Here is a 115,343-nt window from a genome sequence, read left to right on the forward strand (position 1 = left end):
AGCTGAAACAGAAAAGCAAAATCTCAAACTCGGCGGTTTTTTATTTTTCGTTTTGTATGGGAAGAATCTCAATCTCCTCCTTCCCTCCGCTGCGCTTCGGGAACTCGTCGATTGAGAGGCGGTACATTTCCTTTTCAATCAAATTTGAAAAAGAATTGAAACATCGTTTTTATCAAATTTATTCAAAATGAACGTCTTCTTTTATCGAAAATCTGAAAATTTAAGATTCGGGTTTTACGGGACGTTCAAGTTTACCGATTTTTAAAATTGGATGTTTAGGTTTCATCAAAAAATAAAACAAAAACGGGGTACAAGGTTGAAATTTATAAAAACGGAGCGTTTCGCGCGCGCCGGCAGGCAGCAGCAACAGTAAAAGACAGTTGCAGATTGGCAGTCTCAGCCGGAGCCGAAATAGTAAAAGACAGTCGCAAGAAGGAACAAGCTGAAACAGAAAACAAACTCGTAAACTCAGCGGCGGTACATTGTTTTTTCAATCAAATTTAAGAATGAATTGAAACATCGTTTTTCATCAAAATTATTCAAAAAACGGAACGCCTTCTTTTATCCAAAATCTAAAAATTTAAGATTAGGGTTTTATCGGGCATTCAAGTTTATCGATTTCGAAAATTGGATGTTTGGGTTTAACCTGTTGAGTTAACCATAATTTTGGAGATTTTGATTCTGCAAATCTTTGTTCTGCATCACTTTTTGATAAGGCGGCAGCACAAGAGGATTGGAATTGGATAAGCCCGTGATGGTTTTAACATTGTCAGCCATTTTTTTGTAAGCAATCGGGCTGCCGTTTTCAAAAACATATTGCCTCAATTCTTCAATATCGTATTCATCGCTCGTTCCTTCAACATTAAAATAAGAAAGGGCGATGCATTTCAAATTTAATGAATTGTTTTCCGATGACATTTCAATCATTTGCTCAACGATACAGGGTTTTTTCAAATCGTTGATCGGAACTTTGACGTTGAAACCGTTTTTGATTTGAACATTGACGGCGCCCGCGACAGGATTGTATTCATATTCAAGACGGGCGACGGCGTGATTAACCAATTTACATTTTTTAAAACTCATTTGAATTCCTCATCTGTTACTTTATTCTGTTTATTTAGCATATACATCTCGTTTTTAATTTCAATCAACTTTTGAATTTTTTATATATGATAGAAAAAGGATTTTTCCTTAATAATTATATGCCGATTTTATTGCTGATTTCGTTTAAGAGAGAAAAATGATATGAAAACGGCAAAGGATGACATTTTTAATTCATTGTAAACTCGGCGGAAATATATTTATAGTTTACAATCTTTTTTATTCCAATTCCAGAACCAAACCTGTTTTTGCCGCAATCAAACCGAGCAGGCAACCGAACAGATGCGAACGAATCTTAGAAATTATTCTTACAAATATTCTTACAAACATTCTTACAAACATTCTTACAGACATTCTTACAAGAATTGGGAGGGCTTTAAAAAATGGTTAAAATTACAGAAACCGCTCTTCGTGACGCGCACCAGTCTTTAATTGCGACACGCATGAGAACACGCGATATTTTGGATATTGTTGAACAGTTAGACGACGTCGGATACTGGTCCCTTGAAATGTGGGGCGGCGCAACATTTGATACTTGCATTCGCTATTTAAACGAAGATCCGTGGCAGAGACTTCGAGACATCAAATCGCGCATGAAAAAAACGCCGGCGCAGATGCTTCTCCGCGGTCAAAATTTGGTCGGCTACCGCCACTATTCAGACGATGTCGTTGAAAAATTCGTGACGAAAGCGTATGAAAACGGCATTGATGTCTTCAGAATTTTTGACGCGCTCAACGATTTCAGAAACATCGAAACATCCGTCAAAACCGCCAAAAAAGTCGGCGCGCACGTTCAAGGAACGGTCAGCTACACCATCAGCCCGGTCCACACGCCCGAGACATTTATCAAAATGGCAAAGCAGCTCGAAGAAATGGACTGCGACTCCATATGCATCAAAGACATGGCAGGCCTTCTCTCCCCCGCGGCGGCATCCGAAATCGTTGCCGGCATGAAAAAAGAAGTTTCCATTCCGATCTGCGTTCACTCCCACTGCACATCCGGAATGGCACCCGTCATGTATTACGCCGCCGTTGAAGCCGGCGCGGACATCATCGACACCGCCATTTCCCCATTCGGCTGGGGCACTTCGCAGCCGCCGACAGAAGCAATGGTCGCTTCATTCATGGGAACCAAATACGACACCGGAATTTCACTTGAAAAATTCAACGAAATCACACCGTTTTTCAGAAACTTGAAAGAAAAATACAACTCCATCTGCGACCCGATTTCAGAAACCATTGACGCAAACGTCATTTTGTACCAGGTCCCGGGCGGCATGCTTTCAAACTTAGTTTCCCAATTGAAAGAGCAGAACGCGCTTGACAAATACATGGACGTTTTGGCCGAAATGCCGCGCGTGCGCGAAGAACTCGGCTACCCGCCGCTTGTCACCCCGACCAGCCAAATCGTCGGAACACAAGCCGTTTTAAACGTCATCATGGGTGAGCGCTACAAAGTGATTCCGAAAGAAGTCAAAGATTATGCGCGCGGCTACTACGGGAAAACCCCGGTTCCGATGTCCGGTGAAATGATTACTTTAATCATCGGCGATGAAGAACCTATTACTGTCCGACCCGGTGATTTGATTCCGCCCGAATATGAAAAAATGAAGAAAGAAGCGGAAGAAATGGGCATCGCCAAATCTGAAGAAGACATTTTGACTTACATTTTATATCCCGCAATCGCGCCGAAATTCCTGAAAGGCGAAGCGGAAGAAGAAGAGCTGATCTGCGGCTGCAGCGCGCCTGCGGCAAGCGGCGCCAACTTCTCCGGCATCCCGACGGAATACAAAGTGGAAGTGGACGGCAGTGTCTTTGACGTCAAAGTCGAGCCGACCGGATACAGCATCGTTGCCGCCGACGGCAAAAACAGCGGCAACGGCGGAAACGGCAGCGCAGCCGGATCAGCAGAAGATGAAAAGAAATCCAAAGCCAATCTGCCGGGCGCCGTGACAACATCCATGCAGGGAATGATCCTTTCCATCAAAACCAAAGTCGGTGAGCAAGTGAATGAAGGCGACACCATTTGCGTGATTGAAGCGATGAAAATGGAAAACGCCGTCAACGCCCCGAAATCCGGTGTTGTTAAAGAAATTATTGTTGCCGAAGGAGATACGGTTTCCGGCGGCGATGCATTGATGATTATCGAGTAAACGGAGGAACAGAAATGTTTCAGAAAATCCTTGTCGCAAACCGCGGTGAAATCGCAATTCGTGTCATGCGCGCCTGCCGTGAAATGGACATCAAAACAGTTGCCGTTTATTCCGACGCCGACAACAAAGCGCTCTTTGCAATGTACGCGGATGAAGCGGCATATATCGGCAAAGCGCCCGCAAGCCAGAGTTATTTGAACATGGAAAAAATCATCGAAGCCGCCAAACAGACCGGCTGCGACGCCGTTCACCCCGGCTACGGTTTTTTGTCCGAAAATTCAAAATTCGCGCGCCGCTGTGAAGAAGAAGGCATCGCATTTATCGGTCCGTCCGCTGACGTGATTGACAAGCTCGGCAGCAAAATCGAGTCGCGCAAGATTGCAAAAACGGCAAACATTCCGACCGTTCCCGGAACGGAAGACGCGGTCCAAGATGCCGACGAAGCGATTGCGGTTGCCAAAGACATCGGCTACCCCGTTCTGATCAAAGCGTCTGCGGGCGGCGGCGGCATCGGCATGCGCGTCGTCAACAGTGAAGACGAATTCAAAGACGCGCTTGAAACGACCATGCGCCTCGCGGGTTCCGCTTTCGGCGATCCGTCCGTTTTCATTGAAAAATACATTTTAAATCCGCGCCATATCGAAATTCAGATTATGGCCGACAAATACGGCAATGTCATTTATTTGGGCGATCGTGAATGTTCGATTCAGCGCCGCCATCAGAAATTGATTGAAGAAGCGCCGTCGCCGATCATGACGCCCGAGCTTCGAAAAGAAATGGGTGAAGCCGCGATTCGCGCAGCCAAAGCGGTCGGCTATTCCAATGCGGGAACAGTCGAATTCATTTATTCCAACGGCAAATACTATTTCCTGGAAGTCAATACGCGCCTTCAGGTGGAACACGGCATCACGGAATTGATTACGGGCGTTGACTTGGTCAAAGCGCAGATCCGCGTTGCCGCCGGCGAAGAGCTCGGCATGAAACAGGAAGACGTGTCCATTCGCGGCCACGCGATTGAATGCCGCATTAACGCAGAAGACCCGCTCAACGATTTCGCGCCGTCGCCCGGAAAAATCAGAAGATACAGATCTTCGGGCGGTCCCGGCATTCGCGTTGACAGCGGTGTCCACACCGGATATACGATTTCGCCGTATTACGATTCTATGATTTCCAAGCTGTGCGCGTACGGCGAGGACCGCGATGAAGCGATTGCACGCATGAAGCGCGCGCTTTACGAATATGTGGTCATCGGCGTGACAACGAACATTCCGTTTCACAAAGCGGTGATGGAAAACGAAGAGTTCCGCAAGGGAAATCTGTCGACAAGATTCATTGATGACAATGATATTGTTGAGGCGATTCAGGAAATTTTAAAGAGAGATTCTGCAAAAGGCGCGACGCTGGCGTCTGCTTTGGACAATGAAGAAGTGGTCGTTGCGGCAATTACGGCTGCGGTCGGCAGTTATATTGCAAATATTGCGGAAATCGAAAATAAGAAATCAAAGAGAAAATAATTCGAAAAAAATGAACTGATTTGATAATCGAATTGAATAAACGGATCGAAATATTTCTGTTTATTCATATTTTTTTGGTTTTGTTTTGGTTTTGAATACATATTTATATAAACTTGAAAATAGAAAATGGAAGCTAATAAGCGAATTTTACCAGGGGAAACTCGGGATGAAAAGCAAGAGATCAGAAATTATCAATGCGTTTAAAGCCGCGAACGGAAAGGCCATTTCAGGCGAGGAGCTGGGAAAAGAGCTCGGTATATCAAGAACGATGGTCTGCAAGTATATCAAAGGCTTAAAAGACGACGGTTATGAAATTTCATCGGCTCCGAAAAAGGGCTATGTTTTGAAATCCGTCCCCAAACTGCTTTACCCGGAAGAGATTTTGTCGGGTTTGAAGACGACGCTTTTCGGTAAAAACATTCATTATTATGATGAAGCCGGCTCTTCCAATGATATTGCCAAGAAACTTGCGCCGACGGCGGAAGAAGGAACAATTGTCGTTGTTGAACAGCAAACCGGCGGCCGCGCGCGTCAGGGCAGGCAGTGGGCGTCTCCGAAAGGCGGCATTTGGTTTTCAACGATTCTTAAGCCGCGCATCGCGCTCAGCGCCGCGTCGCGTTTAACGCTTACGTTCGGCCTCAGCGTTGCCAAGACGATGCGTCAATACGGATTTGATGCCAAAATCAAATGGCCTAATGATGTTTTGATCAACGGCAAGAAGGTCAGCGGCATTTTAACGGAAGTGGAAGCTGAAATCGATACGATCGAATTCGTTGTCATCGGCATCGGCATCAACGCGAATATGAGTCTCAAGGATATTCCCGAAGATTTGCGTGAGAATTCGACGACGCTTCGCGATGAATGTGGAAAAAGCGTTGACCGTGTTGAGTTCCTTCAGAAACTTTTGTTTGAGATGGAACAGGAATATATCCGTTTCAGCACGCGTCCGTTCAGCGAGATCATGGAAGAAATTGTCGCGCTTTCCGATACGATCGGCCGCGAAGTGACTGTGAATATGCCGAATCGAATCGTTGAAGGAACGGTTGTCGGCATTTCAAAGACAGGCGCGCTTCTTTTGAGAAAAAATGACGGCGACATTGAAGAAATTATTGCCGGGCGCTGCATGTACACGAAGAAATAAAAGCGCGTCAAATGAAGTGAAAGTTGGCAAAAAAACAAATAATAAAGGATTCTCTTTACCGATATGAAAAACGGAGATGAAACAATCCGACATAAGATTGCATTTCAAAATTCAAACCGGACTGCGCAAAGCAGAACTGTACGCAGCAGAGCTGTTCAAAACAGAACTGTATACCGGTTTTTCACTTCATTTTTAATTTTATTTTTGATTTCTTTACTGTTGTCTGCTGTCATGCTTCCCGCAGCGGCGGAAGAGGAGCAGCGCAATATTTTGGTTTCGGAAGAGTACCGGATTTTAAGAGACGGGGAAGTTTTGGAATTTAAAGAGGGTTATGAAACGATTCTCAAAGGATTCGGTCCCGATTCTGTTTTGGTTGAAATTTTCAATAATTTCAGTGATTCGTATTCGGTCGGCAGCGCCGTTTTAAGAGAAGGCGAGACGATTCAGTGTTACAGAACGCTTGAGAATGAAAGTATTGTGATTTTGATCATGACGCTTGACAAGCTTTATATCAATAATTCGCAGGTCGTTGCCGGCTTTTCTCATATTTATCAGTATGAGGATGAAAACACGCGGTATTCGGAAGAGACGAAATGGTTTTTGGAAACGGCTGTTTTGGAAGACCCGTCTGTTCCCAATATTCTGGCGGACTCAATCAAAATAGACAATGTCGAAGATGTGTCGGAGCCGACATACATTATTTTAATAATCACGTTTGCGGCAGCGGCAATGATCATAATCGGCTTGCTTTTCAGAAAGCGTGTTGAGAACGGAAAGATTGAGAGAAGTAAAAAGAAAAAATAAGGCGGCGGGCGCGCGCAAACCGCACCGTTTTTCATAATCTTTTTGAATCTGCTCCTGCATTTTTATTTTGATTTTCAAACTTATTCCTTGTTTTTATTTTGATTTTCGAACTTATTCCCCGTTTTTATTTTGTTCAAAACGAAACCCAAACATCCAATTTTCAAAATCGGTGAACCTGAACGCCCGATAAAATTCTAAAAAATGTTTTAGATTTTGGATAAAAGAAGGCGTTCCCTTTTTGAATCATTTTGATGAAAAACGATGTTTCAACTCATTTTGAAATTTGATTGAAAAAGCAATGTTCCGCCCCTCAATCGACGAGTTCCCGAAGCGCAGCGGAGGGAAGGAGGAGATTGAGATTCTAACCATACGTCGACGAATTTACAGCTTTCGGTTTTTGATTTAAATTTGAAGTCAGCTGAATTTGAACTTTTTATTCGTCGTGTAAGAATCCGCAAGCCTCGATATCGTTCGCTTCGCTTACGAATCTCGTTTGCGGGGTTGTTGCTTGGACTTTTCATTAATTTTCTTCAAAAACAAACATCGTTTTTATTTCAAATTAAAAGAAAATCGAACGCCGTTTTTCTTTCAAAGGATTCCTTTTATTTTGGGTTTTAAAGGGCGTTCAGGCTCAACGATTTTTCGAGATTGGATGTTTAGATTTGTCCGAAAATTAAATGAAAAGACAATGTTCCGCCCCTCAATCGACGAGTTCCCGAAGTGCAGCGGAGGGAAAGAGGAGATTGAGATTCTACCCGTACGTCGATGAATTTACAGCTTTCGGTTTTTGATTTAAATTTGAAGTCAACTGAATTTGAACTTTTTATTCGTCGTGTAAGAATCCGCAAGCCTCGATATCGTTCGCTTCGCTCACGAATCTCGTTTGCGGGGTTGTTGCTTGGACTTTTCATTAATTTTCTTCAAAAACAAACATCGTTTTTATTTCAAATTAAAAGAAAATCGAACGCCGTTTTTCTTTCAAAGGATTCCTTTTATTTTGGGTTTTAAAGGGCGTTCAAGCTAAAAGAAAATCGAACGCCGTTTTTCTTTCAAAGGATTCCTTTTATTTTGGGTTTTAAAGGGCGTTCAAGCTCAACGATTTTTCGAGATTGGATGTTTAGATTTGTCCGAAAATTAAATGAAAAGACAATGTTCCGCCCCTCAATCGACGAGTTCCCGAAGCGCAGCGGAGGGAAAGAGGAGATTGAGATTCTACCCGTACGAAACGAAAAATAAAAAACCGCTGAGTTTATGAGTTTGCTTTTCTGTTTCAGCTTGTTCCTTCTTGCAACTGTCTTTTACTGTTTCGGCTCCTGCTGAGACTGCCGGTCTGCAACTGTCTTTTGCGATTGCTGCGGCCGCGCAAAGTCTGCACCGTCGCCTCTGTTCGGCAGCAGCGCCGCCCGCCGCCGCGCGAGCCGCCCCATTTTTCAAAAAATATTCGCAAATATTCCTCCGTTTTCAAAAAAATATTCACAAATCCCTTCTCCGATTTTCTTTTTTCTTTTTTCTATTGTTGCTGCAATTATATTTTCAAAATCAATACATTAGAAAAAAATTTAAAAAGATTTATTACCTTTTATGACTATTTGAATCCGATTCAAATTAAAAGGTGTAATAATATGACTGATGAAGCCGCAAATCCTTATTTTTATATTCCCGATGCCGGAAACCTGAATTTAGATCAGATTTTATTCGAATTAAGAGAATGGAATCTCCCGATTCTGTTTGTCTGCAAAGATGAAAACGATACAAAATACCTCTCTTTGTGCGTTGATTCATTTAATTTGAATTTAAGATACTTGGTGACGGCAATCAAAAACGAAACATTGATTTCCATGCTCTCTCAAAAAATAACCGTCTATGAAGCTTTCCGCGAAGCTTTTAATGATTTTCCGTCAAACATTTACATTTTCAGAGACGCGAATCTGAATGAAAAATCAGAAAATTCGGAAAAAACCGAAAAAAACGAAAAACCGGAAAAATCAGAATATTTCGAAAAGAATCCGAATGAAAATAATTCAAACAAATATATGATACAAAAATTGAAAGCCGATGAAATTTCGGATGAGATACTTCCTCGAAAAGAAGCGGTTTTTAAAAGCAGATCTAAAAAAATAAACGTTTATCTTGAACGATTAATAAATGAAATGAACGATGAAATGAACGATGAAATGAACGATGAAATGAACGATGAAATGAACGATGAAATGAATGAAGAAATGAATGAAGAAATGAATGATGAAATGAATGATGAAATAAACGAAGAAATGAACGAAGAAATGAATGATGAAATGAACTGATCGAATTTGATCTCAAAAATCACCAAAAAGAAGTCGGAAGAAGTTCAAAAATTAAAACTTCTTCACAATTTAATTATGATTTGTCTAAATACTTGAAAACCCGTTTACATAATCGCGTGTTTCGTGTCTCTTGCAATCACTAATTCTTCATTGGTCGGAATAAGCAAAGTGCGCACTTTTGCGCCGTCTTTTGAAAAGTCGACTTCTTTGCCGCGCACATTATTCTTTTCAGAATCAACGTCAACGCCGAGGTAAGTCAAATATTTACAGACTTCTTCGCGCGTTTCAATGTGATTTTCACCGACGCCGGCCGTGAAAACGATTGCATCCGCGCCGTTCATTGCGGCCGCGTAACTGCCGATGTAACGCGCAATACGATACCAATAGGCATTGAGAGCCGCTTTTGCCAATTCATTTCCTTCTCCCATCGCTTCATCGAGATCTCTGAAGTCGCTTGAAACGCCCGAAATGCCCAAAACGCCTGATTTTTTGTTCAAAAGATTGATCGTTTCGTGTGCAGTCAAGTTTTCTTTTTCCATGATGAAAGTCACGACAGCAGGGTCGATGTCGCCGCTTCTCGTTCCCATGATGAGCCCTTCAAGCGGTGTCAATCCCATCGACGTGTCGATTGAATGTCCGCCGTCGATTGCGCAGACGCTGGCACCGTTGCCCAAGTGGCAGGTAATGATTTTCAATTGATCATACGATTTGCCCAACATTTCTGCCGCTCTCATCGAGACGTATTTGTGGCTGGTGCCGTGGAAACCGTATTTGCGAAGTTTGTGTTTTTCATAAAATTCGTAGGGGATGGCATACAAATACGCTTTTGCAGGCATGGATGCATGGAATGCCGTGTCAAAAACCGCAACTTGCGGGACATTCGGCATGATGTGTTTGCAGGCGCGAATTCCGGTCAAGTTCGCAGGGTTATGCAAAGGCGCCAATTCACTGCATTTTTCAATAATACGTTCAACTTCATCGTTAATCAATACAGAGTCAGTGAAATGTTCGCCGCCGTGTACGACGCGGTGACCGACTGCCGTAATTTCATCCATTGATTTGATGACGCCGTGATCGGGGTCAAGAAGCGCTTCAATCACGATTTTAACAGCCGCTTCATGGTCAGGCATGGGGTGATTGATTTCATAAACAAAGTCGCCGCGGTCATGCTTTAAGAAACCGTCGATTCCGATTCGTTCGCACAAACCTTTAACCAAGACGGTTTCCGTGTCCATATTTATTAATTGATATTTAAGCGACGAACTGCCGCAATTTAAAACTAAAACATCCATTTTTATGTCCTCCGATAATGATGATGTGAGTATAATGATGTGAGTACAGTAATGTGAGTTTAATTTTGATGTGAGTTTAATGATTATGAGTATCGTTGATGATTTTTCTGATTTCAAACGTTTTTCACTCAATCATTTGTACAACGTTTAATCATTCGTGGCTTGGACTGCCGTAATTGCGGTAACGCCGACGATATCTTCAGCCGTGCAGCCGCGAGAGAGATCGTTGACCGGTTTTGCGATTCCTTGCGTGATCGGTCCGTATGCCTCTGCTTTTGCCAAACGTTCGACCAATTTGTAGCCGATGTTGCCGGCATCCAAATCCGGGAAAATGAGTACATTTGCGTAGCCGGCAATCGGGCTGTCAGGTGCTTTTTGCTTGCCGATTTCAGGGACAATTGCGGCGTCTAATTGGAATTCGCCGTCAAGCAATAAATCGGGTGCCGCTTCTTTTGCTAAGCGCGTTGCTTCAATCACTTTGTCAACATCGGGATGCTTCGCGCTGCCTTTTGTAGAATGAGAAAGCATGGCCACTTTGGGTTCTGCCTGAACCAATTTTTTGAAAGATTGCGCTGCGCTTTGGGCGATTGCTGACAATTCTTCTGCATTCGGATTTTGAACAAGACCGCTGTCGGAGAAGAGGAAAACGCCGTTTTCACCGTAGGCGCAGTCGGGAACCACCATGACAAAGAAGCTGGAGACGAGTTTGACGCCCGGGGCGGTTTTCAAAATCTGCAAGCTTGCACGCATCACATTTGCCGTTGAGTTCACGGCGCCTGCAACCATGCCGTCCGCGATTCCTTCTTTTACGAGCATGCAGCCCAAATAAAGAGAATCGTTTTTAAGCAAAGCAGCGGCGTCTTCAAGCGTCATTCCTTTTTCTTTGCGCAAGTCGGCCAATTTGGCGGTCAGACTTTCCATTTCTGAATAATTTGCAGGGTCGATGAATATTGCTTTTGTAAGATCCAATCCGTCCGCTTTTGCAAGAGTTTCATCTTTGCTGCCGATTAAAATGATTTTTGCGATCTCTTCGCGTAAAATCATATCGGCCGCCTTTAACGTGCGCATGTCATCGGTCTCAGGCAGCACAATCGTCTTGCCTGCGGCTTTTGCGCGCTGTTTAATACTTTCCAAAAAGTTCACAGTATTTTCCTCCGTATAAACTGTTAAGCAAAATTTCATAAAATAGTGTCAAATAATAGTGTCAATGTTGTCAGGTTTTGTAATTTTTATCGCATATGCTCGAAAAAATCTCAATTGTTAAGCATATACATTCTGCTGAGCATTTTCTCCTTTTATGCGGCAGGTTTATGCAAACTGCCTCCCAAGTGGGTTTTATTACTTATCTTGGTTTTATCGCTCAAAACTGACAAATTAAAAGTGGTTTAAATATTGCTGTTGCATGAGGAATGCAAATCTGTTGCCGTTTTTATTCGTCGTTTTTGATTTCCGGTCGGCACGAAGTGGCGGACGGACTTGAAACGCATTTTCAAGTGTATTTTTTATTTTTGATTTCGTTTTTAATTTTTCCATTTTTGATTTCGTTTTTTAATTTTGGTCTGTTTTTTCAGTTTCGTTTTTGATATTGTTCGTTTTTCCCTGCGACAATATCTTACAATATTTGTCACATGACGCTTCTGCCGCCTTCGAATGTGCCGGCTGCGTCAAATCTGTAATGATTGTATGTGTAAATCTCCCTTCTTATATAAACATAATTCACGGAGATGAAATGAAATGATAAATCGTTGTGATGAATGATAAATTTCATATCCGTTCTTTTTTGAATGCATAGGTTCATAAATATAAAATTCTTCTATTCTTTGTTACGTTCGTTTTAAATTCAATTGTATATTCTACATTTCTTATAAATCTTTAATTTCAAAACAACAAAAGGAGATTCAAAAATGGAAACATTAGATGCACTCAAATATCGAAAAGCAGTTCGCAAATATAAAAAAGAACAGATCAAAGACACGGAATTGGAAACCATCCTCGCAGCAGGCGGCATTGCGCCGGTCGGCATGGGCGATTACGCTTCCATTCATGTAACTGTTGTTCAAAATCCTGAAATATTGAAGAAAATTTCTTCTGCCGTCAAAGCGGCTGTTCCTGAAATGAATGCCCCCGACCCGATTTACGGCGCGCCGACTTTGGTGGTCGTTTCATCCAAGCCGAATGAAAGAATGCCGACGATCGGCGATTTTAATACAGGCTGCATTCTTGAAAATATGATGATTGCGGCAACTGATATCGGTGTCGGAAGTATTTTTATGCTGCTGCCGGTCTTTGCATTTACTGACCCGCTCTTGGTTTCAAAATTAAAAATCCCGTCCGGATTTAAACCGCTTGCGACAATGGCGCTCGGTTATTCTGATGAACCGGCAGTTTCTAAGGAATTGAAAAACAAATTTGAAACAACCATTCTTCGCTGATTTTTGAAAACATAGAAACACAAAAAAAGAGGAATCATTTATGACAATTACGGAAGCAACGGACAAAACTTGGGATGAACTCATTTCAAATAAAGAAAAGCCTGTGATGACGATGTTTTATATGGAAACGTGTCCGCACTGTGAAAGAATGAAGCCGGTTTTTGCCGATCTTGACAAAAAATACGGCGACAAAGTTTCGTTTGTCCGCATTAATGCGATGGATTTTTTGGACATCACCAAAAGATACGGAATCGTTGCAGCGCCCGGATTTAAGTTTTTTAAAGACGGAAATCTGCTCAACGAAGATAATGACGTTTTAAATGCCGAACAATTAGAGCAAATCGCGAAAGATTTGGCAAGCGGAGAATTGTAATTTCTCCGTTTATTTTTTCTTTTCTTTTCTTTTTATTTTATTTTTCAAAAACGCGGTTTTGTTTTTGCTTCAATTTTTCCAAAATTTCAGATTTGTTTTTGATTTGTTTTTCAAAATCGCCGGTCTATGTTTCATTTTATTTTTTGAAGAATGGAGCGGCTCGCGCGGGGCGGCTGTCTGTCGGGAGCGGGGCGGCTGGCGGCTGGCGGCTGCCGGGCGGAAACCTGATTGGCAGCGGCAACATTAAAAGACAGTTGCAGATTGTTCCGCTTTGCAGGGGCTGAAGCAGCAAAAAACAGTTGCAGATTGGCAGTCACGGCAGGAACCGCAACCGTAAAAGACAGGCGTAAGAAGGAACAAGCTGAAACAGAAAAATAAAATCGTAAACTCAGCGGTTTTTGATTTTTTGTTTTGTATGGAAAGAATCCGCCAAGTCTCAATTCCCTTCGCTGCGCTACGGGAATTTCAACTTGCGGGGTCGGTACATTGTCTTTTCAATCAAATTTGAAAAAGAATTGAAACATCGTCTTTCATTATAATTATTCAAAAACGGAACGCCTTTTTTTATCGAAATCTAAACATTTATTTAGGGTTTATCGGGCGTTCAGGTTCACCGATTTTGAAAATTGGATGTTTGGGTTTCATCCCGAAAATCGAAATAAAATGGGAATGAAGTTGAAAACAAAATAAAAAACGAATCTCGGGTTTGAAAAATTTATTAAAAATGATGCACTTCGCGCGAGCCCGCGCCGCATTACAAACGTTTCAAGTTTTTCACGACTAAAAAATCCCTCTTGAAAGAACAAAACGGAAATAACCTATTTATTGACATACACCTTTTTCAAACGCAGATACTATGAGTTTCCGCGATTTTATTGAAGACTTAAGAAAAAACGGGCGCTTGACCGAAATCGACCGCCCCGTTTCAAAAGAGTATGAAGCGCCGATTTTAGCGCACGAAAACAAAGGACCGATCTTTTTTAAAAATGTTGACGGCTCCCAAGCAATCATGAATCTTCTCGGTTCTCGAGAAGAACTCGGCGCCATGCTCGGCGTTTCCAAAGAAGAAATCATTTCAAGACTTGCCGACATTACGCCCTGCGGCGAAGTTGTCGTCGTTAAAGAGTCGCCGACAAAAGAAGTCATTTTGGAAGGCGACGACGTTGATTTATCCAAATTGCCGATCATGAAACACTTTGAAAAAGACGGGGGCGTTGGTTATATCACGGCAGGCATTGTCGTTTCCGAATATGAAGGCGAAAAGAACGCTTCCATTCACAGACTTATGGTCGTTGACAAAAATACGCTTGCGGCCCGCCTCGTTCCGCCGCGCCATACTTATGTGATTCACAAAAACGCATCCGAAAAAGGCGAAAAACTGCCGGTTGCAATTGTTATCGGTGCCGATCCTGTTATCACTTACGCGAGCACGACACGCGTTCCGCTGTCACAGGAATTCGAATACGCGGCAGCGCTGCGCGGCGCGCCGGTTGAACTTTTCGAATGCAGCAACGGCATCCAAGTGCCGCACGCGGAATACGTTCTCGAAGGCTACCTCGACCCGCAGGAACGCGTGCCGGAAGGACCGTTTGTTGACATCACGGGAACATACGACCACGTTCGTCCCGAGCCCGTTATCAAAATTACAAAAATTTACCATCGAAAAGATCCGATCTATCACGGCATTCTGCCGGCCGGTGCCGAACATTTGCTCATGATGGGCGTTCCGTACGAGCCGAAAATTTACAAAGCGGTCAGCGAAGTGACAACCGTTTCCAATGTCGTTTTGACGGAAGGCGGCTGCTGTTATCTTCACGCTGTTGTTCAAATCAAAAAACAGACGGAAGGCGACGCAAAAAACGCGATCATGGCAGCGTTTGCAGCGCACACCAGCTTAAAACACGTCGTTGTCGTGGACGAAGACATCGACATTTTCAATCCGGACGACGTCGAATTTGCGATTGCGACGCGCGTCAAAGGCGACATGGATGTCATGATTGTGACAAACGTTCGCGGCAGCTCGCTTGACCCGCGCGGCGCACCCGACGGAACGACTTCAAAAGTCGGCGTCGACGCGACAAAAGTGCTTGCGAACAAAGAAGATTTTGAACGCGCGAAGTTTCCCGTTTTGAAAAAATAAACGATGCATTCAAAGTTGAAGAGAGGCGACAAAATGTATCTGACAAAAGAAGAAGAAAAAACACTTCGCGGAGACGACGGCGAAACGCTTCGCAAAATGATTGAAATTCTCGTCGCGCTCGGCGATATTTACGGCGCGGACGCGCTCATCCCGATCAAAAGCGCTCAAGTCTCGGGCGTTTCTTACAAAACAATCGGCGATGCCGGCATTGAATGGATTTCCGACTTAAAAGGAACCGTCAAAGTGCCGACCGTTCTCAATCCTGCGGGAATGGACATGAACAATTGGGAGCGTCTCGGAATCGACCCGAAATTCGCCGCCAAACAAATCGAAATCATCAACGCGTTCGGAAGCCTCGGAATCGAGCCGAAATGCACTTGTACGCCTTATTATTTGAACGGATTTGACGTCAAATACAAAGATCATTTGGCGTGGGGCGAGTCTTCCGCTATCTCTTATTCCAATTCCGTTCTCGGCGCGCGCACCAACCGTGAAGGCGGACCGTCAGCGCTTGCAGCAGCGCTTATCGGAAAAACACCCGATTACGGCTATCACAAAGTTGAAAACCGAAAGCCGAATCTTGAAATTCATGTCGATTTTGAAACAAACGAATCCGATTACGGCGCGCTCGGCTATGTCGCGGGAAAACTCGTCGGAAGCAAAATTCCGCTTTTTAATCTGAAATCCGTTCCATCCAAAGACGAAATGAAAATGCTCGGCGCGGCAATGGCGGCATCGGGCGCGGTCGCGCTTTATCATATCGACGGCGTCACGCCTGAAATTACGGACAAAGAATTCATTTACGAAAAGCCGTCGGAAATCATTACGATTGAGAAAAAAGACATTGACGCTGTTTACGAATCCGCCGATAATCCTGCATTAAACAATGATATTGTCACGATCGGCTGCCCGCATTGTTCCAAAGCGGAACTTGAAAAAATCGCGGCGCTTTTGGAAGGCAAAACCGTTGTCAAAGAGTTTTGGATTTTCACTTCAAGAGAAGTGGCCGAGCAGAACAAAAATCTTGTTTCAAGAATCGAAAAAAGCGGCGCAAAAGTCGTCTGCGACACGTGCATGGTCGTCTCTCCCGCGGCGAATTCTTATCACTGCATGATGGTCAATTCAGGCAAAGCGTTCGCTTATGTTCCGAGCATGTGCGGCTTAAAAGCGACATACGGAACGGTTGAAAGATGCGTTAAAGACGCGACGGGGGAGATTTAATGAGTCAAATCATCAAAGGCCGGACAATTGCGCGCGGCTGCGCTGCCGGAAAAGTTCTCATGACGAAAGATCCGATTTCTTTTTTGGGAAACGTGAATCCCGAAACCGGCGAAGTTGTTGACCCGAATCATGAGCTTTACGGCAAATCCATCAAAGGAACCGTTCTTGTTTTTCCTCAGGGAAAAGGATCTACCGTCGGCTCTTACGTCATTTATCAGCTCAAAAAGAACGGAACAGCTCCAGCGGCAATCATTAATTTGGAGTGCGAACCGATTGTCGCGGTCGGCGCAATCATTTCGGAAATTCCGCTGATTGACAAATTAGAGACGAATCCGTATGACATTTTAAAAGACGGCGATGAAGTGACGGTTGACAGCGCGGAAGGTTTTATTGAAATTTTGTAATTTCAATTTAAAAAGTTTTAATTTTCTAATTTGTTTTTTATTTTTTAGAAATTGAGGTATTGAAAATGAATCAAAACGAAAGCAGTCTTCCCGTTCATTTTCGATATTTCAAAAAGAATACTTACAGTTATTCCGCGCTGATTCCGGTTCTTTCAAACCAATCTTCAAATCAATCTTCAAATCAATCCGGGATTGATATCGAATTTGATTTTGTTAAAGCGCCTGCTTCCGGTATTCTTCTTTACAGCTTTTTTACGAATCAAAAAGAAGAGGTTTTTGAAGAAGTCAAACAAATACGAGCTTCCAATCTTTCCGCTTTTTTAATTGCCGGCGGTCCGCATCCGTCGGGCGCGTCTGCTGAAACGCTTGAATATTTTGACGCCGTTGTCATCGGCGAAGGCGAAGAAACGCTTCCCGCTTTGATTTCTCAAATTCAGTTCAATTATCGAAACAAAAAGCCGCTGAAATCCGGTTTTGAAAATATTTCGGGAATCGCATTTAAAAACGAATTCGGAAATACGGTTGTGACTCAAAAGCGGAATCCTGTTTCGTTAGATTGTTATCCCTGTTTTTCGCCCGATAACATTTGGCGCCCGCTCGAGATTTCCCGCGGCTGTCCGCATCGCTGCAAATTTTGTCAAACGCCGCAGATTTTCGGGCACAAAATGCGTCATCGAAGTGTTTCAGAAATCGTCAAATACGCGGCTTATTACGATGATTTGCGTTTTATTTCTTCAAACGCGTTTGCTTACGGCGGAAACGGAGTGACGCCCAAGCCCGAAATAGTGAAAGAGTTGCTTTCATCTTTATCGGAATTGGAAAACAAAAGAATCTTTTTCGGCACTTTTCCGTCTGAAGTGCGTCCGGAATTCGTAACGGAAGAAATGATCGATTTGATCAAAACGTATTGTTCCAATGATTCGCTCAGTATCGGCGCTCAATCGGGAAGCGATTCGGTTTTAAAAGAAATCGGCCGCGGTCATTCTGCCGAAGATGTTTACGCCGCGGCGGGACTTTGTTTTACAAATGACATCACGCCGATCGTTGATTTTATCATCGGATTCCCGAGTGAAAAGGAAGCGGATCAGCAGCAGTCTTTGGAAATGATTGATTGGCTCTGCAAAAAAGGCGGCGAAGTGCGCGCGCATTATTTAACGCCGCTTCCGTCAACGGCTTATGAAAATATTGTCCCGGCAGAGGTTCATCCGGAAATTTCGAAAAAGCTCGGGAAATTGGCGCTCGGGGGCAAATTGAAAGGAACTTGGGAAAATTTGCACTTATAATCGGACATTTAAAATTGTAATTTAATTTGATTCGAAATTATAATTTAATTTGATTCGAAAATGTAATTTTTTTGTTAATTTATGTTTGTGGATTTACTGCAAATTACTAATTTAACGTAGATTTACTTTCAAATTTACTTTCAAATCTACTTGCAGATTTACTTACAAATTTACTTGCAGATACTTACAAATTTACTTACAAATTTACTTACAAATTTACTTACAAATTTACTTACAAATTTACTTACAAATTTACTTACAAATTATATTTTTACGCAATATAGATAAAATATATATAAGAACACCAATATAATAGTTGTGAGGCGGAAATATACCGTTCAGGTGTTTCCCCTAATCGTCACTGCTTACTGCAAATGTTTTTGTATATTTCGGAATGTTTTTCAAAATGTCATATTTCATTTCAGAGTTGCGGCAGATGTCGATTCATCGGTAATAGTTTTATTCAAGCGGTATCGCGATTTGTGTTATTCTTGTTATTCTATTGCCAATTCAAAGATAAAAACAAATTTGTTACACATTAGTTATATTTGTAAAAAATATTTAGGAGTCATTGTTATGGATTTTAATGTTATTACATCCGGCCTTAAAAATTCATGGAACACTTTTGTCAGCAACATTGTTGCTTACATTGTCGGTTTCTTGATTATGGCTATCGGATCCATTTTAATTGTTACGATTGCGCCGTTGGTCTACGGTATGACCTATATGGTTTTGAAAGGTGTCCGCGGAGAAAAAGTTGAAATTAAAGATATTTTCTATGGTTTCAAATCACTCAATGTGATCATCAGAAGCTGGATCGGTTTGATCGGCATTGCCCTCGTTCCGATTATCATTGTGATTATTGAATTCGTGGTTGTCGGCGCGCTTACAGCAGTCAGCCCAACCGCAGGCGTTCTTGCCGGTTTGGTGTTCCTCTTGATCGTCATTCTTGTTGAAATTTTCCTGTTCTTTGCGTTCTATATCTATGTTATGGTTCCGTCCGAAAACATCATTTACGCAATCAAGGAAAGTGCGGCAATCGGCAAGTCCAATATCATTTTGGTCATCCTGGCAATTATTATCTCCGGTATCCTCGGATTTATCGGCGGTCTTTTGTTCGGTATCGGTGTTTTGATCACAGGTCCGATTGCAACTTTGTTCGGTGCTTATGTATTGAAAGAATTGGCACCCGGCATTTCTGACGCATCCGGTCAGTAATTTGACTGAAAATTTAACTTATACGAGAACTATTCGGAGTCCGTTCATTCGGGCTCTGAATTTTTTTTCGCAACTCAATTATATATTAATATTAAACTAAATAAAATAAAATATATTGAAATAAATGAAGTATGTACTAAATCGAAATAAATATACTATATCGAAATAAATTATATGTTGGAGATAAAATCATGGGTACAGTTACTGAATCACTGTCAAAAGCTTTCGGGGCTTTTAAAGACAATTGGATTGTTTACATTGTTGCGGGACTTCTTGTAATGGTGATCAATCTTGTATTAAGCTGGCTTTTAGTTTTTGCGGGCGTTTTTACAATTTTCGGCATTTCGGATTTATCGGCCGCAAGCTTGACGAATTTGGACTTAGACGCCGTGAGCAGCACATTTGAAGTCACTTTCAATCATCTCGCCAACGGCGACATTCAGGCAGTCGGCGTCATGGCGCTCTTGGGCGCGTTGGGCGTTTTTTTAATCGGTCTTTTAGTGATGATTCCGTTAACTTACGGTATGTATTACATGGCCATTAAAGGAACACGCAATGAAAAAGTTGAAATCAGAGATTTGTTCTACGCATTCAGCTCCGGCCGCGAATACATCAGAAGTATCACTTACGCTGTTTTGTGGGCGGTCATTCTGATCATCATCGGTATTGTCGCTGCACTTTGTTTCATGCTCAACTACTGGGTCGGCTTAATCGTCGGTATCCTTCTTTACATCTTGGTTTCCGTCTTCTGGTTCTTCACTTTGTACATCTACATTATGACACCGTCTGAAGGCATTGTTTACGCCATTAAAAGAAGTTTCAACAACGCGAAAAGCAATTTGGTCTCAACTGTCATTACCGTCATTCTTGTCGCTATTTTGACATCGATTCCGCTTCTCAGCATCATTCTTGAGCCGTACGCATACATTTACGCCGCTTACGTTTTGAAAGACATTGACCCGACGCTTGTTGACAGTTCCGGTCATCACAATTAAGCGGGAATACGATTTGTAAAAATCGGTAAAATATCGATAAAATATCGATAAGAAATATCAATAAACATCAACAAAAATGAGACGGAAATTTTTCCCGTTTCATTTTATTATTTTTCGTATTTTGTTTCGTATTTTGTTTCGTATTTTGTTTCGTATTTTGTTTCGTATTTTGTTTCGTATTTTGTTTCGTATTTTGTTTCGTATTTTGTTTTGTATTTGTTTTTATTTTTGCTTGTTTTTATTTTTGTTTGTTTTTATTTTTGCTTTTATTTTGCTTTGTCTTTCTTTCTGTTTTTTGTTAAATTTTCGTGATTATGTTTTTATATTCCGATTTTGATTGTATTTATATACGATTTATGGAAGAAATGAAATGATTTTTCCGGACGAATACAAAACAATCGGGTGGACGGAAAAGGGAAAAACCGCTCCCGATAACCAAAAAATTTATTTTTTATCGGAATACATTCTTGAAAAAACGGATGTCGGCTACAATTTGTATGAAATCAGACACAAAGGTGCCGGCTTTCTCAGAGAGCCTGCCGAATCAACATTGATTGCTGGCGACGATGAAGTTCTTTTGTGTCCGGAAGAAATGAATATCAAAAACAGGACGCTTTTAATTGAAACAGCAGACAAAATGCTTCAAATCGAAAACAAAAAGCGAACGGATGCCGGCGGCAAACCGGCGACAACAGCTGTTTTCAAAGGATTTGACAAACATTTGACATTTGTAAAAGACCCTGATGTTTCCGAAATTTTGGAAATTCAAGTAGTTGACGTATTTCCGCCGGAGCCGCCGTGGCTTTTTAATTGCATCAAGCGGCTGAACGCGAGTAATATTTTCGGCGATCTTCAAATTTGTTTTTCAGAAAAACTTGCCGACTTATCCGTTTATCAAGGAGAAAAAACAATCTATCCTTGTCATTCTTCGGGATTGAGAGGAAAGTTTTTGGATTCCGACAAATTGGATGAAAACGAATCCGGCTGGCTTTTGGTCGGCTGCGACACGTCCAAACAAATCATTGAAACATTGTATCCGAATTTGAAATATGATTTTGTTGACATGTGTCCGATGAGATCAGACCTCACGAAACCCGAAAAACCGTTTATCATGCGGTGCTGCAAGTCGGAAAATTCAGGAAAAATTATCAAAATCAACGGACAAACAGGCGTGATTGTCCACTGGGGCGCGGGCGAATGGCAAATTGCCGAAAGCGTTCGAAAATTGGCGATTGAACTTCGAAAAACGGAATAAATCAAAAACGGAATAAATCAAAAACGAAACAAATAAAATATAAAAATCAAAATAAGAAAAACGAGGGCGTGTTTTTATTCATTTTTAAAAATCGGCGCGGCTCGCGCGAGCGGCGGCAAATATCAAAAGGAGAAATAAAAATGGATACCGTATTGATTACAGGCGCAACCGGCGGAATCGGTTCAGAACTGTCAAAAATATTCGCTCAGCGCGGATATGATTTGGTTTTGACCGCCCGAAGCGAAGAGAAATTAAATGTTTTGAAAAACGAATTGGAAGAAACTTACAGCAATCATATTTTCATCATTGCCGCGGATTTGGCAAAACCCGACGGTATCAATCTTGTTTTTAATGAAATCGATCTCGCTGATATTCAAATCGATATTTTGGTCAACAATGCCGGGTTCGGCGATTACGGTCGTTTTGCCGACGCGGATTGGGAAAAGCAGGAAGAGATGATTCAAGTCAATATTCTTGCGCTCATGCAGATGACAAAAAGATTCCTGCCGCCGATGATTCACCGCAAGGAAGGTAAAATTCTGAACATTGCGTCCGTCGCCGCTTTTGCGCCGGGTCCGTACATGTCTGTTTATTATGCTTCAAAAGCGTTCGTCCTTTCTTTTTCGGAAGCGATTGCAACCGAGTTGAAAAACAGCGGCGTCACTGTGACAGCCGTTTGTCCCGGTCCGACGACAACCGGTTTTGTTGCAGCGGCAGGAGACGGGACGGAAAAGTTGTTCAAATCTTTTAAAAACGCGGACCCGAAAGATGTCGCCGAATTCGCTTATAAATCGCTGATGAAAGGAAAAGTTGTTGCGACTCCGGGTTTCCAAAACAAATTATTGGCATTCGGGACGCGTTTGATTCCGAAAAGCGTTGTCAGAAAGTTTGTTGCAAAAGTTCAGGGCGAAGATTGATTTTTGAAAATAAATGAAATCGGGGTTCGGTTTCATTTTATTTTATTTTTTAAAATCGGTGTTGCGTTTTATTTTGTTTTTTTAAAAATTGGTGTTTCGTTTTATTTTGTTTTTAAAATTGGTCTGCCATTTTATTTTGTTTTTAAAATTGGTGCGGTTCGCGCGGCGGCGGGCGGCAGCTGCTGCCGGGCGGAAACCCGGAGGTAGCAGCGGCAACAGAAACCTGAAAGCAGCAGCGGCAACAGAAACCTGAAGGCAGCAGCGGCAACAGAAACCTGAAGGTAGCGGCGGCACGTTCGCGAATGCGAACGGATTTCTTAAAAAAGAGCAGATACAGGCAGAAGCGCAAACCTGATCCGCAGCGCAAACCCGACTGCAATGCAAACCTGATCCGACACAGCAACATTAAAAGACAGTTGCAGATTGACAGGCTCAGCCGGGGCAGGCAGCAGCAAAAGACAGTTGCAAGACGAGACTTTGCCGGAACAGAAGCACCAATTCAAACGCAAAAGGTTTTTTGTTTTTCGTTTCGTACGGGAAAGAATCTCAATCTCCTCCTTTCCTCCGCTGCGCTTCGGAAACTCGTCGATTGAGGGGCGGTATTTTGTCTTTTCATTCAATTGAATTTGATTGAAACATCGTCTTTTATCAAAATTATTCAAAAATGGAACGTCTTCTTTTCTTCAAATCTAAAAATTTAAGATTAGGGTTTTATCGGACGTTCAGGTTCACCGTTTTTGAAAATTGGATGTTTAGGTTTCACGATGAAAACAAAATAAAAAAGAAGGGGCGAGTTTAAAAATAAAACAAAAATGACAGAATGATTTTGAAAAAATTATTTGAAAATGAAGCCGTTCGCGCGCGCCCGCCGCCGCCCGACTCATTCAGTACGGGATTCTTTTTCCCGACGCGTCGCGGTGATATTTCCCGAATTCTGAATCAGCCAGCATTTCCGCTTTGAAAACGGGGCCGTCTTTGCAGACGCGAACGCCGAGCGTGTCAATGCAGCAAGCGCCGCAAACACCGATTCCGCACTTGAAATAGCGTTCCATTGAAAATTCGGCTTTGTGGAGAGCGTTTTTTTCAATCAAGATCTTCATGACGAATTTCATCATCATTTCGGGACCGCAGACGTAAATTTTGTCAAATGAATCCAAATCCTGTTCCGCCAAAACGTCGGTCACAAATCCTTTTCTGCCTTTCGTTCCGTCATCGGTCGTCAGAAGAACATTTCCGGTTTTGCCGAAGCGCTCTTCAAAAATCATATCGGCTTCACTTCTCGCGCCGAGGACGATCGTCACATTTGCGCCGTTTTCTTTCGATTTTTCGGCAAGCGGCGCAAGCGGCGCGGCACCGATTCCGCCGGCGATGATCAGCACATTTTCTCTCGGGTTTGGAAGCGTAAACGGGTTGCCGAGCGGACCGCGGAGACCGACGCTGTCGCCGATTTTCAGCTCCAAAAGCGCATTTGTCGCGGGACCGACGGCCTGAAACGTGATGCCGTTTGGATAAGCGCAGCCGAGCGGAATTTCGTCAACGCCGCGGATCCAAAGCATACAAAAATTACCGGGTCGAATGTTTTCAAATTCACGGTCAAACAAAAGCGTTCTTTTGCCAGTGTTTGTTTCATCAATAATTTCAATAATTTTTGCGTTCAACGGAAAACCGCCTGGAAAACAGTGGCAGACATTTGGATTTATGGAATCGTTTTGGTCTGTTTTTTTGTTTGTGTTTTTGTTTGTGTTTTTGTTTATGTTTTTGTTTATGTTTTTGTTTATGTTTATGTTTTCGTCTGTATTTTCATCTGCCATGCTCTTCACTTTCTCCTGTGCGCCATTCCGATAAGCTCGTCAAAAGCGAATCCGTTTTCTTTCATAAACAATTGAACGCCTGTCCAAAGGTCGTCAAAAATCATATCATTCTCATAAACTGCCGAGCCGATTTGAACCGCAGACGCGCCTGCCATCATCATTTCAACCATATCTTCCCAGCAAGAAATGCCGCCGACGCCGATAACCGGAATTTCAAGCGCTTCATGCAAATCATAAACGCATTTGACCGCAACGGGTTTGACGGCGGGGCCGGACATGCCGCCTGCGCGGTTTCCGAGAACGGGCCACCCCGAATGAATGTCAATTGCCATTCCGCGAACAGTGTTGATCGCAACGACCGCGTCTGCGCCGCCGGCCTGCGCGGCAAGACCGATGTCTTTGATATTGGCGACATTCGGTGTCAGCTTCACCCAAACGGGAACGTCGACCGCATTTTTGACTGCCGCCGTGATTTCTTCCACGTGACAGGGCTGACTGCCGATGTCGGCGCCGTAGCCTTTTGCGTGCGGGCAGCTCAAATTCAGTTCAAAAGCGTCAGGCATTGACGGCGCGAGCCCCTCGGCAACCGCAACAAAATCAGCCGCGTCGCCGCCGAAAATGCTTGCAATCACAGGCGCATGTTCCTTTTTTTGCTCTATTTTTTCTTTCTTTTGTCCGTTTATATTTCCGTCATCTTTAGATTTGACGAATTCGATTTCCTGCCGGAATTCATCAAAAGACGGATTCGGAAGACCCATCGCATTCAAATAACCGTAAACTTGTCCTTTGCCGCCGTTTGCCGCAAGCGTAATCATCGACGGATTCGCGTGACCGTAAACCGGAACCGGACCGATTGATTTTGTAACAACGCCGCCCGCGCCGTTTTGAATCACACGGCTCATGGAAGCGCCCGTTGTTCCGAGAATGCCGGCCGCAAGGATTGTCGGATTTTTAAGAGGAACGCCTGCCGCTAAATAAACCATAATTTTTACCTTTTCCTTTACCTGTGCTGATTGAGATTATAAATTGAAACTGATATAAATTGAAATTAATATAAAATTGAAATTGATATAAATTGTAATCTTGAATTTATTCCTGCTTTTCCTTTTGGTTTTTCAATTCCTGAATGTAGCAGATCGCATCTTCTGCAAGCATTTTTCCGCCGGAATCCGCCAAATATTTTCCGAGTTTTTCGGCTTCTTCTTCCCAATTTTCCGCCGAAATTTTCTCATCCACCTTGATGCTTTTCGTTCCGTCGCAGGACAAAACTTCGGCGCGCACGCGAATCTTTTTGCCGTTTGGTTCAAACTTGGCGTAAGCGCCGATCGGCGTCGTGCAGCCGCCTTCCAAATCCGTCACAACGATTCTTTCAATGCGCGTTTCGATTTGGGATATTTCATCATTGAGAAGGGCAACCGCTTCCACCGCGGGCGTTCCGGCAAGCGCGACAACTGCAACCGTTCCCTGATTCGGCGACGGCGTAAACATGTCGATGTCAAGCCGCGTTCTGACCATGTCCGTCCAGCCCATTCGCTCCAAACCGGCTTCGGCCAAAATGATTCCGTCATATTGTCCTTCTTCCAATTTGCGAAGGCGCGTGTCAATGTTTCCGCGCAGCTCTTCTATGACTAAATCGGAGCGGTAGCGCAAAAGCTGAGCACGGCGGCGCATGGAACTTGTGCCGACAATCGCATTTTTCGGAAGCTTGTCAATCGTTAAGCCTTCTTTTGTCAAAAGCACATCATAAGGAGAGTCGCGCGGCAAAACTGCTGCCGTTACGAGTTCGGGCGGGCGCGCAGTCGGCAGATCTTTCATGGAATGAACGGCAATTTCAATACCTTCTGCAATCATCGCGTCATCCAGTTCGCGAACAAAAGCGCCGACCCCGGTTGAAACTTGATAAAGCGGCCTGTCTGTGAAACGATCGCCGTCGGTTTTAATGATCTGCTCATCTGTTTCAATGCCTTTTTCTTTCAAAAGCGCGGCGACTTTTCTGGTTTGAACCAATGCGAGTCGGCTTCCTCTTGTTCCGATAATCATAATTATTTCCCGTTGTTTTAGAATAATAAGTTTTCAAATTGTGAAATTGATGATTTAACTGATATTAACTGATGTTAACTGATGTTAACTGATGTTAACTGATGATTTAACTGATGATTTAACTGATAATTTAATTGATGTTAACTGACGATTATAATTGGCGATTTAGATAATGATTTAGATGGTGATTTATCTGATAAAGAAAAACCATACCAATACAAAGACCTAAATTGTTATCAGCGCGGCAATCAGCGCTTTTTTCCAATATTGGTCAAGAATGTTTTTCGGCTTATTTCGGTATTCAACAATAAAATCTTTATCGCAATTATTGCAGCGATAATTTATTTTGTGTATTTTTTTGCTGTCAATCGCGCTTAACTCCAAATCCGCTTCCCGGCACGACGGACATTTGATAAAATGTTCCATTCATTTTGCCCCTCTCAATTTTTTACGCTCATAATTTATTAAAAAATTTAATAAATAAAAAATTTAATAAATAAAAAATTTTGATAAATTACAAAAATTCAATTCATTTTAAAATTCAACAAATTGATTTTTTTATAAATCATTGAATTTTTATTTTCAATTATTTAACTTATACGATATTTTTCTCAACCGCTTCGACCGTTTTATTGAAATCGTCATCAGTATGCGCAAGTGAAATGAAATTCGTTTCAAACTGGGACGGCGGTAAAAACACGCCTGAATTCAGCATTTTATGGAAAAATTCCATGTATCCTGCCGCATCGCATTTCAAAACGTCTTGATAATTCAGCGGTTTTTCGCCGAAGAATATCACAAAGAGCGAAGAAATGCCGCTGACATAGTAATCCGGTTTTTTGTCGCCGACAACATCGGATAGCATTTTTCTGAAATTGTCGCCGCGTTTGTTCAATGTTTCCTGAACTTTATTTTCTTTCAAATAATCCAAAACGGCAATTCCGGCAGACATCGAACACGGGCTGCCGCTGAAAGTTCCCGCCTGATAAACGGGACCGTTTGGAGAAATCATTTCCATAATATCTTTTCTGCCGCCGAAAATCCCAATCGGCATGCCGCCGCCGGCAATTTTTCCGAGCGTCGTCAAATCAGGTTTAATTCCGAAATATTCCTGCGCACCGCCCGGCGCCAATCGAAAACCGGTGATAACTTCATCAAAAATAAGCAAAACATCATTTTCCGCCGTCAGCGCGCGAAGTTCTTTTAAATAATCGCCTTCGGGCAAAATCGGACCGACATTTCCGAGAACCGGCTCCAATATAACGGCGGCCATATCATTTTTGTTCTTTTCAATGACTTCCGCCATCTTTTCAATATCATTGTAAGGCACCTGAAGCGTATGTTCCGTCACGCCCGCGGGAATTCCCGGAGAATTCGGCTCGCCGTGCGTTGTCGCGCCCGAGCCCGCCTTCACCAAAACCGCGTCGTGCGCGCCGTGAAAGCCGCCTTCGATTTTGATGATTTTGTTCTTTTTCGTAAATCCACGCGCCAATCGAATCGCGCTCATCGTTGCTTCCGATCCTGATGACACAAAACGCATCATTTCAACGGACGGATATAAATTTGTAATGCGCTTCGCCATTTCAACTTCAAGGGCGGTCGGCGTTCCGTAAAGCCAGCTTTTATCTAACTGATCAATGATTGCCTGTTTAACAGTCGGCGGATTGTGACCCAAAATCATCGGCCCGTAAGCCATGCAGTAGTCGATGAACTCATTTCCGTCTTCATCATAAATTTTAGAACCGTTTGCGGAAGCAGTGTAAAATGGAAACGGTTTAATCGCGCGAACGGGACTGCTGACGCCGCCCGGAATCATTGTTTTTGCCGTGTTGTATAATTTTTCGGATTTTTCAAAATTCATCATCATTCACCGTTTCTTTTTCACTTTTATCCTTTTCGATTTCACTTTTGTTTTCCGCTTTTCAAAATTTCCGCCAATTCTTTGGCATAATAAGTAATAATCATGTCGGCACCTGCTCTTTTCATGGAAAGGCATGCTTCATAAAATGCTTTCTTTTCATCCAGCCAGCCTTTTTCGGCGGCGGCTTTAATCATCGCATATTCGCCGCTCACCTGATAAACCGCAAGCGGCATTTGGAATTCTTGTTTGATTCTGTAAACGATGTCCAAATAAGGCATGCCGGGCTTGACCATCAGCATATCGGCGCCTTCCATGACATCGAGTTCCGTTTCACGAATTGCTTCATCGCCGTTGGCCGGGTCCATTTGATATTCCGAGCGGTCGCCGAAGCAGAATCCCGAGTCGGCAGCATCTCTAAAAGGTCCGTAAAAGACGGACGCGTATTTGGAAGAATAAGACATAATCGGCGTGTTTTCAAAGCCGTTTTCATCCAACGCAAAACGAATCGCTTCAATCATGCCGTCCATCATTCCCGACGGCGCAACGATGTCAGCACCTGCTTTTGCGTGGCTGACTGCAATTTTTCCGAGGACAGGAAGCGTCAAATCATTGACAACATCGTGATTTTCAAAATCCACGATTCCGCAGTGACCGTGATCGGTGTATTCGCACATACAAAGGTCGGTAATGACAATCAAATCGTTTCCGAACTGCGCTTTGATTTCGCGGACGGCTTTTTGAACGACATCATCGTCGCCGTAAGCGGACGAACCTTCCGCATCTTTTGTCTTCGGAATCCCGAAAATCAATACGGCGGGAATGCCGAGATCAAATGCTTCGCGAGCGGCGTCAACTGCCATGGTTGCCGGCCATCTGAAAACGCCGGGCATAGACGAGACTTCTGTTTTTTCGGCTGCCGTTTCGTCAACAAAAAACGGATAAATCAAGTCGTTTACGGTCAGATCGTTTTCTCTGACCATCTCTTTTAATTTTCCGTATCTTAAGCGTCTCATTCGGGTCTGCGGAAACATTTTGATTTCTCCTGCGTTTGCAAATATCAATCGGGTAATGTAATCGAATATTGTGAATGAATTAAGATATATGAGTATAAAATAGCTTTCGCAAAAAATTCCTCGCTTCGCTCGGAATTTTTCATCGGGCGGGGGGAGGGCGGTGTTTGTTAAAAATCGCTTCGCGATTTTTCAGGCTGCGCCGATTTGCAGTTGGAGGGAGGTGTTTGTTTGCAGTTGGAGGGAGGTGTTTGTTTGCAGTTGGAGGGAGGTGTTTGTTTGCAGTTGGAGGGAGGTGTTTGTTTGCAGTTGGAGGGAGGTGTTTGTTTGCAGTTGGAGGGAGGTGTTTGTTTGCAGTTGGAGGGAGGTGTTTATGAAAAATCGCGAAGCGATTTTTCTTCAGCTGCTCCGCTCGCGCGAGCTGCACAAATTTAAAAAATTAATCAAAAAATAAATCACAGTTTTAAAAAATAAAATGAATAATGAACGGAAAAATTAGGAAAAACTAAAAAATAAAACATGAAACTGTGTTTCAAGTCCGTTCATAAAAAATGAATGAAAGAGAATTAAATTCCCTTTTCGTTCAAATCTTCTTTGCATTTTCTGATGTAGATTCCTGCGACAATCAACGCGGCGAAAAGAACTCCGCTGACTGCAACCCACCAGTTAAATCCTGCTGTTTGTTCAAGGTCTGATCCGAAACCTGTAACCGGGTTCTCGGGTGTAATTGTTGTTACAACTTCAGCGCCGTTTGAACCGCTTGCGCCGGAATCAACGTAAACAGTTTCTGTGATTGTGACTGTGCTGCCTGAACTGCCGCCGCCACTGACTGTTTTGTAGATCACTTCGGGGCTTGAAGACGGATCATCAAGAAGAAACATCATGTCTCCGTCAACATCATTTCCGAATGTTGCAAGAACAGGCAACAGGAAATTTTCGTTTGTATTAAGAGTCCAAACAGAGTCAGACCATGTTGACCAAAGAGAATTGCTGGTATCGTAAGTGTCCCAGAAATCATCCACGCCAATAACGGGGTCGTCGGCCTTAATTTCAACTTGGGATCCGTTGTTTGTCATGAAATCGCGGGAGTAAGAATCTGTACTTGCAAGGTTGGATATACGATAAACTTCCGGTGCTGTAACGTATTCATTCAATGCAAGACAGTTTTCGATAGTAGTACCGGTTCCAAGTGCAATGCCCGCGCCGCAATCGGCAGCATATATCATAGAAGTGGAGTAACAATTTTTAACGGTTCCGCCGACTACTCGTGCCGAAATACCGGCAGCACCACTCATTGCTATAAGAGAGCCCGTTGAAAAACTGTCTGTAATTGTTCCGGCTGAAATTCCTGTAATTCCGCCGGCATAGTCTCCGATAATCAATGCATCCGATTGACATCTTGTAATTGTACCGCTGTTCATTGAGCCGACAATACCGCCGGAATATACTTGTGAATTAATTTTTCCGTCCGCGTAACAGTTCTGAATTGTACCTGAAGAGCTGCCGGAAATTCCGCCTGCAGACATCAATGAATTAATTGTTCCGTTGAATGTACAATTTTTAATGATGCTGTTGGCACCGACATTTCCGACAATACCGCCTACATATGTGTTTTGTCCGATTGACTGAATATTCCCTGTGAAAGATGAATTACTGATTGTACAAACTTTACTGGTACTCATGCTTCCAACGAGGCCGCTTACTTTATCCGTTCCGCTGACTGCATTTGTATAACTTGTATTTGTATAAACATGCACATTTTCAACAACACCGCCGTTCATATACCCTATAATTGTGCCTGTGTTATTTTTAATTGTAGCATCTTCTGTTTTCGCAAAAAAGCCTAAATAATCGGCACTTATCACATATCCGTTCGAAGGATTTTGGTTATTGATGGTTACGTTGCTGATTGTATGATTTTTACCATCAAATGTTCCTTTAAAAATTTCGGAATTGTATGTTGTATTTTTCGGAACTTTGTATACTTCGGTCAATGCAATATCATTGTTAAGGGTGTAATTGGCTGACATATTGTTTATAACCAATTTCAAATCACTCTCATCATATATCACATAAGGATCTCCGACTGTACCTGTTCCTGTCATTGCTGCAGCTGTTCCTGAAAACAAAACCAGTATTAGTGCAATTAAAAATATTTTTTTGATTATTTTAAAATCCCCTTTTATTTTTATCTTAACCGTTGTAATTTAACCCCTTTTAGAGATTTTTATTCTAAATCTCCATTCACTTTTAATAATTTATTCGATTCTATATAATTCTTTTCCGCGAATATATTATATTGTTTTAATTAAATTTTATTTAATTATAATATATTCTTTTATTTTGTTTAAATATGCTTTATACTATATTGTAAACAAAAAAGAAATATTTTCAGAAATTATTTTAGATGTGTCTGATTACGAAAATGTAAAAAAAGTAAAAAAGTAAGAAATTCAAATTTTAAGGAATAAAATTTAAAAAAGGGTTAAAATTGTTTTTAGCTGTTGTTTGTTATTTATCATCCAAAGCGAAATAATTGAACAATCCTTTCATTTTGCCTTTTTTGATGGTCTCTTCAAGTTCTGACCAGCTTGAAATGATTGTAACAGGCAGTTTGTCGCATTCATCGGATGTGATTTCGGGCTGGAGCCAAAAGTCGCGATGGACATTCAAAATTTCATAAATGTCATTGGATTCTTCGGTGAAGATTTTTGAATAATCTTCGAGTTCTTCGATTGCTTTTGTCAGGCTTTTGTCTTCCAAATCCAAGGGATTCTGATACAGCTTTATTTGATAAATGGGATCATCGTCACGAACCGATATCACGCAAATGCCGTAGTCTTCCTCTTCATTGAGTGAAACGATAACCAAATCCATCGGTTCTCCGAGAATATCTTTCATTTTCTCCATAATGTACCTCTTATAATTCTTATAATTTTACAGGTTCTGCAAACAATTCTTGTTTTTTAGACTTTCATATTTACTATTTATGCTTTTCTAAAAAAATCACCGAAAATTCCCTTAAAATATGATAACTTTCTAAAAAAAGGGAGCTTCACGGTTAAAAAGTTGAAAAGAATTTTTAAAAATTTGAATATTTTTCGATTCATGTTTGCAGCTGTTCACCCGAAGAAGCCCGCCGTCGCGCGAGCCGCTCCGCTTTTCAAAAATTAACGAAACAGAACCCTGTTCTTTCAAAAATATCCGGAAAACGGATTAATAAATCAAAAAAATAAATCAAAAAAGATGGAAGACTTGCGTCTTCACTTTGTCATAATTTCAACCATTTTGTCGGCAACTTCGCTGAGCTTCTTGTCGCCGCCCATATCGTAAGTCACAAATCCTTCGGAAATTGCCTGCTCGGCCGCCTTGAAGATCTTTTGAGACTGTTCTTTCTCCCCAAGATAATCAAGCATCCAGGCGCCTGCCAAAATCGTTGCGTAGGGATTGACTTTGTCCATTCCCGTGTATTTCGGCGCAGAACCGTGTGCCGGTTCAAACATCGCGTAATTGTCGCCGATATTTGCAGAATAAATCATGCCGATGCTGCCGACGAGCGCGGAACATTCTTCGCTGATAACGTCCATGAACAAATTCGTTGAAAGAAGAATTGTTTGGTCAAACATCTGCGGATTTTTAATGAGCTGCATTGCGATATTGTCAATGTGATATTCCCAAACTTCGATGTCGGGATAATCTTTGGCGACTTCTTCAACAACTTCCAAAAATGTGCCGCATGTCTTTTTCAAAATATTGCTTTTATGAATCGGAACGACTGCTTTGTATCCGCGGCGCTTGGCTTCTTCAAATGCGTATTTTGCGATTTTGCGGGAAGATGTTTTCGTAATTTTGCGAATCGCAATCACAACGTCATCGGTGAGCTGAACTTCTTCGCCGATGTAAAGTCCTTCCGTTCCTTCTCTGACACAAACGTGCTCAACTGCGCCGAGCGGACCTTCTGCTCCGGGAATCGTTTTGATCGGGCGGACGTTGGCGTACAAGTCAAACGCTTTTCGGATGGAAACCGCAACACTGCGCGGGGAGCCGATGCCGCCGGGCGTTGTTGTCGGGCCTTTGAAACAAGCGTCAGCGTTTTTCATGATGTCCCAAGTTTCGGGCGGAATCAAAGAGTCGCCGCCGTTTGCTTTCCACCAGGTTTCGCCGGCGTCGCACATTTTAAACGTCACTTGAGTTCCGGAAGCTTTCAAAACTTTGAGCATTGCGTCAACCAATTCGGGTCCTACACCGTCTCCTCTGATGACGGCTGCTGTTTTAGTCATTTAATATCACCTTTTGTAATCGAAAAATAGAAAATAAATTGAAAATAAACAAATAAATAAATTGAAATTTCAAAATCCTCAATACAATTCTGAAATAAAACACTTCTGTTTCAAAAAATAATAAAAAATAAAAACAAAAATAAAATTAACATCTATTTGGCTTAAACAGCTTCGGGAACTTCCTCAGCAGTTTTTTTCAATAATTTACGACCTGCTTCAAGCTGTTCAATTGCATTGACTCGGAATCGACCGGCTGTCAGATCTTCGGTTTCAAATTTTTTCAAAGCTTTTTGAAGCTTTTCAGAATCTACAATGATTAAATCAGTAATCGATGATGTTGCCATTTTTTTACTTCAATTTTTAAGTCATAAATTGTAAACAGAATTTGAGTTGGTAACGCCAATTAGAACTGTAAAGTAATAAATGTTATTAAATTTTTTAAAAACTAATAAAACTCAATATTATAAATCGCTAAAGAAAGAAATGAAAAAAGGGAGAATAATAAAGAAATAAAGATGGAAGGAAAGGACAATTTAAAAGAAAAGAAAATTAAAAAGGGAAAAAGAAAATTAAAAAAAATCAAGCTTCAATGCCTTCTTTTTTCCAAATTTCAAAAGCTTCAACAACTTCCCAACCTTCAACGAAAATCATGTCATTCTTTTCGCCGTAAGCTTTCGCATCTTCTTTTGAAAGCGCTTTGCCGTTCGTATCATCCAGCATCTCGCAGACAACCATGGCAGGCGTCGTTCCGGCCATCAGCGCCAATGCAATCGACAATTCCGTCTGGCCGCGGCGTTCATCCAAAAGGCCTTTTGAAGCGCGAAGCGTTGCCGTGTGTCCCGGCGTTCTGAATTCGGAAGCGAAATCGACCGGCTTTCCTTCAAGCGCCGTTTTTGTCATTTCCCCGAGGCGGCGAATCGTATAAGAGCGATCGTCATCGGGAATTCCCGTTCTGTTTTCACGGTGGTTGACCCAAAGCGAAAACGAAGATTTCTTATCATACTGAATGTCGCCTTCTTTTTCAACGAACGTTCCGATCTCAAGCTTCGGATTTATTTTATCGTTGGTTGCTGCCGCCGTGACGACATCTGCCATATACGGAAGTTTCAAAATGTCAGAAGCTTTCGGGCTGACTGCAACACAAATCAAACCGCCGCCATCTTTTCTCATTCTTTTGACATCCTGAGGCTGAACGGCAGTTGCAGAAATTACGAAATCTGTTTCACCCTCACGTTTTTCGGAGTCGTAAAGCAAAAAGAATTTACCGTCGCGAATTGCTTGAAGCGTTTTTTGAATTTTCTCGGAATATTTGCCGTCGTTTTGGTTTTGTGTTTTGTTTTCCATTTTATTTCACCTGATTTATGTTGAGAATATATGTTGAGAATATATGTTGAGAATATTATGTTGAGATGTAATGATAAATTTGTAATAATCATAATTCAAATAATCACAATTTAAATTCAATTAATCACAATTTAAATTCAATTAATCACAATTTAAATTCAATTAATCACAATTTAGATTCAATTTTTCAGCAGATTTCGCCGACCGTCACTTTTACTTCGTCGCCGTCTTTCAAATTCAGCGCTTCACGCATTTTGACGGGTGCGATAATTTCCAATAAATCGATTTTATAATGCGTTCTTTCGGGAACAATAATAAAGCCGCAGACACCGTTGATTTGAGCCGGATAGCAGTCGCTTGCGCCGTAAGTCCGCTGCCCGTCGGAAAAGCCTTCAATTTTAACATACGGGAACTCTTCCATTCGTTTTCTTAGATCAAAACAATAATCTTTGATTTTCACATTCAAAGTGCCCGGAAACGGTTTAAATCCGAGTTTTTCCTGAAACTGATCCATGTAACCGTCAATGGAAATATAATACTGGCCTTCGCCGAGTCCCGAAACAATCGTTCCGTCCAAATCAATATGTTCTTTGACATGGAATATTTTCTTATAGTCCGCAAATTCCTTGGAAAGAAGTTTCATGCCGGCGCTGCTGATCAAAATCATTTGACCCGACGGATTGATTTCGCGTTCAATCAGCCCCTGCTCTTCCAAAAATTTCAAGTTTCTCGAAATTGTTTTATCGCTTGCTTCCAAATCCGATTCCAAATCTTTCACGGAAATTTTGACCGGTTTTTGATCGCAGCCGAGAAGTGCCAGCGTTTTTAAATATCTGATTTGATCCATAGTCAGCAAATCCTTCCTCAAAAATGAGATGTTTCTCAAATATGAGATTGCTTTCTATATAATATTTATCCGAATATTATTCACAAATTTTTGAAAAGCTTGAACAAATTTAAACAAATTTGAATATTCTTGAAGAATTGAATCGATCTGTATTTTTATTGTATTTTTATTGTATTTTTATTCTTATTCCTCTCTTGTCAAATATGCTTATATGGGAGTGTTTTCTTTCTTTCGCTTATATCTGAAATTTATTGAAAAATTTTTGCAAAAATATCTGCAATTGAAGAAAACAAACAAAAATAAGTGAGAATTATGATTGAAGAAGAAAATGAAGTTGAAATTAAATGCCCGAACTGCTCGCCTGCAGATGAAACGTGGCATGAGGTCATAAAGCCGGGACAAAGTCCGGTTGCCAAATGTATGGATTGCGGACACGTCCACAGCTACCGCATTCCGCGCGTGAAGATGAAAACCGTTAAAGTCATTGTCAGCCACATGGAAGATTCCGTTGTCATGCAGATGCTTTTGCCCGAAGAAGAGCGCTTTTTCATTGACGATGAATTTGTCGTTGAAGACATCAATTCCGGCGAAGTCGTGCCGATCATCATCACTGTTTTAGAATGCGGCGACAAAAGAAAACCGTCGGCACCGGTCAAAGAAATTGATACGATTTGGGGCCGCGCCATTGATGAAATCACGGTGAAAGTTGCAATCCAGCGCAAAGAAATCACCGACCCCGCTGCAATTAAAGTTCCGGGCGATTTCAAATTCGTCGTCGGTCAAAATGTCAAAGTGGAAGGAAAAGATTACCCGATCGTTTCCATCAAAATCCGCGGCGGCAGCTTCAAATCCAAAGAAGGCGATTACGTCCTCGCAAAGAAAGTCAAACGCGTTTACGCCAAAAAACCGATGCACGGAAGATACGGGAAATATTGATTTTCCGATCTCATTTCTTTTTTCGTTTCTATTTTAATTTGATTTGTTTTAATTTATTTCAATTTAATTTATTTTAATTTCAATTTTATGTCATGTCGTTTTGTATTTTACATCGTTTTGCTGTTTTTGCTGTTTTGCTGCTTTGTTTTGTTGTTTCATTTTGCTGATTCATCTTATTTTTCAAAGTGAATAGCAGTAACATATTAGAATTACATTCGGAATTTTTGAAAATATACTTTTGATATAACATAATATTACTAAAAAGACATATATACAAAAAAATACTATTCCAAGTACGCAAAAATAACATTTTAGTTATATGATATGTATTAATGATATATTCAATAATGATGAAAACGGATAGGGTTTAATGATTTTCAAAAAACAGGGTTTGGTTTTAATTTTACTTGTTGCCGCAATGCTGCTTACGGGAGTGGCAGCCGCCGATGATTTTGGTCCGGCAGATGAGCTTTCGGGAATTGAAATCAATCAATCAAATTACCAAACAATTTTGCCGAATATCGGCATTCTCAATGAATATCCGCTTAACGGATATTATGTATTAACGGAAAATATTACAATTTCTGAAACTTCTGAAACTTCTGAAACCGAATGGACACCGATCGGCTCTTACGGTAATGAATTTACCGGAACATTTGACGGGCAGAATTATACAATTATTTTTGAAAACGATGTTATTTTTAAAAGAGATTCTGAATCCGATTCTGATCTCGATTCTGATTCCGACTCTGATTCTAAAATTCATAAAAAAGACGGTTACGGCCTTTTCGGAAATGCCAAATCAGCTGTTTTCAAAAATTTAAATTTAGTTGTTCATAATATGACTGTTGAATATTTGAAAACAGCTGAAACCGTTGATGAAAGTCTTTACGGCGGCGATTCCGAAACCGCATTCCGGCCCGCGTTTGGTTCTTTAGTCGGTCAAATGCAGGGAACTGATGAAAATCGCGGACAAATAATAAATTGCAGAGTTGTCGGCGCAAGTGATAATGCCGGTGCCGCAATCAGCGGATACAGTCATGTCGGCGGTTTGGTCGGGGTTTCTTCTTATTCTGATTTTGAAAACAGTTCTTCATCTGTCAATGTGAAATCCGATACGTTTTATGCAGGCGGTTTGGTCAGTATGATAAACGGCGGCAGCTTGGAACGCTGTTATGCAACCGGAAATGTGACGGCGGACACAATTGCAGGCGGCTTTGCAGGGGTGATTTACAACGGCGCTTTTTCAGAATGTTTTTCTGTCGGCAATGTGACGGCAAACAAGACGATTGCAGGCGGTTTGATTGGTTTGATTTCAATTCCTGCAACTTCAAGCGATTTAATTCCTAAAGTTTCGGTTCAAAACAGTTACACGACAAGCATTGTTAAAGCAGAAGATATCGCCGGCGGTTTTGTCGGCAAGGTTTTGATTGACAACGATGCAGCCGATGCCGGCGCGACCGTAATATTTTCTGATAATTATGCCGCCGGAAATGTGAATTCAGACGGCAGTGTAAAAGGCGGTTTTGCAGGAATTGCCGAATCTTCGGATGACAGCAAATGGGAAATTGACAACAGTAATCTTTATGATATTCTTGCTGAAAACGGATACGGCACATATGTACCGGCAACTGAAATGCGAGAAAAACAAACATTTATCGGCAACGATTGGGAACTTTTCGATATGGTTTGGTTTGTAAATGAAGGATATGATACGCCCAGATTTGCTTGGCAGATTTTTGTCACATACGCTCCCGGAATGGCTTTTGAAGATGCCGAAAATATGCCCGAGCCGTTGATTTTTGTGACAAACGGTCCGGGAACTGTTTTTGAAATTATAAATACAGATCCGGTGTGGAAAGAAATTACATTTCTCGGCTGGCTTGACGGGTTCAGCGATGATGAAACTGTTTATCTTGCCGGAGAAGAATTAATCGTCGGCTCTAATGTCACTTTGTTTGCGACTTGGGATATCGGCTTTGATGTGCCGGACGGGTCCATTATTGATATCGGGTCGGATTTAAAATCTGATTCAAGTTCGGGTACGGGAAGCGCAAAGATTATTGATAAAATCTTTTCGAATGATAATTCAAATGAAGGCAGCGGCATTATGAACACGTTTATTCTTGACCTGGACGGACCGGCAGGAAATTTGATTCGAAGCGCAATGTCTCTCGGAATTTTTGCTGTTCTTGGCATGCTTATTTTCACCGTATATTACGGATATCGCCAGGTTAAAAAAGAAGAGTGATTATGAAATCTAAAACGATTTGGGCGGCTTTAATAATTGCGTGTGCTTTGTTTACGGCAGGCGCGGCTGTTGCTGTTTCCGAATTGCTTGATTTTAATAAAATAAATGAAGCGGACGCGATTTCAGGGACTTCGCCGGATTTGACAACGCCGTCAGATTCATCCGGGTCGGCGCCGATTCAATCTTTTTCAGCGGATATTGATGATATTGACGACGCCGCAGGAACTCAATTGCCGATGATTGTTTTAATATTCGGATTTACGGTCATTATTGCGGTCATTAATTACAGCCTGAGGGAAAAAGAAGATTAATATTTTTTTTCGATTTGTTTTTATTTTTGAAAATTTGATTTCTGTTTTTGTTGGTTTTTGAAAAACGAAGTTCAGTTTTTGTTGGTTTTTGAAAAACGAAGATTCATTTTTTGATTTTTGAAAAACGAAGTTCATTTTTTGATTTTTGGAAAAATGAATGTTTCGTTTTATTTTACTTTTTTAAAAATGGTGCGGCGCGCGCGGCGGCTGCGTGCTGCTGCGGCTGCCGGCAGCAGCGGCAACTGTAACGGCAGGTAGCAGCGGCAACTGTAGCGGCAGGCAGCAGCGGCACGTTCGCGAATGCGAACGGATTACCATAAAATGAGCAGATGCACGCAGCAGCGCAAACCTGACCCGCAGCGGCAACCATAAAAGACAGTTGCAGATTGGTCGGCTCGGCAGGAGCAGGCAGCGGTAAAAACAGTTGCAAGACGGCACTTTTCCGGAGCTGAAACATCAATCAAAAAGTAAAATGTTTTTTTGTTTTTTGTTTCGTATGGGAAGAATCCGCCAAGTCTCGTTTCCTCCGCTTCGCTTCGGAAACTCAACTTGCGGGGGCGGCGTTTTGTCTTTCATTTAACTTTTTTTCATTGAAACATCGTCTTTCATCAATATTCTTCAAAACGGAACGCCGTTTTTTCATTAAAATCTAAAATATTTTTCAGGGTTTTATCGGGCGTTCAGGTTCACCGATTTTGAAAATTGGATGTTTTGGTTTAACATGATTTTGAAAAAAAGATGAATGACAAGTGAAATAATAAATGAAACGAGAAATGAATTAAATTCAAAATGAAATTAAATGAAAAATGAAACAAGAAATGAAATGAAAAAAATAAATTGAAAATGAATAAACTGAAAAATAAATGAAAGAAGAAATGAAAGAAGAAATGAAAGAAGAAATGAAAGAAAAAATGAAAGAAGAAGAAATAAATTCCGGATTTATTCACGTCTTGCTTTCGGTTTCATTCTCAAAATATGTCGGACTTCATCGACGAACAAATCCCAAAGACCGAGAACCGTGTCGATCAAATCGGGAAGCAATCTCATTGTGATGTACGCTAAAATAATCAGGACGATTCCCGATCCCGCTTTCCCGAGATAATGGTGGGCGATTTCAAAACTGTTTTCACCAAACCACATATCGCCGTAAGCGGCAACGATGAAAATATTGCGGAACAAATTCAAGAAATAAATCACGGGAACCGTTGCCATAAACGTAAGCGCTTTTCTCTTTCTTGTCCCGGGGACGGCAACAATCAAACCCGTGAAAAAAGCAATACTTTCGATTGCGGTACACGCTAAAACAACCGAGACGCGGATGCCGTTGTAACCAATCGTATCAAAATCAATCAGCGACGCATTGTAGCCGAGAATATTTAAAAGTTCTACCGTTTGAACTGCGACTGATTCAATAATAAAATGATTGAGCGGCGTGTAAAGACTGAAAGGCATGTAAATAATGCAGACGATAGCGATGAGTTTTGTCAAATCAAACATCAAACCGACGCGTTCAGTCAAAAGAACAGAATCGGCGTGTTTCGGCATCTCTTTCCGCGTTTGATTTTTAAACGCGCGCGCCGCAAAATGCGCAATCAAGAGACAGAACGCAAACAACGGAATCGTCAAAATGATATTTGTGTAATCCGCTTTCGCGTAATAATAAGGAATCAGCGTAATCCAATAAAAACCGAAAATCAGCCAGCCCGCTCCGCAAATCATTTCAGAAATCTTGTTGTCCTTTTTCAAAAGCAAAGAAGCAACCATCAAAGCAACGGAAAACCAAAGCAAGCTTGTCGTCATTTATATCCTCGTTTTCGTTTTAATGTCTCAATTATCATTTAGATTTCATCATATTTCTTCAAAATGTCAATAAATGAATCGGCAACCGTATCAATCGTTTCAATGCTGAGGCCGTATGTGCTCATTTTGAAATTCTTAGTCAGCCCCGGCTTGATGCCGTGAATCTTTCTCTCTTTGAGCTCATCATAAAGGAAATAACGCCCGCGTTTGGCGCGTTCGGAAATATTGAAAAATCCGGGCGCTTCAAAAAACATCACGTCGTGATTGTGCGGATTCTGGCCGAAAAGTTTGAACTTGCCGGTCTCTTCCAATCGGCTGACGAAATGACGCGCATGTTCGACTTCTTTTTCCCAAACGTCGGGCTTTGTCCGCTCAACGACTTCCGGAAAAGACGCCATGAGCGTCATGATCGGCGCGCCGCGCGATGTGCAGCCGAGCAGTTCGACTTCTTTGACTTTGTTGTACGCGGATTTTCGGAACAGCTGCTCTGCCGCCTCTTCGCCGTTGACGCCGAGAACGCCGACCGGACCGCAGGCAGACATCGATTTGTGGCCGCTGCCGACAATATAATCGACACCGAATTCTTTGGCGTTCACCGGCATTCTGCCGACGGAATAAGCGCCGTTTAAAAGAATCGGAATTTCATATTCATGAGAAAGGGCGGCAATCTTTTTTGCGTCGGCTAAATTGCCGTAATTGCCGTCGGGATAAGTCAGTAATGTGAGAATCGGTTTTTTGCCGTACTTTTCAATGCCGGTTTCAATGGCATTTTGAAAATCTTCGGGCATGATTTCTTTTTCGGGCTTTTCCGTTTGAACGATTTCAAGACCCGCGCGTTCCGCGGCGACTTTACTTGAATAATGCGCCCACGCGTCCATGACAACGTAATCGGCAGCGTCTGTTTTGTTTGCCGAATTGCTTGCCGCGTTGCTTGTTTTGTTTTTTGCCGCGCCCGCAAGCGTGTGCATGACCGCGAATTTTGATTCGCGCGCGCCGTTCATCACGCGTGCCGCATCCGTTCCTAAAAATTCGGGCAGCGCTTTGTGAACGAATTCTTGGATCGGCGGTTTTTTGACCTGATCCAATGCGCCGTTACAATAATCGCAGACAGAATAGCCGTCGCCCCATTCGATTAGAGCGTCGCGTGCCGCTTCGGTCAAAAGACCGGCCGTCTGAAGCGGATCAATATTGATGAAATCGCGGGTATCGCGTTTGATATATTGAAACATTTGAAGATTATTGTTCGCTGCCATTAAAATCGCCACCTCGATAAAAAACCGGCATGAAAGCGCGGAAATAAAAAAGAAAATAAAAAGCAGATTTAGATATTAGATGATTCTGCTTAACTGTTGTTTACTGCTTCTGAACAGCTTCTGTAAAAGCGGCTGAAAAATCATCGCACATGACCATGATTTTGTCGGCCACGTCTTTTAAGATTTCAATCGGTTTTTCGCCGGGCATCGTTTTGATGTAGAGGACCGGCTCTCTCTCAACGGAATTGGATAATCTTTTAACGTCGTAGAAAGCCGTTTCAATGCGCGGGTCTTCCAAAAGCGTCGCTTTGATAATGTTCATCAGGGTATGCGTTTCCCCTTTGACGAGAATTTCCATCTCATCTTTACCTTGTGAAAGAATTGTAATTTCCATAATTTAATCTCGCTTGTTAAAATATTTGAATTCTGAAATGAATGATTTTTGATAAATTTATCGGTGAATTGAAAAATTAAATTAAAAATTAATTTAATAATAAATTAAAAATTAATTTAATAATAAATTAAAAATTAATTTAATAATAAATTAAATGAAAAATTAAAAATCAGACGGAAGGAATTCCTTGTCCGTATCCGTCCGCGATTTTTCGTCTTTCGCGGTTGCCGCAATTGCTGCAAACAAGTCCGTCATCGACTTTTGTAAGCGATGTTTTGCATTTGGAGCAGTACGCTTTCAACACGCCGAATTCAGGTTCAACAGTTGACAAACCGATTTTTTTGCTGTCAATGACTTTTGCACGGACAATGTCGCCGACACTGAATTCATCGCCGACGGATTTTGCAAACCCGTCTTTGATGTTGGAAACATAAATCTCGGCGTTGCCGTTGTTGACGATTTCTTCGCCCAAACTCTTTTCCGCCGCGACAATATCGACGCGCGCGTTGGATTCGCGGACATCGGTGATGGATGCAATCACAACATCGCCTTCCGTAATCGTGTTCGGTGTTTTCGTTTTCGGAATCACTGAAATCATGCGGTGTTCTTTGTTGATTCCGATGACGCCGGGAACAGTTGCGCGAATTGTGCCGTCATCGTTAACGGTTCCGAATCCGGGTTTGTATTCTTCGATTGCGCTGACAGCTTCGCCCGGGAAAACGAATTGCTTTGTCTTTTCATAAACGATTTTTTCAGGACGCTTTTTCTTCTCGGCAGGTTTTCTGCCGCCGAATCCGCCGCGCCCGTTACGGTCATTGCGTCCGCCGTTTCGATCTCTGCCGCCGCTGCTGCGCCCGCCGTCCCGACCTCCGTCTCGGCTGCGGCTGTCACGGTTTCCGTATCGGTCATTTCCGCTTCTGTCTCCGCTGCCGCGTTCACTGCTGCGCTCGCCGTTGCTGCTGCGTTCGCGGCTATACGTGCGTTCGCCGCCGTTCCTGTCATTGCCGCTTCTCTCACTGCTGCGCTCCGTTCTTCTTTCGGAACTTCTCTCCGGGCGTTCTGCCGGCACGCGGCGCGGCTTTGCTTCCTGCTCGCCGTCTGCGGCTTCTGCGCGCGGTCCGGGTGTGCGCTTAACCATTGTGCGCTTAGCAGTTGTTTCTGCTGCCGGTTCCGACTTTGCCTCGATTTGGGGTCTGGGTTTTCTCGGAATTCCGGATTTGGGTGAGCTTTCCGCAGGAGCCGCCGCGACGGGCTCGGGGGCGTTGGGCTTTTCCGTTTTTTCTGCGGCGTCTTTCAACTTTCTTCGAATCGGCTTTTTTTGCACTCTGCTCATAAATGAACCTTCATAATTTGATAATTGTGAATCGACAAGAACGGCAGTCATTTTACCGCTTGTCATTTAATTTTAATAAATTTCCTGTGCCGCTGACCGCTCAGCGCTGTTATATTCTACTCGGTGATATGAATATACATTAAACATAGATAAAATAATCTTTCATAGGAAGTCAGGATTTGGATTCGATCCTGTAAATTTCAACATCGATCGTCTGAATTTCTTTTTTATGAAAATCAAATGTTTTGCGTATCGGAAATTCTGTTATAAAACAATTTGTTACAACAGCGGGTTTAATATATTTTTCTATAAAAGCGCGGCTGCCTTTATTGTGAATCGAATAAATGACGCTGCCCGCCGCAATCGCCGCGTCCAAAAACGGCCGATCATTTCCTTTTTCCTGCGCCCCGAAAGGCGGGTTCATCAGAATCGTATCGGCTCGTTCCAATTCTTTGGATTCAATCATTTCAGGAATTTTTAAAACATCCGACACAATAAACTGAATTGCAGAGTCATCATATTCAAAAATATCAGCCATATGAGCCGCGTTTTCCTTCGCACTCGAAACAGCCGTTTCATCAATGTCAAAACCAATAACGCTGTCCGCGCCCAAAATTGCCGCACCGATTGAAAGAATTCCGGTGCCGCAGCCGAGATCGTAAACCGTTTTGCCTTCTATGTCGCCATTCATAAAAGCCATGTGAAGAAACGGCGCCGCAACGACAGCCGGCGTCTTATATTGTTCCAAATTAACATTCGGCGCGGCAAACCCTTCAACTTTTTCAAGCGCGATTTCAAGCGTTCTGAGTTTCATAACCGTCAAATCTCCCTCAGAATATCCGGTCGCCCAAATACTTATCATGCGGCATAATCAAACATTTGTCAATCGCTTTCCAATAACTTTCATACAAATTTTTCTGAGCGTGCCCGTATTGTTCAATCGTTTCAAATTCCCAGTAAAGCAGATATCGAACGCTTTTCACAACGCGTGTCAGTTTATCCGGCGGCAGTCCTTCTTTGACGGTCGAAAACTCTTTGATCGTATATCCGCGCTTAAAGAATCGGAAAAGCAGAACGCCATCCTGTTTGTTCATGAAATCCTGAACGTCGTTCATCAAAATTTCAAACTCATCGACTTTGTCGGGTTTTACTTGATAAATACAAACTTCTGAAAAAGACATATTCTCAATCCTGCCCGCCTTCAAGGATTTCATCCAAAACCAAATCTTCCCACGCGCGCTCACCCAAAACGATTTCAAATTCCTGCGGGGTTAAAACAGGCGCCGGATATCTGCCGGAATCATCAATCGCCAGGCGCGGGCAGGCGGTATTGACAAACGCATCGGCTTTAAACGAGAGCATTTGATCCGGCGTGACTAAATCCATAAACAAAATAAACGCCTGTTTCCCGTGCGCTTCTGCTTTTGATTTGATGGATTCCGCCAGCGTTTTGCGGTATTGTCCGTTTTTGGTTGAAACAATGATGCAAAAAGTTTCGGCATCTGACGCGTTTCCGATGACGGCGCTTCGCTGCATTAAAAATTTGCGGTAATTGAGTTCAAAAACATCCGACGTAAACGGATCGGCGCAGACAACGCGTTTTTTAGATGAAAGCGCGGTGCCGATCGGATGAAACTGGCCGCTTCCGATGTATAAAACCGCGTCGCATTTTTCGGATTCGGAATGCGCTGCTGAAAAATTGCAGCCGAGAATTTGCCCGGGATATGCGATTCGTTCGTCGCCGTCGCCGATAATGACGGTTTTTCCGACCGCTTCCAGAATCTGTTTTGCATTTTCCAATTGATGAACGTGCTGAACCGTTGTCACCAAACCGATTGTCTGCTCGGGCAGAAGCGGAATTGCGGCGCTCACGGCATCCGTGATGTCAACTTTTGAACGCGCTTCGATGAAACGGACTTTGTTTTCAATATTTTCATCATATCCTTGTTTTAATTCGGCGTGTCCGAAATGGAAAAACAGGTCAGATTTTTCAAGAAGCTGCATGTCCAAGTCGCAGGCGCCGAAGCACGGGTCGGCTGAAATGTAAACAGATGTGCCGGTTTCTTTTTCAATTTTTGAAGCAATATCCATGGCGTGTTTTTTCAATCCTTCGGGAAACTGGAGCCCGATTACAATTTCTTCGCTGTTTTTTGATGAATTATTTGATTCCATCTTCTTTGATTTTGAAATCTTTTTGATTTCATCAAAAACGGCTTTCATCTCAAAATCATAAGATGAAGCGGAAGAAATTGTCGGGATCTCGTTCATTTCACGCCTCCGATGACTGAAACACCGTCAGCCGACACGTCAATGTCAACCAAAACAGTAACGTCAACACCTGTTTTTTCTTTAACGAATTCGGCTCCGCTGCCGCGGCCGATGACGCAGTAAACGCCTGCAATATCAATGCCGGCTTCGCCCAGTTTTTCCAAAAGCGGCAAAAGCGTTCCGCCGGTACTGATGACGTCATCGACGATTAAAATGCGGTCGCCTTTGTCAAGACCGTTGATGAAAAGTGATCCTTTGGAATATCCTGTTGATTGTGAAAGTTCGATTTCGCCGTCAAGCCCGTATGCTCTTTTGCGGATAATTGAAACCGGAATTCCCGTTTTTAATGAAAGTGCCGTTGCAATCGGAATTCCCATCGCTTCGACGGTGACGATTTTATCGATCCCGCCGGTTTTTCCGTCTTTGATGATGAAATCTGCGATTTCCTCTAAAATCGCGGGATCCGTTTCGGGAATTCCGTCCGAAATCGGATGAATGAAATAATTGTAAGTCTGCCCGTCACATTCCTTTTGAATGACGGGAGCTTCTTTAAGTGATTTCTTTAATTTCTCAAGCATATTTTTAATTCAAGGGTAATTTCGGTATTTATACGTTTATAACAAATTTTGTTCAAATTTTGCTCAAATTTTGCTCGTGACCAACCTTCGGTCGGTCTCTCACAAAATTTCATCGGGCAGTGGGAGGACGGTGTTTGTAAAAAATTGCTTCGCAATTTTTCAGGCTTCGCCGGTTTGCAGTTGGAGGGCGGTGTTTGTTTGCAGTTGGAGGGCGGTGTTTGTTTGCAGTTGGAGGGAGGTGTTTGTTTGCAGTTGGAGGGAGGTGTTTGTTTGCAGTTGGAGGGAGGTGTTTGTTTGCAGTTGGAGGGAGGTGTTTGTTTGCAGTTGGAGGGAGGTGTTTGTTTGCAGTTGGAGGGAGGTGTTTACTGAAAAATCGCTTCGCGATTTTTCATCGCTTTTTGCTGCCGCCGACAGCGCCGCTCGCGCGAGCTGCTCCGCTTTTTATAAATATAACAAAACGCGCCCTTGTATTAATAAATAGAAAAAAAGAAATAATGATTGATTTAAAAAGGAAGACCTAATGCCGCTAATTTTTGGCGTATTTCAATATCTTCTTCTGCCAATTTTATCAACTCGCATTCTTCTTCTTTTTCTTCAGGAGTCAACTGACGAGACCGGCCTGCATATGTGAAAATTTCATCAAAAGTTTCTGCGTGCATAAGTATCACATCGAAATTTCTCTTAGATAGTATATAGTTGTTTCTTTGTTCTGGTTTGGTGAGATTTGAATATATTTTTTTGAAATCTTATATATTTTATAAACCGAATTGCGCGGACGAAGTATTTCATATTCGGCTTCATCAACATAAAGCGCTTTCATTTTATTGCTTAATTGCAGTTGAAATATGACAGGATTCATGGAATTTGTATATTTTAAAGCACTTTCTAATCTCAGACTGAAACTTCCGAAAGCGGCTTCTGTATAATCGTTTTCCGGATCCAAAAATTTCATCCATGACGGATCGGAAATCCCGCGATAAACAAATCGATTTCCTGAAACATCACTTTTACGGATTGCACTATCAATATGCGCTATACTTTTTAAGATTATTTCTTTTTCTAATTTGTTCAAAGAATCATAAAATGAAGGGAAGCGGCAGGATGAATTAATAACATAGCACCAAGGCTTGTCTTCCCAATTCTTCGGAATCGGAATACTCCAATCCCTTTTTTGAACATTATATGGCCAAACATCCTGATAGTTTCCAATTTCAACTTTTTCTTCAATCGTCAAGTCATTGCGCTCAATATACGGAATAAATGAGGAAACATCTTTGGAAAATGCTTCCATTTTTTCGCGAACAATTGAATTCGAAAGAAACGGTGAAGATGTCAAAATTTGAGGATTATAAAATGGGTTCTTTTTTTGCATATATGAACATGTTTTCAAAAAGGATAATAGGTGATCGATTTTTTCAAAAACGATAAGTTTATATCATATATATTTTTAAGACGGCTGCTGCATATGAATTCATTCAAATTTGCTGCCGCCTGCGCGCGAGCCGCTCCGCTTCTCAAAAAAATCAAAAACATCCATCGCTTTTCAAAAAATAACAAAAAAATTGCCCGTCGTTTTTCAAAAAAATAAAAGAAAAAAGAAAGAGAAAAATTAAGGCCGATATTCCGCAGCCTCTTTAAATCTCTGAACCAAAAAATCATTATCAAACGACGTCAAAAACCAGCCCGCTTTCGGACCGGACGGCTGTCCCAAAAGCGCGGTATAAATCGCCGTGAAGAAACTTTTCGTATCAATTTCTTCCGCGGGAATTTCGCCGCCGGCATATTCCGTCATTTTCTTGAAAATATCGGAATCGGGCTCTTTTGTTTCATAAACGATTCTTTGAATATCTTCGGGACCGAGTTCTTTTCCGGCTGCCGTCAACTCATCCGCAAAAGCGTTTAAAAACGCGCGCTGCGTGTCTGTGAGTGACGCCGTTTGAACCGGAACAGTGTCTTTGACGCCGAATTTCGCAAAAGGCGGCGCGTATTTTTCCAGCCAAAGACCGACATTGCGCGCCATTTGATTGATCATTTCAGGATCTTCATCAAAACCCGAGCGCTTGGCAATCACGTCAATCTTATTCAAATCGCCGCCGGCAACCTGATAAATCGTCACCATCTGCTTAAACGGAATCTTGGACTGCTTCACATCTTTGGATTTGGAAAGATCCACGATTCTTTCTTCAAACATCGACGGATCTTCTTTATCGCGCAAACGCTCATATTCATCGACAAGATTCAAAAGCGGTTGTCCCGGATCAAATTTAATATGTTTTTCGGGACGCGTTTTCATAATCAAAAAACGAAGCGCTTCGGGCGGAACCACGTCAAGCATATCGGAAATCGAAACGACAACGCCTGAGGATGACGACATCGCGCCTTTTTCGCCAAGCATGATCCATTCATAAACGATCGGAAGCGGCGGTTCGTGCCGGAACACTTCACGAGAAATTCGAATGCCTGAATCGTAAGAGCCGCCGCTTGACGCGTGATCCTTGCCGAACGGCTCGGCCGTCACGCCTAAAATCTTCCACTTTGCCGGCCACTCGACGCGCCAAGTCAGCTTGCCGCCGCCGGTCATGGAAACTTTGCCGGAAGTTTTGCATGCGGGACATTCGTAGCTGATCGTTTCTTCCGCCTCGTCAAAGCCTGTCACTTTGGCGCTGTTGATGCGGCCGCAGCCTTCACAAATCGGATTAAACGGACTCCAATCTTCCTGAACTTCTTTGCCCGATACTTCTTCCAAAATCTTTGCGATTTCATCGCGGTTTTTGAGCGCCGTTTTAATCGCGTCAACAAACTTGCCCGCTTTGTATAATTCATCCGTTTTCAAAACTTCGGGGCGGATGCCCAGCGTTTCCATTGCCGCGATAAACGGTTCTAAAAAGTGATCGGCATAACTCTTATGATGACCGCACGGACAGGGAATTTCGGAAATCGGTTTGCCGACGTGCTGCGCGTAATCTTCTTCTTTTAAAAACGGGTAGACTTTGCGGAGCGGATCATAATTGTCGGCGATGTAATAAAACTCGGGGTCTTCGCCTTTGCTTTTCAAAGCGCAGTAAACCGCGTCTGCCGTCAGTACTTCTCTCATATTTCCGATATGGATGTGACCGGAAGGCGTAATTCCCGTTGAAATCACATTCTTCTTATTTTTCGTCATCGCTTCTTCTGCGACGACATCTGCCCAATGGGTAATCTCTGTCATATTATTCCTTAAAATTTTAAATCATGATAAATAAATTCGATTTGAAATGATGTCTTAATCATTCTTTTTTATTAAAACTTTATCATATCCCGCCGTTTCGAAGCCTGTTGAATTCATTTCAAATCGTATCGAATTATTTCAAATCGGGATCGTATTCCGCCGCCAGTTCTTCATACGGTTTGAAATCATAATGCGCCAAACAATCACAAAGCGATTTATTGGAAAGATAAATCAATTTCAAATCATCGCGTTCTGTCGGCGCGCTGCCGCAGGCAATGGAAATAAATTCCGCCAAATCATAAACCGGAAGACCGGCATTTGATTCGTTTTCTTTTCCCGACATATAACCGCCTTCAATAATATTCTTCATACAGCCGCCGCAATTCGTAATGATAATATCGCTGCCAAGGCTTTTCGCATATTCATGAACGCTGCCGGCTTGGTCGATGGATTTTTGCGGAAAACTTGTTCGAACGCCGCCGCCAAAACCGCAGCAAATCGATCCTTCCGGTGTCGGATTGACGAGTTCAACGCCGGGAACGGCTGACAGCACTTTGCGCGGGTCTTCGTACACGCCGAGCGCGCGCGTTAAGTGGCACGGGTCCTGATAATAAATGCGAAGCTTGGCATTTGATTTTGTATATTCGCTCATCTCTCTTTTGAAATTCAATTTGCCTTCATCCAAAAGACGGGCGAAATATTCGGCTGTTTGAAGAACTTCAAACTGAATATTTTCAAATTTTTGAGGATAAAGCATTTTAAAAGCGCGGTAGCATCCCGGGCATGTCGTGATTAAAATTTCGGAGCCGCGGGAATTGATTTCATCAATATTTCGCTGACCGAGCTTTTCAAGCGGTGCTGTGTTTCCGGCACCTGCCGAGACCGAGCCGCAGCAATATTCAATGCCGCTCATCACGGAATAATCAACGCCTGCCGCATTCAGCGCGCGAACGGTTGACTTGCCGACAACTTTATTCATGCAGGATGCGGCGCAGCCCGGAAAATAAACGACTTTGCTTTTCCGCCCTTCATTTTTGAATTCGACCGGACTTTCCCATTCGCCGACTTTTTTGTAAATATTGTTGTCGGAAAACGGATCGACTAACATCTGCTCTTTTGACAGCCCGCGGATTTTTGTCTTCTTTTCGCGGGAGGCGGCAATCAATTTTCGGATTCCCAAATCTTCGGGACAGGCAACCGTGCAGACATTGCAGGTATAGCAAAGACGAATGTCGTATTCAAGCGGCTTTTTTTCTTCGGTTTGGCCGCCTTCTGAAATGTAATCGCACAGCGACGGAATCACGTCAACCGTGTCGTAGCTCGGGCAGACATCAATGCACAAGCCGCAGAGACTGCATTGGTCGGTATAAACTTGAATCAGATCCACAAAAACCCTCTCTGTTTTTGAAAAATTATATCTGTGAGGCAATTATATCATTGGTCGCCTCAATAAAGTGTAAAATATTCTTATGATTGTATTGTTATTGTGCTTGTTATTGCTGCGAATGGTATATATAAAACGGGCAAATGATTAAAAAGTATTCCGATTTTAAATAACATATCTAAACTATTATAATCAAAAATCAAAATTATAATCAAAAACCAAACCAAATAAAAGAGATTCAAAAGGAGACAACAATGGCAGGAAACACTTTCGGCAGCGCTTTTCGAATCACGACCTGGGGCGAATCCCACGGTCCCGCCGTCGGCGCAGTTATTGACGGCGCGATTCCGGGAATTGAAATCACGGCCGAAGAAATCCAAAAAGAGCTTGACCGCCGAAAACCGGGTCAAAGCAATGTTTCCACGCCTCGAAATGAATCCGATACGGTTGAAATTCTCTCGGGCGTTTTTGAAGGAAAAACAACGGGAACACCAATTTCTCTTTTGATTCGAAATTCAAATCAGCATTCATCGGACTATGACAGTCTTCGGGACACGCCGCGCCCGGGACACGCCGACTTCGCTTACGCGGAAAAATACGGCATTCGTGACCACCGCGGCGGCGGACGCAGTTCGGGGCGGGAAACCGTCGGAAGAGTTGCGGCAGGCGCCGTTGCCAAAAAGATTCTGTCCGAATTCGGAATCAAAGTCGTCTGTCACACGACAAGAATCGGCGGCGTTTCAGCCGATCCCGATGTTTTAAGCAAATTATCATTTGAAGAAATAAAGAACAATATCGAAAAGAACAGTGTCCGCTGTGCCGACTTAACAACTGCGGCGCAAATGGAAGCAGCCGTTGCTGCCGCCAAAGAGAGGGGCGATTCCGTCGGCGGCATCGTCGAAGGTCTCATTTGCGGCGTTCCCGCAGGACTCGGCGAACCCGTTTTTGACAAATTGGACGCGGATTTGGCAAAAGCGATCATGAGTATCGGCGCCGTCAAAGGATTTGAAATAGGCGTCGGGTTTGCCGCGGCAGGCGCATTCGGAAGCGTTTTGAATGACGCTTTTGAAATTCAAAACGGCGAAATCCGAACCGCAACAAACAATGCCGGCGGCATTTTAGGCGGCATTTCAACGGGCGAAATCATTCGATTCAGGGCGGCAATCAAGCCGACGCCATCGATTTCAAAGGTTCAGAAAACGGTGAATACGGCGGAAATGAAAGAGGCGGAAATTTCAATACAAGGAAGACACGATCCCGTGATTGCGCCGCGTTTTGTTCCCGTCGGAGAAGCAATGGCGGCAATCGTCATTTTGGATCATTTGATGCGAAATGAAGCATTACATTTATTAAAAACAAATCAAACCGTTAATCAAAATAAATAAACAAAAAATAAAAATAAATATAACAAAAAAAATAAAAATTAAAAAGAAAACTAAAAACGAGAGGGTGAGAAATGAATCATGGAGAAGAAGGCGGTCAGCCGCACGGGCATTCGGGTGCAGCGGGCAGTCATTCCGGCGCAGCGCACGGACATCCCGGCGCAGCGGGCGGACATCCCGGCGCAGCGGGCGGACATCCCGGCGCAGCAGGCGGACATCCCGGAGCGGCAGGTCATCCGGGCGGCGCAATGATGCCGTCAGACGGCGGCGTTCGTCCCCCGAGAGTCTTGGCGTGGGAAACGACAGCGGCATGCAACTTGAAATGCAAGCATTGCCGCGGATCTTCAACGGCAGATTCGGCTGTCGGCGAATTAACAACGGAAGAAGCAAAAAAACTGCTTCGGGAAATTCGGGAAACCGGAACGCCGATTATTATTTTAAGCGGCGGCGAGCCGCTGATGCGCGACGATATTTTTGAAATCGCGCACTACGGGACGGATTTGGGATTTCGTATGGCGCTTGCGACAAACGGCGTTTTGGTAACGGAAGAAATCGCTCAAAAAATCAAAGACGCGGGCATTCAGCGCGTCAGCATCAGTTTGGACGGGCGCGAGCAGACGCATGACGCTTTTCGTATGATTCCGGGATGTTTTATCGATTCCATGAAAGGCATTGAAAATTTGAAAAAAGCGGGTGTTGAATTCCAAATCAACACGACGATTTCCAGATTCAATGTTCACGAAATGGAAGATGTTCACAATTTTGCAAAAGAAATCGGCGCGGCGGCGCATCATTTCTTTTTCCTTGTTCCGACCGGCCGCGGCGCGGAATTAACGGAGTTTGAAATCACGCCCGAAGAATATGAAATCGCTCTTGAATGGCTTTACGGATTATCCCGAAGAACAGAACTTCAGATTCGACCAACCTGCGCGCCGCATTATTTCAGAATCCTGCGCCAGCACGCTAAAGAGGAAGGCATTGAAGTGACGCCGAAAACGCACGGCTTGGACGCGATGACAAAAGGCTGTCTCGGCGGCATATCATTCGGATTCATTTCAAGCATCGGCGAAGTCAATCCTTGCGGCTATCTTCCGGTTTCTGCCGGAAACGTGCGCAATCAATCGTTTAAAGATATTTGGGAAAACGCGAAAGTTTTCAATGATCTTCGAAATTATTCCGCTTATGAAGGAAAATGCGGCGCCTGCGAATACAAAAGAGCCTGCGGCGGCTGCCGCGCCCGCGCGTATTCGGAAACCGGAAATTATATGGAAGAAGAACCACTTTGCTCTTATCACCCGAGGGGGATTGTCAATGGAACAAAAAACGGATGAAACACGAAATACCGAATCGCAATCGACTGATACAACCACGGTTGAAACAAAAACAGTTGAAGCAAAAAACATTGAGTCGAAAAATATTGAGTCGAAAAATATTGAGTCGAAAAATATTGAGACGAAAAACAGTGGGATGAAAAAAAGTGAGATGAAAAACAATGAATCGAAAGTGATTGAATTGGACGAAATCGACCGAAAACTCATCAATCTGATTCAGCTGAACTTTCCGGTTTCCGTTCATCCTTTTGAGGAGATCGCAAATGAAATCGGAACGACTGAAGACATTGTGCTTTCCAAGCTCAATCGCCTCAAAGACGAAAAAATCATTCGACGAATCGGGCCGATTATCAACACGCGCGGAATCGGCGGCGTCAATACGCTTGCTGCCGTTAAAGTTCCGATTGATCAAATCGACAAAGCGGCGGCAGTCATCAACAAATATGATGAGGTATCTCATAATTATCTCAGAAATGAAGAATATAATGTTTGGTTCACGGTGTCGGCGCCGACGCAAGCGCGTTTGGATCAGATTTTGAATGAAATTCAAACGGAATTGAACTGTCCGCTTTTGGATTTGCCGACAATCAAACAATTCAAAATACAGGTGAATTTCCATGTCTGAAGAAAGATTTCAAGAAAGGTTTGAAGAAAAATCTGTCGAAGAAAAACCTGTTTGGAATTCAAAAATGGATGAAACCGATGAAAAACTCATTCGGCTGATTCAGGACGGCATTGAATTCACGCATTCGCCATTTGCAAAAGCAGCCGCGGAACTCGGCATTTCCGAAGAAGAAGTCGTTTCACGCTTGGAAAATTTGATTTCGGAGAAAAAAATTCGCCGTTTCGGCGCATCTATCGGGCACATCGCACTCGGATTTACGGCAAACGGAATGGGTGTTTGGGATATTCCCGAAGACCAAATCGAAGAAATCGGTAAAAAAATGGCTTCTTTTAATGAAGTCAGCCATTGTTACCACCGGCCGAGATCAGCCGAATGGCCTTATAATATGTATACAATGATTCACGGGCGAACGCAGGAAGAATGCAAAGCTGTCGCGGAAAAAATCTCCGTTGCGGTCGGCATTCCGGAATACAAACTTGTTTTCAGCGAAAAAGAGCTGAAGAAAAAAGGTGTCCGGATTTAAATTTATATTTTTTAATTTTAAATATTCAAATTTAAATGATTTAAATTTTAAATATTCAAACTTAAATGATTCTTTTAAAGATTCAAATAAAAAAGAGGAAAAAATGTCAACGCCGCCGCTTCAATCTAAATCTCAAGACGAATCACAAATCGAATCAAAAGCAGAATCAAAAGCAGAATCCAATCCGTATTTGCCTTTGATGATTGATTTTACGGACAAAATTGTCGTGATTTTCGGCGGCGGCGCTGTCGGCGAACGCAAAGTGAAACGCTTTGCCGAAAAAGCACTTGTCACTGTCGTCAGTTCGAGTTTGACGCCGGATTTGCAGGAAATGGAAAAGGATGATTCGATTTTGTTTATCGAAAAAGATCTTTCGAAATTAACCGACGGCGAGATTTTTGACTGCATGTCGGATGCTTTTTTAGTGATTGCGGCAACGTCGGATTCGGAAGTCAACCGCCGAATTGTTTCAATGGCAAAAACCGCCGGCGTTTTGGTCAATGATACAGAAAAAGCCGACGAAGTGATCATTCCTTCTTTGATTGAACGCGGCGGACTTCAAATCGCTATTTCATCCGGCGGGGACAGTCCTGCGGTCACGAAATATGCGCGAATGAAAATCGTAGGCGCGATTGATAATAATTTTGAACAAATGATTCTTCTTCAAAACGAAATGCGCGAATATTTAAAAACGATTATTTCCGATCAGAAAAAACGACAGAAAATTCTGTGGGAAATCATGAACGATGAAGAGATTTGGGATTTGCTTTCAACGGATTTTGAGAAGGCGAGAGAGAAAGCGATGAAGCTTTCATCTGATTTTTAAACATTATGTTTTTTTATTTTTGTAATGAATAGTTGAAGTATTAATTTTTAAAAATTTTCGTCAGAAAAGTTATATACTTTTTCGGACTAATTTGAAATCATGATAAGAAAAACATACTTAAAAGAAATAAAAAATCAAATTTTACAGCAGAAAGAAGGAGAAATTTACATACCGTCAGATTTTGCAGATATTGCAAACAGAAATGCGGTTGATAAAGCACTTTCACGGTTAACAGCGGAAGGGACACTTTGCAGAATTATGCAGGGAATTTATGAGCGCCCGAGATACAGCCCTTTTTTAAAAGAATACGTTGTACCGTCACCCGAAAAAGTTGCGCAGGCAATTGCAAGAAAAAACGGTTGGACGATTGTGCCGTGGGAAGAAATCGCTTTAAATATACTTGGATTATCCACACAAGTTCCCGCTGTTTATATTTATGCAAGTGACGGGCCGACTAAAAAATATGAATATGAGGGAAAATTCAATAAAATAACATTGGAGTTTAGACGAACACCGAGAAAAGACATTGCAAATATGTCATATAAAACGGCTTTAGTCATTCAGGCTCAAAAAGCAAGAGGAAAGGATCGAATTGATGAAAGATTTATTCGAACTGTTTCTAAAAAGATGACACAAGACGAAATGATAAAAGCACTTGAAGAAACAAAAAGGTCAACTGCCTGGATACGCGAGGGATTTATAAAAATAGCTATGGGGGGGACTTATGAGGGAAATTGCAATTTGGCCTGATGAAGAAAGAGCCGCACTTTTTCAGTATACTGCCGATAAAACAGATATGAGTGCATCGATTATTGAAAAGGATTTTTGGGTTTGTTGGGTCTTAGATTATCTTTTTCATGAAAGTGAATGGAAAAATGATTTGCTTTTCAAAGGAGGAACAAGCTTATCCAAATCGTATAATTTGATCAATCGATTTTCTGAAGATATTGATTTGGTTTTGGATTGGGAAGTGTTAGGATATGAATCTGATGAACCTTTGGAAGAAAGAGGGAAGAAGAAACAAGAGAGTTTTAATTGGGATTTAAAATTGAGAATTGAAACTTTTTTGAAAGACGAATTGATTCCAAAAATGAATGAAGACATTTTCAAAGAACTAAACTCTCCTATTGAATTTGAAATTGATTCAAATAATAAATCGGCTGTGAATTTTACTTATCCGCAGGATTTTACGGATTCCGCTCTTCGAAAGCCGATACGCATTGAAATTGCAACTCCGGCAATCACTTCTTTTTCTGAAACTCGATTCGTTTCCCCGTATGCTTCTCAATCTTTTCCGGATTTGTTTTCAAAACCAAACACGGAAATATTAACGGTTTTGCCGGAATGTACTTTCTGGGAGAAAATTACAATTTTACACAGAGAGGCGAACCGTCCGAAAGATTCAGCGTTTCCCGATAAATATTCAAGGCATTATTATGACATATGCCGTTTATTTTCATCAGATGTCAAACAAAAAGCTTTTGAAAATAAAGAAATTTTAGAACAGGTTTCATCTTTTAAAGAGAAATTCTATCCTCAAAAATGGGCTGACTATGGAAATGCAAAAATCGGAACGGTTAAACTTTTGCCTCCTGAATACAATTCAGACATATTAGAGCAGGATTATGAAAATATGCAAATTATGATTTTCGGAGAACGCCCTTCATTTCAAGAAATGATGGATTCGATCAAACAGTTGGAATCTGAATTGAATCAACTCGGATAACAATTTTAATCTGTTGTGAGAAGAGTTTGTACGGGAAACATTCATATGAGAGTTCATTTAATTAGTATTACTTTTTCTATGAATAAAGCATACTCGAAATTATTTTAAAAGTAATTCAATCCTTTCAATTTAAATTTCATTAAAATTTCAATTAATTATAAGATTATTTCAAATCATTTCAAAAGCAATTCAAATCATGCGGTTGGATTTATGAACGAAATTTCAAGCCTTGTTATCTCACATAAAAAAGCGACGGTCGCCGAAATGGAATGCGCGTGGCCGCTGACGACAGAGGAGATGCTCGAAAAGCTCTTTGAGAGTGAACTCGTTTATGAATGCGTTATTTTAAAAACATGCAACCGCGCCGAAGTTTATGTTGTTTCTGAAAAAGGAAGCAGTGTTTTATTCAATTTTTCAAAAGCGATCGGCGTTGAAACGCGAATTGTTGATTTCCATGATCATGAAGAATCGCTTGAACATCTTCTCAAGCTCGCCTGCGGGCTTGAATCAATGATTGTCGGCGAAGACCAGATTCTCGGACAAATCCGCGACGCTTACAATCTGGCGGTCAAAAAGAAGACGATCGGGCGCGTTTTGGATACGGTTTTTACGAAAGCGATTCACGTCGGCAAACGCGCGAGAACGGAAACTCGAATCAATGAAGGTTCTGTTTCGATCGGATCGGCGGCGGTGGAGCTTGCCGAAGATACGCTCGGCGGCTTGGACGGCAAATCGATTATGGTTGTCGGCGTCGGTGAAATCGGTGTTTTGGTTGCAAGAGCGCTTGCAGACAAGGATTTGCAGGGCATTTACATTTCCAACAGAACTTTTCAGAAGGCGCAGGAGCTTGCTTACGAGCTCGGCGGCGAAGCGATTTTGTTTGACGATATTTTAAAATATTTGGAATCGGCGGATGTGGTGATCAGCGCAACCGGCGCGCCGCACTATGTCATTACGAAAAAGATTGTTGAAGAAGCGCTTCCCAAGCGCGGCGGGAAACCGCTTTTTATGGTTGACATCGCGAATCCGAGAGACATTGAAGAATCGGTTGACGAACTTCCCGGCGTGACGCTTTGCAATATTGATAATTTGCGCGTGATCAGTGAAAAAACGCTTAAAATGCGCAATGAAGAAGCGAAAAAGGTTATGGAAATCATTCATGAAGAGCAAATTCTTCTCGGAAAACAGTACAAAAGACAAAAAGCGGATGACATCATCGCGGCTTTGTACAGAAATGTTTACGACATCCGCGAAGAAGAAAAACAGAAAGCGGTCAACAAATTCCGTGTCAAACATACGATCGGTGAATTTGAAGAAAAAATTTTGGAAAATTTAACGCACACGATTGCCAATCAGATTTTGGCCGAGCCGACAAAGATTTTGAGAAATGCGGCCGAGTCGGATGATGAGGAATTATTGGAAGCGGTTGCGCGTGTTTTCAATATTCAGCTTGAAGAGGCAGAAGAATAATTCGTTTGAATTATTTTAATTTCATTTTACATTTTTTGTTTTTTCGTTTTTATCATTTTGATTTCTATTTTTTGAAAAATGCGGGTCCGGTTTTTAATTATAAAGAAAAGCGGAGCGGCTCGCGCGCGTGGGGCGTGTTGTCGGGATGGCAGCTGCAAACGGAAACGGTAAGATAGCAGTGGAAATAAAAACCAGCAGGCAGCAGCGGCAACAAACACCTCCCTCCCATCGCAAACAAACACCTCCTCCATCTGCCATTTTGAAATTTTGTGAGGCGAAGCCGAGCAAAATTTAATGCCAACGGATTTCTTAAAAAAGAGCAGATGCAAGCGGAAACAGAAACAGCCTCAGCGGCAACCACAAAAGACAGTTGCAGACTTGCAGGCTTGGCAGGATCAGGCAACAGTAAAAGACAGGCGTAAGAAGACACTTTGCAAGAGCCGGATGCAGTTAAAAAATCGGACCGTTTCTAATTTTTCGTTTCGCACGGGAAAGAATCTCCAACTCCTTCTTTCCTCCGCTTCGCTCCGGAAACGCGTCGTTGGAGGGGCGGTATTTTGTCTTTTCATTCACAATTAAATTCAATTGAAACATCTTCTTTCATCAAAATTTTCAAAAACGGAACGCCTTCTTTTTAATAAAATCTAATTTTTTTTTAGGATTTTATCGGGCGTTCGGGTTTCAATTATTTTTTGAAAAACGATGTTTTTGTTTTGATTTATTTTTTTCAAAACATACTTAACTGTAAATATCGTAAAAACTTACAGGGTGGATTTGAAATCCAAAATGTATTAAATTCAATTTTAAAACAAACTAAAAAAATTAAAAAATAAAAAATAAAAACAAACTAAAAACAAACTAAACTAAAACTAAATCAATAAGGTGAAAATATGCAAGAAGTTCTCAAATTCTTAACAGACAACCCGACTTTCTACATCGCAACAAGCAGTGCCGACGGCCCGCGCGTCAGACCTTTCGGCTTCGTCATGGAAGACAACGGCAAATTGTATTTCACGACAAGCAACCAAAAAGATGTTTTCAAACAGCTTCAGGCCGACCCGAGATTTGAAATTTCAACGACGTCTGCCGACGGCGGAAAATGGATCCGCATAAGAGGAAAAGTGGTTTTTGACACGCGAAAAGAAATCGCAGAAAAAGCGTTTGCAGCAGCAGAGTTCTTTACGCCGATGTACCAATCTCCCGACAATCCGATTTTGGAATTCTTCTACATCGCAGAAGGAGAAGCAACATTCTATTCATTTACAGACGCGCCGAAAACGGTCAAATTCTGAATCAATTTAATTTTTAATTAATCTGATCCGACAATAAAATTGAAAAAAGAATTGAAAATAAAATTGAAAATAAAATTGAAAAAAGAATTGAAATAAAATTGAAAATAAAATTGAAAATAAAAAAATAAATTCAAATTCATTTCGACTGTCAAATTCTTGAATCGTTTGATTCTTGAATAATTTGATAGTCGATTCGAATTAAAAATGTTTCTTGATTTATTTTTATAAAATCTGTTTTGTCATTTTTTATTTTTCATCAGTCCTCTTGTTCTTTCTTTTTCTGTCTTGTATTCTTCATGGAATATTTTTCTAACGCAATTTATTTAATTATCTTCGTGATATTAAGATTGATTTAACGGGTTTTTTGATAAAAGGAGAGATTGAGTTTTGAAACATATTCTTCTGATTGAAGATAATATAATGAATTCCGAGTTAGTCAAAGACATTCTTGAAATGGAAAATTACGAAATCACGTCAACAGCTGACGGCAAAGAAGCATTTGAAATTTTGAAAAAAGAATCTTTTGACTTGGTGTTGACCGACATCAATCTTCCTAAAATGGACGGAATGGAATTAATCAAACGCGTTCGAGAGGAGACGAATCAAAGCGCTAAAATTATTGCCATGTCTTCTGATACAATCGCAAAAACCGGCGAATCATTCGAAGAAGCCGGCTTTGACGGATTCATTCAAAAACCTTTTAAAATCAAAGAATTCCGCGATTACGTCAAATCCCTTCTTGAGTCTTGAGAATGATGACTCCGAATCTTCAAAATAAACTTCAGCTCATCCGTTCGATTCAATCTCCGACAAATGAAGATTTGTTTCTTTTAATTCAATTTCTGACCGACCCGAATGAAAATGAAATCATTTGCGCCGCTGTTTATCCTGTTCTTCAGAATGCGGGAAAACCCGCCGCAGATATTCTTTTATCGGTTTATTCCGAACTTGTTGATTCAAAAAATGAAAAACTTCAAATTCGTTTTTCATACGCGTTCTCTCAAATTCCGGAATCTCCGCCTTTTATTTTTGAAAAATTCATTCAAAGCGAAATTCCCCGCGTTCGTCAAAACGGCATCATCGGTTTTGGTCATTTGAATGACCGGAAGTATGATTTTTTATTGTTTGATACTTTGATAAATGACGACGATCTTGAAACGGCTTATGAAGCGGCAGCCGCTCTTTCCCGCGGCGGTCCGGAAGTTTTGAATTATTTTGAAACGATTATGGCAAATGATTTGGAACAAAATTCAAAAGTCGATACCCGACAAAAGTCTTATATGGATTCTCAAACCAAAATAGAAGCAGACAAAGCAAATATTTTAAAGAAACCGGACAAACACGTGCTTGCAAAAGTCATTGAAATCGCAGGCGATATCGGGAGCGAAAACACGCTTCAATATTTGGCGGCGTATCTTGATCATCCCGACGAACGCATTTCAAGAATTGCGGCAGAATCCGTTCAAAAAATAAAACCAAAGTAAAATAAAACCAAAGTAAATAAAATCAAAGTAAATAAAATCAAAGTAAATAAAATCAAAGTAAATAAAATCAAAGTAAATAAAATCAAAGTAAAATAAAATCAAAGTAAAATAAACCAAAATTTTAATTAAATTTAAAATTTAAATCTAAAAATTTAATTCATCTTATATCAAATTTAAAAATTAAATTTAAATCTTAAATTTAAAAATTATTAGTTTAATCTATTAAAAACACGGACAGGTGATCTTTTTGGAACCGGAGTTCCTTTTATTTTTAGCAGCTCTCGTGATCGGCGGTACTGTCGCCGGCTCGTTTTCCGGGCTTATCGGAATCGGCGGCTCCATCATTCTTGTTCCGCTTCAATTTTATCTTTTAACCCGCGCAGGTTATCCTGCCGACATTGCTTTGAAGGTTTCCATCGCAACCGCGCTTTGTTTTACATTTTTCACGTCCTTCTCAAGCGCTTACAATCATTCCAAACACAAAGCGGTTCTTTGGAAAAAAGCGCTTTTGATGGGCGTTTTCGGATTTATGTTCTCTTTTGTCGGCGGCTATATCGCGTCACTCTTAGATGCCGGTTGGCTTTCGATCACGTTCGGCGTTGTCGTTTTAGTCGCTTCGCTGAGATTTATGACGATGAAAAATGCAAATGACGATCCCGAAGAAATGTCAACGAATCCGATTTTGTTTGCCGTCTGCGGCTGCATTATGGGATTGCTTTCGGGTTTGACCGGAATCGGCGGCGGTTTGATTCTCATTCCGCTTGTCATCTTTTTGGTCAAAATGCCGCTTCGCCAAGCCATCGGAACGTCTTCAGCAACAATTATTTTTACGGCATTCGGCGGCGTCATCAGTTATATTATAAACGGCGCCGGCATTGAAGGACTTCCGCCGTATTCGTTCGGTTATATCAATATCGTTATGTGGATTGCTTTGGTCATTCCCGGAATTATATTTGCCGCAATCGGCGCGAAAACATCTCACAGAATCAATCAGAAATATGTTCGGGCCGCATTTTCAGTGATTACGCTTCTTGTCGGAATCGGCATGATTTTAAAAGGCGTGTTTATGTTTCCTTAATTTATTTCTTTTCATTTTCCCTTCATTTTTTATTTTCTCTTTCCAATCCTAAATTCGAGAGAAGACAACAAAAAATATATAGACTGAATAGTCTATTGATATTTATTAATTAACAGAATATTATACTGTTAATCTTTATTTCAATCCAATTCATAGAGGTTTATTATGGACATTCCTGGCTTATTCATGGATATCATTTTAGTTATTTTGGCAATTGTAATTGCTTACATTTTGTTCAGAGTGTTAAAAACAACAAAAAAATTAGCAATCAATATCATTATTGGTTTTGTTTTGATCATCATCACCAATTTGCTGAATATCACAACCATTCCGTTCGGCTTTGATCTTTCTACCTTGATCACTGTTCTCATCACGGCTTTGACAGGTGTTTTCGGAGCATTGGTCCTGATTGTTTTAAACATTTTCGGACTCTATCCTTTCCTTTAATCTTCATTTAATTTTTAATTTTATTTTTAATTTTTTTTAGTTTTGTTTTTAATTTTTTTTAGTTTTGTTTTTAGTTTTGTTTTTAGTTTTGTTTTTAGTTTTGTTTTTAGTTTTGTTTTTAGTTTTGTTTTTAGTTTTGTTTTTAGTTTTGTTTTTATTCATTTTTCAAAAATCGCACGATAATGATGGCGAGTGTAAATCCGCCCGTCATATTTTTTTTCTTTTTTGATTGATTTCAATTCAATCGTTTGAAATCCGTTTTCTTCAAAAAGCTCTTTGATTTCGTTTTCTTCAAAATAATGATAAATGATTCCGTTTTGACGCTCAAAAGTCCGCGGCTCGGTTTTGCCGTTTTCTAAAACCGCGGGCTCGCCCGAACATCTCATATCTTCTTCGCCGAAAACTTCAAAGAAAACAAGACCGCCATTTTTTAAAACGCGATGAAATTCAGCCGCCGTTTTTTGCCGGTCTTCAAAAACCAAATGCTGCATCACGCCCAAACACAAAATCCCGTCAAAAACATTTTCCAAAAACGGAAGCTCAACCGTATTTGAAACAATATGATCCGGAAATGAAAAATCGGATTTCGTTTTCGATTTTTTCTCAGCCGCCGTTGCGATTGATTCAACAGAACGCATCAGCGCGTTTTTTGAAATATCAATGCCGATACAAGGAAATTTAAAACAAAAATCTCTCAAATAACGCCCTTCACCCGAGCCGGCATCCAATAAAAAACTGCCGTCTTTCAGTCGGTTTTGAATCCATAAAAGTTCGGAAAGACCGCCCCATTTCAAATGTTCATATTCGGTGTCCCAAGCATCAACATCTTTTTTAGAAACAGTCATGATCAGCACCGAAAATTGAATTTGGGTTTTAGATGAAATGAATTTGATTGAAATGAATTTGATTGAAATGAATTTGATTGAATTGAAATTGATTGAATTGAAATTGATTGGAATGAATTTGATTGAAATGAATGAAATTGAAATGTATGAATTGTTGAATTTGATAAAATAAATTGAGATTAAATTGTGATGAAAAATGAAAAAAGAGAACTTGAAACTGAGTTCCAAGTTCGAATTAACATATTGAGTGCTGCTTTAAGACAAAGTTTCTTTGACTTTCGCCAGCGCTTCTGCTTTCGCTTTTTCAATTTCATTCGCGTTCGGGCCGCCGCCCATTGCCAAGTCGGGCTTGCCGCCGCCGCCGCCGCCGACGGCCAGGGACATGATCTTGACAAGATCGCCCGCTTTCAGTCCTTTAGCGGCCGCATTTTTGCCGACTGCCGCAACCGCTTTGACGCCGTCATTTTCACTCAGCAGAATTGCCACAGCATTTTCATTCTTTAAAATTTCAATTGCCGCCATTCTCAAAGAATCGATGCCGTCACCTTTTGTCACATTCACGATCACAGAGAAGTCGCCGATTTTTTCGGCATTCTGCATCATCTTAATTGTTCTTGCGCCTGCTAATTCTTCTTTGAGCTTTTCATTCTCTTTTTGAAGTTCTTTCCATTCATCAAAGAAACGCTCAACCGTCGGCGGTAATATTTCCGGCTGAATGCTTAAAATTTCGGACGAATCGCGAAGTAATCCTTCCATTTCCTGGATTGCCGCAACAGCTGCATCGCCCGCAGCGTATTCCAAACGCTCAACGCCGTCTTGGATGCGTTCCGTTTTCAAAATCTTGATCGGACCGATTACGCCCGTGCTGAGACAGTGCGTGCCGCCGCAGGCTTCAATGTCGGAGCCGACCTTGACGATGCGAAGCGTTTTTCCAGGCGGAATGCCGCCCTGGTACAAGCCGAAGCCGTATTTCTGCTCGGCATCCGTTCTGTCCATGCTTTCAAAATGAACTTTCTTGTTCTCCATCACGGTTTTATTGGCAATCATCTCAATTTCATTGAGCTCTTCCTGCGTAATGTGTTTATAATGAGAAATGTCAAGCCGAGCTCTGTTTTCCGTTTTCTGTGCGCCGGCCTGCCAAATGTGGTTGCCGAGAACCTTTCGGGCCGCGTCGTTGACGATGTGCGTTGCCGTGTGGTGGCGGCTGTGCGCCATTCTGCGTTTTTTGTCGACTTGGCCGATGACCATGTCGCCGCGGTTGATCAGCAGCTCTTTGTCCGTGATGTCCAGCTTGTGAATCACAACGCCGTTGTACATTTGAACGTCAATGACATCATAAACAAAAGTGCCGGCCATCAGCATACCGTGATCGGCCTCCTGTCCGCCGCCTTCGGGATAAAAGTAAGTGTTATCCAAAACAACAAATTCATCAAACGTATCCAAAACAACGGCTTCAAACTCCATTCTCTCCGGCTCGTCATAATAAAAGCGTTTCGTGAGCGGCAAGCGTTCAATCTTGTCCGTGTATTTGAATCCCGTAATGGACTCGTCTTTGTCGCCGGCTTCGCTGTGCATATCCGCAACGAGCGAATAGAAATTGTCGGGGAATTCGACTTCGACGCCGACTTCTTTGGCGGCTTCCTTAGCGATTTCCGGCGGAATGCCGTGGCTGTCATAAATTTCCATGAGTTCTGAAAGCGGAAGCTTTTCGCCTTTTTCCTGGTAGCGGACGGCTGCTTTTTGAATGATTTTTCTGCCGCGCTCAATTGTCTGGCGGTATTTTTCCTCTTCAAGCGCCAGGATTTCTTCCGTCACTTTGAAACTGTCTTCAAATTCGGGATATTCCGGCATATTTTCAATATGAAGCGCAATGATTTTTGAAAGCGGCACATTGACGCCCAAATCCTGAAGCATACGAATCGTGCGGCGGATGACGAGGCGCGCGAGGTAGCCTGATTTCACGTTGGACGGAATGATGCCGTCGCCGAGCATAAATGTTAAGCAGCGCGTGTGATCTGCGATTGCGAAAACCTTTTCCATCGGATCCATGATGCGGGAGAGTTCATCGACATCCATCCCGATGCTGTCTGCGACTTGTTTTCTGAGTTCTGCCAAGTTTGCGCTGCCGCTGACATCCATAATGCCTGCGAATTGAGCGTTGTTTTCAAACATTTTGACATATTCGGGATCGTTTAATTTGTGATCGATTCCTGCTAAATTCGTCAGTTCCGACACGATTGTCGGGAAAACGGAATCGTAAATCGTCGGCGTTCCCTGCGACGCCCAGACGAAGCGTTCCAAACCGTAGCCGGTGTCAACGATGTAGTTGTCCATCTTTTCATACATTTTGCCTTTGACATCGATCGTTCCCGTTTTCGATTCTTTCAGATTCATGAAAACGAGTGTCGCGAGTTCAAGGCCGCCGACCATGACTTCTACGGACGCGCCTGCGTTGCCGCCGCCGGCCCACGGGCTTTTGATGTAAGTGACTTCGCTTGCGTCAGCGCCGAGTGATGTTAAAAGTTCGTCGCACAATTCGATGGTTTTGTCTTTCCAGTAAATTTCTTTGTCTTTGCTGTTAAAAACGTGATGCGCCATCATTTCAAAAGTCGTTAAGTGGCGACCGGTCCTGCCGACGGAATCCAAATCGTTGAGACGGATGCACGGCTGAGAAATTGTCAGCGGGTTGGCAGGCGGCGGAACGAGTCCGGAGGTGACGAACGGCTGGAAGTCGGCGATGGATGCGATTGTTAAATAAATGTCATCTCTCCAGCGGGCGACAACGGGATATCGGCCGACTCGAGAATGGCCGCGCTCTTCAAAGAAGTTGAGGAAATATTCGCGCATTTCCGCGAGGTTCATCGGCTTTGTAAATATCGGTTTTCCGATGAATGTGTAATGATCGCACGGCGGGTCGCCGCAAGTTTCTCTGTTCGAATCGCGCGTCCAGTAAGTTTTTCCGCATTTGCAGCAGTCTTTTTCCAAAAATCCGTTTTCTTTGAAATAGGTTATATCTTCATATTCTTCATCAAGCATTTTTCCACCCGCTCCGAATTATTGTTCAAGATTAGTTTCACTATTACCGGTTTCACTATTACTGTTTATACAATGTCACGGTTCTGCCGCGAACATCAACGACTTGAGCGTTGCATTTTTCTGCCAGTTCTGTTGCTGCCTGTTTCATGTCATCTGATTCGCCGGAATTTTTATGAATTCTGACTTTGACTAATTTTTTGACTTTCAGCTGCTTTTTGAGTTCTTCAATAACCGAGTCTGCCATTCCGTTTTTGCCGACGCTTAAGAGCGGCGTTAAGTTGACGGATTCCTTTTTGAGTGTATAGAGTTTAACTTTATCCATAATCGTTTGCCTTTTTACTTTTTTGAAATTGTTCAATATTTAGACTTCAAAAGTTTTCCGTATTTAATAAATCTTCTCTCGAATTTTTCTTGAATTTGTTTTCTTAAATTTTCAGAATTTTTCAGTGATGAAAAATGAGACGAAAAAATGTCGGTCAAATTTGAATATTTTTTAAAAATGAGGCGGTTCGCGCGCGGCGGCGGGCAGTTGCTGCTGCGAGCAGTAGCGGCAGGGCAAACCTGCCGGAAACAGCGGAAACAGAAACCTGCAGGTAGCGGCGGAAACAGAAGCCTGCAGGTGGCGGCGGAAACAGAAGCCTGTAGGTAGCGGCGGAAACAAAAACCTGTAGGTGGCGGCGGAAACAGAAACCTGTAGGTAGCGGCGGCACGTTCGCGAATGCGAACGGATTTCTTAAAAAAGAGCAGATGCAAGCGGAAGTGCAAACCTGACCGGCAACAGCAACATTAAAAGACAGTTGCAGATCGGCAGGCTCAGCAGGAACTGCAACATTAAAAGACAGTTGCAGACTGACAGTCTCGGCAGGAGTTATAATTGCAAAAGACAGGCGTAAGACGGAACCAAGCAAGAGCCGAAAAACAATTCACAATCAGCGGTTTTGAATGTTTCGTTTTGTACGGGAAAGAATCCGCCAAGTCTCGTTTCCTCGCTCCGCTCGGAAACTCAACTTGCGGGGGCGGTTCATAGTCTTTTCATTATTCTTTTCGATGAATTGAAACATCTTCTTTTAATCAATAAAAACGAACCGAACGCCGTTTTTTCAATGAAATTCATCAATTTTTATTTAGGGTTTTATCGGGCGTTCAGGTTTCAACATTTTTTTGAAAATGGATGTTTGGGTTTTTGTTTGGATTATTTATTTGGGTTTTTGTTTTGTTTTTGGTTTTATTTTGGTTTTTGTTTTTGTTTTGGTTTTGATTTTCATTTGAGTTTTGTTTGATTTTATTTTTATTCGGGTTTTAATACAAATATTCAAATCCAATTGATTTCAAATCAATTTTTCTTTATAATATTTTGAAAAACAATTGCAACAACTTTAAAAATCAAAAAATATTGATTAAAACTCAACTTTGTTTTTTAAATAGGTATATATTCAAAAACCGCGTTTTAGGTTTTATTCGAGACTGCAGGCGACTCCTGCTTGATTTCAATATTTTTCAATATTATGATGTCAATAAAGTCCGTTTTATACTATTTTTAAGAGAGGAGTTATTAAAATGTCACTTGTTACAGACGCAAAGAACGGTATCATTACCGACGAAATGAAAGTTGTTGCAGATTTTGAAGAATTAGACCCTGAATTTATCAGAAGGGGCATTGCATCCGGCAGAATCGTTATTCCGCTCAGTCCTTACAGAAAAATCAAATACGCAGGTATCGGACAGGGCTGCCGCACAAAAATCAACGCATCCATCGGCGCTTCCTCAGACATTATTGATATGCAGATGGAAGTCGACAAAGCAATCGCTGCAGAAAAAGCAGGCGCAGACACCTTAATGGAACTCGGAACCGGCGGCGACTTCCTCGGCATGAGAAAAGCTGTTTGTGACGCAATTTCACTTCCGGTCGGATCCGTTCCGTTGTACCAGGCATTCATTCAGGCAGCCGAAAAATACGGCTCCATCGTTCACATGACAGAAGACGAGCTCTTTAAAGCAACCGAAGACCAGGCAAAAGCCGGTACCTGTTTCATGGCAATCCACACAGGCATCAACAAAATCACGCTTGACAGATTGACAAAACACGGCAGATACGGCGGTCTCTGTTCACGCGGCGGCGCTTTCATGACCACATGGATGCTCCACAACGAAAAAGAAAACCCGCTTTTCTCTCAGTTCGATTACCTTTGTGAAATTTTAAAAGAACACGAAGTTACATTGTCCACCGGCAACGGTATGCGCGCAGGCGCCGTTCACGACGCAACCGACCGCGCACAGGTTCAGGAATTGATCATCAACTCCGAATGCGCAGAAATCGCGCACGACAAATACGACCTCCAGGTTATCGTCGAAGGTCCGGGTCACGTCCCGCTCGACCAGATCAAAACCAACGTCCAGCTGATGAAAGTCATGAGCAACTACAAGCCGTTTTATATGCTCGGCCCGCTCGTCACAGACATCGCGCCCGGCTACGACCACATCACAACCGCAATCGGCGCAGCAGTTTCTGCTTCCTACGGCTGTGACTTCCTCTGCTACGTGACGCCCGCAGAACACTTGGCGCTTCCGAACCTCGAAGACGTCGTCACAGGTGTCAAGACCTCCAAGATTGCCGCCCACATCGGCGACATGATCCGCCTCGGCAAGAGAGACGAAGACTTGGCAATGGCTCGCGCAAGAAGAGAGCTCGACTGGGAAAAGATGTACGAAATCGCTATTGACGGTGACCACGCCAGAGCTGTCCGCAACAGCCGCGCACCCGGCGACGAAGACGCATGTACAATGTGCGGTGACTTCTGCGCTTTGAAAATCGTCAACCAGCACTATGATCTTGCAAAGTAATTGCAGACAAATGCAAAAATGCAATACGCAGAGATGCAATATGCAGAGATGCAATATGCAGAGTAACGCTGATTGAGCTCCGGCTCGATCATAAAAACAATTCCTCATCAAAACGTAAAACAAACAGAGAAGGAGGAACCCCATCTCCTTCTCAATTTTAACCTCTGTTTACGTTTTGTATTATCTTTGGTTTGTCTTTGTTTGGTTTTTGGTTTTTTGGATTGGATTTTTTGGTTTACTTCTTTTTTGTTTTTGTTTTTATTTTTCATTTTTGTCTGCGCCGCCGCGCGCGAAGTGCTTCATTTTTCGTTTTGTTTTTCAAATCTGTCCCGAATTTTTATTTTGTTTTCGGATGAGACCTAAACATCCAATTTTTTAAATCGTTGAACCCGAACGCCCGATAAAATCCTAAAAAAATGTATTAGATTTTGAAGAAAAGAAGGCGTTCCGTTTTTGAAAATTTTAATAAAAACGATGTTTCAATAAAATATCAAATTTAATGTAATTTCAAAAGCCGACCCCGCAAGTTGAGTTTCCGAGCGTAGCGAGGAAACGAGACTTGGCGGATTCTTCCCATGCAAAACGAAAAATAAAAACCGCTGAGCTTTTCGGCTCCTGCTAAACTTGCCGGTCTGCGACTGTCTTTTATGATTACGGTTCCTGCAAGGCGGAACAGTCTGCAACTGTTTTTATGTTGCTGCTGCGAATCAGGTTTGCGCTGCTGCCGGTCAGGTTTCTGTTTCTGCTTGCATCTGCTCATTTTATGGTAATCCGTTGGCATTAAATTTTGCTCGGCTTCGCCTCACAAAATTTCAGGTTGCAGCGGGAGGGAGGTGTTTGTTTGCGATGGGAGGGAGGTGTTTGTTTGCAGCGGGGGGAGGTTTCTGTTTCCGCTTGCCGATCAGGTTTGCGCCGCAGCTGCCCGCTGCCGGCAACAGCAGCAGCACGCCGCCGCGCGAGCCGCTCCGCTTTTCAAAATATCAATCAAAATTCAGCTCCATCTTTTCAAAATTTTCAAAAAAATTAAATGAATGCAATATTTAAAGATAAAAATTGGACAAATATATAATCTGAAAAAATGAGCTTACAGAAGCCCCATATTGTCCAGCAATTCTCGGATGACTTCAACGCCCTGCGCGCAATCTTCGGGCGTTTTGCCGCCGGTGATAACAAGCTTTCCGGAGCTGAAAACCAAAATAACGACTTTCGGATCGCGGACTCTGTAAACAAGTCCGGGGAACTGTTCCGGTTCGTATTCAACATTTTCAAGACCGAATCCGACCGCGATTGCAGTGAGATTCAAAACAGCTTTGAGATCGGCGGATGCGACAATGTTTTGAACGACGATGTCGGGGTTTTCGATTGTTTCGATACCGATTTCATTTAATTGCGCTGCCAGATTTCCGATAACGGTGTAAATGTCAGCGACATTTTTAGCGCCTGTGCAAACAATTTTCCCGGATGTGAAAATAAGGAATGCGGCCTTGGGGTCTGAAACTCTGTAAACAAGACCCGGGAATTTCTTTTTGTTGTATTCAGCGCCCTGAAATTTCTCGACAATGAAATCTAAGTCAAATTCTTCCGCCAATTTGGCGGACGCGACAACGTTTTCGATTTTAAGGTTTGATTTGTTGGTCATAATTATTACCGAATGTGATTTATATCTGTATTTTTGAATCAGCGGGTTCTTACAACGCTTATCAAGTATATCTGAGGTAACAAAAAATCACAAATGGCATTACTTGAAAAATCAAATAAAATGAGAAAATAAAACTTAAAACTGCGTATCAAATTCGCCCGCGCTTCGTTCCGACCGGAAAAAGAAAAGTAAAAATGAAAAAGAATCAGAACTGGTCGTATTCTTTTTCCTGTTCTTTTCTGTTCGCTTGAATCGCTTTCAATGTTTTTCTGTGAAGGGTCGCGTTAATGTCGGCGACATATCCTGCAACAAGAAGCAAGACGCCGATTCCCGCGAAGAAAAAGAACGCGGTTCCAAGCATTGAAGCGTGCCACGTAATAAACGGGTGAGCGGCAATCAAAAGCAAAGCGATGATGAATGACAATAAACTCCAAATGCCGAAGAAAAATTTCGGATTGTAGAAGCGCGAATATTTGTAAATCGCCATACTGATTCTGTAGCCGTCGCGAATGGGATGCAATTTCGTTTCCACTTTTTCGGGACGCGGCAGATATGTAATCGGCACTTCAATGAGTTTTTGTCCTTTCGTCAGACATTCGACCGTCATTTCCGTTTCAATGACGAAGCCGTGCTGTTTCAAATCCAAAGCCTGAATCGATTCGCGCGTAAAAGCGCGGTATCCTGTTAAAATATCATGCAATTCCGATTTAAAAGCGCGGCGGAAGAACCAATTGATCATTCGGTTTCCGATGAGATTCAATGTTGTAAACGCGCCCGGCGTTCGGCCGGCGATTCTGTTGCCTGCGACGTGGTCGGCTTTTCCTTCCAAAACCGGATACAGCAAATGATGGATTTCTTCAGGCAATTCCGTTCCGTCGCCGTCGATCATGACAACATATTTTTCAGTGATCGAGCCGAATGCTTCAATCATTGCCTGACCCTTGCCTTTGCCGCTTTGCGCGACAACGCGGGCGCCTGCTGCGGCTGCAACTTCTTGAGTTTTGTCTTTGCTGTTGCCGTCGTAAACCAAAATATTGTTGTAGCCGACGTTTTTAAAGCCTTCAATCACGTCTTTGATTGCGCCTTCTTCGTTGAGAACGGGAATAAAAATGCAAACATCATTTTTGTCAAAAATTATGGTACGGTCTTCAGTCATAATAATCCCGATAGGTTGTGTTTATGTTTTTAATCCGCTGATAAATTGAAACGGATTTTCAATTAAAATCTGCTAAATGCAAACTGCAAATATAACTTCAAATGTAAATTATAGATGTTAATTTAAATGTAAAATTTGAATGTAAATTAAAATGTAATTTTATAGATATATATAGATATAAATTGAAAATTATTAAAAGAAAAAGGAAACAAAAGGACTTACAAAAGTCCCATGTTGTCCAACTGTTCGCGAACGACTTCAACGCCGCGTGCACAGTCATCGGGTGTTTTGCCGCCGGTGACGACAAGTTTTCCGGAGCTGAAAATCAAAACGACGACTTTGGGGTCGCTGATTCTGTAAACAAGTCCGGGGAATTGCTCGGGTTCGTATTCAATATTTTCAAGACCGAGGCCGATTGCGATTGCGTTCAAATTCAAAACAGCCTTGAGGTCGGCGGACGCGACAATGTTTTGAACGGCAATGTCGGGATTTTCGATTGTTTTGATGCCGATGCTGTTTAATTTCTTTGCCATGTTTCCGATAACGGTGTGAACGTCAGCGACATTTTTGGCGCCGGTACAAACGACTTTTCCGGATGTGAAAACGAGGAATGCTGCTTTCGGGTCGGAAACGCGGTAAACGAGGCCGGGGAATTTCTGTTTGTTGTATTCGGCGGTCTGGAATTTCTCGACGATCAAGTTTAAGTCAAATTCTTCCGCTAACTTTGTAGAAGCGACAACGTTTTCGATTTTAAGGTTGGATTCATTGCTCATAATATTACCGTATGCGATTTTATGCGGATAAACGTGTTAAATGTACACACAAATTGTACTAATTAATTTAATTAATTGTGTTAATTAATTGTGTTAATTAATTGTGTTAATTAATTGTGTTAATTAATTGTGTTAAATGTATAAATGTCAATTGTATCATAAAATGTAACAAAATCGTGACAAAGATTGATAATTTTGAAATAAAATTTGGAACAATTTATGAACAGATTTGTAAATTCCGAATTCAATTTTTTTGAATCAATGCGGATATTCTTAAACGCTTATCAAGTATATAAAGGGTATATATAGAGTTTATAAAAAATTACTTTTATTCTATCTGAAAAATCAAGTAAAAATGAAATAAAATCAATTTTTCCCTTTATAAATCAATTCGCGCGCGGTTTCTTTAATTTTATATTTCAGATGTTTTTAAGACATCGGCGCTTCGCAAAAACCGATTAAACGATAAATTCGTTTGCCGGCATTTTCGACGCTCCTGTTATCGGGGTTGCCATCGCTTTTGCTGCCAAGATTGCTTTCGTTTTCATCTTCTGTTTGAAAAATAAGTGTTTTTGTATACGTTTTCTTTTTGAAAAGATCAAAATAAATGACTTCCGCTTTTTCAAAATCGTTTTCCGAATTGTTTCTCAAATCGTTTTCTTCAAATTCTTCGGATTCATTTGATTCATTTTCTTCTTTTTCGTCAATGTCGGGAAGCTCCGCTTCCCATTTTTCAATTTCAATTGTATCGGCGTCGGCGGAAAATGAAACCGACTCCAAAACAATTTTTGAAGAACAAGCGCCATCGTTTTCAATACCGTCAATGCCATCATCGATCTCATCATCAATATCATCATCGGTGTCAGCATTAATGTCATCATTGATCTCGTCGACAGAAATGCGCCATGTCATTCCTTCTTTTTCTAAAAGTGTTTGAATTTCTTCTATCGAAGAAAAAGTTTCATCAATTTCCATGAATCTCAACAACGGTTTCTTTCTATATCAATTTAAAACCAAACATCCGTTTTCATTAATTGTTGAAACCCGAACGCTCATTAAAACCCTAAATAAATGTTTTAGATTTCGATAAAAGAAAGCGTTCCGATTTTTTGAAAAATGAATGAAAGACGATGTTTCAATTGAATTTTAGATATAAAGTAAGAGTTCAAAAACCGACCCTCCAACGACGAGTTCCCGAAGCGGAGCGGAGGGAAGGAGGAGATGGAGATTCTGACTATGATTCGACGAATTTACAGTTGCCGATTTATAAATTTAAAATATTAAATTAAATGAGTCAGTTGAATCAATTTTTTATTCGTATGGGAAAGAATCCGCCAAGTCTCGTTTCCTCGCTGCGCTCGGAAACTCAACTTGCGGGGGCGGTATTTGGACTTTTCACTCATATCTATTTCAATTGAAACATCGTTTTTATTTCAAAATAAAAAAGAAAAACGAACGCCGCTTTTTTTCCAAAGGATTTCTTTTCTTTGGATTTTAAGGGGCGTTCAGGTTTTGATTTGATTAAAGAAAAGGGATGTTTGTGTTTTTCCGAAAATTGAAATTAAAGACGATTAACCGCCCTTCAACGACGCGGTTCCGATAGTGTTGCAGAGGAAAGAAGGAGTTGGAGATTCTGACTCTGATTCGACGAATATACAGCCCGCCGATTTTAGTTCAGCATAAGCTAATGTGAGGTCGGAATTGAATTTTTAATTCGTATTGGAAAGAATCCGCCAAGTCTCAATTCCCTTCGCTTCGCTACGGGAAACTCAACTTGCGGGGGCGGTATTTGAACTTTTCATTCATATTTATTTCAATTGAAACATCGTTTTTATCCCAAAATTAAAAAGAAAAACGAACGCCGTTTTTTTCTAAAGGATTTCTTTTTTTTGGATTTTAAGGGGCGTTCAGGTTTGATTTGATTAAAGAAAAGGGATGTTTGTGTTTATCCGAATTGAAATAATAGTCTAAATCGTTTCATCGCCTTCACCGCTGTCGCCGCCGCGTGCGAGCCGCACAACTTTTCTTCAAAATTTCAAACCTGTCCGCTGTTTTTTGAAAATGAATAAAAGCAAAGCTTAGCGATTAAAAATCTAAAAACAAAAAAGCGACGAGAGGGGGATTTGAACCCCCGAGTTGCAAAGCAACATAGGATTAGCAATCCTACGCCCTACCGAGCTAGGCTATCTCGTCATGATGACAATTCGTTTTTGCTTTCCCATAAATGAAATATGAGATATTTAACGCTTACCCCAAACGGGATTGAATTCGAGCGCAAATTTATGATTTATGGTTTTATAGTTTTTATTATTTTTACGATTTTTAAATCATTTTGATTTTTCAATACAATTTAAACATCGGGATGATTGAAAAGGTGAGCACGCCTTCGGTTCGATACATCTTCCCTACGCAGTCTCCGAAATCCCTCCTCCGCCCCGCAACCCCGCAAGCGACTGTTGTCCGCGGTAAGTCTGCTCCCTTCCGGGCCTGGACCGGTGTCCACGATTAAGAAAGCCGAACCAAAACTCCTTTTGTCTCGGCAATCACCACATTCCCAGCAGGACGAGGTTTCAACGTTAAGATTTCGGACTTGACATAAAGTCAATGCACCTGGCCAAAAGCTTCGTCACCCGCGTATCGGCGATTTCGGGTTACAAGCGACGCCTAGCTGCCCTGACTAGCCCACCGAGTAAATCATAAGCATGGGATAATTTATAAGCCTATCGTATTCTTTCAAATCCGATTCTGTTAATCGAATCTTGTTTTAAATTTACCTGTTTTAAGTTTAAAACAAGCTTTCAAACTTTTTCCTTCTGCTTCTCAGCTTGATTCTTATTTTTATAAATCACACCTTTTTCAGCCGCCAATTTCTGCATCAAAGGCGGCAGTTTATCATAGCGCCACAAACCGAATTTGACCCACGCCTCAGGATTTTCAATTCCTTTTTCGTGACCGGCTTCGATCAATTTTCCTTCCCACATTTCCATCGCTTCAGGATGCGTGTGCTTCAAATTTTCAAAGTCGGCAAGCGACGCCGCCGGACAAAGCCAGCATCCGATTCGGTCAAGCCCTTTCTCATAAAGCGGATTGTAATGCAAATCTTTGTCAAAAATGTAAAGCCAAACATGCATCGCCGTCCATTCCTGAATCGGCGCCGCTCCGACTTGCCCGCGCACAGAAGGACTTTTCCAAATCCTGTGACTCTTGGCGCGCGCTTTGGATTCATATTGGCGCTGACCGATAAAAGTCAAACAGCCGCCGTCATCCGCGTAATTCATTTCAATTACATTCGTAATCGGCATCAGTTTGCAGGATTGCGTACACCAGCGATTATCAACGCTCGGCGGACCGTTCGTCTCATATTCGTCCCAAAACGCATTTCCGGCACTCGTTTCCCTCAGTGTTTTGCCGTAAATGTCAACCACTTCTTTGACATTGTCAATCGTTTCCTGAAACTCCAAACCCGTGTCGGCGAAAATGATTTCATAATCTCTTTCATTACCGGAATCTTTCCCAAACGCCTTTTCCGTCAAATGAAGCGTCACCAAACTGTCTTTGCCGCCCGAATACGAACAAGTCAATTGTTTTGTCATGTTCGCGGCAGCATTTTGCATGAATTTGACGCTGTCCGCTTCGAATTTGTCAATCACATTTCGATTGGCGTCAATTACTTTCTGCCAAATCTCGCGAACCGGCGTTCCCTCTGAAACAATTTTATCGGCAGGCATAACGCTTGCTGCCGTATTTCGCTCAGAGTCATTTTCGCTTTCAATTCCGGTCCATCGCGTCTTGACCGCTTTGCCGCGCTCCGAATTTTTGATTTCTTCGGCTGACATTTTCGCTCGGCCGACGGCAATCACTTCAAAGTCGGGCGTCACAATCACGACTTCATCTTCTTTTTCAAATCCGGGAGCCGTTTTAAAAATTCCCGGGACTAAAACGCTTGATCCCTCGGCGACAAAAGGAACGGCTTTTTCGTACACCATGATCCAGTTTTTAAGATTCGTCTCGGCGTCGGGATCTTCGATTTTAGAATTTTTGTTAAAAATGCGGCGCGCGCCCGACAGCCGCGGCATAAGGACCCATCCGGGTTTATCGATTTCAAAACGAATCGTTCCGATAATTTCGCCGCCGCAAATGATTTCTTCCATTCGGTCATCGTAAGGCGCTTTATTGTAAACGGCAATTTCGCCCTCTGCAATCATTTTTTTGCCGAATTGCCGAACCGAAACTTCGTTGATGCGGTTGATGTCATACGGAAAAGCCGGGCGAATATCCGCGGGCGGCGTGACCGTTACAAAATTTGTTTGGCAGCCGCAGGCGCATTTTTCTTCCAGAACAGGAACATTGCATGCGGGACACCAGTGTAAAACTAATTTTCCCAAAAAAACAGGTTTGACCATGGATTGAAAAACGGACTCATCTTATTAAAAGCCATTTCCATTATCAGCGCTTCAATTCAATTGTATTATTTTTCAAAAGTTATGTTTTCAAAAGTCATGTTTTCAAAACAATTTTTTAAACAATTTTTTAAACAATTTTTTAAACAATTTTTTAAAAATAAGCTTTTCAAAAAAACAGAAATAATTTTTCAAAATCATTTTTCAGAATCGTTATCAATTCTTTCAATAACTGATTTTTCGCTTCAATCTCTCGGCAATTTATACAATTCATCCGATTTCGGCGCGCGAAGCACGCTCATCGTTTCAACATCCTGATTTTCATTCTTATAAATCAGGCGCTTCAACGGATTGGATACGATTTCTCCGACAACGGCTGCCGGAATGTTTTTCTCATTCAGTTTTTCCAAAACAAGTTCGGGATTCGGCGTCGTCATCACCATGCTGCCGCTTGAAATCAATCGGTACGGATTTAAATTATAAAATTCACAAATCTTTTTTGTCTCTTCCGTGATTGGAATGTTTTCTTCATACACGATAACGCCGGTTTTTGCGGCTTCAGCGATTTCCCAAAGCGCACCGTACAGACCGCCTTCCGTGATGTCGTGCATCGAATGAACAACATCTGCGCCCAAATCGCCTGCCGTCACGCCTTCGGCAATGACGCTGATCTGAGACATTTCCGATTGCGCTTTTTTGACAAAAACGTCCCCGAATTCTTTTTTCAATTCGTTTTCTTTTTCAAAAGCAATGATTGCCGTTCCTTCAATCGCCGCTGTTTTTGTCATGATGATTTTGTCACCCGGCGCGGCGCCTGCCGAACAGATGACATTATTTTTGTCAGACATCCCGATTGCGGTTGTGTTGATGACGATTCTTGTCACGGCATCCGTTACTTCAGTGTGGCCGCCGATAATGCTGACATTTAAAGAGGCAGCCGTTTCGGAAATATCTGCCATGATTTTATCCAAATCTTCTTCCGTTGATTCGGGCGGCAGAAGTATTGTAACTAAAAGCCAAAGCGGTCGAACGCCGCTTGAAGCGATGTCGTTGCAGGAAACATAAACGGCAAGTTTTCCGATTTCTTTAGCCGTTCCGGTAATCGGATCGCACGAGAGAACAAAAAATTGTTCGCCGATATCTAAAATTGCGCAGTCTTCGCCGATTCCGGGCGAGACTTTCACCTTTTCATCAAAGTTTTTCAGCTTTTGAAAAACGATTTTTTGCAAAAGGTCGTGAGGCACTTTTCCGATTTCCATATTTTTTCCTGTATTTGGCTCTTTTTTTGAATCGTTTTGACTCTTTTTGAATCTTTTCGGATTCTTTTCCTGATTCTATTCGTAAATGTTTCGCTTTATTTAAATTAACGCTTGTTTTTTGATTTTTGGTTTTATTCGCCGCCGAACATTTTTGTAAACAATGTCTTTGCTTTCACATGACATTTTTCACGATAAACACAGCCGCCGCATAAGCGAATATTTTTCTCGCGCGGCATTTTTCCTTTCTTAATGTCTCTGATTTTTCGAATGATCCGAAACACTTTTCGACGATTTTGCGGTCGAATTCGAACATAACGATAATCTCCGAAATAATCAATCACAACGCTGTCGGAAACAAATTGCCGCCCGAATTCACTTTCTAAAATCATCAAATATGCTGTCGCCGCAATTCTCTCGGATTCCCAAACGCCGTCGCTCGGGGCTTTTGAAATTTTAATTAAATACGGCAGCCGTTTTTCATCAATGATTAAAACCTTCGGGGGCGCGCCGAACAGGTCCGCTTTTTCAAATAAAAATGATTTTTCGACAGCGGTTGGATTTGAAGCTGCTTCGAAAAACTTTGTTCCGTTTCTTTGAATCGTTAAATCAATATTTCGGCTCAGTTCTTCGATTTTCTTTTCAATTTTATCATTCTCAATATCAAAATCGTTCTCAAGAAGATTTTCGAAATCTATTTCCTGTTTTATTTCATCAAATAATTTTTTGATTCGATTCTTAAATTCAGAATTTTCGGCAAAAATGACATCCGTTTTTTCATCAATATTATTCTCATCATTATTAATATCATCAGCAAATTCCAAAACCAAAGCCGGCAATTCCAAACAAATTTCCCGCCAAATTTTGTTTTCAAAAACGCCGGCTCGCTTTTCATTAAATATTAAATCCGGCTGACTTTTTCTTTCGGCGGATATTTTGAAATACAATTGTTTCGGACAAGCCGTCCACATTCTGATTTCGGAAACAAAAACTGTTTTGTCATTTGTTTTTTGAATATTTTCGTTCTCTTTCTTTTCATTTTTTTCGTTCTTTCTTTTCATATCATTTTTTGGAGAAATCAAAAGTATTTTCAGCTTCCGATTTTTTCAAAAACGATAACTTTAAAAGCACGCCCTTTTTTGATTTCGTTTTTCAAATTCGGGATCCGTTTTTGAATATTTTCAAAATTTGTGCAGCTCGCGCGCGGAAGGCGGCAGCAGTTATCTTTTGCTTTTTATCTCATACTCATTTTAATTCATTTTTTCTTTTTTTACTTTATATTGATTCGAAAAAAGAACTTAATCGTTGATTTTATTCGGATTGTCTTATTATTCGATTTTCAAAGACAAGATTTATATTGAAATCATTCGTTTTCACTTTGTCATGACAGACAACGAAGCTTTCGAAAATTTAAAGAAAAGACTTGCCGAAAAAATGGCCGGCGAGATTACGCTTTCTGAAAAACCCGGCGAATGTCTTAAAAAATGGCGACTGAATTTTGAAGTTTCTCAAACTGACATTTCTAATTCTTTGCAAGTTTCGCCCTCCGTTATCAGCGATTATGAATCCGGAAGACGAAAATCTCCGGGAACGCTCATGGTCAGCAAAATCGTCGAATCGCTGCTCGCAATTGATACGGAACGCGGCGGCCAAAAAATTCACGCTTATGAAACAATGCTGACGGCTGACAGTTCCAAGGAATCCATATATTCCACTTACGAATATTCCATTCCGATCCAATTCCAAAAACTTGTCTCACTTCTCGACGCTCAAGTTCTTTACCGCGGCATGGAACGTCCGCTTTACGGCTTTTCCGTTGTCGACAGCAAGCGCTCAATCTTGGAAATGACGTCATACGAATTCCAGCGCCTTTACGGCTGGAGTACCGACCGCGCCATGGTTTTTACAAAAGTTTCAACCGGCAAATCTCCGCTTGTCGCAATCCGCGTCACAAATTTGAAGCCCGGCGCAATTGTTTTGCACGGTCTTTCCAAAGACGAAGTTGATCCGATGGCGATAAAAATGGCAGAAGTCGACAGAATTCCGCTTTTGTGTACAACAAAAGATTTGGACGAAGCGATTGCCGAATTGAAAAAATACGGTCAGTATTCGATTAAAGGAATTTAATTTCCTCTCTTCATTTTTTCTTCCTTTCTATTGATTCTTTTCTATTGATTCCTTTTAATTTCTTTTTTGATTTGTTTGCGTTCATTTTGCGTTCATTTTTTCAATTTTGCAGTCAAAGGCGTAAGCTTTCAAAAGTCATTGAAAATTATAAAAACTATCAATCTATTTTTATAATTATATTAATTTAATTATGAAATAAATAAAATCAAATTTTAAAATGTAAAAACGAATTGAGGTCTTGATAAAACGAATACGGAAAATGCAGAAGTTACGGAAAATACCGAAGTTCCGGAAAATGCTAAACCGGAGATCTTGGATGCAGGAATAACAACCGCAATCCCCGTTAAAGTCGAACGTAAATCATTTCGGAAAGAAATCAATCGTTTGGCTCGCACGCTTATTATTTATGAAATTTTAATGAGTATTGTCGTTATCGCGGCAGCCGCCTATGTTATGGTTCAGTACATTGACATGCCGGATGAACTTTATGATTCGATGGTCAATCCGATTTTTGAAAACGGTTGGCTGATTTTAGCCGGTATTATTCTCGGTATGTTTTTCATTGTTCTGTATCGGAAAAGAGAGCTCATAACAGATTTGACGGCAAAGAACAAATCAATGACTGCAAAGTCTTTCGTTAAACTTTTCTTTTGTATGATGAGCGCTCAAGTCATTTTTTTGGTCTTCGCTTTCTTTTTTGAAAATATTCTAAATCTTTTCGGCTATACAGCCGCTGAAGCAATTGATTCTGCGACCGGTGCCGAAGTCACATTTTCATTGTTCATGTACGCCGCATTCATCGGGCCGATTGCCGAGGAAATCGTTTTCCGCGGTGCTGCTCTTCACGCGCTTAAAAACCACGGGAAATTGTTTGCAATCGTTACTTCGGCGGCACTTTTCGGTTTATTCCATGCAAACTTTACACAAGGCGTTTTCGCATTTTTCGTCGGACTCGTCCTCGGCTACGTTGCGCTTGAATTTTCATGGAAATGGGCTGCTGTGCTTCATATTATCAACAATTTCGTATTCGGCGAAATTCTGAGCAAACTGCTTGAAGTCATTGATCCTTCGATCGGTGATTACATTCTTCCTGCACTTTACATCATTTTCGTTGTCGGGGCAGTCATCACTCTTTTCATTGAGCGTAAAAACATCAAACAATATCTGTCAGAAAATAAAACCAGGCCGTTATTTTATTTGTGGACTTTCACGAGCTTTTGGATGATTCTTTATATTCTTTTTAATGTGATCCAAGCAATGCTTGGAATAAGCGTGCTTCCGTCTTAATTTTCATTTTTTCATTTTTTCATTTTTCATTTTTTTATTTCTCTTTTATTTTCTGTAAAAACGCGGGTTAGTTTTCTGTTTTTTGAAAGTCGGAGCGGCTCGCGCGGCGGCGGGCAGTTTTTGGGCGAAAACGCAAACCTGTAGGTAGCGGCGGCACGTTCGCGAATGCGAACGGATTTCTTAAAAAAGAGCAGATACGGGCGGAAACAGAGACCGCCACACAAGCAGCAACATTAAAAGACAGTTGCAGACTTGCAGGCTTAGCAGTATCAGGCAGCAGTAAAAGACAGGCGTAAGACGAAACCAAGCAGGAGCCGAAAAGCAAAATTAAAATTTTAGGCTGTTTTTGATCTTTCGTTTCGTATGGAAAGAATCTCCAACTCCTTCTTTCCTCCGCTGCGCTTCGGAAACGCGTCGTTGGAGGTGGCGGTTTTTGAACTTTTAATTGAATCCTAAAATTCAATTGAAACATCGATTTTCATTCATTTTCTCAAAAAATCGGAACGCTTTCTTTTATCGAAATCTAATACATTTATTTAGGATTTTAATGAGCGTTCAGGTTCAACGATTTCTTAAAATCTATGTTTGGGTTTCGTCGAATTTATGATTCGCCGCAGCTTTTTTGTGTTTTCGTTTTCTTTTGTTTAGTCTTCTGTTTATGCTTTTTCGTTTTTATCGCGACTTTCTCGTAATTTTTTATAAATTCGCCTCTACTTATGAAATATTTTTTTAATTCATTAATCCGATATTCATTTTAATTATGAAATAGCCGAATATTTTGACGTTTTTCTTTCTTTTTTCACGTCAATTAACGAAATCGCCTACGTTACTTTTATATACCACGATTTCATCTTTTGGTGTAAGTGCTTCGGGGTATGTTGCTTTGAGTTTTCAAAAACCAAAGAACACCCGAAGTCGAAAAGAGGTAATGCTCTAAACAGACAGAAGAAATGGTTTAAAAACATAAAAACGGAATTAATGAGGAAAAAACGTAAAACATCTGCATCGAAGAACTGTTGCCGATTCGATTTGATTCGAACCCTTGTCGGATCAAGCGACAGTTTTTCGGTCTGTTTCAAAGCCATAACATAAACAAATTAATAATATCCAAAAATCGGCCTTTTTCAATATCCGATTCGCCACAGAGGAAAAATATTAATTAGTTTTCCGTTCGGCTTAATTATCGGATTTTTGATTGAATTTCACTTTTTGAGATATTGTTGTTTATGCGCACAGAACAGTTCAACGAGCTGAAACAACAACAACCAAATATGAAATGACTGCAGCAATTTTTCTAAATTTTGTCTTATTTCGCAGTCATCATTTGACATAAAAGGTGAATACATTGACAGTTGGAATTGTTTCCTACGGCGCTTACATTCCCCGCTACAGAATTAAAACCGAAGAGATCGCTAAGGTTTGGGGCGGAGATGCCGAAATTTTAAAGAACGGTTTAAAAGTCTACGAGAAATCCGTTCCTGATGTTGACGAAGACGCGGCAACCATTGCCGTATCTGCCGCAAGAAATGCCGTCAACCGTGTCGGTCTTGACGCAACCAGAATCGGAGCGGTTTACACCGGTTCCGAAAGCCACCCGTACGCGGTCAAACCGACCAGTACAATCGTCGCAGAAGCCGTCGGCGCAACGCCCGAAATGACTGCGGCAGACTTCGAATTCGCATGTAAAGCAGGTTCCGCAGCCGTCCAGGTCTGCATGGGTCTCGTCGGATCCGGCATGATCGACATCGGTCTTGCAATCGGCGCTGACGTCTCACAAGGCGCTCCCAACGACGCGCTCGAATACACGGCAGCAGCCGGCGGCGCAGCATTTGTGATCGGCAACAAAGAATCCGAACTCATCGCAATCATCGAAGACACATACTCTTTTACAACAGACACACCCGACTTCTGGAGACGCGAAAGCCAGCACTATCCGAGCCACGGCGGCCGTTTCACGGGAGACCCCGGTTACTTCAGACACGTCACAAGCGGCGCAAAAGGACTTCTTAAAAAGATGGGAACCAAACCGGAAGACTACGACTATGCCGTTTTCCACCAGCCCAACGGCAAATTCCCCGAACGCGCCGCGCAGATGCTCGGATTCACAAAAGAACAGATCAAACCCGGACTTGTCGTCCCGAGACTCGGAAACACATACTCCGGTTCCTGTTTGATGGGCATCGCAGCAACGCTTGACATCGCAAAACCCGGCGACAGAATCTTTGCAACCGCTTACGGGTCAGGCGCAGGATCTGACGCATTCAGCATCCGCGTGACAGACAACATTGAAAAGTACCGCGGCAAAGTCCCGACAGTCGAAGAGCTTCTCGCCGATCCGATTTACTTGGACTACGGCAAATACGCGCACCACAAAGGTAAGATCAATTTCGGATGAGGTGAAAAAATGAGAGAAGTAGCAATTGTCGGTGCAAAGACAACCGAATTCGGAGAATTATGGGAAAAATCCCTCAGAGACATTGTCGTTGAAGCCGGTGTCGGCGCAATCGAAGACGCAGGCATCAGCGGCGAACAGATTGACGCGATGTACGTCGGCAACATGAGCGGCGGCAAATTCATCGAGCAGGAACACTTGGGCGCATTGATTGCGGACTATTCCGGTCTCGCAAAAGGCCTCAACATTCCGTCCACCCGTGTCGAAGCGGCTTGTGCTTCGGGCGGTCTCGCGCTTCGCCAGGCCATCCAGGCCGTCGCATCCGGTTACAGCGATGTCGTTATCGCAGCCGGCGCGGAAAAGATGACCGACATTGACGGATCAGGCGTGACGGACGCACTCGCAGCCGCAGCCGACCGTGAATGGGAAGGCATTCAGGGAGCAACGTTCCCGGGCATTTACGCAATGATTGCCAGACTCCACATGGAAAAATACGGTACGACAAGCGAACAGTTGGCAGCAGTCGCCGTGAAAAATCACGACAACGGCATCAACAATCCGATTGCCCAGTACCACAGCAAGCTCACGATCGAGCAGGTTTTGAAATCCATTATGGTTTCCGACCCGCTTCACATCTTGGACTGCTCTCCGGTTTCTGACGGTGCAGCCGCAGTGATTGTCGTCCCCGCAGAAGACGCGCACAAATATTCGGACACGCCGATTTACATCAAAGCAAGCGCTCAGGCAAGCGACACGATCGCGCTCCATGACAGACGCGACATCACAACGCTTGACGCGACGGTTGCGGCCGGGAAGCGCGCTTATGAGATGGCAGGCTTGGCCCCGAAAGACATCAGCTTTGTTGAAGTCCACGACTGTTTCACAATCGCCGAAATCTGCGCGATTGAAGACCTCGGTTTCTTTGAGAAAGGAAAAGGCGGTCCGGCTTCCCTTGCGGGAGAAACGGCGCTCAACGCAAAGATCTCTGTCAACCCCTCCGGCGGTTTGAAATCAACCGGTCACCCTGTCGGTGCCACCGGTGTCAAACAGGCTGTCGAAGCTGTCCACCAGCTCCGCGGCGAGGCCGGCAAACGTCAGGTTGACGGTGCAAAGTACGGTATGACGCACAACGTCGGCGGCTCAGGCGCAACAGCTGTGGTTCATATTTTCTCAAACGAGAGGTGATTTACGATGACAGTACCAAGATTCTGGAGAGAGCAGCCGAGCAGATACAACCTTATCGGCTCCCACTGCAAGACATGCGGCAAATACTATTATCCGATCAGAAACCTCTGCCCGGAATGCCGCCGTGACGGTGAAATGGAACAGTACAAGTTCAAAGGAACCGGTAAAATCGTGACCTACACAATCACGCACACCACATCCGATGAATTCAGCGACCTCGTTCCGTATGCGCTCGCAATCGTCGAACTCGATGAAGGCGCCAAGCTCACGACACAAATCGTTGACGAGCCCGAAAAAGTCGCAACAGGCAAACGCGTCCACTCCGTTTTCAGAAAACTCGGAAGCGACGGCGATGCCGGTATCATTTATTACGGTACCAAGTTCGAGCTCGATAAAGAGTAATTTGATAAAATAATTTACAAAAACGAAACATAAAAACGAAACATAAAAACGAATTCACAACAAAATCTGAAAGATTTGAATATGTGAATTTATTCGAAAACTTCAATTGAATGAAAAACGAAAACCTAAGCCCCGATTCGTCGGGGCTTTTTTTGGTTTTGAAATTTAATACTTATTTTATATAATGAACATTTTTCACTATTTTATAATTTCAAAATCTATCTATTTCATGCTCGGGATACCTATTTATCTGATGTGTTCTTCTATCTTCTTATGAAATATTTTCAAGCTGTGATCGTTTTAATTTTTTGTATTTTGATAATCGGCGTTATCGGTTTATTTGCCGTTCTTCCATATTTTGAAACGTCGGATATTGAAGAGTATAACTATGCAACGTTAGGTGAAAAAAGTGATTTAATTGTTTCAGGTTTGGTCGTTCACATTTCAGAAACGTATCCTTTAGATGAAAATGCTTCCGAATCATTTCAAAATGAATCTTTTTCGGGCAGCAAAGATCTACCCGAATCTTATACGGATGTCACTCTTTTGATAACATCTTTCTATCAGGGCGATATTCCTTCCCATTTCGTAACCGTCAGGACATTTCATTACGGTTCAGACTCTTCAAATCCGCTTGACACAGATACATATCATTGGCGCGATGAAATGATTCTGTATTTGGTAAAAGGTGACGAATCAAATGAATATTATTTTGTTTTAACGCCTCTCGGAAAAATAGTCGCGGCTGACGGCAATTATGTCAATGCTCTCAATGAATCCGTCAATTTTGATGAACTGCAGTCAGAATTTGAATACGGTTCCGGGCAAAAACTGAATTATCATGAACCGATTTTCAATCCCGAAACGTTTGATGATCTCAAAGAGGCTTTGGATCCGTTAAACAAAAACATTGAAGATTTCATAACCGGAAGTCCTGAAAACATTCCGAATTATCCGAATTCTACCGGCGTTACGGTTGCAAGTGAGCCGCCGAGTTTTTCGGATGAAACCATTCTTTTTGATTGTCTTCAAAAGTCGGATCTTGCATTTTACGGAACGGTAAATTATACGGAATCATTTGCTTATAATCCGCTCGAGAATCCGGAAGAAGGCAGCATGTATTTTTTCACTCCCGTTATTTTTTCAATCGACGATTTAATCATCGGAGAATCATTATCATCAGAGGTTCAAGTTAATATTTTCGGCGGACATGTTCGGAATTATGTGATTTATAATATCGATGGTCCGACACCATGGGATTTCAATGAAGGAGATAAATATTTGCTCTACTTGACAGAAAAAAACGGGGCATATTATTTGATGTTTAAAGGCATTTATGTTATTCCGGATTAATGGGGTATATTGTTATGAAAATAAATCAGTATTCAATCATTTTTTTCATTTTTTTCATTTTAATTTTGTTTTCAGTTTCAATATCGGGTTGTTTAAAGGAAGATACATCTCCCGTCGAAATTGTTCCGCCCGAAGTGATCTATCCCGAATACAATCTCTCGGAACTTTACAAACACAGTGATTTGGTGATTTCAGGCGTTGTCATTTCAGCGACAGAACCCATGCCGATACTTTTGGAAGAATCCGAAAATCATACAGAAAGGCGTTTGTTCTCTCTTTTTTCAAAAGAAGAATCCGATTCCGAATCCGGTCCGGATTTTGAAACCGAAACTGAGCCGGTTTATGAAACATTGATGAAAACGGGAACTCATTATTCTTATGTGACCGTTTTAATTCGTGATTGTTTCAGCGGGATTCAGCATTCTTATTTCATCAACGTTAAAATCGTCGGCAACAGTGCGGAAGAAGCGGCATATCAATGGGGCGATGTCGTCTTTTTCTTTTTGTCGAAGGGTGATGTATATGATACTGAGAATGAAGATCCAAATTATTTTGAAAACAATAACATTTCAGATGACTCGGATTATTCTGATTATTATTTGATTGTCACGCCGCGCGGTGAAAATCTTTTTGTCGAGAAAATCGATTATCATGACGGCATTGCAATTTATTCCAATCGTTTGAATGAAAATGCCACTTACTCTGAATTGATTCGAAACGGAAATCGAATCGGTGCCGTCAGCGGTGTTAATCAAAAACCGCCGAATTATCTCCGAATCGATCCGACGAAATACGGTTTGAATCCGCTGAATAAAAGAATTCAAGGATTTTATTCCGATCGTGAAAATATTTCATTCGAATTTGAATATGTCAACCCGCAAACATCTCAAAGCAGTATCTATGATTCAAACAGCTTAGCCGTTACCGAACCCGCTGTTGAGCCTGTTTTGTATGCAAATGAAGCGGCTTTTTCTCTGATTGTTGATTCCGATTTGGCTTTTTACGGAACTGTCGTCAAAGAAGCCGATAGTTTTTCCGCCTATCCGACAAACGATGAATCGATTTCAATCACAGGTTCTGAAGTGATTTTCAGAATTGATGATTTGATTAAAGGAAACGCTTCCGGAAATGTTTCCGTGACGGTTTACAGCGGGCATTTTGACGGTTCAAAATTAATGATTCGAAAAAGTGTTCAAGAGCCGATTTCTTGGGACTTGAAAGAAGGAACCCAATATCTGATTTATTTGGAAGAATCATATATTTATAACGGGGAGTTGGAACCGATGATTGGCGGTCTTTATCCTGTTATCACAGATTGATCGGGGGAAATTTTGATGAGTTTGAAAAAGATTGGTTTGATCATTTTTCTTTTGATTTGTTTTGTCTTTATGAGCGGATGTTTAGATTCATCCGAAAATGAGGATGAGATGTATGAAATGTATGAAATGAAGGATTCTGATATCAATAAATACGGACTCAATCCTCTTCATAAAAATGTTTCATTATTCTCTCCTTCTCATGAAAATATCCCGCCAGTTCCTGTTCATTTACAGGGCGCTGAAGGAGAAAATGAAGCGGTCATTTCTGAAACGGGCTATCCGACACCGATGACTTTCAAAGAGCTTTCTGCTCAAATATTAAATCAATCCGAAACCATCGTATACGTCACGGTTCTTGAAGCTTTGCCGGCTGTTCAAACAAGCCCCGATGAAGTTTATACACCGATTATTTTCAAAGTTGATGATCCGGCGGTTGGTAATGTTTCCGATACAATTACGGTTCAAATTAGGGGCGGATACGCTGAGAATTTCGGCTTAGTCAGTGAAGACGGCTATTCCCCGACACCTTGGGATTTTGAAGTCAGCGATAAATATCTTTTGTATTTGAAAAATCCGAATTCTAATTCAATTGAAGAAAATTATTATCAATTGGTTTTCCGCGGAATTTTTGTTGTCAACGATTGATCTGTGTTTTGGTTAAAATGTCTTATCAACTAATTATAAAAGTGATTTATAAATATGATCTAATTATAAAATTCGGATAATTATAAAGGTGGGATTTAATGAATATTAATACGAGTCGAGTAATTTTTTGCATTTTATTCATTTTAATTTTATTTTCAATTTCAATATCGGGTTGTTTAAAACCCGACACAATTAATCCGCTCAGCAAAAACATCTCGGAAATCATTCCCTCTTCTGATAATGTTCCAATGCCCGAAGATCACAAAAATTACAGACAAATGAATTATTCCGTTCGCGGTTATACAGAAAACGAATTGCTCAATGAATCCGATTTGATTTGTTATGCAACAGCCGCAGAAATTTTCCCGTCTTATTGGAATACGCCTGACGGAAATCCGCCGCTTAACGCTGAAGGCTATGTCACTATTTTAGATTATTCAATTTATACCGATATTGATTTTGAAACGACTTATGTTGTCAAAGGTGATTCTGCCGAACACATAAATGTTCGTGTCAGCAGCGGCGAAGTTGACGGTTTTGTTGTTTATTGTTACGGATTGCTGTCTCCATGGGATTTTGAAGAAAACAGCAATTATTTGCTGTGTCTTTCAAAGACGGAGAGCGGAGACCAATATTACATTTTAAAAGCTTATCATGTAAACGATTAATTCGAATGAAAAAGGGTTGGAAATTATGAATTTTAAGGTTTGTTTCACATTGATTTTATTGGTTCTTTGCGGCACCGTATTTGCAGGATGTCTCTATACAGATGTTTTTCAAGAGTTTGAATTCCGAACGACAAATTTAACAGCGCCTGGCGACCGTGTCGTTGATGAACTTCAGCCTCTTTGGCTGGCTAATGTTCCGAAAGGGAAAGTTTTTCTTCAGCACAGTACAAGCGATCCTGACGGACCGTTTATTAGTTGCTTACGCCCGTGGTATTCCCCCACAGATCGTGTTGAATTTGCGGATGCTGTCGTTTATGCCAGCATCAAAGAAGTTCATCCCGCTGTTTGGGATACAGTTGACGGAAAAGCGCCCGACGGTTACATGACGCCGACGGAATGGACAGATGAAGACGGCAGGACGCATGTCAAATTTGATACCGATAATCGCGGTCATATTTTGTACACTTAGGTGACTTTTGAAATCAAAGATCTTGTCAAAGGCGATTTGGAAGACGAGGTGACGGTTTGTCTTTTCGGCGGTGAAACGGAAGACGTGGTCGTTTATTATCATGAATCCGGTCCGATGCCGTGGGATTTCCAGAGAATTACCGTTTATTTGCTTTATTTGTCTAAAACTTCTTCTCAATGTGACAGCCCTGTGACAATTCAGGACGAAGATGCTTACTTTGTCATGTTCGGCGGCAGTTATCTTGTGACAAGTGATTATGATTCTGATTGGTGGTAATGGGATGATTTCGAAACGGTGATAATATGAAAAAATATCAAAAAACATTGCCGGCAAGTTTTGCCGTTCTCATTCTTCTGATTGCAGGAGCCGCAGGATTTTGGTATTATTGGTTTATTGCCGATGTCAACCCGAATTTTTACGGTTTGAATCCTTTGCATAAACCGGCTTCTGTTTTGGAATCAAAATCCGGTCTGCCGCCGATACCTGATGATATTTTGGAATATTATTATTCTGACAATTATTATTTGTCTTCCATGACTGCTGATGCTGAAGCGGAAAATCCGTTTAAAGCAGCGCGGCGGATAAAACGTGAAGCGGATGTTGTTGTTTATGCAACCTTAAAAGAAATTCAGCCGGCTGTTGAGACTCGTCCTGTTTCCACACCGATTGTCTTTGAAATCAATCATGTTGTCAAAGGAAATGTAACAAATGAAATCACGGTTCAAATCGATGGCGGATTCACAAAAACGAGCGGATATTGGGTCAGCGATACGCGCGGTGTTGTCAGTCCTTGGGATTTTACCGCGGGCGAAAGCTATTTGCTTTATTTGACAGGTCCGTTTGATGACAATCTTGTTTCGGATACGAATTATTATACGCCGGTTAACAGAGGCGTTTTTATTCTGGACGAAAAAATTTAAAAAGTGAGGCGTAGAAACAAATATATATATTATATAATTAATTTAATATTATTATATGCGGCACAATTCAGCCGCATATTTTCAAATAATCTTTATCTGATACACTTTAAAGTTGATACAGGAGTTCATAATTATGAAAAAACAATTATTCTTTATCGGTTTGTGCCTGGTTTTAGGCGCCGTTTTGGTTGCCGGCTGCCTCGGCGGTGACAAAGACAATAATTCGACGAATAACTCGACAAATGGTACGAACAACACCACATTCTTGCCGCCGGACCCGATTGCCGCGCCCGCCGACACTGCAATGTACCGCGGGAATGTGATTAATGTCACAAACCAAAGAAATGAGACTTCTATGACTTTATCCCAGGTCAAAGGGACGAATTTCGGCACTGCAAACATGAAATTTATTTTCGACAACAACTCCAAAATGAATTTCAATCTCTCCGATTTGAAGGAAGGACAATATGTTGAAGTCTACTACGCGCCGCCCGCTGACGGTCCGAGAGAAGAGACAACCGCCATTGTCGCAAACCTGCTTCAGTACGCCAACATGACCGTCTACAACGGCGAAATCGTGAGCGTCACGCCCGAAGTCAATGTCAACAACACGACTTATGTCGGAAAAATCGAAGTCAAACTCGAAAACAATTCAACCATGATCTTTAACTGCGACCGCGACACACAATTCTATATGAATATGTCAAACGTGACAGCAGGAACCAAAATCAATGTTTACGGCAACTGGGTCATCCAGACAAGCAGCCCGCCGCAGACAATGGCTTACGAAGTTCGCGAATATGCCTGATTTATTCCTGTAAATTAAAAAAATTATGAGAACGGAAATTTTTTATTTCCGTCTCCCTTTTTTATTATGCTTTATTGCTTTATTATGCATTAATTCAATTTTTAATTCATACACTGAATTTTTATTATTGTTGAATTTTCTGTCATTTGAATTCTATTTTCAATTTTTTTTAAGGTGCCACTCATGTTGAAATCAAAAGTAATATTTCGATTATCTATTTGTCTGATCTTATGCGCCGTCTTATTTGCCGGCTGTCTTTCTAATGATTCCGGAAATTCCGTGATTCCGGCAAACAATGATGCCGGCGTTTTCAGCGGCACGATTACAAGCGCTGTCGTTTCGGAAGACTCCGTTCTTCTGATTGTTGAAAATGAAAACGAAACACGGTACAGTCGAACAAATATGGTTTTCATTCTCAATAATGAAACAGAAAATTATGCCGAAAACACAGATGCTTACCAATCGGCAGTCAACAAATTCATTTTCGTGCGTTATGTCATTCCCGATGACGGTAATTTGTCAACGGTCATCAACGCCGCATCGGCTGAATTGTTCGAAGAAGGCGAAGAATTGCTTTTAATTCGCGGAACCGTTGAAAAAATAACTCTTGATGCCGATTCGGAAGGCAAAGGAAGTTTCCGATTAAATGCAGCAAACGGAACGCCGATTGATCTCTCTTATAATTCTTCGACTTATATCGCCGAAAATATTCCGGCCGGCTCAAATGTGACGGTTTATGCAGGACCTTATTTAATGGAAAGTTATCCGCTTCAAGGTTGGGTTTATGAAGTTTGGCTGAACTAATAATATTTTTGGAATAATGTTATCATTGAATTCAACATTTATTCCAATTAATATTTATTCAAGGTGTTTTCAATGAAATTATTCTTAAAAATCGGATTTTGTTTAATTTTATGTGCTGTTTTTCTTTCAGGCTGCCTTTCAAATGATTCATCAAATTCGAATGATTCAGTCGCAATCAATCCTGAAATGGACGTATTCAGCGGACATATTACAGAACTTCGAACTGTCGGTGATGATTTGTATTTAACGGTTGAAAATGAGAATATTTCACATTACGGTCAAACAAAGCTGTATTTCATTGTTAACAATGAAACCGTGAGTAATTTTTACGTTGCCGATACTTATTATCCGGAAGAAGGACGATTTATTTATTTGCGGTTCACTCCCGACAAAATCAACGGAGTGCTTTCGCCTGCTGCCGTAACACATGCCACTTTATTTTACGAAGGAACAGAATTCCGTATGTTTAACGGGACAATTGAAGACATCTATATTAACACTGATTCAGAAAGGTGGTATGACGGCGCTTTCCTGGTGGATAATACATACTTCAAATTTTCATCTTCGACTTATTTCTCGGAAAATATTACAGAAGGGATGGATGTTTTAATTTATGCCGAACCTCTAATTCTTACAACTTCTCCCGCGCAGGGCTGGGCTTACGAAGTTTGGCTTTCTGATGCTTCAACATCTGTTCATTTGGATAACACAGATCAAAATTCAATAAATCCGCTGAACAAAAAAATCGAACCTTATTCTCCCGGAAGTGTTCCGTATGAAGACAATATCGTTTTTGAAACATGGTCAAATTATTCAACCGTCGGTTATTCCAATGAAACTTTACTTCCCGAAGCAGACATTGCTTTTTACGGAACCGTCGAAACCATAAATCCGTCTGTTTGGACAACTTCTAATCAGGAGCCGCCGAGCGGCCTTTATGGTGCTGTTTCCGGAAAAGGCGGTTACGGATCGGAGGACGGAACTTATATTGAATATGATTTGGTTTCGATTTCGGGCTGTGATGATTACATCTGTACGCCTGTCGTTTTTGATATTGATTATTTGATTAAGGGAGAAAATGTGACGGAAGTGACTGTCATTATTCAAAGCGGTCAAATCGGGAACTATATCTCGGTTGAATCTGCTTATCCGCTGATTTGGGACTTAAATGTCGGACAGCAGTATCTCGTTTATCTTAAAAATTACGGCACGGAAGAAAATTCAGTAATGTATCCGGGATTCTTTGTGGTTTTGGAATAATGGTATCATTTAATTGTCGACAATTTCTTATTTTTTCGACAATTTTTATTCTTTTTAAGTGTTCGAATTCATCATTATTTATAATTATATATTTTAATTGTTTCAATTTTAATTTGTAATTATCGGGTATTTTTAAATCCGATTGTTATTGAAAATATTATTCTTTGTTTTTTTAATTGTCATCTTCCTAAACCTTTTGTTTACCCGTTTTTCTCTCTTCGTCAGTAAACGAAACGCATATATACTGCCGTTGAGTTTATCGACTAATAACGAATAAAGAATCATTGTGGTTGATGACTTTTCGTTTAATGTGTTTGTATAAATTTATGAATAAATCAATTATTCAAATTAAAATTTATTAATCAAAATTGGGTTGGCAAAAAAGTATGCTCCTGACAGTTGAGCCGATTGGAAGTATCAGGAAATCGGCGAATAAGACGGAAATTCTCATTTATTCCGAATTTGAACAAGTCGTCACAAACATGGTTCAAAAATTCGGTAACAGTCCCGAGAGAGGTCAAAAACTTCTCGTCGTTCATAAAAGCAAAGAAGGCGTCAATCAATTAAAAGTCACAGAAGCGACATTAATTGAACGCAAAGGCAATTTACTTACTGTTTCTAAAATGGACTCTGAAGGTCCGGTGGTCGACATTTCAACGCAGCCTTCAAGCTGATAAAAACAAATTAAACTCTTCTTCTCAAAAAACCAAAATCCAAATGATTAATGAAAACTTTCTCTTTTCAAAAAAGTCAAAAGATTTCATTTCAAATCCGATTCGAACAAAAACGAATCACTTTCTTCTTCCTTTTCAAACTTTTTTAAAACGCTTTCTCTTAACTTGACGACGTGAGCGTACAAGCTTTCAACATCTTTGATTTCGCGTTTCGAATAAAAAAGCAGTTTTTCGCGCTGAGAAGTTTCAACCCGCACTTCTAAATTTTTGAATTGATCTTCTAACCGCGCCGCCAAAATGCCGCCTTTTCGATCCCAGTCGGTTAAAATGATTGCCGTTTTTCTTTTTTCCGCGATCTCTTCACAAAATTCGGCAGCGGGACGGTTGGCACAAGGAACAATTTCGGCATTGATCCCGAGATTTCGGAGTGAAACAACATCTCTTCGACCTTCGACAATAATTAAAAAAGAGTTGAGCGGTTTTGGGTCGTTGCCGTCACCGTTTAAATCTTTCAGAACGGATTCGATTTCTTCAAGCGCGATTTTATTTCGATCGTCGGCAGCGTGGTGTTTCATAATTTCGCTTCCAAAATCTTTTGAATTTCCGAAACATTTATCCCTTCAATTTTCACCGTTTTTTTAGAACTCGTCATCCCGTTCTCAATTGAAATTCGCGACGAAGAAATCCCGAATAAAGCCGACATTTCGTCAATGATCTGCTCATTCGCTTTTCCTTTCTGCGCCGCCTGCGTAATTTTAATTTCAATGCGTTTGCGCCACTCATTATAACCGCTCGGGACCTGAATCACTTTAGAGCCCGGCGTCACTTCCAAATCAATAAAAACGGCGCCGTCTTTTTCTCTCAGCGCATCTTCAAACGGCATAATTTCTCAAGCTCTTAATAATTAAAATTTAAAATTTAAACATAAAAATAAAGATTTAAAAGTAAAAATTTAAGAGTAAAAAATTAAAATTTCAACAGCGCTTCTTTTCCCGTCATTCCGACTTTGACGCCTTTTGCTTCGGCTTCTTTTGTGACGGCGATAACTTCCGCTTTCAGCATATCGTCAAACGTTTTCACGCCTTTGACTTTTGCCGCGCACGCATTTAAATTGTCGGCCGCGGCAATATCCAAAAAACCGCACGCTAAAAAAGATTTGTCGGCAGAGCGGATGAGAAGAAACGGCGCCGGCTTTAACGAAATTGAATAAGCGTCAAACATTTTTCCGTCAATTTCCAATGTTTCAAAAATCATTTTCGGGCTCCGATTCTTTTTTTATTTTATTTTGATTTATTATTTTGATTAATATCAATTTAATTTCTCAAATATTAAATTCATAATTTAATCTATCAATTCAGCCTCTTGTCGTCACTTCGCAGCCGTCTTCGGTCACAATAACGGAATGCTCCGCCTGCGACACCAAGCCGCCCGACACTTCAATCAAAACAGGATAACTTGTGATGATGCCGTCTCTTTCCAATTGAATGAGCGCCAAGTCCAATTTGTCGCTCACAAGCCAGCGTTTTGCAAACGGAAGCCCGTTGTAAGCGTTGATTTGTTCCAAAACTTTTCTGACAAACGGAACTCTTGTCGGTTTCAGCTTGACTTGGGAATAAATTTCTTTAATGCTTCCGTTATCAACAAAGCCTTCGCCGTCGGTTGCAAACGGTTCAATCGCAATTGTGTCTCCGACACGCAGTTCGGCGCCGAATCCGGAATGTCTGATGTTCGGAACAGACGGCTCGGCATGCGCCGTGTACTGTGCAAGGCCGTGTCCCATCAGGTTTCTGACCGGGTTGAATCCGAGACCCGTAATCGTATCTTCAACAGCCGCGCCGATTTGCTGTGTCGTCACGCCTGCTTTGACTGTGTCGATTGCCGCTTTCAATGCTTCTTCGCTTGCTTTGACCAAGTCGCCGTGTTTTCCGGAAAGATCAATTGTCATGGCACCGTCAGCGATGTAGCCGTCGACATGAACGCCGACATCGACTTTGACGACATCTTCGCCGAAAACGCGCGTGTCATTCAAAAGAGGCGTATCGTGAGCGGCTGCTTCATTGAATGAAATGTTGACGGGAAAAGCCGATCCGTCGGCAAGTTCGAGAATGCGCTCGTCAATAAAGCGCGCGTATTCGTAAACATTCATTCCGACTTTGATTTTATCGCGCGCTTCTTTCATGATTTGCTGATGAACCTTGCCGGCGGCTCTGTATTTATCCAGAACGTCATCCGTGTTGATTTCATTGATTTCCGATTTTGACATGATTTTAATCCTGATAATTGTTAAATGAAATTTAAAGAAATTATTAAAATGAAATTTAAAGAAATTATTAAAATGAAATTTAAGAAATTGTTAAAAAGATAATCTTAAAAGTCATTTTAATTTATAAATCATATCTTAAATCATTTTCATCATTTCATCAATTTCAAAGATTTTCGGCATCGTATTCAAATTTCGGCAGCCGTCTTTTGTAATGACAATCGTATCTTCGATTCGAATGCCGCCGACACCCGGATAATAAAGCCCGGGCTCAATCGTAATGACGTTTCCTTCTTCCAAAACGTGCGGATTGTCCGACACAGAAGGCATTTCATGAATGTCGAGTCCGACGCCGTGTCCCGTTGTGTGAATGAAACCGACTTTGGATCCGCTTCTGTAAGTATCAAAGCCTGCATTTTCCAAATAATCGCAAACCGCATTGTGAACTTCCGCGCACGTGACACCCGGTTTTGCTGTTTTGACGCCGATTTCCTGCGCGCCTTTGACCGCATCATACATGAGAATCAATTTTTCGGAAACCTCGCCGCGAATCACGGTTCGAGTCATGTCGCCGAAATAGCGGTTGTATTTGTGCTGCGGAAAAATATCGATCACGATCGGATGATTCGCGTAAAGCGCGCCGTACGTTTTGCCGTGCGGGTCGGCGCTGTCGGGACCGCAGGAGACAATCGTTTCTTCATCGGCGCAATCGTTTTCCATTAAAACGCGGGCAATTTCCGATAAAACCATTTTTCCGGTCAGCACTTGCCCGTCGTAAACCAATTTTCCGCTTCCTGTGGCGTCGGGAAATGAAAAACTGATCATTTTGATCGCCGCCGCCATTGCTTTTTCCGCCGCTTTTTGGGATTCTGCAATCTTTTCGATTTCAATCGGCGTTTTCACGGCTCTTGATTTGACAAAAGGCGATTTGATCAAAACAACACGGACGCCTTCTTTTTGAAGCATGTCAAAATAATAAGCCGAAAAATCATAAGAAACGGCAACGGTTTTGACATTTTTTTCCGCCATCATTTCTTTCAAAACGAGAACATAAGCGAGATCGGCATCTTTCTTTTCTTTGGCGATTTCGCGGTATTTGTAATCCGTTGTCGTTTTGATTTTTTCATTTTCAACGCGAGATTCAATTTCGGCGCGACCTTTTTCCATGTCCGATATCAAAAGTGTTTCGTCGCCGGCAGCGGTCAGCAAATAAGAAAACGGATCGGACGCCAAAAAGCGCGTCGCATAATAAATATCGCTGTCGTGAAGTGCCCCGTGCATCAAATAAGCGTCTGCGCCGACGGCTTTCAAGGATTCGGAAATGTCTGTCGGCTTTGTTTTCGGAAGTTTTTCCGTTTCTTCATTTTCTTCAAGTTCTGAGATATTTTCAAGATTTGTCATATATTAAGATTGATTTTGATTTATATTTAGTCTTAGGTTAATTTTATTGATAGAGGATACAATTTAAATAAATCTCAAGATGTAACAAAGTTGAAATTAGGTTTTTGATTTAATTGAATAAATTGGATTAAAAGCGGAAGGATTGGATGACACAAGATATTGATTTTGCCTTAGTTGAAGAAAAAAGACCCCCCATATACACAGCAATGAAGTACTGGGGAAAAAAGCCGCATAATATTTGGGGTAAATATATTGACACCTATACTTCCGAAGACGGATTTGCTTTGGATCCATTTTCGGGGAGTGCAATGAGTGCATTTGAAGCTGTAAAAAACGGGCGTAAAGGCATAGCATTTGATTTGAATCCTTTAACTTCGTTTATCATTGAGGTTTATGCAACCGTATTTGATCGAGAATCTTTTTTTAATTCAGTGGATTTGATTATTTCTAAAATTCAGTCTGATCCTGTTTATATTAAATATTACAGCCATTCTTGTCCGAAATGCGGGTCTTCTGATGCGTTTGCTCAACATTTTAAATGGGATGATGGAAATATATATGAAATTGGAGTTTTTTGTTCTCGTTGTAGGGAACGTTCATTAGTTTCTCCTTCCAAACATCAGAAACAGTTATCTGAAGAAATGTTCACAATCAATCAACCTCGATGGTATCCTTCTGATATGTTTTATAAGTCTCCCAGTTTTTCCTCCTCTTTTTTAAAAAACATCGGCAGCTCAAACTTTTCGGATTTATGGACACCTAGAAATCTTTACATTTTATCTTTTATATTTGATGAAATTATCAAAGAAAATAATCGTAATTTACAATTACAATTATTGTTTGGATTTATCCAAAGTTTGCATCTTTGTTCTAAAATGTGTGTTCCAAGAAGAACTGCTGCAAACCGTGATTTTTCAACAAGTTGGGGCAGGTCTGCATATATATGTTCTAAAAGACAAATGGAAATGAACCCTCTGTTTCTTTTTAAGAATAATTGTATTGGAAAACAATCTGTTCAAAGTGCATTAGAAGGCGTTGTCAGTTATCTTGGAAAAGTTCCAAAAATTGAATATATTGATAAAGATTTTAAAAAAAATCAATCAACTACTGCTGATATTATTTATGGTGTTATTGATATTAACCATATTACTGATTATATTGCAGATGAAAGTATTAGTTTTATTATTACTGATCCCCCCTACGGCGGATTAGTTCAATATCTTGATTTAAGTCAAATTTGGTTAATTTGGCTAAAAAAATATGATTTAAAATATGCTTCTGACATAAATGCGGAAATTACTGTCAAAAAAGGATTTTTTGGGCTTTCTGATTACTCTATGAGATTTACAAAAGGCATTAAAAATCTCTATCAAATTCTTGAGCCAGATGGAAAGATTGTTTTCACTTTCCATAATAAAGATTTGATGATTTGGAATTCTTTTCTAAGGTCTCTTAGTGAAGCCGGTTTTAAAGTTGAAAAAGTCATTCATCAACAAAACAGGAGGACAGGCGAGTCAAATGTTGCAAATCCTTATGGTACGTCAGCAAGTGATTTTTACATCCGCTGCAGTAAATCTTCTTATGTGGAAAAAATAAAAACAACAAGAGATGAATTTGAAAATTTTATTATTGATCGAGCAGTAAGTATTATTCACGCAAGAAATGAACCCACACCTTATCAGATATTGTTTAATGGATTATTATCGGAAATTTCAAAGGCAGGTTTTAATCTTGATCAGTTTGATGAAAATATTAATTATTTTTTAGAAAAACATATAGGGGATATTTTTGTTATTGTTAGCAATAATGAACTTTTCGGTAATTTATGGTGGCTAAAAGATGAATTTACTGATTCTGAAAACACAGTTGCATTAAGTGAACGGGTTGATGAAACAGTTCTCACGTTGTTTATGAACAAAAAAGAATTAACTTTAGATGAAGTCCTTGCAGAAATATTTATTAAATATCCAAATGGTTTAACTCCCGATATTAAAAGTATAACATCTTACATTGAGAAATATGCATACAGATCTGGATCTAAATGGGTGTATAAAGGGTAAAGGGAATCAATTATGGAAGGCAAATATGATCCAAGAAATAAACTTAATGATTTAACTGGAAAAGAGTGGCTTAAACTCACAAAAAGTTTCTGGGTTTCTGAAAAATGTGCTGATGATAAGGCTGCTTTTGCACATCCTGCACCATTTTTAATTAAAGACATCGAAAAGTTGATTTCTTTTTTTACTAAGAAAGGAATGCGTGTTTTAGATCCTTTTATGGGTTCGGGAACTACGGGGGTTGCTGCTTATAATTTGGAGCGTGTTGGAATTGGCGTTGATTTGAATGAAAAATATCGTTTGCTTGCTATTGAAAGATATTCCAAAAAGGGAATGATTGAGGATGATTATGAATATATTGTTGGTGATTCAACTAAAGATCTACATTTAATTTCCAATATAGATTATATCGTTACGTCTCCTCCTTATCATAATATCCTTAAAAACAATTCGAAAGGTTTAAGAAATGATAATAGTCATAAAGGGTATAGAAACGGCTCCCGACTAGGAGTTGAATACTATTCGGATTGTCCATCCGATTTAGGAAATCAGGATACATATGGAGATTTCTTAAATTTGTTGCGCCTTGTCATGGAACAATGCTATCTGATATTAAATGACAACAAATACTGCTCCATTGTCATAAGTGATTTTACAGTTGACAAAAAAGAAGTGTGTGTTCAATCGGATATTGTTTCATTGATGGAAAGTATCGGATTCGAATTTGTTGGAACCATTGTTTTATTGCAAGACAATAAACCACTTTATCCATTCGGTTATCCATTTGCGTTTAAAATCAATCACATGCATCAAAATATAATTAATTTCAGAAAAAGGGTGTTGGTATGAGTTTTTTTGATCAATATTACTCAGAATATATGAATACGCAAGAAGGGTTTGATAAATTTCATAATGAAGTTATCAATATGCCACGCGATCATTTTTCAGATATGAATCTAAATAAGATTCAATCTCTTTCGGCATACCTTTTATTGACTGAAAATAAAATTAATTCAGGATTTAATTATAAAGAATTAATGTTTTGCATTCATTCTATCTTGCCCGAATTGGATACATTAAAACCTGTATTTCGTGATTTTGACATGGAAAAAAGATATTTTGATTTTTCAGATTCCGATATAAATGATCATTACAACAAAGAAGGGCGTATGTTCAGGCATTTGATGTTTTTGTCTGAATTTTTTGGAATGATCTATGAATCTAATGGTTTTAAGTGTATTAATTATAATAAATGTCGAGAATATTATACGACAGAAAGGGCATTGTTAATTCCAGTTATTCGAAATAATTTAATTTTGATGAATATTAATACAAACAGCTTTTTTAAATCTCTTAAATCCATTGATGTCTCTGCCGATGCTGATTACAGGCCCGCCTATCTGATCTTAAAATATATGTCCGAGATAAATAGGTCTGTTACAAAATTTGAATTATCTATTTTATTTGGCAGAATTGATTCCCTTCAGAAAGATTCCGAAATTTTAGGTCGTGCATTAAATATTGGACGAACACTTCCCTCTTCAGAAGGAGATCAAAAGAGTTTTTTCTTTAAAAAGATGGGGTGGGAACGCGAAGGTCGTCTTTTCGCATATCGTTCTTCGCAAAGTCCAACTTTTAAATTTAAGAGTTTTATATTGTATCTTGATTGTTTTGGTTTAATTGAATATAATCAAACATTAGACATATATAATCTTACAGATTATTCAAAAAAGATATTAGATGACGATATTTCTTATCTGGTAGCAGATTTAGAAAATTTACTTTCAATTATTGATAATTACAGTGGCGGAAATAATGAACTTAATGATTTAATTTTACACCAAAGGAATCCTGAATTATTAAAATTAGCTCAAGACAATCCCGATTTCGAAATGAAAATGAATTTAAGAAGTATAAATAATCCAATGGTTGATTCGGGAGGCAAAAGGCGAAGAAATCGGTTAATTGCAGAATTAGCTAAAATCAAAGCACAATATATGTGCCAATACCTTCAAAAACATATTTTTAAAATGTCTGATGGTAGACATTATTGTGAAGCGCATCATATAATTGAATTTTCTACAGAAAATGGTCCCGATATTACGCTTAATTTGTTAGTACTAGGACCTGAGGCTCATATGCTTCTACATCATGCATGTAAAGATGAAAAAGACGAAGTTTATTTACAACTTGTCAAAAATAATATTTTAAATTTTGATAGATTTAAAGATATGATTGTTGTTTATCGTTGCTTAACTTTGGATCATATTGAGATTTTACACCATAAAAAAATCATCACAAATAAAGAAAAAGAAGAGCTAATCAGATTAACTTAATCTTTTTCTTTATTTATTTAAATTCCGGCTCCCGTTTTAAATTCGTCTAATCCGATTTCATCAATATATTTGCCGATTCTCTTTTTTGAATTTTTCTCTTTCATATAACAAATAATCTTTTCAGTCATCGCGAGCGCTTCTTCTTCCGAAAGCCCTTCGGCGACTAAGTCTCCGATGCGCGGCATTGCGCCGGCGCTGCCGCCGACATAGCATTTAAAACCATTCGTATCGCCGACAAAACCGATATCTCGAATCAGAGATTCCGAACACGAAAGCGTACAGCCCGAAACGGCAAGCTTCATTTTGGCAGGCGTTGCCATGCCGTGATATTTTTCGTCCAGCTTCAATCCGAGACTCATGGAGTCCTGTTTGCCGCGCTTGCAAAATGTCGTTCCGGGACACGCGCGAACACTGCGGACACACACGCCGATTGCAGCGCCGGGATCCATGTTTAAATCTTTCCATGCGCTGTCGATTTCTTCTTCTTTCAGTCCGATTAAAACGATGCGCTGCGACGATGAAATTTTGATTGCCGCCAAATCATATTTTTCGGCGACATCTGCGATGTTTCGAAGTATTGCAGGCGTTAAAAGTCCGGCAGGCGTATGCGGCGCAATCGCGTAAGTTTCGCCGTCGCGCTGAATAATTGCGCCTTTTTCTAAAAGATCCGTTTTCTTGTTTTCTGTCATTGTAACCCTCTCTTTTACAATTGAATTAATTATTACAAATGATGTGTGATTTTATTATATATTTTGTCTTTTCTTGTTTTGCGACTGCAGCGGGACAACAGTCGGCTGTCCGCCGCCCGCCGCGCGCGAGCCGCTCCGTTTTTCAAAAAATGATGAAAATCGCTCATCGATTTTTGAAATAATGAAAAATAAAAGTAAATGTTATTCTCTTATCACCGTTTTTTAAAATCTTTGAATTTTGTCAGCAGTGCTGACACAAAACTTCGTGTTTTGTTTTTGTTCTTTTGTTGTCGTTTTTCAAAATCTTTGAATTTTGTCAGCAGTGCCGACACAAAACTTCTTTTTTATTTTTGTTCTCTTATCATCGTTTTTTAAAATCTTTGAATTTTGTCAGCAGTGCCGACACAAAACTTCCTCTTTCGTTTTTATTCTCTTGCTATTGTTTTTAAAAATCTTTGAATTGTGCCGGCACTGCCGACACAAACTTTATTCTTACTCATAAATCAATTCGCAAAGAATCGCTTCTTTTTGTCCCGATTCTGTTTCTCTTAAAAACAAATGCACTTTTTTAGAGCCGTCTAAGTTCGCTTCCAACTGATTTCGAATTCCCCAGTAATCTTTCGGGTCAATGCTTCCGCGAAGCGTCACTTTTCCGACATTGCTCTTTTTCAAAAACTCATTGATTTCTGCATAATCATTTTCCGTTTCAAACGGCATGATTCGAAGAACAATGAAATTGCTTTTGTTCATCGGATTCACCGTTAATAAATCCGCCGTCAGCAATGTTCTCTTCTTATCAATTTTCATCACGCGAACGTGCCCCCCCGTCGCTTTGATCATATCATCGACAAGCTCATTGAGAAGTCCCGCGGCAATCACGGCAGGATCGGGCTCAAACATAAAAAGCATCGGTTTATCGGTTTCAACCAACGGCGGAAGTTCTACAGGCGCGTCAACCAACGCGTTTCCTTCGGGAAGCGCCACGGCAATTCTGTTGTATCTTTTCACACCTTTGCCGAAATAAAGCGTCAGGCGATTCAGTTGACCGTTCAATGAAATATATTCTTTCTCGCAATCAAAATCGATGCGCTCGGGCGGCATTTGCGGCGGCGCTTCAAACGCGAAATTCTGCGTCTTCTCGGCGTACGCTTCCATCACCATCGGAATTCCGGGGCGCAGACTGTCGACTTGGCGCATTTCCTCCTCGGGCGGGCGGGCCGGATCGGAAAAGACGACATCGACTTGAGGAATCTGAGCAATCACGGCCGGATCAAGCGCGTCGCCGCATATGAAAGTGATGTTTTCAAGCCCGTGTTTCGCGCAGTTCTCTTTCGCATATTCCAATTTCTGCGAATCGATTTCGACCGCGTAGACATGTTTGCAGCGCTGCGCAAAATAAATCGTTTGGCCGCCGATTCCGCAGCTGATGTCGGCAATCGTATTGCACGCAAGACGCGCTGCTCTGTATTTCGCGACAGGCTCGGGCGTTGCAAAGCGCAGCCCATCCTTGTCGGATGACATTTTTTTCTCGAAAATCTTTTTTTGAGACATCTTTTCTCTTCCAATAATTCAATAAAAATCATTAATCAATCTTCAAAGTTAATTAATCCAAAATAGGCGCGCCGAATGTGAAATCATCCAACAGGAGTTCTTTTTCCCAAAGCAATTTGCAATCGCAGTCAACGTTTTCAAGCGTTTTGACATCCTGCGTGATTGAAAATTCGCGGATCATATCGGCAACATCTCTGCTGCAAATTTTACAATTGCGCGGACCGCGTTTCGCGCCGGCGCCGACGGGATCTGACATCAAATACAAATCCGGATGTTTGATTTTGGCTTCTTTTAAAATTTTGACAATACTCCAAAGCCATGGCGGGCGGAATTCTTTGTTTTCCCAGAGTTTTTCAACAAATGTTCCGTTTTGAACATTGCACAAATTGATTGAAACCGTTTCGGCATAAGGCGCGACATCATCAATGCTTTTTAAAATATCTTCCATCGCTTCCTTTTCCGACAAAAACGGCGGTTTAAGCATCAAATAAGCTTTCGTGAAAATGCCGTTTCGCTTTGCGATTTCAGCCGCATTTTTGAATTTTTCAAAAGTAAAGCCTTTATTGATCGATTCGCGGCGGATTCTGTCGTTTGTGGTTTCAAGTCCGTAAGCGTATTCCAAAGGCTTGCCGTTCATCACGGACAAACACTCTTTTGCGGCTTCATCGGTTACAAATTCGGGACGGGTTTCGGCAAGAACGGCAACGATTCTGTCATCATCCGCGAGTTTCTTTAAAATCCGTTTTCGAAGATCGGGAGATATTTCGCGCTCATGCAAGAAACTTCCCGATGTGAAAATTTTAACCATGAATTTTTCAAGCTTTCTTCTCTCCACCTGTTCCAGCGCTTTATCAAGCTGCATTATAATGTCGTCATCGGAAGGCTCGCCTGTCGAACTGTCGTAAACGTAGCCGCACATCGTGCAGCCGCCTTGTTTTCCCCAGTAACAGCCGGAGGTTTGGAAAATGATTGTCATGACGTCGACGACTTCGCCGCGCAGATTGTCTTTGCCGAACCAAAACGCTGCCGGCTCGTCATAAGGTTTTGATTTGATCCGCTGACGATTGCGGATTTCAAGAACGGTTTGATTGAGAGACATAATCATTCGATAATCCTGAAAATTTGAATAAATTTGATAACTTGATAATGATAACTTGATAATGATAACTTGATAATGAAAATTTGATAATTTGTTAACTTGAAACTTGATACTTTTAAATTTAATAACTTGATACTTGAAAATTTAAAATTTTAAACTTTAAAACTTGAATCTACACTTCAAAAGAAAAACAGAGATAAAACGCTATCGTTTTACATTCGTTTTCTTTTGAAGAAAAATTAATTTTGTCTAATTCGTGTCTGACTGCAATGAATTTAATCAAAGCGGCAATGGTCGCGTTAACCAATTTCTCTCATTTTCATAATGAGCAAACTTATTTATATTCATAAATTTTTATTAATTAATAACTCTGGTTTTATAAATTTAAATCTGATATAATTGCAGAGTTTTATTTTACTTATTGTTTAAAAATGATTTATTAAAAAAGAGAAGGAGATTATTATGGCAAAAAGCAATTCCAAAAAATCAGCAGCAACTGATAAAAAAACACAAGGCAAAATGAAGAAAAACATTGACAAAATCAACAAATCCATCAACAGTGACATCAAAAAGATGGACGCCAGAATCAAAAAGATGAATGATAAAATCAATAAAGAAATCAAAAAGATGAACGATAAAGTGAATAAATTAGCCAAATGATCTTTTTTCAGTTCAAACAATTTCTTAATTTTTAATTTAAATTATTAAATGTAAATGAGGCAAATTTTGTCTCATTTTACAATTCTCTTTTGTGTGTGTTTTTTAAGATTTTCAATTACTCAAATTCAATCGTTCCAGGCGGTTTGGGCGTCACGTCATAAACAACGCGGCACGCATCGGGAATTTCTGTTGTGATTCTTTCCTGAATTCTTTTCAAAATCGGATACGGAACTTCCAAAGGCTCGGCGGTAATCGCGTTGTTTGAATCAACGATTCGAACAGCGATGATCCAGCCGTAAACGCGCTTTTCATTTTTTTGTCCCGTTCCTTTTCCGATGACGGCGGCAAGCGCCTGCCACGGTTTGAGCGCCTCCATGACTTCTTCTTCAACGATTGCGTTTGCTTCGCGGGCGGCGGCGACTTTTTCGCGCGTTGCGAGTCCGCAGGCGCGGACAGACAGTCCTGGACCGGGAAACGGCATTCTCTCGGAAAGCGCAACCGTCAGACCAAGCTCGCGCCCGACTTCGCGGACATCATCTTTGTACAAATAATAAAGCGGCTCGATAACGCCTTTAAATTCCATTTTCTCAGGCATGCCGCCGACATTGTGGTGCGCTTTGATTCCTTTTTCGGATTCCAAAACATCGGGATAAATCGTTCCCTGAATGAGATAATCGGCGTTGCTTTTCTTGGCTTCTTCTTCAAAAACGCGGATGAAGGTTTCGCCGACAGCTTTTCTTTTCAGTTCGGGATCTTCAATTCCTTCAACCGCTTCAAAAAAACGGTCGCTTGCATCGATCACTTTGACATTCATATGGGAAAATGCTTCTCTGACCTGCTCAGGCTCCCCTTTTCTCATGAAACCCGTATCAATAAAGATCGGAAGCAATCTGTTGCCGATGGCGCGGTAAGCAAGCTCGGCGCAGACGGAGCTGTCAACGCCGCCTGAAAGCGCGATGAGAGCGGTCCCGTCAACCTGACTTTTGATCTTTTCAACTTCCGTTTCAATGAATTCTTTTACATTTTCCATTTCAAAAAACTCCCGATATCCGTCATGTGCTTATGCTTTAGAGTTATAATTGTGTGAGAAATCTATTATATGCTATTATATGAACGTTTTTGTAAATGTTTTTTCATTAAATTTATCTTAAATTTTACAACGAAATTTCAATTGTTGCAATAATTTTTATGATTTTTAATTCAAATTCGTTTTATTCAAACAAATTCTATTCAAACACTTTTTATTCAAACAAATTCTATTCAAACACTTTTTATTCAAACAAATTCTATTCAAACACTTTTTATTCAAACTCATTCTATTCCTTTTGAAAATATTAAAAATGTTTATCCGTTCTTTGTTTTTGATCTTTTCATGATTCTCGTCGAAATTTTTCCGGAGCTTTTGTCAATCATTTTTATTTTAAAATCATTCGCTCTTTTGCTTTTCCTTCTCATTGCTTCAATTCACGATGTTCTCGTAAAGCGTGTTCCCGACGGGATTTGGTTTATCGGGTTTGCTTCAATTCTTCCGACAATCATTTTTGAAATATTTCTCATCGGTTTTTCTCAATTACTTGATATTTTGATTTCATTCGGTTTTTTCTTTTTGTTTTCTCTTGTTTGTTTTTCTCTTCGATTTTTCGGCGGCGCGGACTGCAAAGCCTTTCTTTTTCTTTCCATTCTCTTTCCGTTTCAATTCACTTCTCTTTTTTCATTCCAATCGGTTCAGCTTTTCCCGTTTTCGTTTCAATCCGGTCAAACTTTTCCGATTCAGTTTCATTTTGATTATTTCTTTTTTTCTCTTCCTTTTTCCGTTTTATCGAATTCTTTATTACTCTCACTCATTTTCTCGGCATTTTACATTCTTATCGGATTCAAACTCCTCAGTCATCCGATTTTTTTCAAGCGCCCCGTTTCATTTTCATCAAATAAAATTAAAATTTCAATTTCCGACGCTTTGAAACTTCGGGTTCCGTTTTTGCCGTCGATCACATTCGGTTTTATTTTGGCGCTTTGTGACATCAATTTGTTTTTTTCATTATTTTCTCTGTTTTCAATTTTCTTTTCGTTCTGAATTTTTATATACTTCTTTGAATGAATTATATATCAGCGAAACAGAATTTAATAAAATCAAATAAATTAATCAAATACTCAAATAAAATCAAAAAACATCAAATTTTTGAAAAACAGGTGTTACAATGGATGAAAACAAAGTCAAAAACCGTCTTGAACTGCGCTCGGTTGAAATGAAAGATCTTGATCAGTTTAACGAGCTTTTGCGCTATGTTTTTCAAGTCACGAACCGCGATCTACAAAGAAGCGGCTACAAAGAAGGCGAACTCGCCCGCTCCAAAATGCCGGTTCTTCGCGAATCCGAAGTTTTCGGCTGGTTTGACGGTGACAAACTCGTTTCACAGCTTTCGATTTATCCGCGCCGCGTCAATGTCCACGGCAAAATTTATGAAATGGCCGGCTTGACCGGTGTCGGCACGTATCCCGAATACGCAAATCTGGGTCTCATGAGCGATTTGATAAAAATCGCGCTGATCAAAATGCGTGAATCCAATCAATGGATTTCTTATCTTTATCCGTATTCCATTCCTTTTTACAGAAAAAAAGGCTGGGAAATCATTTCCGAGCACATGACTTTTAACATCAAAGACACGCAGCTTCCCAAACACGTTGATGCGCCGGGTTTTGTTGAAAGATTAGATGTCGATAATCCTGACGTTATTCGAGTTTATGACAGTTTTTCCCGCAAAAATCACGGCGCCATGATTCGAAGTGAAGCGGCTTGGGAAGAATATTGGCGCTGGGAAAATGAAGAAGAAAGGACAGCCGCCGTTTATTATGATGCAAAAGACGAGCCGACAGGTTTGCTTTTCTATTGGGTCGCCGATGATATTTTTCATGTCAAAGAAATGATTTATCTCAATCAAGAAGCCCGGCACGGTCTTTGGAATTTCATTTCCGCGCATTATTCGATGGTCAACGTTGTTCAGGGAAATATTTACAGCAACGATCCGATTGCTTTCCTTTTGGAAGACAGTCAAATAACAGAGACGATTGAACCGTATTATATGGCAAGAATCGTGGATGTTCAAAAATTCCTTGAAAATTATCCGTTTGACGACACGAGCAAACCTTTTCATTTCATCGTTGAAGACCCGATTGCCGAGTGGAACAACGGCATTTTCGGCATTTTATGGAATGATGACGGAAATGTTCAAATTTCAAACGACAAAATCGGAAAACCCGTTAAATTAAATATTCAAACGCTGACGGCGCTTTTAATGAGCTACAGAAATCCATCTTATTTTGATGAAATCGAAAGATTGGAAACGGACGCGGAAACATTGAAAATTTTGAATCAAATCATTCCCGATCAGCAGCCTTATTTTTCGGACTATTTTTGAAAAAAAATTTTGCTCGCGTCAGCCTGACGGCTGCCTCTCACAAAATTTCATCGGGCAGTTGGAAGGTGGTGTTCGTAAAAAATCGCTTCGCGATTTTTCAGGCTTCGCCTGTTTGCAGTTGGAGTGAGGTTTGTGTTTGCAAATTTTGCTCGCAACAGCCTGACGGCTGCTGCTCACAAAATTTCATGGCGGGAGGAGGGCGGTTTGTGTTTGCAGTTGGAGTGAGGTCTTTGTTTGCAGTTGGAGGGTGGTGTTTGTTTGCGCTTGGAGGTGGTGTTTGTTTGTAGCGGGAGGGCGGTTTGTGTTTCCGCGTGGAAGGAGGTGTTTATGAAAAATCGCTTCGCGATTTTTTCGCCATCTTTCCGCCGTCTTAGCAGCCGACCGCCGCACGCGTTCGCAGCATTCTTTAATAATTTTGTCAAAAAAGCTTCCCGCTGATTTAATAATTCAACGAAAAACATCGTCCGTTTTTCAAAAAAATTAAAAATCATTTCCGATCTTTTTTCATTTCCGCAATCAAAAGCGCTTTCATCAATCGAATTTCTTCTTCGGAACATTTCGAATCCGTTTTTTCAATCACAACCGAATTCATCAGTTTTTCCGTGAATTCAATCTGTAATTTTTCAATCGTTTCCGTTATTGCTTTTTGTTTTTGATTGTCGATCAAAACATCCAAATTGTCAATCATTCCCAAAGCAATCAGCGTTTCCAATTGTTCAACGATTCGTAAAACAGAAACGCCTCTGATTTCCGAAATTTCGCTGACGGAAAGTCCCTGTGAAAACAGGCTTTGTGTTTTCTTCAATTCATCTTCTGAAATCGAATCTGTTTCAATCGGCTCGGAATTAACAGTTGGATTGGTTTGACCGGTTTGAACGACTTGAACAGAAACCGGCATTGGTGCCGTTGTCGGCATCGGTGACTCGACTTCTCCGATGTAGTCGCTGATTTCGTTAATAAACAAGCCGCCGTATTTCTGAAGTTTATACTCGGCAACGCCCGCGATTTTTAAAAAAGCGGCTTCATCCGTCGGAAAATCCGTTGCCATTTGGCGAAGGCTCGTATCCGCGAAAATAATGTAAGGCGGCAAGTTTTTGTCATTTGCGATTTGTTTTCTCAAATCTCTCAAACGATTAAACAAAACAGCGTCAAACTTTCCTTTTTCAATACTTTTCGGGACTGCTGTTTTCGATTTTGTTTTCTTTGAAGCTTCCGTTTTCTCTTGTTTTTGTTCTTCCGTTTCAAAAGTTTTTTGAATCACAGACGGTTTCGACGATTCGGTTGATTTGGATTTTGCCGGTTTTATATATTCATCAATACCGTCTGCTAAAATCGATTTTCTGCCGCCGTAAACGATTGAGCCGCCGGAATTTTCGGCAAAATCATCTCTTTCAATAATTTCATTTTCAGATTCATAATCGTCATCATCTGTCACAAAAATGTCTTCGGTTTCATCAACAAAAGCGCCCGCGTTTTCGCCAGTTTCGGAAGCGGCTCCCGGAAGAACAGTTCGCCCTTTTGAAATCCTTGAAATCGGTGCTTCGGTCAGTTCCACCGTCAATTCGCCCGCCAATATTTTTCGGCTGCTCGGGTTCAGTTTCACAATCGGATAACGCTCGCCGCTGACGCTTAAATATCCCGACTGAATCAATTCATTGCCGATTCTTTTCCAGTCATTTTTTGAAAGATGTTTGCCGGCGCCGTGAATCGGCAGTTTATCATGACGCTTGTCTTTGATTTTTTGCGTTTTTGAACCGTACAAAATATCCACAATATGAGACATACCGAAATATTGCCCGCTCTGCTTCACGCATTCCAAAATCAGCTGCGCTTCCGCCGTGTTGTCCACTTTCGTTCTCGGGTGGAAACAGGAATCGCAATTGTTGCACGACTCTTTGATATCTTCGCCGAAATAGCGCAAAAGAACATTGCGGCGGCAGTCCGTGCTTTCACAGTAACTGATGATTTGAGACAATTGCTGAAACGCCAAATCCCTTTCCTTTTTACTCGGCTTCTTTTCAATCAAAAAACGGATTTTGTGCCAGTCGCCGCGGCTGAAAAACAAAATACATTCGCACTCCAGCCCGTCTCTTCCGCCGCGCCCCGTTTCCTGGTAATAGCTTTCCAAATTTTTCGGCAAATCATAATGAATCACAAAACGGACGTCGGGCTTGTCAATGCCCATGCCGAAAGCAACGGTCGCGACAATAATGTCAACATCGTCATGAATGAATTTGTCCTGATGGCGCGCGCGTTTTTCATCAGAAAGGCCGGCGTGATACGGAAGCGCCGAAAAACCAAGTTTATTGAGACGCGCCGCCAGCTTTTCAACAGCGTCGCGGCTTTGGCAATAAATGATTCCCGATTTGCTGCGGTTCTTTTTGATATAACCTTCCAGCTGCTCCATCACGTCTTTCTTTTCAACGATCTGGTAAGAAAGATTGGGGCGATTGAAGCTGGAAATTTTAATGACAGGATCCTGAAGTCTCAAAACATGAACAATATCTCTTCGAACGCGCTCGGTCGCGGTTGCCGTGAGTGCTGCGATGCAGACGCCCGGAAATTTGTCGCGCAATTCCGACAGTTTTCGATATTCCGGGCGGAAATCGTGCCCCCATTCCGAAACACAATGCGCTTCGTCAATTGCGAAAAGACTGATTTTCGTTCTTTTTAAAAGTGAAAGCATCGAAGACATCATCAAACGTTCGGGCGCGACATAAAGAATTCTTAAATCACCGCTTAAAAGGCGGTTTTTCACGTCAGCGCTTTCCGATTCCGAAAGCGTGCTGTTCAAATACGCGGCGGAAATGCCGTTTGAAACCAAACTGTCCACCTGATCTTTCATAAGCGATATCAGCGGTGAAACGACAACAGCGGTTCCATCTTTCATCAGCGCCGGAATTTGATAACAAAGAGATTTTCCACCGCCGGTCGGCATCAAAACAAAAACGTCGCGATCATTCAGAATCGCCTCAATCACTTCTTCCTGATTCGGTCGAAATGAAGTGTAGCCGAAGTTTTTCTCAAGGACCGTTGTCATTTCTTTGTGTGATGCTGCCATTTTTCTAAACCTGTTTTCGTTTCGATTGATTCAATTTTTGTTTGAATATTTTGTTTGAATAGTCTGTTAAGTTGATTTATTTTTGGATTTAAAAGAGTCAAACTATTAAAAGGACTTTGGCTTGGGGAGTGAAAGTATTCGTAAGCGGTGACAAGTCAAAATATATAGCCGAAGCTGTTTTGATTTTGATTCCGAATAATTTTGAATAAAATTAAAAATAATAATGAAAGTAATAAATTGGAAACTTACAGTGAAAATTAACAGTGAAAGTTAATCGGAATAACAATGAAAAGTAATGATGGAATGTATTGAAAAGTAATGATAAATGTATTGAAGAGTAACGATAAATGTAAAAAAGAAGTGAAATAAACTTGAAGCTTTGCTTCAAGTCCGTCGCCGCTTCAAACGCGCCTGAAATCAGTATTTGGGTGCGCGTCTGACTTTTCTTGTGACGTATCCGGCAACTTTGTTGCGGATGGTCTTGCTTTCGATTGTTGTGTATTTGGTCACAAGTGCTTTGTTTTGGTCAAAGTCTTCTGTGAAAACGTCACCGTAGTTGTTTAAAAGTTTGAATGAAATTGTTTTGATATTGGAGTGTCTAATATTTCCCATGTTGATCCTCTCTGATTTTTTATTTTTATGTAATATTTTTTTAATTATTGTTTGTTTTTAATTATTTTTTATTAATTATTTAATTCATTTAAGACAATTTACGTTTGTTCGTGCCGTTTTTATTTTTAATCTTCAATAAGTGAATTTTAATCTTCAATAAGTGAATGATCGTGAAATAATAATCAATGATTTAAAATGTGAAATATTTAATGATGCGTCCGATGCATCTGATTTCTGATAAATCATATTGAAAGTTTACGATTGAAGGGTTCGTTTTGATTTATACTTTTTGCAAAGCTCATT

General features: G+C 41.2%; 118 protein-coding genes, 1 tRNA gene and 1 other RNA gene. 61 read left to right on the top strand and 59 right to left on the bottom strand.

The annotated features are described in order from the left end of the window. Positions 1-654: 654 nt before the first annotated feature. Positions 655-1,083 carry a hypothetical protein gene (locus MmiHf6_RS08670; RefSeq protein ID WP_316557392.1) on the bottom strand — a complete coding sequence of 143 codons (429 nt, stop codon included), beginning with the start codon at positions 1,081-1,083 and terminating at the stop codon, positions 655-657. A 401-nt stretch (positions 1,084-1,484) separates the two neighbouring features. On the opposite strand from MmiHf6_RS08670, the gene oadA reads away from it, so the two are divergent. The 5 genes from oadA (at position 1,485) to MmiHf6_RS08695 (ending at position 7,482) form a co-directional block, all read left to right on the top strand. Next, the gene (oadA, locus tag MmiHf6_RS08675; protein WP_316557393.1) at positions 1,485-3,254 is read left to right on the top strand and encodes a sodium-extruding oxaloacetate decarboxylase subunit alpha; all 1,770 of its coding nucleotides are present in this window, start codon (positions 1,485-1,487) and stop codon (positions 3,252-3,254) included. 14 nt (positions 3,255-3,268) lie between these two features. Then, the gene (locus MmiHf6_RS08680) at positions 3,269-4,768 is read left to right on the top strand and encodes an acetyl-CoA carboxylase biotin carboxylase subunit (RefSeq protein WP_316557394.1); all 1,500 of its coding nucleotides are present in this window, start codon (positions 3,269-3,271) and stop codon (positions 4,766-4,768) included. A gap of 166 nt (positions 4,769-4,934) precedes the next feature. Further along, positions 4,935-5,909, top strand: a complete 975-nt coding sequence (locus tag MmiHf6_RS08685; protein ID WP_316557395.1) for a biotin--[acetyl-CoA-carboxylase] ligase — start codon at positions 4,935-4,937, stop codon at positions 5,907-5,909. A gap of 204 nt (positions 5,910-6,113) precedes the next feature. After that, a complete protein-coding gene (locus MmiHf6_RS08690; protein ID WP_316557396.1) occupies positions 6,114-6,713 on the top strand; it encodes a hypothetical protein in 600 nt (199 codons plus the stop codon). A 508-nt stretch (positions 6,714-7,221) separates the two neighbouring features. Then, positions 7,222-7,482 carry a hypothetical protein gene (locus tag MmiHf6_RS08695; protein ID WP_316557397.1) on the top strand — a complete coding sequence of 87 codons (261 nt, stop codon included), beginning with the start codon at positions 7,222-7,224 and terminating at the stop codon, positions 7,480-7,482. A 501-nt stretch (positions 7,483-7,983) separates the two neighbouring features. Here the strand turns inward: MmiHf6_RS08695 and MmiHf6_RS08700 are convergent. After that, positions 7,984-8,160: a hypothetical protein gene (locus tag MmiHf6_RS08700; RefSeq protein ID WP_316557398.1), complete on the bottom strand. Its 177-nt coding sequence runs from the start codon at positions 8,158-8,160 to the stop codon at positions 7,984-7,986. A gap of 175 nt (positions 8,161-8,335) precedes the next feature. On the opposite strand from MmiHf6_RS08700, the gene MmiHf6_RS08705 reads away from it, so the two are divergent. Then, positions 8,336-9,016, top strand: coding sequence for a hypothetical protein (locus MmiHf6_RS08705; protein WP_316557399.1), 681 nt, complete (start codon positions 8,336-8,338; stop codon positions 9,014-9,016). A gap of 104 nt (positions 9,017-9,120) precedes the next feature. Here the strand turns inward: MmiHf6_RS08705 and MmiHf6_RS08710 are convergent, their stop codons facing one another. The 3 genes from MmiHf6_RS08710 to MmiHf6_RS08720 all read right to left on the bottom strand — a co-directional run bounded on the left by MmiHf6_RS08710 (position 9,121) and on the right by MmiHf6_RS08720 (position 12,076). Then, positions 9,121-10,308 (bottom strand): acetate kinase, encoded by a 1,188-nt coding sequence (locus tag MmiHf6_RS08710; RefSeq protein WP_316557400.1) that lies wholly within the window; start codon positions 10,306-10,308, stop codon positions 9,121-9,123. A 147-nt stretch (positions 10,309-10,455) separates the two neighbouring features. Further along, positions 10,456-11,451: a phosphate acetyltransferase gene (gene pta / locus MmiHf6_RS08715; RefSeq protein WP_316557401.1), complete on the bottom strand. Its 996-nt coding sequence runs from the start codon at positions 11,449-11,451 to the stop codon at positions 10,456-10,458. A gap of 481 nt (positions 11,452-11,932) precedes the next feature. Further along, entirely contained in the window at positions 11,933-12,076 is a 144-nt protein-coding gene (locus MmiHf6_RS08720) for a hypothetical protein (RefSeq protein ID WP_316557402.1), read from the bottom strand. 136 nt (positions 12,077-12,212) lie between these two features. Here MmiHf6_RS08720 and MmiHf6_RS08725 point away from each other — a divergent pair, with 136 nt between their 5' ends. Both MmiHf6_RS08725 and MmiHf6_RS08730 read left to right on the top strand, forming a co-directional pair. Beyond that, positions 12,213-12,740 carry a nitroreductase family protein gene (locus MmiHf6_RS08725; protein ID WP_316557403.1) on the top strand — a complete coding sequence of 176 codons (528 nt, stop codon included), beginning with the start codon at positions 12,213-12,215 and terminating at the stop codon, positions 12,738-12,740. Positions 12,741-12,780: 40 nt separating this feature from the next. Then, positions 12,781-13,113 (top strand): thioredoxin family protein, encoded by a 333-nt coding sequence (locus tag MmiHf6_RS08730; RefSeq protein ID WP_316557404.1) that lies wholly within the window; start codon positions 12,781-12,783, stop codon positions 13,111-13,113. Between the two features lie 131 nt (positions 13,114-13,244). Here MmiHf6_RS08730 and MmiHf6_RS08735 read toward each other — a convergent pair whose 3' ends face one another. Then, a complete protein-coding gene (locus MmiHf6_RS08735) occupies positions 13,245-13,553 on the bottom strand; it encodes a hypothetical protein (protein WP_316557405.1) in 309 nt (102 codons plus the stop codon). Between the two features lie 416 nt (positions 13,554-13,969). Here MmiHf6_RS08735 and MmiHf6_RS08740 point away from each other — a divergent pair, with 416 nt between their 5' ends. From MmiHf6_RS08740 to MmiHf6_RS08775, 8 genes are all read left to right on the top strand, one after another. After that, positions 13,970-15,253 carry an anhydromevalonate phosphate decarboxylase gene (locus MmiHf6_RS08740; protein WP_316557406.1) on the top strand — a complete coding sequence of 428 codons (1,284 nt, stop codon included), beginning with the start codon at positions 13,970-13,972 and terminating at the stop codon, positions 15,251-15,253. Positions 15,254-15,286: 33 nt separating this feature from the next. Then, entirely contained in the window at positions 15,287-16,474 is a 1,188-nt protein-coding gene (locus tag MmiHf6_RS08745) for a phosphomevalonate dehydratase large subunit (protein WP_316557407.1), read from the top strand. Further along, positions 16,474-16,878 carry a DUF126 domain-containing protein gene (locus tag MmiHf6_RS08750; RefSeq protein ID WP_316557408.1) on the top strand — a complete coding sequence of 135 codons (405 nt, stop codon included), beginning with the start codon at positions 16,474-16,476 and terminating at the stop codon, positions 16,876-16,878. The genes MmiHf6_RS08745 and MmiHf6_RS08750 overlap by 1 nt, the downstream gene beginning before the upstream one ends. A 65-nt stretch (positions 16,879-16,943) precedes the next feature. After that, the gene (locus MmiHf6_RS08755; RefSeq protein ID WP_316557409.1) at positions 16,944-18,161 is read left to right on the top strand and encodes a TIGR04013 family B12-binding domain/radical SAM domain-containing protein; all 1,218 of its coding nucleotides are present in this window, start codon (positions 16,944-16,946) and stop codon (positions 18,159-18,161) included. Between the two features lie 576 nt (positions 18,162-18,737). Continuing rightward, positions 18,738-19,379, top strand: coding sequence for a hypothetical protein (locus MmiHf6_RS08760; protein ID WP_316557410.1), 642 nt, complete (start codon positions 18,738-18,740; stop codon positions 19,377-19,379). Between the two features lie 191 nt (positions 19,380-19,570). Further along, positions 19,571-20,374 carry a hypothetical protein gene (locus MmiHf6_RS08765; protein WP_316557411.1) on the top strand — a complete coding sequence of 268 codons (804 nt, stop codon included), beginning with the start codon at positions 19,571-19,573 and terminating at the stop codon, positions 20,372-20,374. Between the two features lie 370 nt (positions 20,375-20,744). Further along, positions 20,745-21,629 (top strand): DUF7714 family protein, encoded by an 885-nt coding sequence (locus MmiHf6_RS08770; protein WP_316557412.1) that lies wholly within the window; start codon positions 20,745-20,747, stop codon positions 21,627-21,629. A gap of 140 nt (positions 21,630-21,769) precedes the next feature. After that, the gene (locus MmiHf6_RS08775; protein ID WP_316557413.1) at positions 21,770-22,546 is read left to right on the top strand and encodes an SDR family NAD(P)-dependent oxidoreductase; all 777 of its coding nucleotides are present in this window, start codon (positions 21,770-21,772) and stop codon (positions 22,544-22,546) included. 81 nt (positions 22,547-22,627) lie between these two features. Here the strand turns inward: MmiHf6_RS08775 and MmiHf6_RS08780 are convergent, their stop codons facing one another. The 8 genes from MmiHf6_RS08780 to hemB all read right to left on the bottom strand — a co-directional run bounded on the left by MmiHf6_RS08780 (position 22,628) and on the right by hemB (position 29,289). Next, positions 22,628-22,930 (bottom strand): hypothetical protein, encoded by a 303-nt coding sequence (locus MmiHf6_RS08780; RefSeq protein WP_316557414.1) that lies wholly within the window; start codon positions 22,928-22,930, stop codon positions 22,628-22,630. Beyond that, entirely contained in the window at positions 22,864-23,166 is a 303-nt protein-coding gene (locus MmiHf6_RS08785) for a hypothetical protein (RefSeq protein WP_316557415.1), read from the bottom strand. The genes MmiHf6_RS08780 and MmiHf6_RS08785 overlap by 67 nt, the downstream gene beginning before the upstream one ends. Before the next feature lie 264 nt (positions 23,167-23,430). Further along, positions 23,431-24,357, bottom strand: coding sequence for a dihydroorotate dehydrogenase electron transfer subunit (locus MmiHf6_RS08790; RefSeq protein ID WP_316557416.1), 927 nt, complete (start codon positions 24,355-24,357; stop codon positions 23,431-23,433). A gap of 5 nt (positions 24,358-24,362) precedes the next feature. Then, positions 24,363-25,340: a dihydroorotate dehydrogenase gene (locus tag MmiHf6_RS08795; RefSeq protein WP_316557417.1), complete on the bottom strand. Its 978-nt coding sequence runs from the start codon at positions 25,338-25,340 to the stop codon at positions 24,363-24,365. 106 nt (positions 25,341-25,446) lie between these two features. After that, positions 25,447-26,397 (bottom strand): hydroxymethylbilane synthase, encoded by a 951-nt coding sequence (hemC, locus tag MmiHf6_RS08800; protein ID WP_316557418.1) that lies wholly within the window; start codon positions 26,395-26,397, stop codon positions 25,447-25,449. A 225-nt stretch (positions 26,398-26,622) separates the two neighbouring features. Then, positions 26,623-26,823: a hypothetical protein gene (locus tag MmiHf6_RS08805; protein WP_316557419.1), complete on the bottom strand. Its 201-nt coding sequence runs from the start codon at positions 26,821-26,823 to the stop codon at positions 26,623-26,625. A 169-nt stretch (positions 26,824-26,992) separates the two neighbouring features. Then, complete coding sequence (gene hemL / locus MmiHf6_RS08810; RefSeq protein WP_316557420.1) at positions 26,993-28,261, bottom strand: glutamate-1-semialdehyde 2,1-aminomutase; 1,269 nt, start codon at positions 28,259-28,261, stop codon at positions 26,993-26,995. Between the two features lie 38 nt (positions 28,262-28,299). Further along, positions 28,300-29,289, bottom strand: coding sequence for a porphobilinogen synthase (hemB, locus tag MmiHf6_RS08815; RefSeq protein WP_316557421.1), 990 nt, complete (start codon positions 29,287-29,289; stop codon positions 28,300-28,302). A 142-nt stretch (positions 29,290-29,431) separates the two neighbouring features. Between hemB and MmiHf6_RS08820 the strand changes: the two genes are divergently transcribed. Further along, positions 29,432-29,722 carry a hypothetical protein gene (locus tag MmiHf6_RS08820; RefSeq protein WP_316557422.1) on the top strand — a complete coding sequence of 97 codons (291 nt, stop codon included), beginning with the start codon at positions 29,432-29,434 and terminating at the stop codon, positions 29,720-29,722. 112 nt (positions 29,723-29,834) lie between these two features. Here the strand turns inward: MmiHf6_RS08820 and MmiHf6_RS08825 are convergent, their stop codons facing one another. The 6 genes from MmiHf6_RS08825 to MmiHf6_RS08850 all read right to left on the bottom strand — a co-directional run bounded on the left by MmiHf6_RS08825 (position 29,835) and on the right by MmiHf6_RS08850 (position 35,739). Continuing rightward, positions 29,835-31,397, bottom strand: coding sequence for a GLUG motif-containing protein (locus MmiHf6_RS08825; RefSeq protein WP_316557423.1), 1,563 nt, complete (start codon positions 31,395-31,397; stop codon positions 29,835-29,837). 382 nt (positions 31,398-31,779) lie between these two features. Continuing rightward, positions 31,780-32,178, bottom strand: coding sequence for a hypothetical protein (locus MmiHf6_RS08830; protein ID WP_316557424.1), 399 nt, complete (start codon positions 32,176-32,178; stop codon positions 31,780-31,782). Between the two features lie 353 nt (positions 32,179-32,531). Then, positions 32,532-33,548, bottom strand: a complete 1,017-nt coding sequence (locus tag MmiHf6_RS08835; protein ID WP_316557425.1) for an isocitrate/isopropylmalate dehydrogenase family protein — start codon at positions 33,546-33,548, stop codon at positions 32,532-32,534. Between the two features lie 161 nt (positions 33,549-33,709). Then, the gene (locus tag MmiHf6_RS08840; RefSeq protein ID WP_316557426.1) at positions 33,710-33,892 is read right to left on the bottom strand and encodes a hypothetical protein; all 183 of its coding nucleotides are present in this window, start codon (positions 33,890-33,892) and stop codon (positions 33,710-33,712) included. 235 nt (positions 33,893-34,127) lie between these two features. Then, entirely contained in the window at positions 34,128-34,892 is a 765-nt protein-coding gene (gene ribB, locus MmiHf6_RS08845) for a 3,4-dihydroxy-2-butanone-4-phosphate synthase (RefSeq protein WP_316557427.1), read from the bottom strand. Positions 34,893-35,079: 187 nt separating this feature from the next. Beyond that, positions 35,080-35,739, bottom strand: a complete 660-nt coding sequence (locus tag MmiHf6_RS08850) for a winged helix-turn-helix domain-containing protein/riboflavin kinase (RefSeq protein ID WP_316557428.1) — start codon at positions 35,737-35,739, stop codon at positions 35,080-35,082. Positions 35,740-36,051: 312 nt separating this feature from the next. On the opposite strand from MmiHf6_RS08850, the gene MmiHf6_RS08855 reads away from it, so the two are divergent. The 3 genes from MmiHf6_RS08855 to MmiHf6_RS08865 all read left to right on the top strand — a co-directional run bounded on the left by MmiHf6_RS08855 (position 36,052) and on the right by MmiHf6_RS08865 (position 39,237). Next, positions 36,052-36,675 carry an HVO_0476 family zinc finger protein gene (locus MmiHf6_RS08855; protein ID WP_316557429.1) on the top strand — a complete coding sequence of 208 codons (624 nt, stop codon included), beginning with the start codon at positions 36,052-36,054 and terminating at the stop codon, positions 36,673-36,675. A 370-nt stretch (positions 36,676-37,045) separates the two neighbouring features. Continuing rightward, entirely contained in the window at positions 37,046-38,926 is a 1,881-nt protein-coding gene (locus MmiHf6_RS08860) for a GLUG motif-containing protein (RefSeq protein ID WP_316557430.1), read from the top strand. A gap of 2 nt (positions 38,927-38,928) precedes the next feature. Further along, complete coding sequence (locus MmiHf6_RS08865; protein ID WP_316557431.1) at positions 38,929-39,237, top strand: hypothetical protein; 309 nt, start codon at positions 38,929-38,931, stop codon at positions 39,235-39,237. A gap of 172 nt (positions 39,238-39,409) precedes the next feature. On the opposite strand, the gene MmiHf6_RS08870 is transcribed toward MmiHf6_RS08865, so the two are convergent. The 9 genes from MmiHf6_RS08870 to hpt form a co-directional block, all read right to left on the bottom strand. After that, positions 39,410-39,667 carry a hypothetical protein gene (locus MmiHf6_RS08870; RefSeq protein ID WP_316557432.1) on the bottom strand — a complete coding sequence of 86 codons (258 nt, stop codon included), beginning with the start codon at positions 39,665-39,667 and terminating at the stop codon, positions 39,410-39,412. A 509-nt stretch (positions 39,668-40,176) separates the two neighbouring features. Continuing rightward, positions 40,177-41,037 (bottom strand): archaeosortase A, encoded by an 861-nt coding sequence (gene artA / locus MmiHf6_RS08875; protein WP_316557433.1) that lies wholly within the window; start codon positions 41,035-41,037, stop codon positions 40,177-40,179. 38 nt (positions 41,038-41,075) lie between these two features. Further along, positions 41,076-42,290, bottom strand: coding sequence for an O-phospho-L-seryl-tRNA:Cys-tRNA synthase (gene pscS / locus MmiHf6_RS08880; RefSeq protein WP_316557434.1), 1,215 nt, complete (start codon positions 42,288-42,290; stop codon positions 41,076-41,078). A 100-nt stretch (positions 42,291-42,390) separates the two neighbouring features. Continuing rightward, the gene (locus MmiHf6_RS08885; protein ID WP_316557435.1) at positions 42,391-42,684 is read right to left on the bottom strand and encodes a DNA-directed RNA polymerase subunit L; all 294 of its coding nucleotides are present in this window, start codon (positions 42,682-42,684) and stop codon (positions 42,391-42,393) included. Positions 42,685-42,853: 169 nt separating this feature from the next. Further along, positions 42,854-44,017, bottom strand: a complete 1,164-nt coding sequence (locus MmiHf6_RS08890) for an exosome complex RNA-binding protein Csl4 (protein ID WP_316557436.1) — start codon at positions 44,015-44,017, stop codon at positions 42,854-42,856. Positions 44,018-44,189: 172 nt separating this feature from the next. Beyond that, complete coding sequence (locus tag MmiHf6_RS08895; RefSeq protein ID WP_316557437.1) at positions 44,190-44,831, bottom strand: METTL5 family protein; 642 nt, start codon at positions 44,829-44,831, stop codon at positions 44,190-44,192. A gap of 16 nt (positions 44,832-44,847) precedes the next feature. Further along, entirely contained in the window at positions 44,848-45,198 is a 351-nt protein-coding gene (locus tag MmiHf6_RS08900; RefSeq protein ID WP_316557438.1) for a hypothetical protein, read from the bottom strand. Positions 45,199-45,202: 4 nt separating this feature from the next. Then, entirely contained in the window at positions 45,203-46,285 is a 1,083-nt protein-coding gene (gene dph2, locus MmiHf6_RS08905; protein ID WP_316557439.1) for a diphthamide biosynthesis enzyme Dph2, read from the bottom strand. Next, positions 46,282-46,863, bottom strand: coding sequence for a hypoxanthine/guanine phosphoribosyltransferase (gene hpt, locus MmiHf6_RS08910; protein WP_316557440.1), 582 nt, complete (start codon positions 46,861-46,863; stop codon positions 46,282-46,284). The genes dph2 and hpt overlap by 4 nt, the downstream gene beginning before the upstream one ends. A 130-nt stretch (positions 46,864-46,993) precedes the next feature. On the opposite strand from hpt, the gene MmiHf6_RS08915 reads away from it, so the two are divergent. Continuing rightward, positions 46,994-47,344 carry a hypothetical protein gene (locus tag MmiHf6_RS08915; protein ID WP_316557441.1) on the top strand — a complete coding sequence of 117 codons (351 nt, stop codon included), beginning with the start codon at positions 46,994-46,996 and terminating at the stop codon, positions 47,342-47,344. Positions 47,345-47,366: 22 nt separating this feature from the next. Here the strand turns inward: MmiHf6_RS08915 and MmiHf6_RS08920 are convergent, their stop codons facing one another. The 4 genes from MmiHf6_RS08920 to MmiHf6_RS08935 form a co-directional block, all read right to left on the bottom strand. Beyond that, positions 47,367-47,522, bottom strand: a complete 156-nt coding sequence (locus MmiHf6_RS08920) for a hypothetical protein (RefSeq protein ID WP_316557442.1) — start codon at positions 47,520-47,522, stop codon at positions 47,367-47,369. 5 nt (positions 47,523-47,527) lie between these two features. Then, the gene (locus MmiHf6_RS08925; RefSeq protein ID WP_316557443.1) at positions 47,528-48,097 is read right to left on the bottom strand and encodes an ADP-ribosyltransferase; all 570 of its coding nucleotides are present in this window, start codon (positions 48,095-48,097) and stop codon (positions 47,528-47,530) included. A gap of 375 nt (positions 48,098-48,472) precedes the next feature. Then, a complete protein-coding gene (lysS, locus tag MmiHf6_RS08930) occupies positions 48,473-50,071 on the bottom strand; it encodes a lysine--tRNA ligase (RefSeq protein ID WP_316557444.1) in 1,599 nt (532 codons plus the stop codon). Between the two features lie 133 nt (positions 50,072-50,204). Continuing rightward, on the bottom strand, positions 50,205-51,458 hold the full coding sequence (locus MmiHf6_RS08935) for a (Fe-S)-binding protein (protein ID WP_316557445.1): 1,254 nt from the start codon (positions 51,456-51,458) through the stop codon (positions 50,205-50,207). Positions 51,459-51,709: 251 nt separating this feature from the next. Between MmiHf6_RS08935 and aroC the strand changes: the two genes are divergently transcribed. From aroC to hemA, 8 genes are all read left to right on the top strand, one after another. Then, positions 51,710-52,840: a chorismate synthase gene (aroC, locus tag MmiHf6_RS08940; RefSeq protein WP_316557446.1), complete on the top strand. Its 1,131-nt coding sequence runs from the start codon at positions 51,710-51,712 to the stop codon at positions 52,838-52,840. A 248-nt stretch (positions 52,841-53,088) separates the two neighbouring features. Then, positions 53,089-54,168 (top strand): heme b synthase, encoded by a 1,080-nt coding sequence (ahbD, locus tag MmiHf6_RS08945; RefSeq protein ID WP_316558668.1) that lies wholly within the window; start codon positions 53,089-53,091, stop codon positions 54,166-54,168. Further along, entirely contained in the window at positions 54,149-54,793 is a 645-nt protein-coding gene (gene ahbA / locus MmiHf6_RS08950) for a siroheme decarboxylase subunit alpha (RefSeq protein ID WP_316557447.1), read from the top strand. The genes ahbD and ahbA overlap by 20 nt, the downstream gene beginning before the upstream one ends. Beyond that, on the top strand, positions 54,786-55,316 hold the full coding sequence (gene ahbB, locus MmiHf6_RS08955) for a siroheme decarboxylase subunit beta (protein ID WP_316557448.1): 531 nt from the start codon (positions 54,786-54,788) through the stop codon (positions 55,314-55,316). Before ahbA ends, ahbB begins: the two co-directional genes overlap by 8 nt. A 103-nt stretch (positions 55,317-55,419) precedes the next feature. Continuing rightward, positions 55,420-56,142 carry a precorrin-2 dehydrogenase/sirohydrochlorin ferrochelatase family protein gene (locus tag MmiHf6_RS08960; RefSeq protein WP_316557449.1) on the top strand — a complete coding sequence of 241 codons (723 nt, stop codon included), beginning with the start codon at positions 55,420-55,422 and terminating at the stop codon, positions 56,140-56,142. A 99-nt stretch (positions 56,143-56,241) separates the two neighbouring features. Continuing rightward, complete coding sequence (locus tag MmiHf6_RS08965) at positions 56,242-56,892, top strand: DUF6088 family protein (protein WP_316557450.1); 651 nt, start codon at positions 56,242-56,244, stop codon at positions 56,890-56,892. Then, positions 56,867-57,868 (top strand): nucleotidyl transferase AbiEii/AbiGii toxin family protein, encoded by a 1,002-nt coding sequence (locus MmiHf6_RS08970; protein ID WP_316557451.1) that lies wholly within the window; start codon positions 56,867-56,869, stop codon positions 57,866-57,868. The genes MmiHf6_RS08965 and MmiHf6_RS08970 overlap by 26 nt, the downstream gene beginning before the upstream one ends. Positions 57,869-58,078: 210 nt before the next feature. Continuing rightward, positions 58,079-59,338 carry a glutamyl-tRNA reductase gene (hemA, locus tag MmiHf6_RS08975; RefSeq protein WP_316557452.1) on the top strand — a complete coding sequence of 420 codons (1,260 nt, stop codon included), beginning with the start codon at positions 58,079-58,081 and terminating at the stop codon, positions 59,336-59,338. A 97-nt stretch (positions 59,339-59,435) separates the two neighbouring features. Here the strand turns inward: hemA and MmiHf6_RS08980 are convergent, their stop codons facing one another. After that, positions 59,436-59,768, bottom strand: a complete 333-nt coding sequence (locus MmiHf6_RS08980; RefSeq protein WP_316557453.1) for a hypothetical protein — start codon at positions 59,766-59,768, stop codon at positions 59,436-59,438. A 460-nt stretch (positions 59,769-60,228) separates the two neighbouring features. On the opposite strand from MmiHf6_RS08980, the gene MmiHf6_RS08985 reads away from it, so the two are divergent. The 5 genes from MmiHf6_RS08985 (at position 60,229) to MmiHf6_RS09005 (ending at position 63,639) form a co-directional block, all read left to right on the top strand. Continuing rightward, positions 60,229-60,630: a pyridoxamine 5'-phosphate oxidase family protein gene (locus MmiHf6_RS08985; protein ID WP_316557454.1), complete on the top strand. Its 402-nt coding sequence runs from the start codon at positions 60,229-60,231 to the stop codon at positions 60,628-60,630. Positions 60,631-61,017: 387 nt separating this feature from the next. Then, positions 61,018-61,380, top strand: a complete 363-nt coding sequence (locus tag MmiHf6_RS08990; protein ID WP_316557455.1) for a response regulator — start codon at positions 61,018-61,020, stop codon at positions 61,378-61,380. A gap of 2 nt (positions 61,381-61,382) precedes the next feature. Continuing rightward, positions 61,383-62,114 (top strand): HEAT repeat domain-containing protein, encoded by a 732-nt coding sequence (locus MmiHf6_RS08995; protein WP_316557456.1) that lies wholly within the window; start codon positions 61,383-61,385, stop codon positions 62,112-62,114. Between the two features lie 247 nt (positions 62,115-62,361). After that, positions 62,362-63,192, top strand: coding sequence for a sulfite exporter TauE/SafE family protein (locus MmiHf6_RS09000; RefSeq protein ID WP_316557457.1), 831 nt, complete (start codon positions 62,362-62,364; stop codon positions 63,190-63,192). A gap of 165 nt (positions 63,193-63,357) precedes the next feature. After that, positions 63,358-63,639, top strand: a complete 282-nt coding sequence (locus MmiHf6_RS09005; RefSeq protein ID WP_316557458.1) for a pro-sigmaK processing inhibitor BofA family protein — start codon at positions 63,358-63,360, stop codon at positions 63,637-63,639. A 158-nt stretch (positions 63,640-63,797) separates the two neighbouring features. Here MmiHf6_RS09005 and MmiHf6_RS09010 read toward each other — a convergent pair whose 3' ends face one another. From MmiHf6_RS09010 to MmiHf6_RS09025, 4 genes are all read right to left on the bottom strand, one after another. Beyond that, positions 63,798-64,484, bottom strand: a complete 687-nt coding sequence (locus MmiHf6_RS09010) for a class I SAM-dependent methyltransferase (protein WP_316557459.1) — start codon at positions 64,482-64,484, stop codon at positions 63,798-63,800. A gap of 255 nt (positions 64,485-64,739) precedes the next feature. Further along, a complete protein-coding gene (gene alaS, locus MmiHf6_RS09015; RefSeq protein WP_316557460.1) occupies positions 64,740-67,520 on the bottom strand; it encodes an alanine--tRNA ligase in 2,781 nt (926 codons plus the stop codon). Between the two features lie 58 nt (positions 67,521-67,578). Then, positions 67,579-67,842, bottom strand: coding sequence for a YhbY family RNA-binding protein (locus tag MmiHf6_RS09020; protein ID WP_316557461.1), 264 nt, complete (start codon positions 67,840-67,842; stop codon positions 67,579-67,581). Positions 67,843-67,996: 154 nt separating this feature from the next. After that, complete coding sequence (locus MmiHf6_RS09025) at positions 67,997-68,428, bottom strand: hypothetical protein (protein WP_316557462.1); 432 nt, start codon at positions 68,426-68,428, stop codon at positions 67,997-67,999. A 649-nt stretch (positions 68,429-69,077) separates the two neighbouring features. Here MmiHf6_RS09025 and thiC point away from each other — a divergent pair. The 3 genes from thiC (at position 69,078) to MmiHf6_RS09040 (ending at position 71,405) form a co-directional block, all read left to right on the top strand. Beyond that, positions 69,078-70,361, top strand: coding sequence for a phosphomethylpyrimidine synthase ThiC (gene thiC / locus MmiHf6_RS09030; protein ID WP_316557463.1), 1,284 nt, complete (start codon positions 69,078-69,080; stop codon positions 70,359-70,361). Positions 70,362-71,008: 647 nt separating this feature from the next. After that, the gene (locus tag MmiHf6_RS09035) at positions 71,009-71,131 is read left to right on the top strand and encodes a hypothetical protein (protein ID WP_316557464.1); all 123 of its coding nucleotides are present in this window, start codon (positions 71,009-71,011) and stop codon (positions 71,129-71,131) included. 4 nt (positions 71,132-71,135) lie between these two features. Continuing rightward, positions 71,136-71,405 (top strand): hypothetical protein, encoded by a 270-nt coding sequence (locus MmiHf6_RS09040; protein ID WP_316557465.1) that lies wholly within the window; start codon positions 71,136-71,138, stop codon positions 71,403-71,405. Positions 71,406-71,445: 40 nt separating this feature from the next. Here the strand turns inward: MmiHf6_RS09040 and MmiHf6_RS09045 are convergent, their stop codons facing one another. The 9 genes from MmiHf6_RS09045 to MmiHf6_RS09085 form a co-directional block, all read right to left on the bottom strand. Further along, entirely contained in the window at positions 71,446-72,000 is a 555-nt protein-coding gene (locus tag MmiHf6_RS09045) for a TATA-box-binding protein (RefSeq protein WP_316557466.1), read from the bottom strand. A gap of 205 nt (positions 72,001-72,205) precedes the next feature. After that, a complete protein-coding gene (gene aglJ / locus MmiHf6_RS09050) occupies positions 72,206-73,156 on the bottom strand; it encodes an S-layer glycoprotein N-glycosyltransferase AglJ (protein WP_316557467.1) in 951 nt (316 codons plus the stop codon). A 218-nt stretch (positions 73,157-73,374) separates the two neighbouring features. Continuing rightward, entirely contained in the window at positions 73,375-73,929 is a 555-nt protein-coding gene (locus MmiHf6_RS09055; protein ID WP_316557468.1) for a TATA-box-binding protein, read from the bottom strand. A 429-nt stretch (positions 73,930-74,358) separates the two neighbouring features. Beyond that, positions 74,359-74,904, bottom strand: a complete 546-nt coding sequence (locus MmiHf6_RS09060) for a hypothetical protein (RefSeq protein ID WP_316557469.1) — start codon at positions 74,902-74,904, stop codon at positions 74,359-74,361. Positions 74,905-76,037: 1,133 nt separating this feature from the next. Next, positions 76,038-76,122 (bottom strand) — tRNA-Ser (locus MmiHf6_RS09065). Positions 76,123-76,301: 179 nt separating this feature from the next. Further along, an RNA gene (ffs, locus tag MmiHf6_RS09070) (signal recognition particle sRNA) lies at positions 76,302-76,617 on the bottom strand. Between the two features lie 110 nt (positions 76,618-76,727). Then, positions 76,728-78,332, bottom strand: a complete 1,605-nt coding sequence (locus tag MmiHf6_RS09075) for a phosphoadenosine phosphosulfate reductase domain-containing protein (protein ID WP_316557470.1) — start codon at positions 78,330-78,332, stop codon at positions 76,728-76,730. Positions 78,333-78,574: 242 nt separating this feature from the next. Then, positions 78,575-79,588 carry an AIR synthase family protein gene (locus MmiHf6_RS09080; RefSeq protein ID WP_316557471.1) on the bottom strand — a complete coding sequence of 338 codons (1,014 nt, stop codon included), beginning with the start codon at positions 79,586-79,588 and terminating at the stop codon, positions 78,575-78,577. Positions 79,589-79,719: 131 nt separating this feature from the next. Then, positions 79,720-80,667 (bottom strand): CRISPR-associated protein Cas4, encoded by a 948-nt coding sequence (locus MmiHf6_RS09085; RefSeq protein WP_316557472.1) that lies wholly within the window; start codon positions 80,665-80,667, stop codon positions 79,720-79,722. A gap of 301 nt (positions 80,668-80,968) precedes the next feature. Here MmiHf6_RS09085 and MmiHf6_RS09090 point away from each other — a divergent pair, with 301 nt between their 5' ends. Continuing rightward, a complete protein-coding gene (locus MmiHf6_RS09090; protein WP_316558669.1) occupies positions 80,969-81,712 on the top strand; it encodes a helix-turn-helix domain-containing protein in 744 nt (247 codons plus the stop codon). 312 nt (positions 81,713-82,024) lie between these two features. After that, a complete protein-coding gene (locus MmiHf6_RS09095; RefSeq protein ID WP_316557473.1) occupies positions 82,025-82,999 on the top strand; it encodes a CPBP family intramembrane glutamic endopeptidase in 975 nt (324 codons plus the stop codon). A 67-nt stretch (positions 83,000-83,066) separates the two neighbouring features. On the opposite strand, the gene MmiHf6_RS09100 is transcribed toward MmiHf6_RS09095, so the two are convergent. Then, on the bottom strand, positions 83,067-83,306 hold the full coding sequence (locus tag MmiHf6_RS09100; RefSeq protein WP_316557474.1) for a hypothetical protein: 240 nt from the start codon (positions 83,304-83,306) through the stop codon (positions 83,067-83,069). A 1,038-nt stretch (positions 83,307-84,344) separates the two neighbouring features. Here MmiHf6_RS09100 and MmiHf6_RS09105 point away from each other — a divergent pair. The 14 genes from MmiHf6_RS09105 to MmiHf6_RS09170 all read left to right on the top strand — a co-directional run bounded on the left by MmiHf6_RS09105 (position 84,345) and on the right by MmiHf6_RS09170 (position 95,898). Beyond that, positions 84,345-85,394, top strand: coding sequence for a hydroxymethylglutaryl-CoA synthase (locus MmiHf6_RS09105; RefSeq protein ID WP_316557475.1), 1,050 nt, complete (start codon positions 84,345-84,347; stop codon positions 85,392-85,394). A 9-nt stretch (positions 85,395-85,403) separates the two neighbouring features. After that, positions 85,404-86,576 carry an acetyl-CoA acetyltransferase gene (locus MmiHf6_RS09110; RefSeq protein WP_316557476.1) on the top strand — a complete coding sequence of 391 codons (1,173 nt, stop codon included), beginning with the start codon at positions 85,404-85,406 and terminating at the stop codon, positions 86,574-86,576. Between the two features lie 6 nt (positions 86,577-86,582). Further along, a complete protein-coding gene (locus MmiHf6_RS09115) occupies positions 86,583-86,978 on the top strand; it encodes a Zn-ribbon domain-containing OB-fold protein (protein ID WP_316557477.1) in 396 nt (131 codons plus the stop codon). A 273-nt stretch (positions 86,979-87,251) separates the two neighbouring features. Continuing rightward, the gene (locus tag MmiHf6_RS09120; RefSeq protein ID WP_316557478.1) at positions 87,252-88,331 is read left to right on the top strand and encodes a hypothetical protein; all 1,080 of its coding nucleotides are present in this window, start codon (positions 87,252-87,254) and stop codon (positions 88,329-88,331) included. 65 nt (positions 88,332-88,396) lie between these two features. Further along, positions 88,397-89,650 carry a hypothetical protein gene (locus tag MmiHf6_RS09125; protein WP_316557479.1) on the top strand — a complete coding sequence of 418 codons (1,254 nt, stop codon included), beginning with the start codon at positions 88,397-88,399 and terminating at the stop codon, positions 89,648-89,650. A 15-nt stretch (positions 89,651-89,665) separates the two neighbouring features. Further along, on the top strand, positions 89,666-90,295 hold the full coding sequence (locus MmiHf6_RS09130) for a hypothetical protein (RefSeq protein ID WP_316557480.1): 630 nt from the start codon (positions 89,666-89,668) through the stop codon (positions 90,293-90,295). A 98-nt stretch (positions 90,296-90,393) separates the two neighbouring features. Continuing rightward, complete coding sequence (locus MmiHf6_RS09135) at positions 90,394-90,963, top strand: hypothetical protein (protein ID WP_316557481.1); 570 nt, start codon at positions 90,394-90,396, stop codon at positions 90,961-90,963. Positions 90,964-90,988: 25 nt separating this feature from the next. Further along, positions 90,989-91,432 carry an immunoglobulin domain-containing protein gene (locus MmiHf6_RS09140; protein ID WP_316557482.1) on the top strand — a complete coding sequence of 148 codons (444 nt, stop codon included), beginning with the start codon at positions 90,989-90,991 and terminating at the stop codon, positions 91,430-91,432. Next, on the top strand, positions 91,433-91,708 hold the full coding sequence (locus MmiHf6_RS09145; protein ID WP_316557483.1) for a hypothetical protein: 276 nt from the start codon (positions 91,433-91,435) through the stop codon (positions 91,706-91,708). It abuts the gene before it with no gap. Positions 91,709-91,734: 26 nt separating this feature from the next. Further along, positions 91,735-92,352: a hypothetical protein gene (locus MmiHf6_RS09150; protein WP_316557484.1), complete on the top strand. Its 618-nt coding sequence runs from the start codon at positions 91,735-91,737 to the stop codon at positions 92,350-92,352. Positions 92,353-92,485: 133 nt separating this feature from the next. Then, positions 92,486-93,160: a hypothetical protein gene (locus MmiHf6_RS09155; RefSeq protein WP_316557485.1), complete on the top strand. Its 675-nt coding sequence runs from the start codon at positions 92,486-92,488 to the stop codon at positions 93,158-93,160. A gap of 183 nt (positions 93,161-93,343) precedes the next feature. Beyond that, positions 93,344-93,964: a hypothetical protein gene (locus tag MmiHf6_RS09160; RefSeq protein WP_316557486.1), complete on the top strand. Its 621-nt coding sequence runs from the start codon at positions 93,344-93,346 to the stop codon at positions 93,962-93,964. A 72-nt stretch (positions 93,965-94,036) separates the two neighbouring features. Continuing rightward, a complete protein-coding gene (locus MmiHf6_RS09165) occupies positions 94,037-95,224 on the top strand; it encodes a hypothetical protein (protein WP_316557487.1) in 1,188 nt (395 codons plus the stop codon). A 386-nt stretch (positions 95,225-95,610) separates the two neighbouring features. Next, positions 95,611-95,898 (top strand): hypothetical protein, encoded by a 288-nt coding sequence (locus tag MmiHf6_RS09170; protein ID WP_316557488.1) that lies wholly within the window; start codon positions 95,611-95,613, stop codon positions 95,896-95,898. An 86-nt stretch (positions 95,899-95,984) separates the two neighbouring features. Here the strand turns inward: MmiHf6_RS09170 and MmiHf6_RS09175 are convergent, their stop codons facing one another. From MmiHf6_RS09175 to MmiHf6_RS09195, 5 genes are all read right to left on the bottom strand, one after another. Next, positions 95,985-96,473: a toprim domain-containing protein gene (locus tag MmiHf6_RS09175; protein ID WP_316557489.1), complete on the bottom strand. Its 489-nt coding sequence runs from the start codon at positions 96,471-96,473 to the stop codon at positions 95,985-95,987. After that, the gene (locus tag MmiHf6_RS09180; RefSeq protein WP_316557490.1) at positions 96,470-96,781 is read right to left on the bottom strand and encodes a DUF167 domain-containing protein; all 312 of its coding nucleotides are present in this window, start codon (positions 96,779-96,781) and stop codon (positions 96,470-96,472) included. The genes MmiHf6_RS09175 and MmiHf6_RS09180 overlap by 4 nt, the downstream gene beginning before the upstream one ends. A gap of 83 nt (positions 96,782-96,864) precedes the next feature. Continuing rightward, the gene (locus MmiHf6_RS09185) at positions 96,865-97,152 is read right to left on the bottom strand and encodes a YunC family protein (protein ID WP_316557491.1); all 288 of its coding nucleotides are present in this window, start codon (positions 97,150-97,152) and stop codon (positions 96,865-96,867) included. Positions 97,153-97,252: 100 nt separating this feature from the next. Next, entirely contained in the window at positions 97,253-98,161 is a 909-nt protein-coding gene (gene map, locus MmiHf6_RS09190) for a type II methionyl aminopeptidase (protein ID WP_316557492.1), read from the bottom strand. Between the two features lie 135 nt (positions 98,162-98,296). After that, positions 98,297-99,559 carry a M24 family metallopeptidase gene (locus MmiHf6_RS09195; protein ID WP_316557493.1) on the bottom strand — a complete coding sequence of 421 codons (1,263 nt, stop codon included), beginning with the start codon at positions 99,557-99,559 and terminating at the stop codon, positions 98,297-98,299. 146 nt (positions 99,560-99,705) lie between these two features. Here MmiHf6_RS09195 and MmiHf6_RS09200 point away from each other — a divergent pair, with 146 nt between their 5' ends. Genes MmiHf6_RS09200 through MmiHf6_RS09210 form a run of 3 tightly spaced genes read left to right on the top strand, consistent with a single transcriptional unit; the run spans position 99,706 to position 103,952 of the window. Continuing rightward, on the top strand, positions 99,706-101,619 hold the full coding sequence (locus MmiHf6_RS09200; RefSeq protein ID WP_316557494.1) for a hypothetical protein: 1,914 nt from the start codon (positions 99,706-99,708) through the stop codon (positions 101,617-101,619). A gap of 12 nt (positions 101,620-101,631) precedes the next feature. Continuing rightward, on the top strand, positions 101,632-102,465 hold the full coding sequence (locus MmiHf6_RS09205) for a DNA methyltransferase (RefSeq protein ID WP_316557495.1): 834 nt from the start codon (positions 101,632-101,634) through the stop codon (positions 102,463-102,465). Beyond that, the gene (locus MmiHf6_RS09210; RefSeq protein WP_316557496.1) at positions 102,462-103,952 is read left to right on the top strand and encodes a hypothetical protein; all 1,491 of its coding nucleotides are present in this window, start codon (positions 102,462-102,464) and stop codon (positions 103,950-103,952) included. Before MmiHf6_RS09205 ends, MmiHf6_RS09210 begins: the two co-directional genes overlap by 4 nt. A gap of 17 nt (positions 103,953-103,969) precedes the next feature. On the opposite strand, the gene MmiHf6_RS09215 is transcribed toward MmiHf6_RS09210, so the two are convergent. The 3 genes from MmiHf6_RS09215 to MmiHf6_RS09225 form a co-directional block, all read right to left on the bottom strand. Then, positions 103,970-104,641 carry a nitrite/sulfite reductase domain-containing protein gene (locus tag MmiHf6_RS09215; protein WP_316557497.1) on the bottom strand — a complete coding sequence of 224 codons (672 nt, stop codon included), beginning with the start codon at positions 104,639-104,641 and terminating at the stop codon, positions 103,970-103,972. Between the two features lie 492 nt (positions 104,642-105,133). Continuing rightward, positions 105,134-106,192, bottom strand: coding sequence for a methyltransferase domain-containing protein (locus tag MmiHf6_RS09220; protein ID WP_316557498.1), 1,059 nt, complete (start codon positions 106,190-106,192; stop codon positions 105,134-105,136). A 52-nt stretch (positions 106,193-106,244) separates the two neighbouring features. Continuing rightward, positions 106,245-107,297 (bottom strand): archaeosine biosynthesis radical SAM protein RaSEA, encoded by a 1,053-nt coding sequence (locus tag MmiHf6_RS09225; protein WP_316557499.1) that lies wholly within the window; start codon positions 107,295-107,297, stop codon positions 106,245-106,247. Positions 107,298-107,753: 456 nt separating this feature from the next. On the opposite strand from MmiHf6_RS09225, the gene MmiHf6_RS09230 reads away from it, so the two are divergent. Continuing rightward, positions 107,754-107,951, top strand: coding sequence for a hypothetical protein (locus tag MmiHf6_RS09230; RefSeq protein WP_316557500.1), 198 nt, complete (start codon positions 107,754-107,756; stop codon positions 107,949-107,951). Positions 107,952-108,066: 115 nt separating this feature from the next. Here the strand turns inward: MmiHf6_RS09230 and guaA are convergent, their stop codons facing one another. After that, a complete protein-coding gene (gene guaA / locus MmiHf6_RS09235; RefSeq protein ID WP_316557501.1) occupies positions 108,067-108,981 on the bottom strand; it encodes a glutamine-hydrolyzing GMP synthase in 915 nt (304 codons plus the stop codon). Between the two features lie 342 nt (positions 108,982-109,323). Here guaA and MmiHf6_RS10240 point away from each other — a divergent pair, with 342 nt between their 5' ends. The 4 genes from MmiHf6_RS10240 (at position 109,324) to MmiHf6_RS09250 (ending at position 111,805) form a co-directional block, all read left to right on the top strand. Then, positions 109,324-110,025: a prepilin peptidase gene (locus tag MmiHf6_RS10240; RefSeq protein ID WP_420891304.1), complete on the top strand. Its 702-nt coding sequence runs from the start codon at positions 109,324-109,326 to the stop codon at positions 110,023-110,025. 124 nt (positions 110,026-110,149) lie between these two features. After that, positions 110,150-111,367 (top strand): GNAT family N-acetyltransferase, encoded by a 1,218-nt coding sequence (locus MmiHf6_RS09240; RefSeq protein ID WP_316557502.1) that lies wholly within the window; start codon positions 110,150-110,152, stop codon positions 111,365-111,367. Beyond that, on the top strand, positions 111,364-111,654 hold the full coding sequence (locus tag MmiHf6_RS09245) for a hypothetical protein (RefSeq protein WP_316557503.1): 291 nt from the start codon (positions 111,364-111,366) through the stop codon (positions 111,652-111,654). The genes MmiHf6_RS09240 and MmiHf6_RS09245 overlap by 4 nt, the downstream gene beginning before the upstream one ends. Then, positions 111,641-111,805: a hypothetical protein gene (locus MmiHf6_RS09250; protein WP_316557504.1), complete on the top strand. Its 165-nt coding sequence runs from the start codon at positions 111,641-111,643 to the stop codon at positions 111,803-111,805. The genes MmiHf6_RS09245 and MmiHf6_RS09250 overlap by 14 nt, the downstream gene beginning before the upstream one ends. 49 nt (positions 111,806-111,854) lie before the next feature. Here MmiHf6_RS09250 and recQ read toward each other — a convergent pair whose 3' ends face one another. Then, positions 111,855-114,428, bottom strand: a complete 2,574-nt coding sequence (recQ, locus tag MmiHf6_RS09255; RefSeq protein WP_316557505.1) for a DNA helicase RecQ — start codon at positions 114,426-114,428, stop codon at positions 111,855-111,857. Between the two features lie 417 nt (positions 114,429-114,845). Continuing rightward, entirely contained in the window at positions 114,846-115,040 is a 195-nt protein-coding gene (locus tag MmiHf6_RS09260) for a 30S ribosomal protein S17e (RefSeq protein WP_133517497.1), read from the bottom strand. Between the last annotated feature and the right edge of the window lie 303 nt (positions 115,041-115,343).

This window comes from Methanimicrococcus hongohii, from assembly GCF_032594095.1.
Taxonomy (GTDB): domain Archaea; phylum Halobacteriota; class Methanosarcinia; order Methanosarcinales; family Methanosarcinaceae; genus Methanimicrococcus; species Methanimicrococcus hongohii.

Bases quoted from the DNA above. Each gene is read 5' to 3' on its own strand.
- MmiHf6_RS08670 (WP_316557392.1), bottom strand. From the start codon at position 1,083: ATGAGTTTTAAAAAATGTAAATTGGTTAATCACGCCGTCGCCCGTCTT.
- oadA (WP_316557393.1), top strand. From the start codon at position 1,485: ATGGTTAAAATTACAGAAACCGCTCTTCGTGACGCGCACCAGTCTTTA.
- MmiHf6_RS08680 (WP_316557394.1), top strand. From the start codon at position 3,269: ATGTTTCAGAAAATCCTTGTCGCAAACCGCGGTGAAATCGCAATTCGT.
- MmiHf6_RS08685 (WP_316557395.1), top strand. From the start codon at position 4,935: ATGAAAAGCAAGAGATCAGAAATTATCAATGCGTTTAAAGCCGCGAAC.
- MmiHf6_RS08705 (WP_316557399.1), top strand. From the start codon at position 8,336: ATGACTGATGAAGCCGCAAATCCTTATTTTTATATTCCCGATGCCGGA.
- MmiHf6_RS08710 (WP_316557400.1), bottom strand. From the start codon at position 10,308: ATGGATGTTTTAGTTTTAAATTGCGGCAGTTCGTCGCTTAAATATCAA.
- MmiHf6_RS08720 (WP_316557402.1), bottom strand. From the start codon at position 12,076: ATGAAATTTATCATTCATCACAACGATTTATCATTTCATTTCATCTCC.
- MmiHf6_RS08725 (WP_316557403.1), top strand. From the start codon at position 12,213: ATGGAAACATTAGATGCACTCAAATATCGAAAAGCAGTTCGCAAATAT.
- MmiHf6_RS08730 (WP_316557404.1), top strand. From the start codon at position 12,781: ATGACAATTACGGAAGCAACGGACAAAACTTGGGATGAACTCATTTCA.
- MmiHf6_RS08740 (WP_316557406.1), top strand. From the start codon at position 13,970: ATGAGTTTCCGCGATTTTATTGAAGACTTAAGAAAAAACGGGCGCTTG.
- MmiHf6_RS08745 (WP_316557407.1), top strand. From the start codon at position 15,287: ATGTATCTGACAAAAGAAGAAGAAAAAACACTTCGCGGAGACGACGGC.
- MmiHf6_RS08750 (WP_316557408.1), top strand. From the start codon at position 16,474: ATGAGTCAAATCATCAAAGGCCGGACAATTGCGCGCGGCTGCGCTGCC.
- MmiHf6_RS08755 (WP_316557409.1), top strand. From the start codon at position 16,944: ATGAATCAAAACGAAAGCAGTCTTCCCGTTCATTTTCGATATTTCAAA.
- MmiHf6_RS08760 (WP_316557410.1), top strand. From the start codon at position 18,738: ATGGATTTTAATGTTATTACATCCGGCCTTAAAAATTCATGGAACACT.
- MmiHf6_RS08765 (WP_316557411.1), top strand. From the start codon at position 19,571: ATGGGTACAGTTACTGAATCACTGTCAAAAGCTTTCGGGGCTTTTAAA.
- MmiHf6_RS08770 (WP_316557412.1), top strand. From the start codon at position 20,745: ATGATTTTTCCGGACGAATACAAAACAATCGGGTGGACGGAAAAGGGA.
- MmiHf6_RS08775 (WP_316557413.1), top strand. From the start codon at position 21,770: ATGGATACCGTATTGATTACAGGCGCAACCGGCGGAATCGGTTCAGAA.
- MmiHf6_RS08790 (WP_316557416.1), bottom strand. From the start codon at position 24,357: ATGGCAGATGAAAATACAGACGAAAACATAAACATAAACAAAAACATA.
- MmiHf6_RS08795 (WP_316557417.1), bottom strand. From the start codon at position 25,340: ATGGTTTATTTAGCGGCAGGCGTTCCTCTTAAAAATCCGACAATCCTT.
- hemC (WP_316557418.1), bottom strand. From the start codon at position 26,397: ATGATTATCGGAACAAGAGGAAGCCGACTCGCATTGGTTCAAACCAGA.
- MmiHf6_RS08805 (WP_316557419.1), bottom strand. From the start codon at position 26,823: ATGGAACATTTTATCAAATGTCCGTCGTGCCGGGAAGCGGATTTGGAG.
- hemL (WP_316557420.1), bottom strand. From the start codon at position 28,261: ATGATGAATTTTGAAAAATCCGAAAAATTATACAACACGGCAAAAACA.
- hemB (WP_316557421.1), bottom strand. From the start codon at position 29,289: ATGTTTCCGCAGACCCGAATGAGACGCTTAAGATACGGAAAATTAAAA.
- MmiHf6_RS08830 (WP_316557424.1), bottom strand. From the start codon at position 32,178: ATGGAGAAAATGAAAGATATTCTCGGAGAACCGATGGATTTGGTTATC.
- MmiHf6_RS08835 (WP_316557425.1), bottom strand. From the start codon at position 33,548: ATGACTAAAACAGCAGCCGTCATCAGAGGAGACGGTGTAGGACCCGAA.
- MmiHf6_RS08840 (WP_316557426.1), bottom strand. From the start codon at position 33,892: ATGGCAACATCATCGATTACTGATTTAATCATTGTAGATTCTGAAAAG.
- ribB (WP_316557427.1), bottom strand. From the start codon at position 34,892: ATGGAAAACAAAACACAAAACCAAAACGACGGCAAATATTCCGAGAAA.
- MmiHf6_RS08850 (WP_316557428.1), bottom strand. From the start codon at position 35,739: ATGGATCAAATCAGATATTTAAAAACGCTGGCACTTCTCGGCTGCGAT.
- MmiHf6_RS08855 (WP_316557429.1), top strand. From the start codon at position 36,052: ATGATTGAAGAAGAAAATGAAGTTGAAATTAAATGCCCGAACTGCTCG.
- MmiHf6_RS08860 (WP_316557430.1), top strand. From the start codon at position 37,046: ATGATTTTCAAAAAACAGGGTTTGGTTTTAATTTTACTTGTTGCCGCA.
- MmiHf6_RS08865 (WP_316557431.1), top strand. From the start codon at position 38,929: ATGAAATCTAAAACGATTTGGGCGGCTTTAATAATTGCGTGTGCTTTG.
- artA (WP_316557433.1), bottom strand. From the start codon at position 41,037: ATGACGACAAGCTTGCTTTGGTTTTCCGTTGCTTTGATGGTTGCTTCT.
- pscS (WP_316557434.1), bottom strand. From the start codon at position 42,290: ATGGCAGCGAACAATAATCTTCAAATGTTTCAATATATCAAACGCGAT.
- MmiHf6_RS08885 (WP_316557435.1), bottom strand. From the start codon at position 42,684: ATGGAAATTACAATTCTTTCACAAGGTAAAGATGAGATGGAAATTCTC.
- MmiHf6_RS08890 (WP_316557436.1), bottom strand. From the start codon at position 44,017: ATGAGCAGAGTGCAAAAAAAGCCGATTCGAAGAAAGTTGAAAGACGCC.
- MmiHf6_RS08895 (WP_316557437.1), bottom strand. From the start codon at position 44,831: ATGAAACTCAGAACGCTTGAAATCGCGCTTGAAAAAGTTGAAGGGTTT.
- MmiHf6_RS08900 (WP_316557438.1), bottom strand. From the start codon at position 45,198: ATGTCTTTTTCAGAAGTTTGTATTTATCAAGTAAAACCCGACAAAGTC.
- dph2 (WP_316557439.1), bottom strand. From the start codon at position 46,285: ATGAACGAGATCCCGACAATTTCTTCCGCTTCATCTTATGATTTTGAG.
- hpt (WP_316557440.1), bottom strand. From the start codon at position 46,863: ATGCTTGAGAAATTAAAGAAATCACTTAAAGAAGCTCCCGTCATTCAA.
- MmiHf6_RS08920 (WP_316557442.1), bottom strand. From the start codon at position 47,522: ATGCACGCAGAAACTTTTGATGAAATTTTCACATATGCAGGCCGGTCT.
- lysS (WP_316557444.1), bottom strand. From the start codon at position 50,071: ATGACAGAGATTACCCATTGGGCAGATGTCGTCGCAGAAGAAGCGATG.
- aroC (WP_316557446.1), top strand. From the start codon at position 51,710: ATGGCAGGAAACACTTTCGGCAGCGCTTTTCGAATCACGACCTGGGGC.
- ahbD (WP_316558668.1), top strand. From the start codon at position 53,089: ATGCCGTCAGACGGCGGCGTTCGTCCCCCGAGAGTCTTGGCGTGGGAA.
- ahbA (WP_316557447.1), top strand. From the start codon at position 54,149: ATGGAACAAAAAACGGATGAAACACGAAATACCGAATCGCAATCGACT.
- ahbB (WP_316557448.1), top strand. From the start codon at position 54,786: ATGTCTGAAGAAAGATTTCAAGAAAGGTTTGAAGAAAAATCTGTCGAA.
- MmiHf6_RS08960 (WP_316557449.1), top strand. From the start codon at position 55,420: ATGTCAACGCCGCCGCTTCAATCTAAATCTCAAGACGAATCACAAATC.
- MmiHf6_RS08965 (WP_316557450.1), top strand. From the start codon at position 56,242: ATGATAAGAAAAACATACTTAAAAGAAATAAAAAATCAAATTTTACAG.
- MmiHf6_RS08970 (WP_316557451.1), top strand. From the start codon at position 56,867: ATGAGGGAAATTGCAATTTGGCCTGATGAAGAAAGAGCCGCACTTTTT.
- hemA (WP_316557452.1), top strand. From the start codon at position 58,079: ATGAACGAAATTTCAAGCCTTGTTATCTCACATAAAAAAGCGACGGTC.
- MmiHf6_RS08985 (WP_316557454.1), top strand. From the start codon at position 60,229: ATGCAAGAAGTTCTCAAATTCTTAACAGACAACCCGACTTTCTACATC.
- MmiHf6_RS08995 (WP_316557456.1), top strand. From the start codon at position 61,383: ATGATGACTCCGAATCTTCAAAATAAACTTCAGCTCATCCGTTCGATT.
- MmiHf6_RS09005 (WP_316557458.1), top strand. From the start codon at position 63,358: ATGGACATTCCTGGCTTATTCATGGATATCATTTTAGTTATTTTGGCA.
- MmiHf6_RS09010 (WP_316557459.1), bottom strand. From the start codon at position 64,484: ATGACTGTTTCTAAAAAAGATGTTGATGCTTGGGACACCGAATATGAA.
- alaS (WP_316557460.1), bottom strand. From the start codon at position 67,520: ATGCTTGATGAAGAATATGAAGATATAACCTATTTCAAAGAAAACGGA.
- MmiHf6_RS09020 (WP_316557461.1), bottom strand. From the start codon at position 67,842: ATGGATAAAGTTAAACTCTATACACTCAAAAAGGAATCCGTCAACTTA.
- thiC (WP_316557463.1), top strand. From the start codon at position 69,078: ATGTCACTTGTTACAGACGCAAAGAACGGTATCATTACCGACGAAATG.
- MmiHf6_RS09035 (WP_316557464.1), top strand. From the start codon at position 71,009: ATGATTACGGTTCCTGCAAGGCGGAACAGTCTGCAACTGTTTTTATGT.
- MmiHf6_RS09045 (WP_316557466.1), bottom strand. From the start codon at position 72,000: ATGACCAACAAATCAAACCTTAAAATCGAAAACGTTGTCGCGTCCGCC.
- aglJ (WP_316557467.1), bottom strand. From the start codon at position 73,156: ATGACTGAAGACCGTACCATAATTTTTGACAAAAATGATGTTTGCATT.
- MmiHf6_RS09055 (WP_316557468.1), bottom strand. From the start codon at position 73,929: ATGAGCAATGAATCCAACCTTAAAATCGAAAACGTTGTCGCTTCTACA.
- MmiHf6_RS09060 (WP_316557469.1), bottom strand. From the start codon at position 74,904: ATGGAAATTGATGAAACTTTTTCTTCGATAGAAGAAATTCAAACACTT.
- MmiHf6_RS09075 (WP_316557470.1), bottom strand. From the start codon at position 78,332: ATGGTCAAACCTGTTTTTTTGGGAAAATTAGTTTTACACTGGTGTCCC.
- MmiHf6_RS09080 (WP_316557471.1), bottom strand. From the start codon at position 79,588: ATGGAAATCGGAAAAGTGCCTCACGACCTTTTGCAAAAAATCGTTTTT.
- MmiHf6_RS09090 (WP_316558669.1), top strand. From the start codon at position 80,969: ATGACAGACAACGAAGCTTTCGAAAATTTAAAGAAAAGACTTGCCGAA.
- MmiHf6_RS09110 (WP_316557476.1), top strand. From the start codon at position 85,404: ATGAGAGAAGTAGCAATTGTCGGTGCAAAGACAACCGAATTCGGAGAA.
- MmiHf6_RS09115 (WP_316557477.1), top strand. From the start codon at position 86,583: ATGACAGTACCAAGATTCTGGAGAGAGCAGCCGAGCAGATACAACCTT.
- MmiHf6_RS09120 (WP_316557478.1), top strand. From the start codon at position 87,252: ATGAAATATTTTCAAGCTGTGATCGTTTTAATTTTTTGTATTTTGATA.
- MmiHf6_RS09130 (WP_316557480.1), top strand. From the start codon at position 89,666: ATGAGTTTGAAAAAGATTGGTTTGATCATTTTTCTTTTGATTTGTTTT.
- MmiHf6_RS09135 (WP_316557481.1), top strand. From the start codon at position 90,394: ATGAATATTAATACGAGTCGAGTAATTTTTTGCATTTTATTCATTTTA.
- MmiHf6_RS09140 (WP_316557482.1), top strand. From the start codon at position 90,989: ATGAATTTTAAGGTTTGTTTCACATTGATTTTATTGGTTCTTTGCGGC.
- MmiHf6_RS09150 (WP_316557484.1), top strand. From the start codon at position 91,735: ATGAAAAAATATCAAAAAACATTGCCGGCAAGTTTTGCCGTTCTCATT.
- MmiHf6_RS09155 (WP_316557485.1), top strand. From the start codon at position 92,486: ATGAAAAAACAATTATTCTTTATCGGTTTGTGCCTGGTTTTAGGCGCC.
- MmiHf6_RS09160 (WP_316557486.1), top strand. From the start codon at position 93,344: ATGTTGAAATCAAAAGTAATATTTCGATTATCTATTTGTCTGATCTTA.
- MmiHf6_RS09165 (WP_316557487.1), top strand. From the start codon at position 94,037: ATGAAATTATTCTTAAAAATCGGATTTTGTTTAATTTTATGTGCTGTT.
- MmiHf6_RS09170 (WP_316557488.1), top strand. From the start codon at position 95,611: ATGCTCCTGACAGTTGAGCCGATTGGAAGTATCAGGAAATCGGCGAAT.
- MmiHf6_RS09175 (WP_316557489.1), bottom strand. From the start codon at position 96,473: ATGAAACACCACGCTGCCGACGATCGAAATAAAATCGCGCTTGAAGAA.
- MmiHf6_RS09180 (WP_316557490.1), bottom strand. From the start codon at position 96,781: ATGCCGTTTGAAGATGCGCTGAGAGAAAAAGACGGCGCCGTTTTTATT.
- MmiHf6_RS09185 (WP_316557491.1), bottom strand. From the start codon at position 97,152: ATGATTTTTGAAACATTGGAAATTGACGGAAAAATGTTTGACGCTTAT.
- map (WP_316557492.1), bottom strand. From the start codon at position 98,161: ATGTCAAAATCGGAAATCAATGAAATCAACACGGATGACGTTCTGGAT.
- MmiHf6_RS09195 (WP_316557493.1), bottom strand. From the start codon at position 99,559: ATGACAAATCTTGAAAATATCTCAGAACTTGAAGAAAATGAAGAAACG.
- MmiHf6_RS09200 (WP_316557494.1), top strand. From the start codon at position 99,706: ATGACACAAGATATTGATTTTGCCTTAGTTGAAGAAAAAAGACCCCCC.
- MmiHf6_RS09205 (WP_316557495.1), top strand. From the start codon at position 101,632: ATGGAAGGCAAATATGATCCAAGAAATAAACTTAATGATTTAACTGGA.
- MmiHf6_RS09210 (WP_316557496.1), top strand. From the start codon at position 102,462: ATGAGTTTTTTTGATCAATATTACTCAGAATATATGAATACGCAAGAA.
- MmiHf6_RS09215 (WP_316557497.1), bottom strand. From the start codon at position 104,641: ATGACAGAAAACAAGAAAACGGATCTTTTAGAAAAAGGCGCAATTATT.
- MmiHf6_RS09220 (WP_316557498.1), bottom strand. From the start codon at position 106,192: ATGTCTCAAAAAAAGATTTTCGAGAAAAAAATGTCATCCGACAAGGAT.
- MmiHf6_RS09225 (WP_316557499.1), bottom strand. From the start codon at position 107,297: ATGATTATGTCTCTCAATCAAACCGTTCTTGAAATCCGCAATCGTCAG.
- MmiHf6_RS09230 (WP_316557500.1), top strand. From the start codon at position 107,754: ATGGCAAAAAGCAATTCCAAAAAATCAGCAGCAACTGATAAAAAAACA.
- guaA (WP_316557501.1), bottom strand. From the start codon at position 108,981: ATGGAAAATGTAAAAGAATTCATTGAAACGGAAGTTGAAAAGATCAAA.
- MmiHf6_RS10240 (WP_420891304.1), top strand. From the start codon at position 109,324: ATGATTCTCGTCGAAATTTTTCCGGAGCTTTTGTCAATCATTTTTATT.
- MmiHf6_RS09240 (WP_316557502.1), top strand. From the start codon at position 110,150: ATGGATGAAAACAAAGTCAAAAACCGTCTTGAACTGCGCTCGGTTGAA.
- recQ (WP_316557505.1), bottom strand. From the start codon at position 114,428: ATGGCAGCATCACACAAAGAAATGACAACGGTCCTTGAGAAAAACTTC.
- MmiHf6_RS09260 (WP_133517497.1), bottom strand. From the start codon at position 115,040: ATGGGAAATATTAGACACTCCAATATCAAAACAATTTCATTCAAACTT.